This is a genomic window from Halomonas sp. HMF6819, assembly GCF_044335525.1.
Classification (GTDB): Bacteria; Pseudomonadota; Gammaproteobacteria; order Pseudomonadales; family Halomonadaceae; genus Vreelandella.
On sequence record NZ_JBIQVY010000001.1, the window covers coordinates 113,833 to 226,595 of the forward strand.

General features: G+C 60.0%; 106 protein-coding genes, 7 tRNA genes, 1 other RNA gene and 1 pseudogene (2 of these 115 only partly in view). 56 read left to right on the forward strand and 59 right to left on the reverse strand.

Going from position 1 to position 112,763, the window contains the following annotated elements:
* Positions 1-93 carry the 3' portion of an SLC13 family permease gene (locus ACGLWX_RS00495; RefSeq protein ID WP_396236477.1) on the forward strand. The gene continues 1,767 nt to the left of window position 1, outside the view, so 93 of the gene's 1,860 nt are visible here — the last part of the coding sequence; its start codon lies off the left edge, out of view; its stop codon occupies positions 91-93.
* Between the two features lie 79 nt (positions 94-172).
* On the forward strand, positions 173-931 hold the full coding sequence (locus tag ACGLWX_RS00500; protein ID WP_396236479.1) for a DeoR/GlpR family transcriptional regulator: 759 nt from the start codon (positions 173-175) through the stop codon (positions 929-931).
* A gap of 168 nt (positions 932-1,099) precedes the next feature.
* On the opposite strand, the gene ACGLWX_RS00505 is transcribed toward ACGLWX_RS00500, so the two are convergent.
* A complete protein-coding gene (locus tag ACGLWX_RS00505) occupies positions 1,100-1,294 on the reverse strand; it encodes a hypothetical protein (protein WP_396236481.1) in 195 nt (64 codons plus the stop codon).
* A gap of 183 nt (positions 1,295-1,477) precedes the next feature.
* Here ACGLWX_RS00505 and ACGLWX_RS00510 point away from each other — a divergent pair, with 183 nt between their 5' ends.
* Positions 1,478-1,909 (forward strand): VOC family protein, encoded by a 432-nt coding sequence (locus tag ACGLWX_RS00510; RefSeq protein ID WP_396236483.1) that lies wholly within the window; start codon positions 1,478-1,480, stop codon positions 1,907-1,909.
* A gap of 1,339 nt (positions 1,910-3,248) precedes the next feature.
* Positions 3,249-3,473, forward strand: a complete 225-nt coding sequence (locus ACGLWX_RS00515; RefSeq protein WP_252108641.1) for a hypothetical protein — start codon at positions 3,249-3,251, stop codon at positions 3,471-3,473.
* A 66-nt stretch (positions 3,474-3,539) separates the two neighbouring features.
* Here ACGLWX_RS00515 and ACGLWX_RS00520 read toward each other — a convergent pair whose 3' ends face one another.
* The 5 genes from ACGLWX_RS00520 to betI form a co-directional block, all read right to left on the reverse strand.
* Positions 3,540-5,195, reverse strand: coding sequence for a glycerol-3-phosphate dehydrogenase/oxidase (locus ACGLWX_RS00520; RefSeq protein ID WP_396236485.1), 1,656 nt, complete (start codon positions 5,193-5,195; stop codon positions 3,540-3,542).
* A gap of 172 nt (positions 5,196-5,367) precedes the next feature.
* Positions 5,368-7,857, reverse strand: a complete 2,490-nt coding sequence (locus ACGLWX_RS00525; RefSeq protein ID WP_396236487.1) for an acyl-CoA dehydrogenase — start codon at positions 7,855-7,857, stop codon at positions 5,368-5,370.
* A gap of 264 nt (positions 7,858-8,121) precedes the next feature.
* Positions 8,122-9,804 carry a choline dehydrogenase gene (gene betA, locus ACGLWX_RS00530; RefSeq protein WP_396236489.1) on the reverse strand — a complete coding sequence of 561 codons (1,683 nt, stop codon included), beginning with the start codon at positions 9,802-9,804 and terminating at the stop codon, positions 8,122-8,124.
* Positions 9,805-9,860: 56 nt separating this feature from the next.
* Positions 9,861-11,330 carry a betaine-aldehyde dehydrogenase gene (gene betB / locus ACGLWX_RS00535; RefSeq protein WP_396236491.1) on the reverse strand — a complete coding sequence of 490 codons (1,470 nt, stop codon included), beginning with the start codon at positions 11,328-11,330 and terminating at the stop codon, positions 9,861-9,863.
* Positions 11,331-11,356: 26 nt separating this feature from the next.
* Entirely contained in the window at positions 11,357-11,953 is a 597-nt protein-coding gene (betI, locus tag ACGLWX_RS00540) for a transcriptional regulator BetI (RefSeq protein WP_396236493.1), read from the reverse strand.
* 193 nt (positions 11,954-12,146) lie between these two features.
* Here betI and ACGLWX_RS00545 point away from each other — a divergent pair, with 193 nt between their 5' ends.
* The 6 genes from ACGLWX_RS00545 (at position 12,147) to ACGLWX_RS00570 (ending at position 15,475) form a co-directional block, all read left to right on the forward strand.
* Complete coding sequence (locus ACGLWX_RS00545) at positions 12,147-13,079, forward strand: choline ABC transporter substrate-binding protein (protein ID WP_396236495.1); 933 nt, start codon at positions 12,147-12,149, stop codon at positions 13,077-13,079.
* Positions 13,080-13,196: 117 nt separating this feature from the next.
* A tRNA-Met gene (locus ACGLWX_RS00550) sits at positions 13,197-13,273 on the forward strand.
* A 52-nt stretch (positions 13,274-13,325) separates the two neighbouring features.
* Positions 13,326-13,422, forward strand: an RNA gene (ffs, locus tag ACGLWX_RS00555) — signal recognition particle sRNA small type.
* 121 nt (positions 13,423-13,543) lie between these two features.
* Entirely contained in the window at positions 13,544-14,305 is a 762-nt protein-coding gene (locus ACGLWX_RS00560; protein WP_396236497.1) for a DUF3750 domain-containing protein, read from the forward strand.
* Between the two features lie 73 nt (positions 14,306-14,378).
* Positions 14,379-14,777 carry an antitoxin Xre-like helix-turn-helix domain-containing protein gene (locus ACGLWX_RS00565; RefSeq protein WP_396236499.1) on the forward strand — a complete coding sequence of 133 codons (399 nt, stop codon included), beginning with the start codon at positions 14,379-14,381 and terminating at the stop codon, positions 14,775-14,777.
* 20 nt (positions 14,778-14,797) lie between these two features.
* Positions 14,798-15,475: an RES family NAD+ phosphorylase gene (locus ACGLWX_RS00570; protein ID WP_396236501.1), complete on the forward strand. Its 678-nt coding sequence runs from the start codon at positions 14,798-14,800 to the stop codon at positions 15,473-15,475.
* A 9-nt stretch (positions 15,476-15,484) separates the two neighbouring features.
* Here the strand turns inward: ACGLWX_RS00570 and mntR are convergent, their stop codons facing one another.
* From mntR to ACGLWX_RS00595, 5 genes are all read right to left on the reverse strand, one after another.
* A complete protein-coding gene (gene mntR, locus ACGLWX_RS00575) occupies positions 15,485-15,961 on the reverse strand; it encodes a manganese-binding transcriptional regulator MntR (RefSeq protein WP_396236503.1) in 477 nt (158 codons plus the stop codon).
* Between the two features lie 216 nt (positions 15,962-16,177).
* Positions 16,178-16,516, reverse strand: a complete 339-nt coding sequence (locus tag ACGLWX_RS00580) for a P-II family nitrogen regulator (RefSeq protein WP_396236505.1) — start codon at positions 16,514-16,516, stop codon at positions 16,178-16,180.
* A gap of 23 nt (positions 16,517-16,539) precedes the next feature.
* Positions 16,540-17,310: a DUF1538 family protein gene (locus ACGLWX_RS00585; protein WP_396236507.1), complete on the reverse strand. Its 771-nt coding sequence runs from the start codon at positions 17,308-17,310 to the stop codon at positions 16,540-16,542.
* Positions 17,307-18,068 (reverse strand): DUF1538 family protein, encoded by a 762-nt coding sequence (locus ACGLWX_RS00590; RefSeq protein ID WP_396236509.1) that lies wholly within the window; start codon positions 18,066-18,068, stop codon positions 17,307-17,309. Before ACGLWX_RS00590 ends, ACGLWX_RS00585 begins: the two co-directional genes overlap by 4 nt.
* Positions 18,069-18,149: 81 nt before the next feature.
* Positions 18,150-19,544, reverse strand: coding sequence for a GntP family permease (locus tag ACGLWX_RS00595; protein WP_396236511.1), 1,395 nt, complete (start codon positions 19,542-19,544; stop codon positions 18,150-18,152).
* Positions 19,545-19,761: 217 nt separating this feature from the next.
* Between ACGLWX_RS00595 and ACGLWX_RS00600 the strand changes: the two genes are divergently transcribed.
* Positions 19,762-21,108 carry a Na+/H+ antiporter family protein gene (locus ACGLWX_RS00600; RefSeq protein WP_396236513.1) on the forward strand — a complete coding sequence of 449 codons (1,347 nt, stop codon included), beginning with the start codon at positions 19,762-19,764 and terminating at the stop codon, positions 21,106-21,108.
* A 68-nt stretch (positions 21,109-21,176) separates the two neighbouring features.
* Here ACGLWX_RS00600 and ACGLWX_RS00605 read toward each other — a convergent pair whose 3' ends face one another.
* The 4 genes from ACGLWX_RS00605 to ACGLWX_RS00620 all read right to left on the reverse strand — a co-directional run bounded on the left by ACGLWX_RS00605 (position 21,177) and on the right by ACGLWX_RS00620 (position 24,849).
* Positions 21,177-21,914, reverse strand: a complete 738-nt coding sequence (locus ACGLWX_RS00605; RefSeq protein ID WP_396238140.1) for an RNA methyltransferase — start codon at positions 21,912-21,914, stop codon at positions 21,177-21,179.
* 168 nt (positions 21,915-22,082) lie between these two features.
* On the reverse strand, positions 22,083-23,726 hold the full coding sequence (gene groL / locus ACGLWX_RS00610) for a chaperonin GroEL (RefSeq protein ID WP_252108657.1): 1,644 nt from the start codon (positions 23,724-23,726) through the stop codon (positions 22,083-22,085).
* A gap of 59 nt (positions 23,727-23,785) precedes the next feature.
* Complete coding sequence (locus tag ACGLWX_RS00615; protein WP_252108658.1) at positions 23,786-24,079, reverse strand: co-chaperone GroES; 294 nt, start codon at positions 24,077-24,079, stop codon at positions 23,786-23,788.
* Between the two features lie 233 nt (positions 24,080-24,312).
* Entirely contained in the window at positions 24,313-24,849 is a 537-nt protein-coding gene (locus ACGLWX_RS00620) for an FxsA family protein (RefSeq protein ID WP_396236515.1), read from the reverse strand.
* Positions 24,850-24,970: 121 nt separating this feature from the next.
* On the opposite strand from ACGLWX_RS00620, the gene ACGLWX_RS00625 reads away from it, so the two are divergent.
* On the forward strand, positions 24,971-25,732 hold the full coding sequence (locus ACGLWX_RS00625; protein ID WP_396236517.1) for an SDR family NAD(P)-dependent oxidoreductase: 762 nt from the start codon (positions 24,971-24,973) through the stop codon (positions 25,730-25,732).
* 28 nt (positions 25,733-25,760) lie between these two features.
* Here the strand turns inward: ACGLWX_RS00625 and ACGLWX_RS00630 are convergent, their stop codons facing one another.
* Positions 25,761-26,390 (reverse strand): hypothetical protein, encoded by a 630-nt coding sequence (locus tag ACGLWX_RS00630; RefSeq protein WP_252108660.1) that lies wholly within the window; start codon positions 26,388-26,390, stop codon positions 25,761-25,763.
* Between the two features lie 336 nt (positions 26,391-26,726).
* Here ACGLWX_RS00630 and ACGLWX_RS00635 point away from each other — a divergent pair, with 336 nt between their 5' ends.
* Entirely contained in the window at positions 26,727-27,110 is a 384-nt protein-coding gene (locus tag ACGLWX_RS00635; protein WP_252108661.1) for a hypothetical protein, read from the forward strand.
* 145 nt (positions 27,111-27,255) lie between these two features.
* Here the strand turns inward: ACGLWX_RS00635 and ACGLWX_RS00640 are convergent.
* Positions 27,256-27,340: transfer RNA gene (locus ACGLWX_RS00640), tRNA-Leu, on the reverse strand.
* 79 nt (positions 27,341-27,419) lie between these two features.
* Between ACGLWX_RS00640 and ACGLWX_RS00645 the strand changes: the two genes are divergently transcribed.
* From ACGLWX_RS00645 to ACGLWX_RS00660, 4 genes are all read left to right on the forward strand, one after another.
* The gene (locus ACGLWX_RS00645) at positions 27,420-28,139 is read left to right on the forward strand and encodes a ComF family protein (protein WP_396236519.1); all 720 of its coding nucleotides are present in this window, start codon (positions 27,420-27,422) and stop codon (positions 28,137-28,139) included.
* 31 nt (positions 28,140-28,170) lie between these two features.
* On the forward strand, positions 28,171-29,166 hold the full coding sequence (locus ACGLWX_RS00650) for a serine/threonine protein kinase (protein ID WP_396236521.1): 996 nt from the start codon (positions 28,171-28,173) through the stop codon (positions 29,164-29,166).
* A 142-nt stretch (positions 29,167-29,308) separates the two neighbouring features.
* Positions 29,309-29,860 (forward strand): GTP cyclohydrolase I FolE, encoded by a 552-nt coding sequence (folE, locus tag ACGLWX_RS00655; RefSeq protein ID WP_252108664.1) that lies wholly within the window; start codon positions 29,309-29,311, stop codon positions 29,858-29,860.
* A gap of 138 nt (positions 29,861-29,998) precedes the next feature.
* Complete coding sequence (locus ACGLWX_RS00660; RefSeq protein ID WP_396236523.1) at positions 29,999-31,459, forward strand: NAD-dependent succinate-semialdehyde dehydrogenase; 1,461 nt, start codon at positions 29,999-30,001, stop codon at positions 31,457-31,459.
* Positions 31,460-31,562: 103 nt separating this feature from the next.
* Here the strand turns inward: ACGLWX_RS00660 and purH are convergent, their stop codons facing one another.
* The 8 genes from purH to ppa all read right to left on the reverse strand — a co-directional run bounded on the left by purH (position 31,563) and on the right by ppa (position 40,272).
* Complete coding sequence (gene purH / locus ACGLWX_RS00665) at positions 31,563-33,143, reverse strand: bifunctional phosphoribosylaminoimidazolecarboxamide formyltransferase/IMP cyclohydrolase (protein ID WP_396236525.1); 1,581 nt, start codon at positions 33,141-33,143, stop codon at positions 31,563-31,565.
* Positions 33,144-33,204: 61 nt separating this feature from the next.
* A complete protein-coding gene (fis, locus tag ACGLWX_RS00670; protein ID WP_396236527.1) occupies positions 33,205-33,519 on the reverse strand; it encodes a DNA-binding transcriptional regulator Fis in 315 nt (104 codons plus the stop codon).
* Positions 33,516-34,556: a tRNA dihydrouridine synthase DusB gene (dusB, locus tag ACGLWX_RS00675; protein WP_396238142.1), complete on the reverse strand. Its 1,041-nt coding sequence runs from the start codon at positions 34,554-34,556 to the stop codon at positions 33,516-33,518. The genes fis and dusB overlap by 4 nt, the downstream gene beginning before the upstream one ends.
* Before the next feature lie 84 nt (positions 34,557-34,640).
* A complete protein-coding gene (gene prmA / locus ACGLWX_RS00680; RefSeq protein WP_396236529.1) occupies positions 34,641-35,552 on the reverse strand; it encodes a 50S ribosomal protein L11 methyltransferase in 912 nt (303 codons plus the stop codon).
* A gap of 87 nt (positions 35,553-35,639) precedes the next feature.
* Positions 35,640-36,980 carry an acetyl-CoA carboxylase biotin carboxylase subunit gene (gene accC / locus ACGLWX_RS00685; RefSeq protein WP_396236531.1) on the reverse strand — a complete coding sequence of 447 codons (1,341 nt, stop codon included), beginning with the start codon at positions 36,978-36,980 and terminating at the stop codon, positions 35,640-35,642.
* A gap of 30 nt (positions 36,981-37,010) precedes the next feature.
* Complete coding sequence (accB, locus tag ACGLWX_RS00690) at positions 37,011-37,484, reverse strand: acetyl-CoA carboxylase biotin carboxyl carrier protein (RefSeq protein WP_396236533.1); 474 nt, start codon at positions 37,482-37,484, stop codon at positions 37,011-37,013.
* Positions 37,485-37,767: 283 nt separating this feature from the next.
* Positions 37,768-39,591, reverse strand: coding sequence for a protein-disulfide reductase DsbD (gene dsbD, locus ACGLWX_RS00695; protein WP_396236535.1), 1,824 nt, complete (start codon positions 39,589-39,591; stop codon positions 37,768-37,770).
* A gap of 150 nt (positions 39,592-39,741) precedes the next feature.
* Positions 39,742-40,272, reverse strand: a complete 531-nt coding sequence (gene ppa, locus ACGLWX_RS00700; RefSeq protein ID WP_396236537.1) for an inorganic diphosphatase — start codon at positions 40,270-40,272, stop codon at positions 39,742-39,744.
* 349 nt (positions 40,273-40,621) lie between these two features.
* On the opposite strand from ppa, the gene ACGLWX_RS00705 reads away from it, so the two are divergent.
* The gene (locus ACGLWX_RS00705) at positions 40,622-42,334 is read left to right on the forward strand and encodes a protein kinase (protein ID WP_396236539.1); all 1,713 of its coding nucleotides are present in this window, start codon (positions 40,622-40,624) and stop codon (positions 42,332-42,334) included.
* Positions 42,335-42,415: 81 nt separating this feature from the next.
* On the opposite strand, the gene ACGLWX_RS00710 is transcribed toward ACGLWX_RS00705, so the two are convergent.
* Complete coding sequence (locus ACGLWX_RS00710) at positions 42,416-43,675, reverse strand: 6-phosphofructokinase (protein ID WP_252108674.1); 1,260 nt, start codon at positions 43,673-43,675, stop codon at positions 42,416-42,418.
* Between the two features lie 133 nt (positions 43,676-43,808).
* Positions 43,809-44,477 carry a ribonuclease T gene (rnt, locus tag ACGLWX_RS00715; protein ID WP_252108675.1) on the reverse strand — a complete coding sequence of 223 codons (669 nt, stop codon included), beginning with the start codon at positions 44,475-44,477 and terminating at the stop codon, positions 43,809-43,811.
* A 211-nt stretch (positions 44,478-44,688) separates the two neighbouring features.
* Between rnt and ACGLWX_RS00720 the strand changes: the two genes are divergently transcribed.
* Both ACGLWX_RS00720 and ACGLWX_RS00725 read left to right on the forward strand, forming a co-directional pair.
* A complete protein-coding gene (locus ACGLWX_RS00720) occupies positions 44,689-45,909 on the forward strand; it encodes an argininosuccinate synthase (protein WP_396236541.1) in 1,221 nt (406 codons plus the stop codon).
* Positions 45,910-46,008: 99 nt separating this feature from the next.
* On the forward strand, positions 46,009-46,323 hold the full coding sequence (locus ACGLWX_RS00725) for an HlyU family transcriptional regulator (protein ID WP_396236542.1): 315 nt from the start codon (positions 46,009-46,011) through the stop codon (positions 46,321-46,323).
* Between the two features lie 11 nt (positions 46,324-46,334).
* Here the strand turns inward: ACGLWX_RS00725 and ACGLWX_RS00730 are convergent, their stop codons facing one another.
* Both ACGLWX_RS00730 and ACGLWX_RS00735 read right to left on the reverse strand, forming a co-directional pair.
* Positions 46,335-47,555 carry an EAL and HDOD domain-containing protein gene (locus ACGLWX_RS00730; protein WP_396236543.1) on the reverse strand — a complete coding sequence of 407 codons (1,221 nt, stop codon included), beginning with the start codon at positions 47,553-47,555 and terminating at the stop codon, positions 46,335-46,337.
* Between the two features lie 146 nt (positions 47,556-47,701).
* Complete coding sequence (locus ACGLWX_RS00735) at positions 47,702-49,657, reverse strand: exonuclease domain-containing protein (RefSeq protein WP_396236544.1); 1,956 nt, start codon at positions 49,655-49,657, stop codon at positions 47,702-47,704.
* Between the two features lie 262 nt (positions 49,658-49,919).
* Here ACGLWX_RS00735 and ACGLWX_RS00740 point away from each other — a divergent pair, with 262 nt between their 5' ends.
* Entirely contained in the window at positions 49,920-50,978 is a 1,059-nt protein-coding gene (locus ACGLWX_RS00740) for a DUF3524 domain-containing protein (protein WP_396236546.1), read from the forward strand.
* 10 nt (positions 50,979-50,988) lie between these two features.
* On the opposite strand, the gene nth is transcribed toward ACGLWX_RS00740, so the two are convergent.
* The 6 genes from nth to ACGLWX_RS00770 form a co-directional block, all read right to left on the reverse strand.
* Positions 50,989-51,624, reverse strand: coding sequence for an endonuclease III (gene nth / locus ACGLWX_RS00745; protein WP_396236548.1), 636 nt, complete (start codon positions 51,622-51,624; stop codon positions 50,989-50,991).
* Entirely contained in the window at positions 51,621-52,598 is a 978-nt protein-coding gene (locus ACGLWX_RS00750) for an RnfABCDGE type electron transport complex subunit B (RefSeq protein ID WP_396236550.1), read from the reverse strand. Before ACGLWX_RS00750 ends, nth begins: the two co-directional genes overlap by 4 nt.
* A 1-nt stretch (position 52,599) precedes the next feature.
* Positions 52,600-54,636, reverse strand: coding sequence for a methionine--tRNA ligase (metG, locus tag ACGLWX_RS00755; RefSeq protein WP_396236551.1), 2,037 nt, complete (start codon positions 54,634-54,636; stop codon positions 52,600-52,602).
* Positions 54,637-54,768: 132 nt separating this feature from the next.
* Positions 54,769-55,050 (reverse strand): hypothetical protein, encoded by a 282-nt coding sequence (locus ACGLWX_RS00760; protein ID WP_396236553.1) that lies wholly within the window; start codon positions 55,048-55,050, stop codon positions 54,769-54,771.
* 108 nt (positions 55,051-55,158) lie between these two features.
* Positions 55,159-56,337 carry a 1-acyl-sn-glycerol-3-phosphate acyltransferase gene (locus tag ACGLWX_RS00765; RefSeq protein WP_396236555.1) on the reverse strand — a complete coding sequence of 393 codons (1,179 nt, stop codon included), beginning with the start codon at positions 56,335-56,337 and terminating at the stop codon, positions 55,159-55,161.
* A 68-nt stretch (positions 56,338-56,405) separates the two neighbouring features.
* Positions 56,406-57,344: a recombination-associated protein RdgC gene (locus tag ACGLWX_RS00770; protein WP_252108686.1), complete on the reverse strand. Its 939-nt coding sequence runs from the start codon at positions 57,342-57,344 to the stop codon at positions 56,406-56,408.
* Between the two features lie 202 nt (positions 57,345-57,546).
* Here ACGLWX_RS00770 and ACGLWX_RS00775 point away from each other — a divergent pair, with 202 nt between their 5' ends.
* The 10 genes from ACGLWX_RS00775 to ACGLWX_RS00820 all read left to right on the forward strand — a co-directional run bounded on the left by ACGLWX_RS00775 (position 57,547) and on the right by ACGLWX_RS00820 (position 70,157).
* Positions 57,547-57,981, forward strand: coding sequence for a thioesterase family protein (locus tag ACGLWX_RS00775; protein ID WP_252108687.1), 435 nt, complete (start codon positions 57,547-57,549; stop codon positions 57,979-57,981).
* Positions 57,982-58,124: 143 nt separating this feature from the next.
* Complete coding sequence (locus ACGLWX_RS00780) at positions 58,125-58,454, forward strand: DUF3140 domain-containing protein (RefSeq protein WP_252108688.1); 330 nt, start codon at positions 58,125-58,127, stop codon at positions 58,452-58,454.
* A 292-nt stretch (positions 58,455-58,746) separates the two neighbouring features.
* Complete coding sequence (gene gyrA, locus ACGLWX_RS00785) at positions 58,747-61,491, forward strand: DNA gyrase subunit A (protein ID WP_396236557.1); 2,745 nt, start codon at positions 58,747-58,749, stop codon at positions 61,489-61,491.
* The gene (gene serC, locus ACGLWX_RS00790) at positions 61,475-62,578 is read left to right on the forward strand and encodes a 3-phosphoserine/phosphohydroxythreonine transaminase (RefSeq protein ID WP_396236559.1); all 1,104 of its coding nucleotides are present in this window, start codon (positions 61,475-61,477) and stop codon (positions 62,576-62,578) included. The genes gyrA and serC overlap by 17 nt, the downstream gene beginning before the upstream one ends.
* Before the next feature lie 4 nt (positions 62,579-62,582).
* Positions 62,583-63,674 carry a prephenate dehydratase gene (gene pheA, locus ACGLWX_RS00795; RefSeq protein ID WP_396236561.1) on the forward strand — a complete coding sequence of 364 codons (1,092 nt, stop codon included), beginning with the start codon at positions 62,583-62,585 and terminating at the stop codon, positions 63,672-63,674.
* Between the two features lie 17 nt (positions 63,675-63,691).
* Positions 63,692-65,959, forward strand: coding sequence for a bifunctional prephenate dehydrogenase/3-phosphoshikimate 1-carboxyvinyltransferase (locus ACGLWX_RS00800; protein ID WP_396236563.1), 2,268 nt, complete (start codon positions 63,692-63,694; stop codon positions 65,957-65,959).
* Positions 65,956-66,645, forward strand: coding sequence for a (d)CMP kinase (cmk, locus tag ACGLWX_RS00805; protein ID WP_396236565.1), 690 nt, complete (start codon positions 65,956-65,958; stop codon positions 66,643-66,645). The genes ACGLWX_RS00800 and cmk overlap by 4 nt, the downstream gene beginning before the upstream one ends.
* Positions 66,646-66,838: 193 nt before the next feature.
* Positions 66,839-68,521, forward strand: a complete 1,683-nt coding sequence (gene rpsA / locus ACGLWX_RS00810) for a 30S ribosomal protein S1 (protein WP_252108694.1) — start codon at positions 66,839-66,841, stop codon at positions 68,519-68,521.
* Between the two features lie 262 nt (positions 68,522-68,783).
* A complete protein-coding gene (locus tag ACGLWX_RS00815) occupies positions 68,784-69,170 on the forward strand; it encodes a histone-like nucleoid-structuring protein, MvaT/MvaU family (RefSeq protein WP_396236567.1) in 387 nt (128 codons plus the stop codon).
* Between the two features lie 636 nt (positions 69,171-69,806).
* Positions 69,807-70,157 (forward strand): hypothetical protein, encoded by a 351-nt coding sequence (locus ACGLWX_RS00820; protein ID WP_396236569.1) that lies wholly within the window; start codon positions 69,807-69,809, stop codon positions 70,155-70,157.
* On the opposite strand, the gene ACGLWX_RS00825 is transcribed toward ACGLWX_RS00820, so the two are convergent.
* The 6 genes from ACGLWX_RS00825 to pilB all read right to left on the reverse strand — a co-directional run bounded on the left by ACGLWX_RS00825 (position 70,129) and on the right by pilB (position 75,868).
* Entirely contained in the window at positions 70,129-71,001 is an 873-nt protein-coding gene (locus ACGLWX_RS00825) for a DNA replication terminus site-binding protein (RefSeq protein ID WP_396236571.1), read from the reverse strand. The two genes, ACGLWX_RS00820 and ACGLWX_RS00825, sit on opposite strands and share 29 nt — an antisense overlap.
* 45 nt (positions 71,002-71,046) lie before the next feature.
* Positions 71,047-71,277 carry a DNA gyrase inhibitor YacG gene (gene yacG, locus ACGLWX_RS00830; RefSeq protein ID WP_396236573.1) on the reverse strand — a complete coding sequence of 77 codons (231 nt, stop codon included), beginning with the start codon at positions 71,275-71,277 and terminating at the stop codon, positions 71,047-71,049.
* Positions 71,278-71,352: 75 nt separating this feature from the next.
* The gene (gene coaE / locus ACGLWX_RS00835; RefSeq protein WP_396236575.1) at positions 71,353-71,961 is read right to left on the reverse strand and encodes a dephospho-CoA kinase; all 609 of its coding nucleotides are present in this window, start codon (positions 71,959-71,961) and stop codon (positions 71,353-71,355) included.
* Positions 71,962-71,989: 28 nt separating this feature from the next.
* Positions 71,990-72,835 carry a prepilin peptidase gene (locus ACGLWX_RS00840; protein ID WP_396236577.1) on the reverse strand — a complete coding sequence of 282 codons (846 nt, stop codon included), beginning with the start codon at positions 72,833-72,835 and terminating at the stop codon, positions 71,990-71,992.
* A gap of 53 nt (positions 72,836-72,888) precedes the next feature.
* Positions 72,889-74,115 carry a type II secretion system F family protein gene (locus tag ACGLWX_RS00845; protein WP_396236579.1) on the reverse strand — a complete coding sequence of 409 codons (1,227 nt, stop codon included), beginning with the start codon at positions 74,113-74,115 and terminating at the stop codon, positions 72,889-72,891.
* Positions 74,116-74,122: 7 nt separating this feature from the next.
* Positions 74,123-75,868 (reverse strand): type IV-A pilus assembly ATPase PilB, encoded by a 1,746-nt coding sequence (gene pilB / locus ACGLWX_RS00850; protein ID WP_396236581.1) that lies wholly within the window; start codon positions 75,866-75,868, stop codon positions 74,123-74,125.
* A 222-nt stretch (positions 75,869-76,090) separates the two neighbouring features.
* Between pilB and ACGLWX_RS00855 the strand changes: the two genes are divergently transcribed.
* From ACGLWX_RS00855 to ACGLWX_RS00875, 5 genes and pseudogenes are all read left to right on the forward strand, one after another.
* A complete protein-coding gene (locus tag ACGLWX_RS00855) occupies positions 76,091-76,531 on the forward strand; it encodes a prepilin-type N-terminal cleavage/methylation domain-containing protein (RefSeq protein ID WP_396236583.1) in 441 nt (146 codons plus the stop codon).
* A gap of 203 nt (positions 76,532-76,734) precedes the next feature.
* Positions 76,735-77,088, forward strand: a pseudogene (locus tag ACGLWX_RS00860) (anti-virulence regulator CigR family protein); the annotation flags it as partial.
* A gap of 424 nt (positions 77,089-77,512) precedes the next feature.
* On the forward strand, positions 77,513-77,965 hold the full coding sequence (locus ACGLWX_RS00865) for an anti-virulence regulator CigR family protein (RefSeq protein ID WP_396236585.1): 453 nt from the start codon (positions 77,513-77,515) through the stop codon (positions 77,963-77,965).
* A 65-nt stretch (positions 77,966-78,030) separates the two neighbouring features.
* Entirely contained in the window at positions 78,031-78,834 is an 804-nt protein-coding gene (locus ACGLWX_RS00870; RefSeq protein WP_396236587.1) for an inositol monophosphatase family protein, read from the forward strand.
* A 103-nt stretch (positions 78,835-78,937) separates the two neighbouring features.
* Positions 78,938-79,014, forward strand: a tRNA-Pro gene (locus ACGLWX_RS00875).
* Between the two features lie 51 nt (positions 79,015-79,065).
* On the opposite strand, the gene ACGLWX_RS00880 is transcribed toward ACGLWX_RS00875, so the two are convergent.
* The 4 genes from ACGLWX_RS00880 to ppnN form a co-directional block, all read right to left on the reverse strand.
* Positions 79,066-79,245 carry a hypothetical protein gene (locus tag ACGLWX_RS00880; protein ID WP_396236589.1) on the reverse strand — a complete coding sequence of 60 codons (180 nt, stop codon included), beginning with the start codon at positions 79,243-79,245 and terminating at the stop codon, positions 79,066-79,068.
* A 98-nt stretch (positions 79,246-79,343) separates the two neighbouring features.
* On the reverse strand, positions 79,344-79,547 hold the full coding sequence (locus ACGLWX_RS00885) for a hypothetical protein (RefSeq protein ID WP_252108707.1): 204 nt from the start codon (positions 79,545-79,547) through the stop codon (positions 79,344-79,346).
* 131 nt (positions 79,548-79,678) lie between these two features.
* Entirely contained in the window at positions 79,679-80,404 is a 726-nt protein-coding gene (locus tag ACGLWX_RS00890) for a sulfite exporter TauE/SafE family protein (RefSeq protein ID WP_396236591.1), read from the reverse strand.
* Positions 80,405-80,434: 30 nt separating this feature from the next.
* Positions 80,435-81,820, reverse strand: a complete 1,386-nt coding sequence (gene ppnN / locus ACGLWX_RS00895; protein ID WP_396236593.1) for a nucleotide 5'-monophosphate nucleosidase PpnN — start codon at positions 81,818-81,820, stop codon at positions 80,435-80,437.
* 162 nt (positions 81,821-81,982) lie between these two features.
* On the opposite strand from ppnN, the gene ACGLWX_RS00900 reads away from it, so the two are divergent.
* Entirely contained in the window at positions 81,983-82,873 is an 891-nt protein-coding gene (locus ACGLWX_RS00900; protein ID WP_252108709.1) for a LysR family transcriptional regulator, read from the forward strand.
* Positions 82,874-82,983: 110 nt separating this feature from the next.
* Here ACGLWX_RS00900 and gcvP read toward each other — a convergent pair whose 3' ends face one another.
* Together gcvP and gcvH are read right to left on the reverse strand one after the other, a co-directional pair.
* Positions 82,984-85,881, reverse strand: coding sequence for an aminomethyl-transferring glycine dehydrogenase (gene gcvP, locus ACGLWX_RS00905; RefSeq protein ID WP_396236595.1), 2,898 nt, complete (start codon positions 85,879-85,881; stop codon positions 82,984-82,986).
* A 75-nt stretch (positions 85,882-85,956) separates the two neighbouring features.
* Positions 85,957-86,343, reverse strand: a complete 387-nt coding sequence (gcvH, locus tag ACGLWX_RS00910) for a glycine cleavage system protein GcvH (protein WP_396236597.1) — start codon at positions 86,341-86,343, stop codon at positions 85,957-85,959.
* A 425-nt stretch (positions 86,344-86,768) separates the two neighbouring features.
* On the opposite strand from gcvH, the gene ACGLWX_RS00915 reads away from it, so the two are divergent.
* Entirely contained in the window at positions 86,769-88,169 is a 1,401-nt protein-coding gene (locus tag ACGLWX_RS00915; RefSeq protein WP_396236599.1) for an alanine/glycine:cation symporter family protein, read from the forward strand.
* Between the two features lie 103 nt (positions 88,170-88,272).
* Positions 88,273-89,385, forward strand: a complete 1,113-nt coding sequence (gcvT, locus tag ACGLWX_RS00920) for a glycine cleavage system aminomethyltransferase GcvT (RefSeq protein WP_396236601.1) — start codon at positions 88,273-88,275, stop codon at positions 89,383-89,385.
* A 73-nt stretch (positions 89,386-89,458) separates the two neighbouring features.
* Here the strand turns inward: gcvT and ACGLWX_RS00925 are convergent, their stop codons facing one another.
* The 3 genes from ACGLWX_RS00925 to ACGLWX_RS00935 form a co-directional block, all read right to left on the reverse strand.
* Positions 89,459-90,229 carry a LysM peptidoglycan-binding domain-containing protein gene (locus tag ACGLWX_RS00925; RefSeq protein WP_396238144.1) on the reverse strand — a complete coding sequence of 257 codons (771 nt, stop codon included), beginning with the start codon at positions 90,227-90,229 and terminating at the stop codon, positions 89,459-89,461.
* Between the two features lie 128 nt (positions 90,230-90,357).
* Entirely contained in the window at positions 90,358-91,239 is an 882-nt protein-coding gene (locus tag ACGLWX_RS00930; RefSeq protein ID WP_252108714.1) for an acyltransferase, read from the reverse strand.
* 150 nt (positions 91,240-91,389) lie between these two features.
* The gene (locus ACGLWX_RS00935) at positions 91,390-92,313 is read right to left on the reverse strand and encodes a LysR family transcriptional regulator (protein WP_252108715.1); all 924 of its coding nucleotides are present in this window, start codon (positions 92,311-92,313) and stop codon (positions 91,390-91,392) included.
* Between the two features lie 157 nt (positions 92,314-92,470).
* Between ACGLWX_RS00935 and ACGLWX_RS00940 the strand changes: the two genes are divergently transcribed.
* Both ACGLWX_RS00940 and ACGLWX_RS00945 read left to right on the forward strand, forming a co-directional pair.
* Positions 92,471-93,169: a CoA transferase subunit A gene (locus tag ACGLWX_RS00940; RefSeq protein ID WP_252108716.1), complete on the forward strand. Its 699-nt coding sequence runs from the start codon at positions 92,471-92,473 to the stop codon at positions 93,167-93,169.
* A gap of 55 nt (positions 93,170-93,224) precedes the next feature.
* A complete protein-coding gene (locus ACGLWX_RS00945; protein ID WP_396236603.1) occupies positions 93,225-93,890 on the forward strand; it encodes a CoA transferase subunit B in 666 nt (221 codons plus the stop codon).
* Positions 93,891-93,921: 31 nt separating this feature from the next.
* On the opposite strand, the gene ACGLWX_RS00950 is transcribed toward ACGLWX_RS00945, so the two are convergent.
* Positions 93,922-94,686, reverse strand: coding sequence for a DUF1338 domain-containing protein (locus tag ACGLWX_RS00950; RefSeq protein WP_396236605.1), 765 nt, complete (start codon positions 94,684-94,686; stop codon positions 93,922-93,924).
* A gap of 108 nt (positions 94,687-94,794) precedes the next feature.
* Positions 94,795-95,055 (reverse strand): GrxA family glutaredoxin, encoded by a 261-nt coding sequence (locus ACGLWX_RS00955; protein ID WP_396236607.1) that lies wholly within the window; start codon positions 95,053-95,055, stop codon positions 94,795-94,797.
* Between the two features lie 153 nt (positions 95,056-95,208).
* Here ACGLWX_RS00955 and ACGLWX_RS00960 point away from each other — a divergent pair, with 153 nt between their 5' ends.
* Complete coding sequence (locus tag ACGLWX_RS00960) at positions 95,209-95,982, forward strand: 3-hydroxybutyrate dehydrogenase (RefSeq protein ID WP_396236609.1); 774 nt, start codon at positions 95,209-95,211, stop codon at positions 95,980-95,982.
* A gap of 36 nt (positions 95,983-96,018) precedes the next feature.
* Here ACGLWX_RS00960 and ACGLWX_RS00965 read toward each other — a convergent pair whose 3' ends face one another.
* From ACGLWX_RS00965 to ACGLWX_RS00975, 3 genes are read right to left on the reverse strand one after another with little or no spacing between them, the layout of a single operon-like run.
* Positions 96,019-96,558 (reverse strand): response regulator transcription factor, encoded by a 540-nt coding sequence (locus ACGLWX_RS00965; RefSeq protein ID WP_252108901.1) that lies wholly within the window; start codon positions 96,556-96,558, stop codon positions 96,019-96,021.
* A gap of 27 nt (positions 96,559-96,585) precedes the next feature.
* Positions 96,586-97,863 carry an ATP-binding protein gene (locus ACGLWX_RS00970; RefSeq protein ID WP_252108721.1) on the reverse strand — a complete coding sequence of 426 codons (1,278 nt, stop codon included), beginning with the start codon at positions 97,861-97,863 and terminating at the stop codon, positions 96,586-96,588.
* Between the two features lie 23 nt (positions 97,864-97,886).
* Entirely contained in the window at positions 97,887-98,312 is a 426-nt protein-coding gene (locus tag ACGLWX_RS00975) for a hypothetical protein (RefSeq protein ID WP_396236611.1), read from the reverse strand.
* A 210-nt stretch (positions 98,313-98,522) separates the two neighbouring features.
* Here ACGLWX_RS00975 and pyrC point away from each other — a divergent pair, with 210 nt between their 5' ends.
* Positions 98,523-99,560 carry a dihydroorotase gene (pyrC, locus tag ACGLWX_RS00980; protein WP_396236613.1) on the forward strand — a complete coding sequence of 346 codons (1,038 nt, stop codon included), beginning with the start codon at positions 98,523-98,525 and terminating at the stop codon, positions 99,558-99,560.
* A 139-nt stretch (positions 99,561-99,699) separates the two neighbouring features.
* Here the strand turns inward: pyrC and mtnN are convergent, their stop codons facing one another.
* Positions 99,700-100,404, reverse strand: a complete 705-nt coding sequence (gene mtnN, locus ACGLWX_RS00985; protein ID WP_396236615.1) for a 5'-methylthioadenosine/S-adenosylhomocysteine nucleosidase — start codon at positions 100,402-100,404, stop codon at positions 99,700-99,702.
* Positions 100,405-100,458: 54 nt separating this feature from the next.
* Positions 100,459-101,313: a bifunctional methylenetetrahydrofolate dehydrogenase/methenyltetrahydrofolate cyclohydrolase FolD gene (folD, locus tag ACGLWX_RS00990; RefSeq protein WP_252108725.1), complete on the reverse strand. Its 855-nt coding sequence runs from the start codon at positions 101,311-101,313 to the stop codon at positions 100,459-100,461.
* A 199-nt stretch (positions 101,314-101,512) separates the two neighbouring features.
* On the opposite strand from folD, the gene ACGLWX_RS00995 reads away from it, so the two are divergent.
* From ACGLWX_RS00995 to ACGLWX_RS01010, 4 genes are all read left to right on the forward strand, one after another.
* Positions 101,513-101,589, forward strand: a tRNA-Pro gene (locus ACGLWX_RS00995).
* Between the two features lie 88 nt (positions 101,590-101,677).
* Positions 101,678-101,754: transfer RNA gene (locus tag ACGLWX_RS01000), tRNA-Arg, on the forward strand.
* A gap of 56 nt (positions 101,755-101,810) precedes the next feature.
* Positions 101,811-101,885, forward strand: a tRNA-His gene (locus tag ACGLWX_RS01005).
* 72 nt (positions 101,886-101,957) lie between these two features.
* Positions 101,958-102,032 (forward strand) — tRNA-His (locus ACGLWX_RS01010).
* Between the two features lie 27 nt (positions 102,033-102,059).
* On the opposite strand, the gene ACGLWX_RS01015 is transcribed toward ACGLWX_RS01010, so the two are convergent.
* Complete coding sequence (locus tag ACGLWX_RS01015; RefSeq protein ID WP_396236617.1) at positions 102,060-102,290, reverse strand: hypothetical protein; 231 nt, start codon at positions 102,288-102,290, stop codon at positions 102,060-102,062.
* Positions 102,291-102,375: 85 nt separating this feature from the next.
* Between ACGLWX_RS01015 and ACGLWX_RS01020 the strand changes: the two genes are divergently transcribed.
* From ACGLWX_RS01020 to ACGLWX_RS01030, 3 genes are all read left to right on the forward strand, one after another.
* Entirely contained in the window at positions 102,376-103,632 is a 1,257-nt protein-coding gene (locus ACGLWX_RS01020) for an NAD(P)/FAD-dependent oxidoreductase (protein ID WP_396236619.1), read from the forward strand.
* A gap of 119 nt (positions 103,633-103,751) precedes the next feature.
* Positions 103,752-103,961, forward strand: coding sequence for a putative motility protein (locus ACGLWX_RS01025; protein ID WP_252108728.1), 210 nt, complete (start codon positions 103,752-103,754; stop codon positions 103,959-103,961).
* Positions 103,962-104,201: 240 nt separating this feature from the next.
* Positions 104,202-105,791, forward strand: coding sequence for a peptide chain release factor 3 (locus ACGLWX_RS01030; RefSeq protein WP_396236621.1), 1,590 nt, complete (start codon positions 104,202-104,204; stop codon positions 105,789-105,791).
* 102 nt (positions 105,792-105,893) lie between these two features.
* Here the strand turns inward: ACGLWX_RS01030 and ACGLWX_RS01035 are convergent, their stop codons facing one another.
* Positions 105,894-106,847, reverse strand: a complete 954-nt coding sequence (locus ACGLWX_RS01035) for a YgfZ/GcvT domain-containing protein (RefSeq protein ID WP_396236623.1) — start codon at positions 106,845-106,847, stop codon at positions 105,894-105,896.
* 210 nt (positions 106,848-107,057) lie between these two features.
* Between ACGLWX_RS01035 and ACGLWX_RS01040 the strand changes: the two genes are divergently transcribed.
* The 6 genes from ACGLWX_RS01040 to cls all read left to right on the forward strand — a co-directional run.
* Positions 107,058-107,255: a hypothetical protein gene (locus tag ACGLWX_RS01040; protein ID WP_396236625.1), complete on the forward strand. Its 198-nt coding sequence runs from the start codon at positions 107,058-107,060 to the stop codon at positions 107,253-107,255.
* Complete coding sequence (locus ACGLWX_RS01045) at positions 107,255-107,686, forward strand: OsmC family protein (RefSeq protein ID WP_396238146.1); 432 nt, start codon at positions 107,255-107,257, stop codon at positions 107,684-107,686. Before ACGLWX_RS01040 ends, ACGLWX_RS01045 begins: the two co-directional genes overlap by 1 nt.
* A gap of 23 nt (positions 107,687-107,709) precedes the next feature.
* Complete coding sequence (gene uvrB / locus ACGLWX_RS01050; RefSeq protein ID WP_396236627.1) at positions 107,710-109,734, forward strand: excinuclease ABC subunit UvrB; 2,025 nt, start codon at positions 107,710-107,712, stop codon at positions 109,732-109,734.
* 2 nt (positions 109,735-109,736) lie between these two features.
* Complete coding sequence (gene nei / locus ACGLWX_RS01055; protein ID WP_396236629.1) at positions 109,737-110,561, forward strand: endonuclease VIII; 825 nt, start codon at positions 109,737-109,739, stop codon at positions 110,559-110,561.
* Between the two features lie 193 nt (positions 110,562-110,754).
* The gene (locus tag ACGLWX_RS01060) at positions 110,755-112,260 is read left to right on the forward strand and encodes a fumarate hydratase (RefSeq protein WP_396236630.1); all 1,506 of its coding nucleotides are present in this window, start codon (positions 110,755-110,757) and stop codon (positions 112,258-112,260) included.
* 100 nt (positions 112,261-112,360) lie between these two features.
* Positions 112,361-112,763 carry the start of a cardiolipin synthase gene (cls, locus tag ACGLWX_RS01065; RefSeq protein WP_396236632.1) on the forward strand. Its footprint extends 1,016 nt past the window's final position, so 403 of the gene's 1,419 nt are visible here — the first part of the coding sequence; the start codon lies at positions 112,361-112,363; its stop codon lies beyond the right edge, outside the window.

Genomic DNA, 112,763 nt, shown 5'->3' on the forward strand with positions numbered 1-112,763 from the left:
AGCGACTACTGGAAGCTTGGGCTTCCGCTGTCGCTGGTGGTGATGGTGACGGCGATTCCCGTGATTTTGCTGGTGTGGCCGCTGTCGGGCTAGAGTGCTCGCGCACGCGTAAATGCATCGTTAAACAACAGGCGGGCAATTCGATTGCTCGCTGAATCAAAAGGCTCGGCCCATGAATCAGCAACACCGCCAGGACGCCATCGTCGAACTGGTCCGCCTGCACGGCTACGTGAGTATCGAGCAGCTCACCGAACACTTTGCGGTGACGCCGCAAACCGTGCGCCGTGATCTCAATACGCTCTCGGATGAAGGGCGCATTCGCCGCGTTCACGGTGGCGCCGGGGTCGAGTCGAGCACGGTCAACACTGCTTACAGCACGCGCAAGACGCTCAACCTGGGGGAGAAGGAGCGCATCGCCCGGGCGCTTGCCGAGCAGATTCCGGATCACTCGTCGCTGTTCATCAATATCGGTACCAGCAACGAAGTGATCGCCCAGGCGCTTTTGGAGCACAAGGGCCTCGAGATCATCACCAACAACCTCAACGTCGCAGCCATTTTACAGCGTAAGGAAGATTTCTCGGTGATCGTCGCCGGCGGCCAGGTGCGCTCTCGCGACGGCGGCATCATCGGTGAGGCGACCATCGACTTCATCAACCAGTTCAAGGTGGACGTGGGCGTCATCGGTATCAGCGGTATCGACGAGGACGGCTCGCTTTTGGAGTTCGACTATCAGGAGGTGCGCGTCGCCCAAGCAATCATCGCCAACTCGCGCCGGGTGTATCTGGCCGCGGACCACTCCAAGTTTCACCGCAACCCGGTGGTGCGCCAGGGCAACATCGCCCAGCTCGATGCGCTATTCACCGACCGCCGACCGCCGGAGCCGATCGTCAATCTTCTGAGCGAACACGGCGTGGCGCTGCACATCGCCTGAAACAGGCTACATTTGAATCAACCCACACTTCGCTTTGATGGCGTGTGCTGACAAGAAAAGGCAGGGTCGTTACGCCCAGCCGTCTGTTTAAATAAATAGCGCTTTTTTATTCAGGGCCGCGCCGAAGATCGCGGCTTTTTCGTTCGACGCTATGCCAGCTCGCGCCGCTTAACGCGAGACGCCGAGATCCCGCGCCAATTCCGACACCGTCCTGAGCGCGTCTGCCTCCGCCACGCTTCTCAACACCTGCCAGCGCGCGCTGGACAGCCCGAGCGGCGCCTTCAATTGGTCACCTCTCAGGATCAGACGGCTGTTAGCGCGGAAGATAGAGAGGATGAGCTGGGTGATCGCATCGGACGACATTGGCAGAAAAGCCTACAAGTTGGCGGACCGGATATCCACCTTTCATATTGACGCCACGTTGTCAAATTCCGATACTGATTGACAGCATGCTGTCGAAACGGGCCGAGTTTTGGTTCTCGCCGCGTGCCTGCAAGCGACGAAGCGCTTGCCTTTCAAACAACGCGGTATCCGGAAAGAGAGACCATGATATCAACTAATGCCCTACAAACGCTCCGAGGAGCCCATGTCGGTCTGCGCGTCGCTGAGCGCGACGCTGCGGTGACGTGGTATCGGGAGAAGCTGGACATGCACGAAATTAGGGCGTTCGACCTCAACGGCATGAATTTCACCGAGATGGCACTGGCCGGCGACCCCTCCTTCCGGATCGAACTCGTCTCGGGTCCAGGCGCAAGCGGCGGACCCGACGAAGACAATCTCTATTCGAGCTTCGGGACCCATGGTTGGCATCATCTCGGTCTCTGGGTCGACGACGTCGATGCGGCCGTTGAGACGCTGCGGGCTCGCGGAGTAACAATCACTCTAGAGCCAACCGACAACGATCACTGGAAAGTTCGGGTCGCCTTTCTGGTGGATCCGTGGAGCAACGTGATCGAGCTTCTTCAGTCCAACGTCTGAACGGCACGTCCGGCGCAGACCTGTTCCACAGGCGTAATCGCACGGAACGGCTGGATGGCAGCAATCCGTCTCGTCCAGCCAGACCGTTTACGTCAGCTTCTGCCCGTCTCGCTACCCAAACCGGACGGGCAGATTTCCACCCAAGCGCGCCATTCACTTTCTCATCGCGCCGGTCAGTAGATTGATTGGTGATGGTTCACTCGATGCCGTGCTCTCCCACCAACGCCGCCGCTAGTGCCTCGCTGGGGGGGCACCCATTGCGATGGCACCACCCTACAAGCCTCCGCCCCGTGTGCGGGCTTTTTGATGCCTCGACGTCGTTGCGAGGTTTCGTGAAAGCCTCGTAAAACCTCGCTTTACGGCGTTATACCGTTATCATTCGCCGCTCAGATTGAGCGGGATTCTGTTCGCCCTGCGGGCTTGTCGGTTGTGGTGCAACATTAACGAATCGTCTCCGGTGTGGCAGGCCTTACGTCATGCTGTGCCTCCACCCTCATTGTCCGACTGGAAACGGGCTCCCGAACTGGGCCGCCGTCTTTGATGATCCTCGGATCAATATGAGGGTGCCGCTTCGAGCGGCCGCCGCTGCGTGGATGGATATTCATTTTGCTGGCGGTCCTAGGCACCCGGGCGTTGCACGTACGCTTCCGCCGGGCATTCCGAAGGCGGCTCACGACCGGCTCATGCGTTGGTGCCCATGTTTGTTTAACCAAGTGGACAAGCCGGCTACGGCCCGGGCTGTGGTCCATTTCTGCGAGCTTACCCTTAGCGCGCCGATCACTTCAGCCAACGTGTATCCGACGTTCCTCATCCAGCACCCGCGCCCGCTTGGCTTCAATCCAGGCCCGTTAGACCGCGCGGCCTCGGGCGGCGCTGTTATGGAGGTGCTTTGCAGCGAGGTGTTAGCCTCAGCTGGTCTACCCGCGATGCCACTCAGGCCCGACAGGTGGCCGGTCTGGCAAATGGCTGGTCACATGCTGATGAACGAAGGTCGGATGCAGAAACTTAAGGCACTCGGCGACATCCTTGTTCAAGGGTCGAAACGTTCGATAATACGCTCGTTTGTAAACGGCCGACACGATAAACGCGAAGTATGACCTTCTGTCGTTTTACTACAACCCGCGACCCTGCCAATGGCGGATTGTTGACTCAACCCGGTTCGACCATAGTCAGACCATGGCTTTGAAACACCAACCCTTTCAAAGCCCGGCGCGCCCACTTAACCGGTCAATGCGTGTCAGTACGGCACCGCGAGGTCTACCGCCTGCGGCGTCTGCGCCCACCCTCCGGCGCTTATAAGCTCATTAGCCGACAGTGACAAAACAAACAGAGGTGGTTTATGAACTGCATCGAACTCACTCAGCAGGCCGACCGTATCGCCAGCACGTTCAGCAAGCAGGAACTGGCCAAACTGGTACTGGCGCTCAAGTGTCAAGGCGAGTCGCTTCAGCAGGCGGTCGAGGTGATCGACACTATCGACACCCGGGCGGGCTACTCGATGGAACAGGCCTGGGAGGAGGTGCTGGCCCAGGATTCTCAGCTGATCGTCGAAGACGAAGAGTAGTGTCTTTCAACTTGCTTACAAAGCCCCCTCGCGGGGGCTTTTTTCTTTTTTACAGGTAAAACGCCGTTATTCGACTGGAGCGGCTTTTGAGCGCAGGGTATCGGGGCGGGTCGTATCCGGGTTCTCGGCGAAATAGGTCTCGAGCCGGGTCTGGGCCTGGTCGCCGAACAGTACTTCGCAGGCTTTTTTGAGCCCTTCGGAGTTCATCAGCTCGTCGCGGTGAACTACCAGCGATACCTTGGCGCGCCGGCGCAAGAAATCCTCAAGTTCGGTGATCATCTCGTGGTCGCGGGCGTACTCGAGCTCGCAGCGGATGTACTCGGTCTTGTCGATCAGGATTTCCGCCTGGCTCGGGTCGGCCTTGATTTTCTCCAGTAGGCCAAAGGCATCGTTGCCGTAGCGCCGCCAGAGCCGCGACGACAGCTTCTCGTTGGACGTGGCCGGCGTCAGAGCGTCGAGTTTCGCATCGCGAGCTTGCTGCATGAACGAGGCCTTGACCTTGTCATCCGGCTCGCCGTACCAGCGGGTGGCGGGGGCGCCAAGCGTCACGCCGAGCTTTTGCACTTCGTCGCTGATCTCCTCGCCTACGTTCAGGCAATCGGTCAGCTTGCCACCAAAAATGCTGATATGGGCGGTGGCCTCGTGAGTATCGATCACATGCTTGCGCGAGAGCTGCAAGAAGTCTCGGCTCTGGCCCTTGTCCGCCTTGACCGCCAGCGGACGCACGCCGCAGCGGGTGGAGATGATGTCATTCTCGGTCAGCGGCGTCTCAAGGCTCAAGCGCGCGTTGATGTTTTCGAGCACGAACGCGATGTCTTCCTGGGTGACCTCCGGGTACGGGTTCTCCATATGAGTGTCGGTAGTGCCAATGCAAGTGCGGTTTCCCATGGGAATGACGAAAAACAGCCGCCCGTCGTTGGCGAAAAACGCCAGCACTCGCTTTTGCTCGGTGAGCTGCGGCACGATCAGGTGAATGCCCTTGGAGTAAAGGTGCTGGTGCGAGGTGGACTGCTTCGTCAGCGCGTTGTGCTCGTCGACCCAAGGGCCGGCGGCGTTGATCAGCACTTTGGATCGAATGTTGAAGGTATCGCCGGTCATCACGTCGCGCGCGCGGGTCACCCAGCGCCCGTTTTCGCGCTCGGCGCCCAGGGATTCGACGTAGTTGGCCGCCACAGCGCCAAATGTCATCGCCTGGCGCACGAAATTGAAAACGAAACGGGCGTCGTTATCGTAGAGGTACGCATCGGAGTATTCGAAGCCGCCCACCGCGTTGTCGGTCTGGATAATCGACTCTTCCTGCTTGATGTTTTTCGGCGACAACAGGCGAGGGCGCTTGGTAAAGCCGTTACCCATCAGCCAGTAGAGCCAGGTGCCCGCCCACAGATAGCGCGGCGAGTGGCGAAAGCCCTTGGCGATAGTCGTGAGAAAGCGAATCTCCTTGACCGTGGACGGGTAGCTCTTGATCAGATGATTGCGGCTTTTACAGAGCTTTCGTACCAGCGCGAAGTCATTACTCTCCATGTACTTGATACCACCCCACACCAGATTCGAGGAGTGCATGCTGGTGCTGCCGGCGAAGTCGCCGCGGTCGATCACGGCCACTTTCGCGCCTTTACCCGCCAGCGCCGAGGCGGCGGCGGCACCGTTGATGCCGCCGCCGATGATCAGCGCGTCATACTCTTCACTGGGCAGCTTTTCGAGATTCTGAGTTCGAAGCGTCATGGCGAATTCCGTTGGGTTAAAGGCGCAAGCGTCACTGGCCGCGCTATATTTTCAATAACGAAACTATAGATGATCGTTTTCGAACATTCAACGCATATACGCTAGGCAAAACAAAGGCGATAGGCACAAAAAAAGCCGGCCCCAAGGCCGGCTTAATGAGTAATCGAGCGCGCTACTTCACGCTCTCCTCGGCATTGACCGGCGGCGCCTTGGGCGCCGCTGGGTTGTGGTCGATCAGGGTGGACTTGTTGGTGGCGAACTCGTTGTAGGCGAAGTCGTCCACGGTGAGCATCTCCAGCACCTCTTTTTCGAACTCACGCATGAACTCTGCGTCTTCCTCGCTGACGATACCCGCTTCCAAGCCGGCTTCGACCCGGGCTTCCGGATGCAGTGCGGTTTGGGCGATCTCGCCCTTGGCGTAGGCCTTGTTGACCGTACGATAGATCTTTTCAGCGCGCTCGTACTCCACCAACAGCGCGTTGTAGCGCGCCAGGGGGTTGCGCTGCTCGCCGTCGTCCTGGTCCCAGGTATTGCGCAGCAGCTTGGTGCGCAGCGCGCTGTGGGTGGACACGCGATGGGCGATATCGCGGGCGAAATCATCGTGCGGTTTGTTCCAGCGACGGCCTGTCGGCATGACAACGGCGTTTAGCACCTTGCCCAACGCCCGGTTGGGCAGGTTGTCGAAAATTTCGACGAAGGCCTGCTCGGCGCGGTGGAGCAAAAAGCGGCAGCTGTAGTGCAACAGCGCTTCTTCACCTTCGACCTTGTCGCCCGCCTGCCACTGCTTGAGCACCATGGAGGCGAGATACAGATTGGAGAGCACGTCGCCCAGGCGCGCCGAGATCATTTCGCGCTTTTTGAGCGCCGAACCCAGGCTCGCCATGGCGGCGTCGGCGCACAGGCCAAAGCCTGCGGACAGGCGCGCGATGTCCTGGGCGTAAACCGCGGCGGGCGCATCGAAGGGCACCGACGGCTTGCCGATGCCGATGCCCAGCGTCAGCGCGCGGGCGGCGTTGCCGAAAATCAGCCCGGCGTGCTTGAAGAACGCGGTGTCGAAAGCCTTGACGTCGTTGGCGTCCTTGGCGGCGAGTTCATCGAGTACGTAGGGATGGCAGCGAATCGCGCCCTGACCGAAGATCATCAGGTTACGCGTCATGATGTTGGCGCCTTCCACAGTGATCGCCACCGGGTTGGCGCTGTAACCGATCCCCAGATAGTTGCGCGGGCCGAGCGTAACCGCCTTGCCGCCGTGCACGTCCATGGCGTGGCTTAGAATTTCACGCTGAAACTCGGTGAGCTGGCTTTTCAGAATCGCCGAGGGCACCGCGGGCTTCTCGCCGTGATCGATCAGGTTGGCCGTCTGGTAGACCGTTGCCTGAGCGATATAGCCAAGGGCGGCCATTTTGGCCAGCGGCTCCTGCACACCTTCCATTTCCGCGACCGGCACGTTGAACTGGCGGCGAACGCGAGTGAAGCCGCCGCTCCAGCCCAGCGCGTAGCGCGCGGTGCCGGTAGCGCCGGAGGGCAGGGTGATGCAGCGCCCGATCGAGAGACACTCGACCAGCATGCGCCAGCCCTGGCCGATCATGTCCTGGCCGCCGATGATGGTATCCAGCGGAACGAACACGTCGACCCCCTTGATCGGGCCGTTCATAAAGGGGCTGCCGATCGGGTGGTGGCGCCGGCCGATCTCCATGCCGTCGGTGTCGCGGGGAATCAGTGCCAGCGTAATGCCGCGATCCTCTTCGTCACCAAGAAGTTTTTCCGGGTCGAACAGGCGAAACGCCAGACCCACCACGGTCGCGATGGGTGCGAGGGTAATCCAGCGTTTTTCGAACGTCAGCTTGACGCCGAGCACTTCCTTGCCGTCGATGGTTTGCTTGCACACCACGCCGGTATCTGGAAGCGAGGTGGCGTCCGACCCTGCCCGCGGGCCGGTCAGGCCGAAGCAGGGGATTTCACGGCCGTCGGCTAGGCGCGGCAGGTAGTGGTTTTTCTGCTCTTCGGTGCCGTACTTCATCAAAAGCTCGCCCGGGCCGAGCGAGTTGGGCACGCCCACGGTGACCATCAGGGTTTCGTTGGCAGAGAGCTTTTGCAGCGCCATGGACTGCGCCTTGGCGGAGAAACCAAGGCCGCCGTACTCCTTGGGAATGATCATGCCGAAGAAGCGTTCTTTCTTTAGGAAGTCCCAGAGCTGCTGGGGCAGGTCGGCGCGCTCGATGGAAATGTCCCAGGCGTTACACATGCCGGCGGCGGTGGCGCACTGGTTGTCCAGAAACGCCTGCTCATCTTCGCGAAGGCCTTCATCCTTGTAGCTTAGAAGGGCGTTCCAGTCCGGCTTGCCGGAAAAGAGCTGACCATCCCAGGACACGCTACCGGCTTCGAGCGCGGTGCGCTCGGTGGCGGATACTTTCGGCGCCACCTTCTTGAAAATGGCAAAAATGCGGGGCGTCAACCACAGCCTTCTCAGCGCCGGCAGGCCCGCCACGGCCACGCCAAGCGCGCCAAGCAGAAGAATGAAGCCAATGACCGGGGCGTCGAACACCAGCCCGATCAGGCCGAGCACGGCCAATACGCCGATAGCCGGCCCTGCGCCGGCTTCCCGGCGCATCACGACGAGCAGGCCCACAATGGCCAGCACGATCAGCAGTAGCGTGAGCATAGAATCTCTCCATATCGTTTATAAGGATTATTCAAACGTGGTTCCGGGTACGTATTTAAACGGATGTTTGAATAGTGGCAGACTCGCGCTATCCCGCGCAAGTACTTCGCCTTGGCGTCGCGTATCGCTCTTAGTGTAGTTGTTGATACACCGTATGAACCCTTTGAGCCCGGCGCGATATGCAAAATTTGTTTCAAGCAATAATACGAAAAAACGCCGCGGGACAGTCGCGGCGCAGAAGGAATCTTCAGGCAGTCGAAGGCGTTATCTGTTGGGCGCTTGTCGCGCCGGCGCGCTACCGGCCACGTAGTAGTCGACCCGCTCGCGCGGCAGTGGCGTTCGCCCACGAATTCGATCGGCGATTTTCTCCGCCAGCATCAGCGTTGGCGCGTTCAGGTTGCCGGTAGGGATCAGAGGAAAGAGCGAGGCGTCGACGACTCTAAGCGCCTCGAGCCCGTGAACGCGGCCCTGGCCGTCGGTTACGGCGTCAGGGCCTTCGCCCATTTTGCAGCTGCCGCAAGGGTGGTAAGCGGTTTCCGCGTGCTCGCGCACGAAGGCATCCAGCGCCTCGTCGCTTTGCACTTCCGTGCCCGGTGCGACTTCGCGGCCGCGGTAGGCATCGAAGGCCGGCTGGTCGATGATCTGGCGGGTCAGGCGAATGGCGTCGCGAAACTCCTCCCAGTCCTTCTCTTTCGACATATAGTTGAACAAAATGCTGGGCGCCGCGCTCGGGTCTTTCGATGTCACGCGCACGCGACCGCGGCTTTCCGAGCGCATCGAGCCCACGTGCGCCTGAAAGCCGTGGGCCTGCACCGCGCTTTTACCGTTATAGCTGATGGCGATGGGCAGAAAGTGGTACTGAAGATTCGGCCAGGGCTCGTCGTCTTTCGAGCGAATGAAGCCACAGGCTTCGAACTGGTTGCTCGCGCCGACGCCGGTGCCCTTGAACAGCCATTCGGCGCCGATTTTAGGCCGGTTGTACCACTTCAGCGCCGGATAGAGTGAAATCGGCTTTTTGCACTCGTACTGGATGTACATCTCCAGATGATCCTGCAGGTTTTCGCCAACGCCCGGGAGCGCGTGAACGACCTCGATGCCGAGCTCTTTCAAGTGGCTTGGGTTACCCACGCCGGAGCGCTGCAGAATTTGCGGCGAGGCGATCGCGCCAGCGCACAAAAGCACTTCGCGTTTGGCGCGCACCCGGCGCGTCTGCCCCTTGCGCTGGTAGCGAACCCCTACCGCGCGCTTGCCCTCGAACTCGATCACATCGGTAAGCGCGTGGGTTTCGATGCTCAGATTGCCGCGCTTTTTGGCAGAATCCAGGTAGCCTCGGGCGCTGGAGGCGCGCCGCCCCTTGGGCGTGACGAAACGGTCCATCGGGCCGAAGCCCTCCTGGCGGTAGCCGTTGACATCAGCGGTCTCGGCGTAGCCCGCTTGCTTGGCGGCCTCGATAAAGATGCGATAGAGCGGGTTGTTGTCACTTTTGGGCGTGGTGATACTGACCGGGCCGTCGCCGCCGTGGTAGGCGTTTTCGCCAATGTCGCGGGTTTCGCACTTTTTGAAGTAGGGCAGACAGCTTGCGTAGTCCCACTCTTCCAGGCCCGGCTGTTTCGCCCAGTGATCAAAATCCAGGGCGTTGCCGCGGATGTAGCACATGCCGTTGATCAGCGATGAGCCGCCTAGGCCCTTCCCACGCCCACACTCCATGCGTCGATGGTTCATGTAGGGTTCCGGCTCGGTCTCGAAGGCCCAGTTGTAGCGTTTGCCCTGTAGCGGAAAGGCAAGCGCCGCCGGCATCTGAGTGCGAAAGTCGAACCGGTAATCCGGGCCGCCGGCTTCCAGCAGCAGCACGCGCGTACCCGCGTCTTCGCTCAGCCGCGCGGCCAGCACGTTACCCGCTGAGCCGGCGCCGATAATGATGTAGTCAAACTCGCCTTGCCAGGCCATGAACACCTCCCAAAATCGAACCCGTGAAACCCACCTGGCGCTTGCCGCTCAAAACGTTAGAAAACCGAGGCGAAGGGCCCCATTTCGATCTGCACCGATTTGGTCTGGGTGTAGTGGTAAAGCGTCTCGACGCCGTTTTCGCGGCCGATGCCGGAAGATTTATAGCCGCCCACCGGCATCTCGGCAGGGGAGTCACCCCAGGTATTGACCCAGCAGATCCCCGCCTCGAGCCTATGGATGACGCGGTGGGCGCGGTTGAGTGACTCGGTGAACACGCCTGCCGCCAAACCATAGTCGGTATCATTGGCGCGGCGAATCACCTCGGCCTCGTCATTGAAGGCGAGGAGCGACATCACCGGGCCAAAGATCTCTTCACGCACGATACGCATGTCATCCGTACAGTCGGTGAAGACGGTCGGGGCTGCCCAGGCGCCTTTGGCGTACGCGCCTTCTTCCCACGGATTGCCGCCGACGAGCACCCGTGCGCCTTCCTCTTTCCCAAGCGCGATGTAGGAGAGCACTTTCGCCTGGTGCTCGAAGCTCACCAGCGGGCCGAAATTCACTGCCGGATCGAGCGGGTCGCCCGCTTTGATACGCCGTACGCGCTCGACGAGTTTGGCCTCGAAGTCCTGCTTGACGCTCGCCTCGACGAACACTCGCGTGCCGTTGGTGCAGACCTGACCGCTGGAGTAGAAGTTGGCCATCATGGCGGCGTCCGCGGCGCGCTCGAGATCCGCGTCGGCGAAGACGATCAACGGCGACTTCCCGCCAAGCTCCATGGTCACTTCCTTGAGCGTGGAGCCCCCGGCGGCGGCCATCACCCGTTTCCCGGTGCCCACCTCGCCGGTGAACGACACCTTCGCGATGCCGGGATGCTCGGTCAGCATCGCTCCGACCTGGCCGTCGCCCTGCACCACGTTGAACACGCCGTTGGGCAGGCCGGCCTCGGTGAAAATCTCGGCAAGCTTCAACGCCGAGAGCGGGGTGACCTCGCTTGGCTTGAATACCACCGCGTTACCCGCGGCGAGCGCCGGCGCCGCTTTCCAGCAGGCAATCTGGATCGGGTAGTTCCAGGCGCCGATCGCGCCGATCACGCCCAGCGGCTCGCGCCGGGTATAGACGAAAGAGTCTTCGCGCAGCGGAATTTGGCTGCCTTCCAGCGCCGGGGCCAAGCCAGCGAAGTATTCGAGTGCATCGGCGCCGGTGGCGATATCCACGCTCGCGGTTTCGCTGATTGGCTTGCCGGTGTTTTGGGTTTCAAGCCTTGCCAGCTCGTCGTTGCGCTCGCGCAAAAGCGCCACGGCCTTGAGCATCACACGTGAGCGCTCCATACCCGTCATGGCCGCCCACGTGCGCTGGCCCTGGCGTGCCGCTTCGACGGCGCGGTCAACGTCATCGCGGCTGGCCTGGCCCACCCGAGCAAGCGTTGCGCCATCGAAGGGGTTGATGACATCAAACGTCTCATTTGAGGTCGCGGCGACCGCGCGACCATTGATGTAAAGCGGCTCGATGTGTTCGGACTTCATAAAAAACTCCCCCAATGGCGGGTGTGTCAGGTAAATGAGTAAGCGGTCAAAAGCCGATCCAGGTGCGCAAGTGCCAGGTCTCGAGCGGCATCGGCGTCGAGGCCTTCGGGGGCGAGGGCGCCGCGCAGCCAGAGCCCGTCAATCAGCGCGGCCAGATCTCTCGCCGCGTTTTTCGCCTGCTCGCGCGGCATCGTCTTGCAGAACTGATAGCAAAGGTTGGCGTAGAGGCGGCGATCGTTGATGGTTTGCAGCCGCGCCAGCGCCGGGCGGTGCATGCTGCTGGCCCAGAACGCAAGCCAAGTCTTGGCCGCCGGGCCGCTGATCTGGGAACGATCGAAATTGCCTTCGATGATCGCGCCGATCTGCGCGCGGGCGCCTTGCTCCTTCAGTGCGCGGCGACGCCGGGCGACTGCCTGGCTCAAATCGGTCAGGATCTGGCGCATGGTGGCCTCCAAAAGCCCGTCCTTGCCGCCGAAGTAGTGGCTGATGATCCCTGATGAGACGCCGGCGTGGCGGGCGATACGCACGATGGTGACCTCGCTAAGCCCGACTTCGTCGATGGCGGCCATGGTGGCCGCGATCAACTGCTGACGGCGAATGGGCTCCATTCCCACTTTGGGCACGATGACCTCCCTGGATCGATAAATACCGGTTAATTGAAAGACGAGGCACTGACGACTCGATTTGAAGTTTCGTCCCGGTCGTGATGTTCTTATAGCGTAGCGTTTGTTTATTGAACGTTCAATCAATAAAAATCGCGTTCACTTGACCGCCCTATAGCGGCTAAGCTAGACCGACACCCACAGGAGATAGACGATGAGCAATCTGAAAAAGGCCCGCTGGGGCGCACTGGCCGTCATGACCGCGCTGCCCGCGGCGGCGATGGCCGATGAATGCAGCACCGTGCGCTTTGCCGAGGTGGGCTGGACCGACATTACCGCCACCACCGCCATGGCCAGCGAAGTGCTCGAGGCGCTCGGATACGAGCCCCGCGTGGACACGGTATCGGTGCCGATCGCCTATGCCGGCCTGCGCAACGACGACTTCGACGTATTTTTGGGCAACTGGATGCCATCGATGGCCTCCATCAGCGACCCGTACGTGGAAGACGGCGACGTGGTGCGCCTTACCGAAAACCTGGAAGGGGCGAAGTACACCCTGGCGGTGCCGCAGTACGTATATGACGCCGGCGTGACCTCGGTCAACGATCTGGCCGAGCACGCCGACGAGTTCGACCGGCGTATCCACGGCATCGAAGCGGGCAACGACGGCAACGAGCTGATCGAGCAGATGATCAGCGACGATGCCTACGGGCTGGGTGATTGGCAGGTGGTCGACTCGAGCGAGGCGGGCATGCTCTCGGAGCTGAGAACCCGCGTGCCCAACGAGGAGTGGATGGTGTTTCTCGGCTGGGAGCCGCACCCCATGAACACCAACTTCGAGATAGCCTACCTTTCGGATGCCGACGACTATTTCGGCCCGAATCTGGGTGGAGCGACGGTTTACACCAACACCCGGGCCGGCTTCGTTGAGCAGTGCCCCAATGTCGGGCAACTGCTCGAGAATATGAGCTTTACCCTCGAGATGGAAAACGAGCTGATGGCCTCGATCATGGATGATGGCGTAGCCGCCCGTGACGCCGCCAACGCCTACCTGAAAGAGCACGATGACCTGCTGGCCGAGTGGCTCGACGGCGTGACCACGATCGACGGCGACGAAGGGCTGCCCGCGGTGCGCGAGGCGCTTTAAACTCAATGCTTTTAGCAAAGCCCGTTGAGTTTTAACCACTTGGCGAAAAAGGCAGGCCATTTTGGCTTGCCTTTTTCCTTTAGAGTGGGCATACTCTGCACCCGCTGATGAGGCAAAGGCTACGTAGCTCAGCTGGTTAGAGCACATCACTCATAATGATGGGGTCCCCTGTTCAAATCAGGGCGTAGCCACCACATCACGCATGATACAGCCGGTCTTTAAATGTCTGTATCACTATGGTGGCCCCTTAGGTCCTCCCGCAACGCGAAACTGCAAACCCCGCCAGGCCCGGAAGGGAGCAACGGTAGTGGTGGATGCGTGTGCCGGGATGTGGCTTTTGGGGCCGCCTCCAGTTTTACCTCCCTCCTTTTCGTATTGACCTCTTTTTGACTCCTTTCATTCGTTGAACCGCTCGTTGCGCGCATTCGATACGATGCCGTCGATACGGTGATTCAAGGATCGTCATGAAAACGCTTTTGCTGTGGCTTTTAACCTGCGTGCTGATGCTGGCGTTGCTATTGGCCGGCCCTGCTTGGCTACTTTTGACCGACCGCGTCGAAACCGGTGATCACTGGTCCAGCGCCAACCGCGATTCCGCAGGGCTTGCGCCGCTGCCCGAGGCGTACGCGCCGGCGGTGGTGCAGGTATATGCGGCGCGAGCGTTTAGCTGGCGCGGGGCGTTTGGCGTGCATATCTGGATTGCGACCAAGGCCGAGGGCGCGCAGAGCTACCGGCTGCATCAGGTGCTGAGCTGGCGCCGACCCACGGTGGTATCGGCCATTGATACGCCGGATCGGGCCTGGTTTGGTCAGGCCCCGACCCTACTGGCAGATTACCGCGGCAGCAAAGCCTCCCGGTTGATTCCGCGCATCGAGGAAGCCGCTACCCGCTACCCACAGGCTGACCTCTATCGCGTGTGGCCAGGGCCCAACAGCAACAGTTTCATTGCCTGGCTGGTGCGCCAGATCGACGGCCTCGACGTGGCGCTGCCGGTAACGGCGGTGGGCAAGGATTATCTTTTTGGCGGCTGGTTCGCCCCCGCGCCCAGCGGCACCGGCTATCAGCTCTCAATGGGTGGTGTGTTTGGCGTGATGTTTGCCAAGGAAGAGGGCGTCGAGCTTAATCTGTTAGGGCTCAGCCTGGGCGTGGATGTGCTGCGCCCAGCGCTAAAGCTGCCCGGGATTGGTCGGGTCGGTATGTCGCGCCCAGTCATTCGGCAGGAATGAACCGTCGCGCTTTTTATTTGCAGATACTTTTTTATTCAATTAGTATTTGCAGATAAGGTTTTGGAGCGTAGCGATGCAAACAGCCACCCGTCTTGAAGGTAATAAAGCCGCCGCTGCCGTCGGTTTAAAGGCCGCGGTGCGCATTCTGGAAAAATGGCAGGCCAGCAACGAGCAGGGCGAGGCGATTTTGCGCGTTTCGCACTCGACCTACGCCCGCGCAAGGCGAGGTGATCTTGCCGAGATCAAGCTCGATAGCGACCAGCTCACCCGCTTAAGCTACCTGCTCAACATCCACGCCGCGCTACGTACGCTGTTCGAGAATCCGGAGAACGTTTACGGGTTCGTCTCCATGGCCAATCATAATCCTTACTTCAACGGCCGAACGCCGCTCGACGTGATCGGCGGCGGTGACTTCGCCGCGCTGTACGAGACCTTCAAACGCCTCGACAGCCTGCGAGGCGCGCAGTGGTAACGCCCCAGGAGCTTGCGCCGATGGCGTCGAACTCGGTGATCGGGTACCGGCTGATCAACAGCAAGTTTCCGCCCATCGCGCTCTTTGACGACGTGGCCGACCCTGACGAGTTCGAGGCGCTTTATCAGCTGCAGACGTTGACCAACCCGCGCCTGTGTAACGAGCTGGGTAACCTGGCGCTGCTGGCGTTGGAGGAGATTCCCTTTCGCATTCGCGGCTGCTCCTACGCTGCGGCCGCGTTTACCCACGTCAACCCGGATGGCTCACGCTTTAGCGACGGCAGTTTCGGCGTGCTCTATATCGCCGATACGATGGCCACCGCCATTGACGAGGTTAGCCATCATCAAACGGCGTACTGGGAGCGCGTGCCGGCGCTGCGTTATGAACGCTTCGTGTTTCGCGGGTTACGCTGTGCGTTCGATGAGAAAGGGTGTCGCGATGGGCTTGCGCTTGAAAGCGACCACTCGATTTACGACCCGAATAGCTACACCGAATCGCGGGCGCTGGGCCATGCGCTTCGCCGCGCCGGGGAGCCAGGGCTTCGCTACCGGTCGGTGCGCCGCGAAGGAGCGGTGTGCTGGGCACTGATGACCCCGCACCGAGTAGAAGATATCGTGCAGACCACGCATATCGAAATGGTCTGGAACGCGGGGCTGACTCAGGTGAATCGACTCACGACCCTTGGCCCTCGCGGGTAAACGCCTGGCCTAGTGGGTGTGGTCGTCGGTAAAGCGCTGCATGATGGCGAGCGTTTCGTCGCTGACGTGGTGCTCCATGCCTTCGGCGTCGATACGCGCGGTGCTGTCAGGCACGCCGAGTGCGCGCAAAAAATGAAGGACGACGTCGTGACGGCCGCGGGACGTTTGGGCCATCTTTCTGCCTTCGTCGGTGAGAAACAGCGAGCGGTAGGGCTGGCTCGTTACCAGCCCCAGCTCGTTGAGCCGACGAATCATTTTCGACACGGTCGCCTGGCTGACCGCCATGCGGTTGGCGATGTCCGCCGCGCGCGCCTCGCCCCGGTGATCCAGCAAATCACCGATGAGTTCGACGTAATCCTCGATCAGTTCGGTTTCATGAGCGTTGCGCACCGTTTCGTACTGGCGCGCGTGCTGCTCGACCGGCGGTAGCGCATCGTGGCTGGGTCCGCCCTTGAGCGAGCGGCGCGGCGTGGATTCATCACTCATTGGCAGGACTTACTGACAGTAGATGGAAAGTGTTGCGTGGCGCTGACGTATCGTCCCCGATAGGGTTGGCGAAGTCCGAAAGATCGTCTCAAGGCTTTCGCAAAGCCGCCCACGTTTGCGGGCATACTAGCACATCAAGGCGCCGGGGGCGGAGCAGGTAAAGCGTTGGTGATAATTTCTACCCTGAATTGTGGTCATGTGGGCTGACACGCCGACCTAGTCGCGCTCGTTGAGCGACTGAATCTGGCTTTGTACGCCCAGCGCTTCCTCCACGTCGAGCTGAAAAGCGATGCCGGTTCCCGGGGTTTCGTCGAACTCGCCGGCGTCGGCGATCGAGTCCAGCACCGCGCGGCTTTTTTGCGCATCGACCAGAAACAGCAGTACGTCGCGCTGGGCGGTGATCTCGATGCCCAGAAAGCCGCGCACCTGATGGCGACCTTCGCCGCGGGCATTGTTGATCACGGTGGCGCCGGTGGCGCCGGCCTCGCGGGCGGCGTTCATGACCCGGTCGGTGAGTGCATCTTCCACCAGGGCCACGATCAGTTTGAAGCGCATGCTCATCTCCTTTCTATTTTGTGTCATGGGCGTTGGGTGTCGAGGCGCTTTCGCCTGGCGAGTAGCTGGCTTATCCGGGCGTAAGCCATGACGCTCATGATCGGGAACAGGCAGGCCAGCGCGATCATGCCGAAGCCGTCTGCCAGCGGGCTGCGCCCTGGAATGGCACCGGCGATTCCGAGCCCGAGCGCGGTGATGATCGGCACGGTGATGGTCGAAGTCGTCACGCCGCCGGAATCGAACGCCAGCGGTACGATGGCCTTTGGCGCGCGCAGCGTCTGAAGAATCACAAGCAAATAGGCGCCAATGATGAACCAGTGAAGCGGCCAGCCCATGACGATACGCCACACGCCCAGGGTAATGCCGACCGCCATGCCAAGCGCCACCGCGATGCGCAGCATCAAGGGGTTTAACGTGCCGCCGGAGATCTCGCCCGCTTTTAGCGCCACCGCCATTAGCGCCGGCTCGGCGATAGTGGTGCTGGCGCCGATGGCAAAGGCGAACAAATACACCCAGTAATAGTCGCTCCAGTGGCGCGCCGCACCCGGGGGCAGCTCGGGCAGAAATTCCGCATGGGTCAGCTGGTGGGCCATCAGTTCCCCCAGTGGAAACAGCGCGTTTTCGAGCCCCACCAGAAACAGCGCTAGCCCAAGCCACACCATGACGAAACCCAGCGCGATTTGCGCTGGCCGCTTGAGCGGCTTTCGAATCACGCCATACTGAAAGCCGAACACGATCAGCACGATCGGCGCGATATCGCCAAGCGTTCCCCAAAGGCTTTGCCAGAGGTTCACAGCCCACCCCCTGTGAAGGCGCCAAGACCCAGGATGCCGAAAGCGAGCACGAAAATGATCGGCATGATCGAGGCCAGCGCAATCAGCCCGAACCCATCGAGCATCGGGTTTCGCCCCTTGATGCTGGAGGCCAGGCCCACGCCCAGTGCGGTCACCAGCGGTACGGTGATGGTCGAGGTCGTCACGCCGCCGGAATCGAAGGCGATGCCGACCAGCTCCTGGGGCGCGACCAGGGTCAGCAGCAGTACCAGCACGTAGCCGCTGACGATCAGCAGCGGCAGCGGCCAGCCCTTGATGATGCGTATCACGCCGAGTACGACCGCCGCGCCCACGGAGAGCGCCACTACCATCCTGAGCGTCAGCGCAAAACGGGCCTGAGCGGTCTGCTCGAGCAGCCCGGCGTCAAAAAGCACCTGCCCGGCTCGCGCGGCTACCGCGATCAGCGCGGGCTCGGCCACGGTCGAGCCAAAGCCGAGCGCGAAGGCGAAGAGCAGCAGCCAGAAAAGCGAGCCCTTGGTGACGAAGGCTTGGGCCAGGCGCTCGCCGAGCGGGAAAAGCCCGAGCTCGAGGCCCTTGATGAACAGCGTCAGCCCCAGCAGCACGCAGGCCACCCCGAGGGCAAGATCGGCGAGCGCAAACGTATCCGGCAGCGGCTGGCGAATCACCACAAGCTGGAAAAAGCCCATCACCAGCACGATCGGCGTTAGATCGCGCAGGCTATTTTTGAGCTGATGTAAAAGAGAGAGAGCGAAAAGCATCGGTCACGTCCTGGGGGCGTTGTGTCATGTTACCCAACGCCCCGCTACGGTTTATGACCTGGGACAAGCTTTCTGGTGGGCCTAAAAGCTTCCGAACAGCGTACCCAGCGTAATGACGCTGACGAGTGCGGCGATCGGCAGTACGATCGTGACCATGGCGACGTTGGCGTAGGACTGACGATGAGTGAGCCCGCAAATCGCCAGCAGCGTAATTACCGCACCCGAGTGAGGCAGAGTATCCATGCCGCCGGCGGCCAGTGTCGCCACTCGGTGCATCAGTTCCGGGTCGATACCCGCCTGCTGAGCCATGGCGAGATATTCGTCGCCCAGGGTTTGTAACGCAATCGAAAGCCCGCCGGAGGAGGAGCCGGTGATACCGGCCAGCACGCTCATGGCTAGCGCCTCGGAAATCAGCGGATTGCCGGGGGAGACGTTGAGCACCGCGTCGCGAATCAGGGCGAAGCCCGCCAGGCTTGCGATCACCGCGCCGTAGCCCACTTCCGAGGCGGTGTTGAAAATCGGCAATAGCGAGCCCAAGCAGCCCTTGTTGACGGTCGCTTTCAAATCCGCCCAGTGGCGCCAACGAGTGATCATAAGCCAGGCCGAGGCGCTCAACAGCGCGATTAGAATTGCCCAGAGGCCGGCCTGGCTATCGGCGGAGACGTCATCGAAGGCGGCGTCGATGAAGCTCAAATCCAGCGCCGGGAACACGCCGTAGGTGAATAGCGCGTTGAGTCCGATCACCATGACCAGCGGAATCAGCGCCAACGGCAGCGCCATGGTCGCCGCGGGGGCATCGTCTGGCGTGTCCTCGCGCTCCTTTTCAGTATGCGTGCCGTAACCCTCGCCGTTGGCGCTGGCCTTGCGAACTCTTGATTGAAGGTAGGTGATGCCCAGCCCCAGCATGATCAAGCCGCCGATCACCCCAAGGCCTGGCGCGGCGAAGCTGTTGGTGCCGAAGTAAGGAATAGGGATGGCGTTCTGGATCGCCGGCGTGCCGGGCAGCGCGGTCATGGTAAAGGTAAACGAGCCCAGCGCAATGGAGGCGGGAATCAGACGCTTGGGCACGTTCGCTTCGCGAAAGAGTTCCCGGCTGATGGGGTAGAGCGCAAACGCCACCACGAACAGCGATACCCCGCCGTAGGTTAGCACCGCACAGGCCATGACCACGGTGAGCACGACGTGGCGCGTGCCGAGGCGTTTGACGATGCCGGTCGAGATGGCGTGCGCCGCGCCGGAGTCCGCCATTAGCTGGCCAAACAGCGCCCCCAAAATGAACAGCGGAAAGAACTGGGTCACGTAGCCGCCCAGCGCGCTCATGAAGGTGTCGGTGTAAACCGGCAGCAAAAAGGCGCCGTCGCCGGAAAGCAGCACCGCCAGCGACGCCATCAAGGGCGCCAGCAGCAGTACCGAAATCCCGCGGTAGGCCAACAACATCAGTAAAACGAGAGAGACGATAATCGCCAGCATGCTCATGGATAGCCAGGCCCTTGATGATTAAAAGTAACGATCGAGGCGAAAGCGTAGGTGTAATGCTGCAGGGCAGCAATGGCGGGGCGACTAAAGTCGTAAGCAAGTTAGGAGGGCTAGGCTAAGGATTAGCCTGCTAAAAAGACGGCGCATCTGCTAAGATTCGCCACCTTCTGCTTGGATGCAAGCTTCAATCACGCTTTTCAAGGCTTTGGGTAATTCGATGAATGCAGTCATGATTGCAGTGCTCGTAATGGTCGCACTGTCGCTTTTGCGTGTCTCGGTGGTTTTCGCGCTGGTGGCCGGGGCGCTGGTAGGGGGCCTGGTCGGCGGGCTGTCGCTGGAGGAAACGCTCGGCGCGTTCAACGACGGCGTCGGCGGCGGGGCGCAGGTGGCGCTCGCTTACGCCACGCTCGGCGCGTTTGCAGTCGCGATTTCGCGCTCGGGGCTTCCGGACATGCTGGCCAACCGCCTGATTCGGCTGCTGGGCCAGGAGGCCACGGCGGCGCACCAGAGCCGGGTCAAGTGGATCCTGCTCGGGGCGGTACTTTTGATGGCGATCTTCTCGCAAAACGCCATTCCCGTGCATATCGCCTTCATCCCCATTTTGATCCCGCCGCTGCTGGCGCTGATGAATCGCTTAAAGCTCGATCGCCGGGCGGTCGCCTGCGCGCTCACGTTTGGGCTGACCGCGCCCTACATGCTGCTGCCGGTGGGCTTTGGCGCGATCTTTCTCAACGACATTCTGCTCGCCAACCTCAATAGCGCTGGCGAGCCGCTGGGGCTTGAAATCACCCGCTCGATGGTACCGATGGCGATGGCCATTCCAGTCGGCGGCATGGCCATTGGCCTGCTGGTCGCACTATTTGTGAGCTATCGCGGCGCGCGCGGCTACGCGGAAAAAGAGGTCGCGGCGAGCACCTCGATCGTGTCCACGGCGCCGGCCACGCCCCACGCGCTGGGGCTCGTCATGTCCGGCGTGGCGATCGTGGCCGCACTCGGGCTTCAGCTCTATACCGGCTCGATGATTCTGGGTGGCCTCGTCGGGATCGGTGTACTGTCGATGGGCGGCATCTTTAAGTGGCGCGAGGCGGACGATCTCTTCACCAGCGGCATGCGCATGATGGCGCTGATCGGTTTTATCATGATCTCCGCGGCGGGCTTTGCCGAGGTGATGAAAGCGACCGGCGATATCGACGCGCTGGTCAACAACGCTTTCGAGGTTTTCGGCGACAATCGTGGCCTGGCCGCGCTGACCATGCTGCTGGTGGGGCTCTTCATTACCCTGGGGATCGGCTCGTCGTTTTCGACCATTCCGATCATCGCCGCGATTTTCGTACCGCTGGCGGTGCAGTTCGGCTTTTCGCCCATGGCGACGGTCGTGCTGGTGGGCACCGCCGCCGCGCTCGGCGATGCGGGCTCGCCGGCCTCGGACTCGACGCTCGGGCCGACCTCCGGGCTCAATGTCGACGGTCAGCACGACCACATTTGGGACAGCGTGGTGCCGACTTTCTTGCACTACAATCTGCCGCTGATCGCGTTTGGCTGGCTCGGCGCCATGTGGCTTTGACGCCGTGTTTTAAACGAAAAGGCAGCCTCGGCTGCCTTTTTTGTGCGCTTTTTGTCGGATTGCGCTGCCTATCGATCCCTGGGAAGGTGCGCTTCGAACGCGCTCAAAAGGCCGCGCAGAAGCGACAGCTCCTTGCGGCTGGGCTCGGCGCGGGTAAAGAGCGTCTGAAGCTGCTCTTCGGTGCGGGCGTGGGGCTGGGTCAGAAAGCCGCTTTCGCGCATTAGTCGCCCCAAGTGTGCCTGGAAATGATCGAGCTGCTCGCGCGTAGGCGGCGTGGCCTCTACCGGACGCTGGTAGGCAAAGCCGCTTTGCGGGCGCCGGCGCCAAGCGCGGTGCACCTCATAGGCCAGAATCTGAACCGCCTGGGAGAGGTTGAGAATGCCGTACTCAGGGTTGGCAGGAATGCTGACCTGGTGGGTGCACTCGCGAATCTCATCGTTGGTCAGCCCGGAGCGCTCGCGGCCAAATACCAGCGCCACTGGGGCGCTGTCGGCGTTTTCTACGGCGCTTTGGGCCATCTCGTCGGGCTCGTCGAAGTGGGGCAACGGCAGGCTTCTCAGGCGGGCGCTGGCGCCAATCACCTGCACGCAATCCTGTACCGCATCGTTCAAGCTTCCCACGACGCGGGCGTTCTCCAGTACGTCGGTAGCGCCGGCGGCCAGCCGCGTAGCATCAGTGCTTGGGAATTCGCGCGGATTGACCAGCACGAGATCGACAAGGCCCATGGTCTTCATGGCCCGTGCGGCGGCGCCAATGTTGCCGGGGTGGAACGTTTGAACGAGCACGATACGTATTCGGGAAAGCACGGTGAGCGACCTGGTGGCTTCTGGAAAAACGCGCATGGTAGCACGCTTTGGCGCCGGAAAAGTAAGCGGCGAACCCTGGAGCCTTAACGAAAAGAACCCCGCACGAGGCGGGGTTCTTTAGCGGCTAGCCGAAAGGCTAGCCCAGGGCGTTATAAAGGGTTTGGGGGCTTACATCATGCCGCCCATGCCACCCATTCCGCCCATACCACCCATGTCCGGCGCGGCTTCTTTCTCTTCCGGATCGTCGGCGATCATGCACTCGGTGGTGATCATCAAACCGGCCACGGAGCCTGCAGATTGCAGCGCGGTTCGGGTGACTTTCGCCGGATCGAGTACGCCCATCTCGAACAGGTCGCCGTACTCGCTGGTTTGTGCGTTGTAGCCGAAGTTTCCTTCGCCATCCTTCACGCGGTTGATCACGACTGCAGGCTCTTCACCGGCGTTGGTGACGATCTGACGCAGCGGCGACTGCATGGCGCGTAGGGCCATGTTGATGCCGTGGTTCTGGTCTTCGTTGTCACCGGTCAGGCCTTGTACCTTGGCCATGACGCGAACCAGAGCAGTACCGCCGCCAGGTACGACGCCTTCTTCTACCGCCGCGCGAGTAGAGTGCAGCGCGTCTTCGACGCGGGCTTTCTTCTCTTTCATCTCGACTTCGGTCGCGGCACCGACACGGATAACCGCCACGCCGCCGGCGAGCTTGGCAACACGCTCCTGCAGCTTCTCCTTGTCGTAGTCCGAAGAGGTCTCTTCGATTTGCGCGCGGATCTGGTTAACGCGTGCTTCGATGTCGTTTTCCTGACCGGAGCCATCGATGATGGTGGTGTTTTCCTTGGACATGGTCATACGCTTGGCAGTACCCAGATGATCCAAGTTCGCCTGCTCGAGCGTCAGACCCACTTCTTCGGAAATTACGGTGCCGTTGGTCAGAATCGCGATGTCCTGCAGCATGGACTTGCGACGATCACCAAAGCCCGGCGCCTTGGCAGCGGCGACTTTAACAATACCGCGCATGTTGTTCACGACCAGCGTGGCAAGCGCTTCGCCTTCGATGTCTTCAGCGATGATGGCCAGCGGCTTGCCCTGCTTGGCAACGGCTTCCAGCACCGGCAGAAGCTCACGGATGTTGGAAACTTTCTTGTCGACCAGCAGAATGTACGGGTCTTCGAGCTCGACGGACATGGTGTCCTGGTTGGTGACGAAGTAGGGCGAGAGGTAGCCACGGTCGAACTGCATACCTTCGACCACTTCCAGCTCGTCTTCGAAACCACGGCCTTCGTCGACGGTGATGACGCCTTCTTTACCGACCTTGTCCATCGCTTCGGCGATGATTTCACCGATGCGCTTGTCGCCATTGGCAGAGATGGTGCCGACCTGGGCGATGGACTTGGTGTCAGTGCAGGGCACGGACATCGCTTGGATTTCCTTGACCGCTGCTGCAACCGCTTGGTCGATGCCGCGCTTGAGATCCATCGGGTTCATACCGGCGGTCACGCCTTTCAGGCCTTCGGCGACGATTGCCTGGGCCAGAACGGTAGCGGTCGTGGTGCCGTCACCGGCGGCGTCAGAGGTCTTGGAAGCAACTTCCTTGACCATCTGGGCGCCCATGTTTTCGAACTTGTCTTTCAGCTCGATTTCCTTGGCCACAGAAACGCCGTCCTTGGTCACGGTCGGTGCGCCGAAGGACTTGTCCAGCACCACGTTGCGGCCTTTCGGACCGAGGGTGACTTTTACCGCGTTGGCCAGCGTGTCGACGCCGCGCGCCATGCGTTTACGAGCATCATCTGAAAACTTGACTTGCTTAGCTGCCATGTTCGTTACTTCCTAAATTGAAATAAAAAGTGTGAAAGTAAATGCGCGAGACAGTCGAATTAGCCTTCGACGACCGCCAGGATATCGGCTTCGCTCATGATCAGAACTTCTTCACCGTCGATTTTCTGCTTTTCAACGCCGAAGCCGTCCTTGAAGATCACGGTGTCGCCTACCTTGACATCGAGGGCGCGAACTTCACCGTTATCCAGAATGCGGCCGTTACCTACCGCGAGCACTTCGCCACGCGTAGGCTTTTCCTGGGCGTTGCCCGGTAGCACGATGCCGCCAGCGGTCTTCTGTTCTTCTTCCACGCGACGAATAACGACGCGATCGTGCAAGGGACGGATATTCATGCTCTCGTTCTCCTGAGGTTCGTCAAAGCCCAACGGGCAATTTTAAGTGGATTCTCGTGGCGGGGCCTCGAGAAGCGAAGGCATTTTGCCTTCATGTCAAAGGCAACCGCGTGTGCCGTTGCCGAATCTGTACTGACTCGAAAAGTGGGGGCTAGCGTGGTCCTTTCAAGGCCCCGGTGACAAAAAAATTATCCCGGGCGCCTGGACTTAAGTCTCAAAACCCTCTAACTGGATCAGCGCCGGCGCTGTTCGTCGCGGCTGATGAATTCACCTTCGAGCGTAGTGGGTTCGCGCTCGTCAAATCCCGCGCGATGCTCATTTGAGTCGGCCCGCGACTGACGGTGTGGCTGCTCATGGCCAAACGGCGGCTCATCCGTATGCGGGCCGGTGCGCTGTGACGGGCCCTGCTGATAAACGCTCGCCTTGAGGCCAAACCAGGTAAACGCCCGGCCCATCACCCGGCGGGCGTTGGGAATCAAGCACGCAAGGCCCAATGCGTCGGACAAAAAGCCCGGCGCCATCAGCAGCGCGCCACCAAAAATCAGCGCCGCACCGGTGAAGAGTTCAGAAGAGGGGATCTCACCGGCCTGCATGCGCGAACGTGCCCGCGCCAGAGTCGACACCCCTTCGCGGCGGATGAGATGCAGCCCAATGAAACCGGTGAGCAGCACCAGTATCAGCGTGGTCATTAGGCCGATGTGGCTTCCCACCGAAAACAGCACGACGAAGTCGAGCAGGGTGAAAATCGATATAAACAGTAATATGGGCATGGCTGCCTCCCGCTAACGTTAGTACCCTCTATGGTGTCAAAAAACGCAAAAACAAGCAGCCGCGTGCGTCATCAACGTATCAACGCCGCTTTTAGTCGATGGATCAAAAGGGAGAAGTTAAATGAACGTGGATAATAGGGTGATTGCGATTACTGGCGGGGCCCGCGGGCTAGGCCTGGCCATGGCGGAGCGTCTGGGCAGCAAGGGCGCCAGAGTCGCGCTTTTGGATACGCATCGCGACACACTCGATAAGGCCGTGGCGTCCTTGAGCGAGCGCGGCATTCAGGCGAAGGGGTTCGTGGTCGACGTTTCAGACGAGGCGTCGGTAATCGAAGGCTTTGCTGCCATCAAGGGGGAGCTTGGCCCGGTCAGCGGCTGCGTCAATAACGCCGGTATTACTGATGATGCGATGCTGGTGAAAGCCAAGGAGGGTGAGATCGAAAAGCGCATGTCACTTTCTGGCTGGCAGCGCGTGATCGACGTGAACCTGACCGGCGCTTTTCTCTGCGGGCGTGAAGCCGCCACGCAAATGATCGAGGCGAACCATGCCGGCGTTATCGTCAATATTTCGAGCATTTCCAAAGCCGGCAACATGGGCCAGAGCAACTACGCCGCGGCCAAGGCGGGTATTCATGCGCTGAGCGTGACTTGGGGCAAGGAGCTCGCCCGCTACAACATTCGCGCCGCGACCGTCGCCCCCGGTTTCGTGGCCACCGAGATGACCGCGGCGATGCGTCCGGACATGCTCGAGCGCATCAAACAGAGCGTGCCGCTTAAGGACCTTGGCGAGCCGTGCCACATCGCCCAAAGCGTGGCCTTCGTGTTTGAGAACGACTACTTCACCGCGCGCATTATCGAGTGCGATGGCGGGCTGCGGCTTTAATTGTCAGGCGCTCATACGCCTGTCAGTCCTATTGGGCCTTGTGCAGTTCGATGTCCTTGGCCCACTGCACGACCTGCTTGCGCGAGCGACGGCTCACTAGGCGCTCGGTGTCGATGCTGGTGGGGACGAGCTGGCGGTTGGGTTCCGCGTTCATGACGAGATCGAAACGGCGTGAGGCGCCAATGGGCAGGTCTTCCGGCCCGTAGATGGCGATCACGCGGATTTCGAGCTGCAGGTTCGACTGCTCGAGAGAGTTTTGGTCAACGTCCCAGTGGTTCTGAATCTGGTTGACGATCGAGCCAAAGCTTTGAAGATGGATGTGATCGCCCGAGTCCAGCGGCCCCTGGTGGGTGCGGTAGCAATCTTCCTCATCGTCATCGCTTTGCTGCTGATACTCGACGATGTCCAGCTTGTACTCGTGGCTGTCGGTATGTAAAACCGCAATAACGTGCTGGATGTAGACCGATTCGGTGCTCATGTTACTGACCAGACACAGCGCCTCCAGCCCAATGCCTTTACCCCGGTTGATAATCACGCGCGGGCGACGCTGGCGAGAGAAGCTGGAGTAGAGTAGCTGGGCGTAAAAAAGCCAGACGAACAGCGTGCAAACGCTAATGGCGACGTTAATGGCAGGCGCGTACTGGTTGAGCCAATCCATGGCTGTATCCTTTTAAGAGCAGTTGATGGGTAGGTAATCTATCCGAGGGGCGATTCAAAGTCATTAATGCATGTGATTCGCTGTTTTCCGGGTACGGCATTGCCCTTATCCTTGCCCTTATGAAAGCGCTAGGGACCTTTCTCGGGAGGCGTTGCTACCATGAGCGCTGGCGGGCGTAGCGCGCCGTTTCAATGATTCAGTGACGCATTTAGAGGTGACATAGTGATACTGAGGTGGGGGCTGGCGGTAGCTCTGATAGCTGTGAGTGGTTCGGCTGTTGGATGGGACGGTGCGCTAGGGCTCGGGAACGGGCTTTCGCAGTTGCAGGTAAGAGCGTTGATCGATCTCGAACACGATCCGGCGCTGGACGAGCAAGGGCCTCCGGCGATCAAACGCTATCACGCGAACGAGGCGCCGAGAGAGGTGCATCCGGCAACCTATCTTTACACGTTCCACGACGATTGGCTGGCCGAGCTGCAGGCGACGTACAAGGGTAAGCACGCGCGCGCCGAGGCAGAAAGAATAAGGGATCTTTACGGACCGCCGGATACGGAGGAGACCATCACGCTGGAGAGCGGTATCGATGCGGACTACTGCGTCTACATGCCTCACAATTTCAACCTGATCCGCATGGCCTACCAAATCGAGCTTACCGAAGTCGACGATGAGAACGGCGAGATGAATTCGCTAGTCGTGGACTACGCATTTTCGCCAGAATAAGGAATCGTTTGGAATTGGATAGCTCGGTAAGACAATCGATAACGCCATCAAGAGTGCGTTAACCAGGTCACAATCTGGTCACACAGGATAATCTAGTGAGTATTGGGATAATGCAGGGAGGGATAAAAAGCTAGGAAAATCAAATTGGTGCGGATGGGGAGACTCGAACTCCCACACCTTACGGCACTAGAACCTAAATCTAGCGTGTCTACCAATTCCACCACATCCGCAGAAGACGAGGCGTATGGTACCAACTTTTTGAGCAGGGTCAATACGCTAGCGCGGGTATTTTAGCCGCGGGAGGTATCAATGGCGTGGACAGGTTGGGTTTTGACCGCCGGTAGCTGGCTGAAGAGGGCGCTGCCGGGCTACTGCGCCTTTTGCCTGTCGCCTCACGCGCGTATCGAGGGCTGGTGCGATGAGTGTTTTGCGCTGTTAAAGCATAACGATGCCGCCTGCCCCCGCTGCAAGGAGCCGCTGGCCTTTTTTGATCATCAGGCAAGCGCCCGGCTTTGCGGCCACTGCCTGAGTTCGCCGCCGTCGTTTACCGCGACCACGGCGGAGTATCTTTACGAAGGGGCGATCAAGGCGCTGGTGCGCGACTTTAAGTTTCAGGCCTCGCCCCGTGCCGGTACGCTTTTGGTCGAGCTGATGCTCGCAAAGCCACCGACGCAAATGGGGCAGGCGCTGTTGCCGGTGCCCATGCACCCCGACCGTGCCCGCGAGCGTGGGTTCAACCAGGCGCACTGGCTGGCCCATGAGCTTTCGCGACGGCTCTCCCTGCCCCTGGCTGGCGCAACCTGCGTCAAGCACTTGCCCTCGCAGCGCACGCTTGGCCGCCGCCAGCGGGTGGCCAACTTGAAGGGGGCGTTTCGACTGTCTGCGGCGGTACCGGCGCACGTGGTCATCATCGACGATGTCGTCACCACTGGCGCAACCGCCCACGAACTCGCGCGGCTAGCGCTTGACCACGGCGCCGAGCGTGTCGACCTCTGGGCGCCGGCGCGGACGCCGCTGGGCAACAGCTGATAGACTCGGCGTTTTGTTCAGGAGCTCATCCATGGTCGACGCTATGGCCAATGCCACGCCCCATGACTTTAGCACGCTTTCCCCGGACGTCGTCATGTCCGCGGTGGAATCCGTCGGTTTCTACCCGGCCGCCGAGCCCTTCGCGCTCAACAGCTACGAAAACCGCGTGCTGATGTTTCAGGACGACGACCGAGCGCGCTGGGTGGTAAAGTTTTACCGCCCGGCGCGCTGGTCAAGCGCCGCAATCCAGGAGGAGCATGACTTTCTCATCGAGCTTGACCAGGCCCGCGTGCCGGTAAGCGCCCCTTGGCGCGATGGTGAAGGGCAGTCGCTTTTCGTATATCAGGGGCTGCGCTTTGCCCTGTTTCGCCAGTGCGCCGGGCAGGCGCCGGAGCTCGACAATCCGGCGCATCTGTTTGCGCTCGGCGAGGCGCTGGGTGCGCTTCACCAGCAGGGCGCCCAACGCGCTTTCGAGCACCGCCACACCTTCGACTTTAACGCCGACATCAAGGACGCCGAGGCGCGGGTTCTGGCAAGCGGCCGTCTCAATCATCAGCAGCGCCGGGCCTACTCCAGCGCGGTCGATAAAACCCTGGCGGCGCTTGCGCGCTTCTACTGGTCCAGCGCTTCCTTGATTCGCACCCACGGCGACTGCCATTTGGGCAACGTACTCGGACGCGATGAGCACTTCACGCTGGTGGATTTCGACGACGCCATGATGGCCCCGGCGATTCAGGACGTCTGGATGCTTCTGCCCGAGGACGAACAGGAGTGGCAGGCAATGCTAAGCGAGGTCGTCGAAGGCTACGAGCAGAGCCGACCCTTTCCGAGCGAGCAGTTAACGCTCATCGAGCCGCTGCGCGCCTACCGGCTGATTCGCTATACGGCCTGGCTCGTGTCGCGCTGGAGCGACCCGGCCTTTCCCCGCGCCTTTCCTTGGGTAGGCGATGGTGGCTACTGGGACCAACACATTCGCCAGCTCGAGCAGCAGCTTCTACAGCTCGAACAGCCGCGCTGGCTGGCCTAGCGTTTTGTCGGGATGTGGATGTTTCACCACGCTTTTTGAACGGCGTTACTCTGCCTTCCCCGCGCCGGGTAGGGTAAAATACGCCCAGCACACTGCTCTTCTATTCACTGCTGTTTGAAAGCCAGGTTGAACGAGGCTCATCATGACCGATGACATTGCAAAGAACTATCGCGACATCATTACCGCGCTGGGCGAGAACCCGGACCGGGAAGGACTGCGCGATACCCCGACCCGTGCCGCCAAGGCGATGCAGTTTCTCAATGCGGGTTATAAAACGTCATTGGACGAAATCATCAACAACGCCGTTTTCGAGTCGCAAACCGACGAAATGGTGCTGGTGAAAGATATCGAGCTCTACTCGATGTGCGAACACCACCTTTTGCCGTTCATCGGCAAGTGCCACATTGCTTACTTGCCGGATGGCAAAGTGCTGGGGCTTTCCAAGTTCGCGCGTATCGTCGACATGTACGCAAGGCGCATGCAGATCCAGGAGAACCTGACCCGCGAGATCGCCGAAACGGTGCAGGCAGTGACCGGCGCCAAGGGCGTAGGCGTGGTGATCGAGGCGCGCCATCTGTGCATGATGATGCGCGGCGTCGAAAAGCAGAACTCCAGCATGACCACCTCGGTCATGCTCGGGCGCTTTAGAAGCAGCCAGGCCACGCGGCAGGAGTTTTTGACCTTGGTCAATTGAGACGCTTTAACCTGGCCTAAAAATGCGCGATAGGTCCGGTAAACATTTGGTCAAACGCGTCGATTCGTCCTAGCATGACATGTTTAGCACGATAGAGAGTTTGGCTAATAGCGACCACCTTTCGGTCAGGAGTATGTCATGGAAGCGCTCAAGGAAACCGAACTGTACTGCCCCTTTGCCTATATCGACGGCAGCTGGGTCGCCGCGGACAGCGGCGAGCAGATCAACGTCATCAACCCGGCGACCGGCGAAAGCATGGGCGACATGCCGCGCCTGGGCCGGGCGGAAACCGAGCGCGCGATCGACGCCGCCGATCGCGCGCTGCCCGCTTGGAGGGCAATGACCGCCCAGGAGCGTTCGGATCTGTTGTTCAAATGGTTCGATCTCATCATGGAGCATCAGCACGATCTGGCCGTTTTGATGACTCATGAGCAGGGCAAGCCGGTCAAGGAAGCCGAAGGCGAGATCGCTTACGCGGCGAGCTTCATTCGCTGGTTCGCCGAAGAGGCGCGGCGCATCTACGGCGAAACCATTCCGGCGACGAGCGCCAGCCAGCGCATCGTGGTAACCAAACAGCCGGTCGGTGTGGTCGGCGCGATTACCCCCTGGAATTTCCCCGCCGCCATGATTACCCGCAAGGCGGGGGCGGCGCTGGCCGCCGGTTGTACCATCGTGGTCAAGCCCGCCAGCCAAACGCCGTTTTCCGCCACTGCGCTTGCGCTTCTGGCCGAGCGCGCGGGCATTCCCCGCGGCGTATTCAACGTGGTGCCGGGTAGCGCCAGCGAGATCGCCGCGGCGCTGACCGAGTCACCCAAGGTGCGCAAGATCACCTTCACCGGCTCTACCGAAGTGGGCCGCGACCTGATGGCAAAAGCCTCTCAGCACATTCAGAAAGTTTCACTGGAGCTTGGAGGTAATGCGCCGTTCATCGTGTTCGAGGATGCGGACCTAGACGCCGCCGTCGAAGGCGCCATGGCGGCCAAGTTTCGCAACGCCGGCCAAACCTGCGTCTGTACCAACCGTTTTCTGGTGCAGTCCAGCGTCATCAACGCCTTTTGTGAAAAGCTCGCCGCGGCGATGAACAGCGAACTGCACGTGGGTGATGGCACAAAACCCGGTATCAACATCGGCCCGATGATCGATGATAACGCGGTCAAGAAAGTGAGCGAGCACGTTCAGGACGCGGTGGACAAGGGTGGCGAGCTGCTGCTCGGCGGCCAGCCGCATCCGCTCGGTGGCAACTTCTTCACCCCGACGCTGATCAGCTTCGCCAACGACTCGATGAAAGTGGCCCGTGAAGAGACGTTCGGCCCGCTGGCGGCGGTCTTTCCTTTCGATGATGAAGAGACCGCCATCGAAATGGCCAACGATACCCAGTACGGGCTCGCCTCCTACTTCTATTCAAAGGACTTGGCGCGGGTTTGGCGGGTCGCCGAGGCGCTGGAGTACGGCATGGTCGGTATCAATACCGGCTTGATCTCCAACGCGGCGGCACCGTTTGGCGGCGTGAAGGCGTCGGGCCTGGGCCGAGAGGGTGGTCACCAGGGTTTGGAGGAGTATCTGGAAACCAAGTACCTGTGTATCGATCTGGGAAGCTGATGGTCGCTTGATTCTTTCGATGAAAAAAAGCCCGGGCATTCGCCCGGGCTTTTTTTGATTTAGCGGTATCGCGCGCGGCGATCTCGCTAAGCTCTTCGCCGCGTTAGTGGCGGAAATGGCGCATGCCGGTGAAGACCATTGCGATGTCGGCCTCATCGGCGGCGTCGATCACTTCCTGGTCGCGCATGGAGCCGCCGGGCTGGATCACGGCGGTGATACCGGCCTTCGCCGCAGCGTCGATGCCGTCGCGGAAGGGGAAGAAGGCATCAGACGCCATGACCGAGCCGGGCACCGAAAGGCCTTCGTCTTCGGCCTTGATGCCGGCGATCTTCGCCGAGTAAACGCGGCTCATTTGGCCGGCGCCCACGCCGATGGTCTGGCCACTTTTGGCATAGACGATGGCGTTGGACTTGACGAACTTCGCCACCCGCCAGGCGAAGAGCAGGTCACTGAGCTCCTGCTCGGTGGGGGCGCGCTTGCTCACCACGGTCAGCTCGTCGCGGGTGACGCTGCCCTGGTCGAGCTCTTGCACCAGCAGGCCGCCGTTAACGCGTTTGTAATCCAGCGCTGCGCTTTGGGTGGCTCCCGTCAGCGGTGCGACTTCCAAAAGCCGCACGTTCTTTTTCGCCGCGACGATCTCGGCCGCTTCATCGCTGATGTTTGGTGCGATGATCACCTCGACGAACTGGCGGTCGACGATCGCTTTCGCCGTATCGGCGTCGAGCGCCACGTTGAAGGCGATGATGCCGCCAAAGGCGCTGGTCGGGTCGGTGGCGAACGCCTTGTCGTAGGCCTCGAGCGCGGTGGCGCCCGTGGCCACGCCGCAGGGGTTGGCGTGTTTGACGATCACGCACGCCGTTTCGTCGAACACTTTCACGGCTTCGAAGGCGGCGTCGGTGTCCGCCACGTTGTTGTAGGAGAGCGGCTTGCCCTGGCGAATCACGGCGGTGGCCACGCTCGGCTCGGTGACCTCGGGGTCGATGTAGAACGCCGCCTGCTGATGCGGGTTCTCGCCGTAGCGCATGTCCTGCTTCTTCTTGAGCTGCAGGTTGAAGGTGCGGGCGAAAGTTGCGTCGCTGTCGCTGACCTTGCGACCCAGGTAGTTGGCGATGGCGCCGTCGTAGCTGGCGGTATGCTCGAAGGCCTTGACCGCCAGGTCGAAGCGAGTGGCATCGCTCACCGCGCCGTTTTGGGATGCCATCTCACCGAGTACGCGGGCGTAGTCGTTGGCATTGACGACGATGGTGGTGTAGGCGTGGTTCTTGGCGCAGGCGCGCACCATGGTCGGCCCACCGATGTCGATATTCTCGATAGCGTCCTCGAGAGTGCAGTCGTCGCGGGCGACGGTCGCGGCGAAGGGGTAAAGATTCACCACCACCATGTCGATCGGGTCGATGTCGTTTTCCGCCATCACCGCATCGTCCTGGCCGCGGCGGGCCAAGATGCCGCCGTGGATTTTCGGATGCAGGGTCTTGACGCGGCCGTCCATGATTTCGGGAAAGCCCGTATGCTCGGAAACTTCCTGAACCTCGACGCCGTTTTCCTGCAAAAGACGGAAGGTGCCGCCGGTGGAGAGCAGGGCAACGCCTTGCTCGACCAGGCCTTTGGCAAAGTCGACGATGCCGGTTTTATCGGAAACGCTGAGAAGGGCGCGGCGAACGGGGGTGGGAGTGCTATCTGCCATTGGGGTGCTCATGGAAGTCAGGGGTGAAAAGAGTCAGGAATTAAAAACGACGACGCCCCACTCAAGGGGCGTCACTTTCAATAAGACCGTACTGTTTGAGTTTTTTGCGCAGCGTACCGCGGTTAAGACCCAGTACATCGGCGGCGCGGGTCTGGTTGCCGTCGGTGTGATCCATCACGCAGGCCAAAAGCGGCGCCTCTACTTCGGCCATCACCATGGCGTACAGATCGGATGCCTGACTGCCATCGAGATGCTCGAAGTAACGGCGCATCGCGCTCTCCACGGCTTCTCTGAGCGGTTGAGGCGGCTCCTGAGCGCCTGAAGGCGGATGGCCAAGCGGGGTCAATTCGCTGTTCATCAAGAAACGTTCGTTCATGCAGCATGGCTTCCTTTAGCGAGCAGGTGCGCCGCGGCGTCTGGCGTCATTGCTTTGTCGATCCATTCAAACTGTGCCTTTGGCGTACCGAGCGCGTTGAATTGTTGTTTTAGGGTCTTGCGTTGGGCGCTATCAAAGCGCGTGTCCTCATCGAGGTACCAGCCAAGGTGTTTGCGCGCGATGCGAACGCCCATGGTGTCGCCATAGAAGGCGTGCAGGGCTTTGACATGCTCGTCGAGAACGTTACGCCGCGTGGCAAGCGAGGGCGCCTCGAGCCGTTCGCCGTGCGCCAGGAAGTGATTGATCTGTTCGAAAATCCACGGGTTACCCTGGGCGGCGCGGCCGACCATCAGCGCGTCTGCGCCGGTGTGGCGCAAAACGAACGCCGCTTTCTCTGGCGAGGTGATATCGCCGTTGGCGATCACGGGAATCGACAGTTTTGATTTGACCTCGGCGATGGTGTCGTACTCGGCCAATCCAGTATAGCGCTGTTCGCGGTGGCGACCATGGATCGCCAGCGCCCGAATGCCGCTGGATTCGGCAAGCCGTGCAACGGCCAGCGCGTTGTTAGAGTCGGCGCACCAGCCGGTGCGAATCTTGAGCGTCACGGGAATGTCCACCGCGCCGACCACGGCCGCGAGAATCTCCGCCACCAGCGCCTCGTCACGCATCAGCGCCGAGCCCGCCGCCTTGTTGCACACTTTCTTGGCTGGACACCCCATGTTGATATCGATCACCTGGGCGCCGAGCTCGGCATTGAGCCTGGCGGCGTTGGCGAGCATCGCGGCGTCACCGCCGGCGATCTGCACCACGCGAGGTGAGGGCTCGCCCTGGTGATCCATACGCAGGCGCGATTTACGGGTGTTCCAAAGCGAAGGGTCGGCGGTGACCATCTCGCCCACGACCCAGCCCGCGCCAAGGCGTCGGCAGAGCCTGCGAAACGGGCGGTCAGTCACGCCGGCCATGGGCGCCAGCATGACCGGGCTTTGCAGCTGATAGTCGCCGATGGTCAAAAGCGTTGAAGAAGGTCGCGTCATGGTGTTGGTATCGAGCAAGCGTTAGGCGCATTAAAGGGGCGTATGATACGCCGCAGCGCCGCGAGGGTGAAGGCCATGCGGCAATTAACCCGGGCGCTTGCCGGTCAGGCGCACCCAGCCTTCCCTAAGCGCCGGCTCGTCAATCACGATGCCTTCGGCCTCGTAGGCTTTCACCACGTCATCGGCCTGGTTGGCCAGGATGCCGGAGAGGGCGATGCGCCCGCCGGGCGCCACGTAGCCCGCAATGGTAGGAGCGAGCTCGACCAGGGGGCCGGCCAGAATGTTGGCGGTCACCACGGGGTAGCCTTCGCCTTCGAGCTGCTCCGGGTAGTAAAGCGAGAGCCTTTGCTCGGCGATGGCATTGCGCTCGGCGTTTTCACGGCTGGCCTGAAGCGCCTGGGGGTCAATGTCGGTGCCGTCGGCGCGAGCGGCGCCGAGCTTGAGCGCGGCGATGGCGAGAATCCCCGAACCGCAGCCGACATCGAGCACGGTTTTGTCATCGAGTTGGCCCTCGACGGCCAGGCCATCGAGCCACTCGAGGCACAGCGCGGTGGTGGCGTGCGTGCCGGTGCCGAAGGCCAGGCCTGGGTCGAGAATCAGGTTGACCGCGGTGGGCTCTGGCGGCTCGTGCCAGCTTGGTACGATCCAGAGCCTCTCGCCCATTTTGAGCGGCGAGAAGTCGTCCATCCACTCGCGCTCCCAGTCACGATCGGCCAGCAGCTCGTAGTCGATGGCGGGGCACGCCTCGCCGGGCATCTGCTCCGCCCAGGCCGCCTCGATACGAACTAGCATCGCATCGACCCCTTCGAGATCGTCGTAAAGGCCGGTCAGGATGGTCACCTGCCAAAGCGGGGTGGTGCCGCGGTCGGGTTCGAACACCGGATCGTCCTCGGCGTCCTGAAGGCCGATGGCCGTGGCGCCTTCTTCCAGCAAAAGCTCTTCGAGCAGTTCTGCCTGCTCCGGGGCAACGTGGGCGCGAAGCTGTAGCCAGGGCATGGCACTCTCCGAAAATGAGGGTCGAATTTGAGTCGGGAGAAACGATAACGGGGTGGCCAGGCCACCCCGTTTCAAGCACGCGCCGTATTAGCTGCCGAGCTTTTTCTCGAGGTAGTGAATATTGACGCCGCCCTGGCGGAAGTAGCTATCGCGCACCAGGTCTTTTTGCAGGTCGATATTGGTCTTGATGCCTTCCACCAGCAGCTCGTCGAGGGCGTTGCGCATGCGCGTCAAAGCGGTCTCGCGGCTCGCGCCCCAGGTGATCAGCTTGCCGATCAGCGAATCGTAATGCGGCGGTACGCTATAGCCGGTGTACATGTGCGAGTCCATGCGCACGCCAAGCCCGCCCGGCGCGTGGAACAGCGTCACCTTGCCCGGCGAGGGCATGAAGGTGCGCGCGTCTTCGGCGTTGATCCGGCACTCAAACGCGTGGCCGTTGATCTGCACGTCATCCTGGCTAATCGACAGCGGAAGCCCGGAGGCAATGCGCAGCTGCTCCTTGACGATGTCGACGCCGGTGACCATTTCGGTGACCGGGTGCTCGACCTGAACGCGGGTGTTCATCTCGATGAAGAAGAACTCGCCGTCTTCGTAGAGAAACTCGAAGGTACCGGCGCCGCGGTAGCCTATCTCGATGCAGGCGTCACGACACGACTGCAGCACTTTGGCCCGCGCCTCGGGGTCGATGCCCGGTGCCGGGGCCTCTTCCAGTACCTTCTGGTGGCGGCGCTGAAGCGAGCAGTCACGATCATAAAGGTGAATGGCGTTGCCCTGACCATCGGCCAGTACCTGGACTTCCACGTGGCGCGGCTTTTCGAGGAACTTCTCCATGTACACCGTGCCGTCGCCGAACGCGGCGCTGGCTTCGGTGCGCGTCACGGTGATGGCCGAGAGCAGGTGCCCTTCGGTGTGCACCACGCGCATACCGCGACCACCGCCGCCGGCGGCGGCCTTGATGATCACCGGGTAGCCGATACGCTTGGCGGTGGCCAGGTTCGCGGCGTTGTCGTCACCCAGCGGGCCGTCGGAGCCGGGGACGGTCGGCACACCAGCGGCTTTCATCGACTCGATGGCGCTGACCTTGTCGCCCATCAGGCGGATGGTCTCGGCGCGGGGGCCAATGAAGGTGAAACCGGAGCGCTCGACCTGTTCGGCAAAATTGGCGTTTTCGGACAAAAAGCCGTAGCCGGGGTGTATGGCGCTCGAATCGGTGACCTCGGCGGCGCTGATCAGCGCCGGAATGTTGAGGTAGGACTGCGCCGACGGCGCTGGCCCGATGCAGACCGCTTCGTCGGCCAGACGCACGTGCATCAGATCCCGATCGGCTTTGGAGTGCACCGCAACGGTCTTGATCCCTAGCTCTTTACAGGCGCGAAGAATGCGCAGGGCAATCTCGCCGCGATTCGCGATAAGTACCTTGTCCAGCATGGGAGAATCCACCCGTATTGAAATGAAAGATTAAGCGAGAACGATCATGGGCTGATCGAATTCCACCGGCTCGCCGTCTTCCACCAGGATGGCCTCTACCACGCCGTCGCGATCGGCTTCGATCTGGTTCATCATTTTCATGGCTTCAACGATGCACACCGTGTCGCCCTGTTTGACGGTATCGCCCACCTCGACGAAGGATTTCGCACCCGGCGCCGGGCTACGGTAGAAGGTGCCGACCATGGGCGAGTTGACCGCTTCGCCGCGGTAGGTTTTGGCCGGCGCCTCTGCGCCAGCGTCAACGCCTGACGCGGGAGCGGCGGGGGCCGGCGCGGGCTGTGCGTGGTTCGGGTAGCCGTACTGAGGCATCGGCTGGGGCTGCCAGCTGGCGCCGTCCGGATGGCGGCTAATGCGCACCGACTCTTCCCCTTCCTGAATCTCGATCTCGCTGATGTTGGATTCTTCGAGCAGTTCGATCAGCTTTTTAACCTTGCGAATATCCATTGCTGGGCCCCGGTAGTGTTGAACAGTTAATAAATCCGCCCCGGCACGCCGTCAAAGGGCGCGCCGAAGGGCGCAGTAAACCAAACGATAAAATGAACGAAAAGCGACACGTTAACGAACGTTACAGGCCTTTATGCCTTAAAACCGCCGCTAATGCTATTGGGAGCGGAGTTTGCCGAAAAACGCCGACATTGTCCAGCGTAGGGCCCTCGATGGGCGTCGACTGCCCGCACCCAAAATTACTACTGCTTATAACGGCGTCATCAAGGCAAAACGATTTGCATCAGGCGCTCGGTGTCGCTTTCAAGGAGCGCTTGAGCGAAGAAAGGTGGTCGGCAAGCGCTTTGGCATCGACTTCACCTTGAATACGCGCTTGACGAATTTCGCGGTCACCGTCGAAAAACAGAAGGCTCGGCGGCCCGAACAAATCGAAGGCCTCCAAGGCGGCGCGGGTTTGGGGCGTCGTCTGCGTGACGTCGACCTCGATCAGCGCCATGCCCTCGAGGGCGTCGATTACTCGCGGGTCGGGGTAGACGTCGCGCTCCATCAGCTTGCAGGAGATGCACCAGTCGGCGGTAAAGTGAACGAAGGCGAGTCGTTCGTCGCTTCGCGCCAGCGCCTCATTAAGCCCATCGAGGCCCTCGACGGTCTCGAAGGCGCGCGCCTCGTCGCGTTGATCGATCGAGAACGACGAGGTCGCAAGATTTAACGGACGTAGCGGGTCGTCACCGCCGGCAGCGGCACCTAGCACCAGCGCGCCACCCCAAACCAGCAGCATCAGCCCGAGGGTTTGGCGCGCCCGGGCCCAGCCGTCGGTGGCGCGGGCCAGTGCTCCGAGCGTCAGCGCGGTGGCGATGGCCAGCGCCGCCCATAGCAGCAGCGCCAGGGGCGGGGCGATCAAGCGCTCGACCATCCAGATGGCCACGCCAAACAGCAATAGCCCAAACGTGGTCTTGACCCCGTTCATCCAGGGCCCGGAGCGCGGCAGCAGCGTCGTGCCTAAGGTGCCGACCAGCAGCAGCGGCAGCCCCATGCCGAGCCCGAGCGCGAACAGTACCGCCGCGCCCATCAGCGCGTCACCGGTACTCGAAATGAACACCAGCGCCCCGGCCAGCGGCGCGGTCACGCATGGTGACACCACCAGCACCGAAAGCGCGCCGGCAAGCGCAAGCCCCATCGGCCCGCTTTGCTGGGCGCGCGCTTGCCAGCGTTCGACCCGGCTGGCGAGTTTGGGGGAAAGGCTCAGGTTGAACGCGCCCAGCATGGCAACCGCGAACAGGGTGAAAAGAGCGGCAAAGCCGATCAGTACCGGCGGCGACTGAAGCCGGGCCTGTAGATTGAGCCCGGCACCGAAAAGCCCCATCAATACGCCGACGAGCGCGTAGGTCGTCGCCATGCCCAGCACGTAACTTAGCGAGAGCACAAACGCCCGCGGCCGGGTCGGATGTTGGCCGACGATGATCGACGAGAGAATCGGCAGCATCGGCAGCACGCAGGGCGTGAAGGTCAGCCCGATGCCGGCCAAAAGGAAAAGGCCGAGCGCCAGCGGCAGGCTCGCCTCAGTGATCAGCGCGCTAAAGCGCCCGTCCTCGCTTTGCACCGCCCTAAAATCCGCTGGCGCATCGACAGAAGCGGCGGTGTCGCCGGCATTAAGGGCATTGGCAAAGGCGGGGGGCGCGGTGGTTTGCGCTGCCTCGAGCGTGATCTGCTCCGGCGGATAGCAGAGCCCGGCATCGGCGCAGCCCTGAAAGCGAAACTCGAGCGAAATCGGCCCGTCGTGCGTCTCGACCAGCGGCGCTTGAAACACCAGCTGATCCCGAAACACCTGGGCTTCGCCCATGAACTCGTCGGTGTGCGCTTCGCCCTGGGGGATCTCAAGCGATTCGAGTCCGGCGCCTTCAAGGCCGAGCTGATGGCGGTAGAGATAGTAGCCGTCGGCGATGTCGACGCCGACGTAAACCCTTTCGCCATCGTGCCAGGCCTGGCTTTCAAAGGCCTCGAGTACCGGAAGAAAATCGGACTGACCGCTGCTGGAAAAAAACTGCGCCTGCGCGCCCAGGGGGATGATTAGCAGGGCAAGACAAAGTAAGCGTTTGATCGATAACACGGCGGCTTCCTGAAAACGTACCCGGCCAGGATAGCAGACCGGAGACGGTGAGCGTAGCGACTGCGGTGACATGACGCGCCGATCAACGGCGGCGCTCCAACGTAAGAAGCCGCCCTAAGGCGGCTTCTTTCACGGTGGGCCAACGAGTCGTTACGCTTTCTCGTAAGCGGCCACGGATTTTTCGATCGCCTTGCGCGCGGCCTCGACACCTTCCCAGGATTCAACCTTGACCCACTTGCCTTTTTCGAGATCCTTGTAGTTTTCGAAAAAGTGGGCGATCTGCTGGCGAAGCAGTTCCGGAAGGTCAGTGACTTCCTGTACGTCGTCGTAAAGCGTGCTCAGTTTGGGGTGCGGCACGCAGACGAGCTTGGCGTCTTCACCGGCTTCGTCGGTCATGTTCAGGATGCCGACGGGGCGCGCGCGAATGATGCTACCCGGTGCGACCGGGTGCGGTGTGACGACCAGCGCGTCCAGGGGGTCGCCGTCGTCAGCCAGGGTGTGCGGAATGAAGCCGTAGTTGGCCGGATAAAACATCGGCGTTGCCATGAAACGGTCAACCAGCAGCGCGCCCATATCCTTGTCGATTTCGTACTTGATCGGCGCGTGGTTAGCTGGAATTTCGATCGCAACATAAATATCGTTGGGCAGATCCTTTCCAGCGGGAATGTGGTCGAAGTTCATTTTCAATCCTTGGCTTTTAACGTGCGTGATTTAAGCGGTGGTTTGGGTGATGGTTTAAGCGATTGATGTCTTGCGTAATTGCGACGAATTATACGAACAAGCGCCACTGATTACCAATTCAACGATGCTCGAGCGCCAAATTTCAAGCCTCCTTGAAGGCGCTGGTGCCTTTACCAGGGCGGAGCGGTCGTTTGGCGATACCGACCATCGGCGGGGCATCGCTACCAACGCGCAGCGTGTATGATAGCGAACTTCGATGGAGCGCTCGGGGACGCGCCCGGTGCATTGGACGCGACGCCTTTTGTCGACGTACCTTAGTGACGTAGCACGTAAGGCCAAGGAGAATACAGTGGGGCACGCTCAGTTACTGATCAGCTACGGCCAGGCCTTCGTCGCCCCGGACCGGCGAAAGCACAGAAGCTCCATGTCCGTGAGCGTACCCGATATCCCCTTGCTCAATCTCAAGGGCGCCTGCGCGGTGATTAGCGATTCGCTGTCGCGCAACACCATGGCCAAACAGGCCGGCGACCTGAGCGTGCGTGGCTTCATGGCCGACTACTATTCCACCCCCGAGCACTGGGACATCAAGACCTCGGCCACCCGGGTGATGCTGGCGCTCAATAGCTGGTGCTACAGCCAGAGCCAGCACGTCAAGGAGGGCAGCTTCGTCTCCTCTATGTCGGCAATGATCTTCAGAGGCGGCGAAGCCAATCTCTTTCATATGGGCGATACGCTGGTGTTTCGCCTGCGCGGCGCTGAATTCGAGCAGCTCACCCGCGACCATGTCACCGACGTGGGCGGCTATCGCTATCCTTCTCGGGCGCTGGGCATGGATGGCAGCCTCGACATCGATTACAGCCTGATCAACCTCAAGCAGGGCGACTTTTTCGTCTTCACCACGCAAGGCGTTCGCGGCACGCTCATGCCCTCGGACTACGTTCGCTTGATCCGCGAAAACGCTAGCGACCTGGACGCCGCCTGCGAGCGGTTGGCAAGCGAGGCCAAGCAGCGCGCCCAGGAGCGCGGCTACGGCGGCGACCAGTTCTGCTTTCAGATACTGCGCATCGACGAGCTGCCGGAAGAGACCGAGGACGACCCGGCGCTGATCTACGGCGATCTGCCCATTCCGCCAGAGCTTTCCCCGGGCCAGCGCCTCGACGGGCTGGAAGTGGAGCGCGTTTTATCGCGCAACGCCCAATCCCGCGTCTACCAGGTGCGCGACGTCCACTCCCAGCGCCAGATGGTGATGAAAGCCCCCAGTCCCGAGCTTTCGCTGCGAAACGCCTATCTCGAGCACTTTCTGCTTCAGCAGTGGGTCGTGGAGCGGGTCAATTCGCCCTTCGTGGTGCGGGTGATCGAGCCATCAAGACCCAGGCGCTACCTTTACTATCTGATGGCGTTCGTCGAAAGCGAAACGCTCAGAGAGTGGGCGGACCGCCACCCCCAAGCGAGTCTGAAGCAGCGCCTGGACATCGCCAACCAACTTGGTAAGGCGGTGCAGGCGCTGCACCATCGCGACATCATTCATCAGCAAATTTCGCCGGACAACGTGCTGATCGATACCCACGGCAAGGTAGTGCTGGCGGACTTTAGCGCCTGCCACATGCGCGACATGGAAGGCCACCGTAATTCCGGCGAGCTGTTGCGCCAGGTGGGCTTTACCGAGCATACCGCCCCCGAGTATGCGCTTGGCGACAGCGTTGGAAGGCGAAGCGATCAGTACTCGCTGGCCTCCACCGTTTACTGGCTGTTAACCGGCACGCTGCCCTACACGCTGACCCCGGACCGGCTTAGAAGCCACACCGACCTTGAGTCGCTTGCCTATAAAAGCGCGCGCAGCGCAAACCCGGAGATCACTCCGGCGCTGGACGACGCGCTGCGCCGGGCACTGGACCCGCAGCGGGCGCTACGCTTTCGTAAAATGTCGGAACTTCTGTACGCGCTTCGCGTACCGCTGGGCCGCGTGGCCCACGTCGAAATGCGAAGCGAGCCCCGGCGCTTTTGGCAGGGCGTGGCGGGTATTTTGCTGCTGTTACTCGTGCTCTCCTGGCTTTTACGCTAGCGATTAGCGAACACAAAAAAGCGGGGCGATGGTATCATCGCCCCGCTTTTTTATTAGCCGTTACGGGCTATTCGATTGCGCTCAGAGGGTAAAGGTGGGCAGCTTTTGCTCGACCTTGGCAAGCTTGAGTTTGGCGACCTTAGGCAGGCCGTTCTCGAAAGGCGGGAAGTCCTCGCCCTGGATCAGCGGCGAGAGATAGTCGCGGCAGGTCTGGGTGATGGCGAAGCCGTTGTCCGAGATGAAGTCCCGCGGCATGAACTTCTCCTGGTTGGCGATTTGCGACAGCGGCGCCGAGATCACATCCCACTGGTAAGGCGTTTGCGAGATACGGCGAATGGCCGGCATCATCGAGTTCTTGCCCGCCAGCGCCAGGCTCACGGCTTCCCGGCCCACGGCGTAGGCCTGCTCGACGTCGGTTTTGGAGGCCAAGTGACGCGCGGCGCGCTGCAGATAATCCGCGACCGCCCAGTGGTACTTGTAGCCCAGATCCTGCTTCACCATACCGGCGAGCGTAGGCGCCACGCCGCCGAGCTGACGGTGGCCGAAGGCGTCGGTGTTGCCGGCGTCCGCCAGGAAGGTGCCGTCTTCGTAGCGCGCACCTTCCGAGACCACGATTACGCAGTAGCCGTACTTCTTAACGCTCTCGTCGACCCGCGCCATGACGGCCTTACGATCGAAGGCGATCTCCGGAAAGATCACCAGATGCGGCGGCTCGCCTTCACCTTCACCGGCGAGCCCGCCGGCGGCGGCGATCCAGCCCGCGTGACGGCCCATCACTTCCAGCACGAACACCTTGGTCGAGGTGGCGCACATCGAGGCGATATCCAGCGACGCCTCGCGAGTCGAGGTGGCGATATACTTGGCCACGCTGCCAAAGCCCGGGCTGTTGTCGGTGATCGGCAGATCGTTGTCCACGGTTTTCGGCACGTGGATGGCGGTGAGCGGGTAGCCGAGCTTTTCCGAAAGCTGCGAGACTTTCAGGCAGGTGTCGGCACTGTCGCCGCCGCCGTTGTAGAAGAAGTAGCGGATATCGTGCGCTTTGAATACCTCGATCAGGCGCTCGTATTGGGCGCGGTGCGTCTCGATATCCTTGAGCTTGTAGCGACACGAGCCGAACGCACCGCCAGGCGTGTGTCTGAGTGCGGCGATGGCGTCGTCGCTCTCTTGGGTGACATCGATCAGATCTTCGGTCAGCGCGCCGATGATGCCGTTGTGACCGGCGTAGACCTTGCCAATCTGGTCGGGCGCCTGGCGGCAGGCTTCGATCACGCCGCAGGCGCTTGCGTTGATGACGGCGGTGACGCCACCGGACTGGGCGTAGAAGGCGTTGTGCTGAGCCATGGAAACCTTTTAACTCCTGATCAAAAGAGAGCGTGGCCGGTCGTGTGAGTCCGGCCGGTCGCATCGTAAACGGCGGGATTTTAGCGTAAAGCGCTCAGTACTGCATCAGACCCAGGTATGGTTGGGCGAGTGCTTACTCTGGTGTATCCAGGTCCTGCTCCTGCTGGGCCAGGCGCCAGCCGCCCAAATCCTTATAGCGATTGACCATGGTGCAAAAGAGCTCGGCGGTGCGTTCGGTGTCGTAGCGCGCCGAGTGCGCCGCCTTGTTATCGAATTCGATGCCCGCTGCGCGGCAGGCCCGGGCCAGCACCGTTTGTCCGTAAACGAAGCCCGCAAGCGTTGCGGTATCGAAGCTCGAAAAAGGGTGAAAGGGGCTTCTTTTGACGTTGCAGCGAGCGGAAGCGGCGTTTAAAAAGCCGTGGTCGAAGGCGGCGTTATGCCCGACCAAAATGGCGCGAGAGCAGTTGTGCGCCTTGACCGATTTGCGGATCGGCTTGAAAATTTCGCCGAGCGCGTCAGCCTCGGAGAGCGCGATCTGTTTTCTGAGCGGGTCGTCCAGGTTGATACCGGTAAAATCAAGCGCGGACTGCTCGACGTTGGCACCTTCAAAAGGCTGGATGTGATACGAGTAAGTATCATCGGGCAGCAGATTGCCATCGGAGTCCATCGTCAGGGTCACCGCGGCGATTTCGAGCAGCGCATCTTGCTGGGCGTTGAAGCCGCCCGTTTCCAAATCGATGACGACCGGTAGGTAACTGCGAAAACGCTGGGCCATCAGGTCGCGGGCTATTGCCTCGCTCATGCAGCTCTCCTTAAAAGCGAGTAGTCGGTAAAGAAGTCGTCGGTCGGGGATAGCGAAGGCGTTCGCTAACAGTGCCCTGATTCTAGCAGCTTTAGCCCAGCGGCGTCGTTGACGGTGTTCCCGGCTCTTTGAGAGCGCTATACTCTTGGTTTAACTCATTCGATAAAGCCCGATGTCAAAAGCGGGCTTTGCTAACCCCAAGGAGTCAAGAATGTCCGATGTCAAAAAGGTTGTGCTGGCGTATTCAGGCGGCCTGGACACATCCGTAATCGTCAAATGGTTGCAAGAGACCTATAACTGTGAGGTCGTGACCTTCACAGCCGACATCGGCCAGGGTGAGGAAGTCGAGCCGGCGCGCGCCAAAGCGCAGGCTCTCGGCGTGAAAGAGATCTACATCGAAGATCTGCGCGAAGAGTTCGTGCGCGATTTCGTCTACCCGATGTTCCGCGCCAACACCATCTACGAAGGCGAGTATCTGCTCGGCACTTCCATTGCCCGCCCCTTGATCGCCAAGCGACTGATCGAGATCGCCAACGAAACCGGCGCCGATGCGATTTCCCACGGTGCGACCGGTAAGGGCAACGACCAGGTACGCTTCGAACTCGGCGGCTATGCGCTGAAGCCCGGTGTCAAGGTCATCGCGCCCTGGCGCGAGTGGAACCTCACCTCGCGCGAAAAGCTGATGGCCTACTGCGAAGAGCACAATATCCCGGTCGACTTCTCCAACAAGAAGAAGAAATCGCCGTACTCGATGGACGCCAACCTGCTGCACATCTCCTACGAGGGTGGGATTCTGGAAGACCCCTGGGCGGAAGCCGAAGAAGATATGTGGCGTTGGAGCGTCTCGCCGGAAGAGGCGCCCGAGACGCCGACCTACATCGAGCTGACCTTCGAGAAGGGCGATATCGTCGCGATCGACAATGAGCCCCTCAAGCCCCACGAAGTGCTCGAGAAACTCAACAAGCTCGGCGGCGACAACGGCATCGGCCGACTCGATATCGTCGAGAACCGTTACGTCGGTATGAAGTCCCGCGGCTGCTACGAAACTCCCGGCGGCACCATCATGCTGCGCGCTCACCGTGCCATCGAGTCGCTCACACTCGACCGCGAAGAGGCGCACCTGAAAGATCAGCTGATGCCGAAGTACGCCGAAGTGATCTACAACGGCTACTGGTGGAGCCCGGAGCGGCGCATGCTGCAGGCCGCCATCGACGAAACGCAGGGCAACGTCTCTGGCGTCGTGCGCATGAAGCTCTATAAGGGCAACGCCACCGTAGTGGGCCGCAAGTCCGAGCAGTCGCTGTTCGACGAGTCGATCGCGACCTTCGAGGATGACGCCGGCGCTTACGACCAAAAAGACGCCGAAGGCTTCATCAAGCTCAACGCGCTGCGCCTGCGCATCGCCGCTGGCAAGGGCCGCAAACAGAGCTGAGCCGCCTCTTGATGCACGCTTAACGTTTGTGAAAACGGCCAGTCTGACTGGCCGTTTTCATGCAAAACGGGTGTCAGTCAATCGATTTTGGAGAGCGTCATGTTCAAAAAACTTCTATCGGCGTTGATGGGCGGAAGCGAGAAGCCTGCCTCCGCTTCCCAGGCTTCTGAGCCGGTGATCTATCGCGACTACGCGATCGTCTCCACGCCGGACGCCCAGAGCGGGCAGTACCGGGTCAGCGGTACTATCAGTAAAACCATCGGCGATAGCCAAACGCGCGAGCACCGCTTCGAGCGCTCTGACATGTTGCCGTCGCGCCAGGCCTGCGACGAGATGATGGTCACCAAGGCCAAGCGCTATATCGATGAGGTGGGCGACGCCATGTTCGAGCCGGACCCGCGAGACAAAAGCTGATGGGCCGAGTACTAACGCTGTCGGTATAAAACAAGCGTATTATCGATCAGCGATCGCGCGCGCGCGGCGGCGCTGAGTATCAATGAATCCGGCAGACCCTCTAGTTTATTACCACTTTCGGCTGATTCGACATCGTTGAGCATCGCGCCGAAATTGCCTTCTCGCGTGATCAGGGTGTGCCAAAAGCTGGCGCCGAGATTGAGCTCTTTCATCAACGTATCCAGATCGATATTCAAAATTACCGGCATGTGCGATAGAAGCCCGAGAATGAAACCCTCTTCATCATCCATGTACCTGCTTCTCGCCACCTGTTCGCAGGCCAACGCTTTGGTCAATCCCTTGATAAGATTGAGCTTGTTAGCCGGGCTATTATTGGCAAAAAGAATGATCGTCACCATCGTTCTAAGCTCGTTGATCCCCAGAAGCTGAATACAATCACTCAGCTTGTAAGAGGGCTTTGCAAGCGCGCTCCAAACCGAGTTGGCGCGCCTCAATACGGCTTCCACCAGGTAAGGGTCCTGGGCGACCAAAGACTTGATCTCCCGCATATTGATTTCAGGCTTGTAGAGCTTGGCAATCAGACGAAGCAAGTTGGCCTTTGGCGACGAGCGGCGAACGTAACGAGTTTTTTGAGCGGTTGGCCGCTCGTAAAAATAGCCCTGAAAAAGCGTCACTCCCAAGGCCTTGAAATGCTCGAACTCCTCACGTGTTTCCACGCGCTCTGCCAGTAGCGTCAGCTTTCGCTGTTGAAGGGACTTGACCATGTCAGTGGTGATATCGGACGAGATATCGAGCTTGACGATATCGCAGTAGTCCAGCAGCGATTCGTGATCTTCCTGTGTTTGAAAATCGTCGATGGCCAAGGTGTAGCCTTGCGCTTTTAGCCGCTCCAGCGCCTTCTTGACCTCCGCGGTTGGGCGCGTTGATTCGAGAATTTCCAGTACGACCTGATTGGCAGGCAATGCGTGCAAGTCGGGATTGAGAAGCCACTGCTCCGAGACGTTGACGAACAGCTTGCGCGTGCCGCAAAGCTTGTTTAATCCAATTTCGTAGATTGCGACGGAGCAGGCGCGGGCGGTTGCCTTGACGTCGTCATCGACGCTGGCCGTGCTGGCATCAAAGTGGCCGCGATAAAGCAGCTCATCTGCGACGTGGCGAAGCTGACCATCAACGATAGGTTGCAGGGCAATCGTATAGTTTTTACTAGCCTCCGCGAGCGTGTCACTGTTCATTCAATGAGTGCATTCCGAGTTTGCAGGGGGTTAGAGCGTCAGATTAATTTATATCAATCTGGTGATAGCCACATCGCTGTGCTTGGAAAAAATAATGACCGCTCTAGTGTAAAGGGCTTATGCCTAAAACGACAGGTGATGTGCACCTACAAACTGCCATCACGGCGATCCAGAGCGGTTGCCTGAAAGGCAAGCAGCTTGCCAAGTGTAAGGATGTTGCGCGCCTTGAGACGCGGCAACATCGATAGCCACAGTTCGGCGGTTAGCTGGGCATCCCCCAGAGCGGTGTGGCGAGCCTCCGGCGGAATCGATAGTTCATAGCGTTTTGCCTGAGAATCGAGGTCGTGGCCGGGCAGTGCACTGTCCAGTCCTTTGGATATCAGCAGGGTATCCAGTACCGGGTGAGTCAAGTTCTCTCCTGCCATGCTCAGTGCTAGCAAATCGAACGAGGCGTTATGAGCCAAAAGCACAGCTTCGCGCGCGTAGGTTTGAAATTCTTCAAGCACTACGCTTGCGGCGGGGGCGTCGTGCACGTCCTCATCACGAATGCCGTGAATGGCGGTACTCGCGTCGGGGATAGCGCGTTTTGGGTTGACGTAGCGCTCGAACACGTCGCTTGCCAGCAGTCGGTTATTGACGATGCGGCAGGCGCCAATACTCAAAAGCGTATCGGCGCCGCGAAGGTCGAGCCCGGTGGTTTCGGTATCGAAGGCAACGATAGCCAGTTGATCCAGCGCGCGATCAGCCAAGGGCATGCTGGGCGGCGCCAAGTGGGCGATCTCGAAGTCATGAAACTCGGGGCGAGAGGCGATATCGGTGTTCGGAGCGCTTTGGCGCGTCGAGCTTTTAAGCGATACGCAAAGGCGCGCGTGAACGCCGTCCGGGTCTCCCTCACTCCAAAGCTCACTTCCATGAAGACGAAGAATATCGCCCACCGTGGGCGAAAGCGGAAGTGAGTCGATCACAGTGCTTCGCCACTGATTCAGTCGAGTCTCTTCGATGGCGGCCCCTTGCCAGATGAACGCGAGCCAAGCGCCTTGCTCTTTGCGAATCAGCGAGCCCTCGAAGCGACACTTGGGCAGTTGGCCGTGTAGCTGGGTCACCAGTAAATCGAAAAGCGCGATCAGCGACGGCACGTGGCCCTTGAACCAGCCCGGTACGCCAATCGGCGTGATCAGTTTGAGCGACGGGTTTAGCTGTTCATCCAGGGTATGCCAGAAAGCGTTGGACCAGATCGAGCTCAGGCGCTCATTGACCAGCTCACTATGGTGCCAAAGCTCCTTGAGCGTAGACAGTGACGATGCCGGCACGGTTTGCTCGAGCGAATCGAGCGCCAGCGTTAGGCTTTTTTTAACGCCCAGTTCGTTTTGCCAGACGCGCGTAACGTCCTTGAGTGTCACCAGAATCTTGCAAGGTGTGCCGGAAAGCCGGGTCAGGCTGACCGATATCGTCCGCTCGAAAGCGCTTGTCAGGACGTCGCGCGCGAAGGTGTCGTCCGCCTCAATTGCTGCAACTAACGCATCGAAACGCGCCGCCAGTACCGGGTCGGGCAGAAGGTTCTTGAGCTCTTTACCCAGGCCCAAATTAAACGGTGAGGGGAAAAACGCGCTGGCCGTCGAGTTGAAAAGTAGTAACCTGCCATGCTGATCGAAAAGCAATACGGGCGTAGCCAAACGCTGGACTAGACCTTCCAACTCCTGGCGGATGCGCGCGGCTTCTCGCGCTCCCTCTCGGTGGGCGGCCTCAAAGCGTTCGCGGTCGTCTCTCCAGCGCTTGGCAATCTGACGAAGGTCCGGGCCCAGACTTTCGAGCCAGCCGCCCGGGGCGTCGATGGGTTTGTTTGGGTGGGCGATCAGCTTACCCAGCTCGGCATGCAGCGTACGCAGCGGTTTGAAAAGATAGTGCTCGAGCAGATACCCAACCGCCAAAAGCGTTGCGCCACCTGATAGCGCGCAAAGCCACATCAAGAGCTTGGCAGCAGGCGCCAGCGCCAGCTGACTTTCGAGCCACGCGGCGAACATGGCGCCGCCTGCAAGGCTTACGCCTCCCAGTAACAGCCAGAGGCCTACGAGCCATTGCGGTGTGGGCAGGCCTTTACGCATGGCGCTTACTCCTTTAAAGGCCAAACGCCCGGCTACGGGGTAAAGCCGTAACCGGCGTGGGCAACGTCATGCCTTTTGAATGATTCGATGTACTGAATTACCTCGATTCACATCGGGCCTTGAAGACTGAAGTTTAAGTAGATAGCGGCCTTGCGCCTAGGCGACCTTGGTGCAAATCCGCCGGTGACTGCCTAAAAGCGGGGAGCATCGAGGGTTGGTATAATCCCGCCTCTTTCAAAAGCGTTGGTTAACAGGATAGGGCATGCGGGTACTGCTACTCTCGGCGTACGAGGCGGTTAGCCACCGCTACTGGGCGGATCAGCTGACGGCGCGGCTGGACGAAATCGAATGGGTGCGGTTAAGCCTTGCGCCGCGCCACTTCGCCTGGCGTATTCGCGGTAACCCGCTGGGCTGGTGGCTCAAGGAACATGCAACCTTGAGCCAATTGTTTGATGTCGTACTGGCCACCTCGATGGTGGACCTAGCTACGCTCATCGGGCTCTTTCCGCACTTGGGCCAGGCGCGCAAGATCGTTTACTTTCACGAAAACCAGTTCGCCTACCCAAGCTCGAGCGCGCAGCGCCCGCCGGTCGAGGCGATGATGGTCAATCTCTACGCGGCGTTAGCCGCCGACGAGGTCGCCTTCAACACCGCGTTCAACCGTGATTCGTTCATTGACGGCGCCAAGGCGTTTCTAAAAAAGATGCCGGATAAGCTGCCCGTGGCCGAGCCGCTGGAGGTGCTTAGGCGTCGCGCACACGTTCTCCCGGTACCGCTCCAGGCACTTGCTGGCAAGGGCGCTTCGGGTTCGCCCGTCAATCGCATCATCTGGAACCACCGCTGGGAGTATGACAAGAACCCGCAGGACTTTTTCGAGGTGCTTTACCGACTAAGCGACGCGGGCGTTTCGTTCGAGCTTGCGGTGGTGGGGCAGCGTTTTCGCGACGCGCCGGCGGTTTTCGATGAGGCCAAGGAGCGTCTTGGCGCGCATATTCACTGCTGGGAGCCGCTCGAATACCGGGAATACCAGGCGCTTTTGGACGAAGGCGGCATCGTGGTGTCGACCGCCTGGCACGAGTTTCAGGGGCTTGCCATCCTGGAGGCCGCTCAGCGTGGCGCTCGTCCGCTAGTCCCCAATCGGCTCTGTTTTCCCGAGCTCTACCCGGCTGCGTATCGCTACGACGGAACGCAGCAAGGGCTTTATGAGCGCCTGAAGGAGTGGCTAGAGGTTCCGCAAAGCCGGCCGCCGGCGCTAGACCTGCAGGCGTTCGAGTGGCCGCAGTGGCAGGCGCGCTATCGCGGGCTGATGAGCGGCGAATGACCGGGCTCGGTCAAAGCTCGGTTTTTTCCTTGTACTCGCACAGATCCTCGATGAGGCAGCTGCCGCAGCGTGGCTTGCGGGCGATACAGGTATAGCGGCCGTGCAGAATTAGCCAGTGGTGAGCATCCTGCTTGAACGCGCGGGGCACGTGGCGCTCAAGCTTTTGCTCTACTTCCAGCACGTTTTTACCCTTGGCAATGCCGGTGCGGTTGGAGACGCGAAAGATGTGCGTATCCACGGCGATGGTCGGCTCACCGAAGGCGGTGTTGAGGATCACGTTGGCGGTCTTGCGCCCGACGCCGGGCAGCGCTTCCAGCGCCTCGCGGCTTTTGGGCACCTCGCCCTGGTGGCGCTCGACGAGCATTTGGCAGGTCTTCATCAGGTTCTGCGCCTTGGTATTAAAAAGCCCGATGGTCTTGATGTGCTCTTTCAGGTCTTCGAGGCCGAGCGCGAGGATCGCCTCCGGCGTGTTGGCAACGGGAAAGAGCTTGGCCATCGCCTTGTTGACGCCGACGTCCGTCGCCTGAGCCGACAAGAGCACGGCGGTCAGAAGCTCGAATGGCGTGCTCCAGTTGAGCTCGGTGGTCGGGTGCGGGTTTTCCGCTTGAAGCCGCGAGAAGATGTCGAAGCGTTTTTGAGCATTCATGGCATCGTTTCCGAGTCGAGGGCCGCGCGAGCCGAATCGACTACCTTCTGGGCCTTGTCGAGCTGCTCTTCTACTTGGCGCACCGCGGCGCCGTCCTGCTGGCGCTTGGCGTGAGCGAGCTGCTGGCGAACGTGGCGAAGCGACTGCTCGGCGGCCTTGAGCGCCAGCCGCTTTTGGTGGCGGCGCGTGGCGTTGGGTTCGGTCGTTGCTGCGGGTCCATCAGTTGCAAGCGCAGCATCGATTTTATCAAGCGCTTGGCGCTGCGCTTCTAGCTGATCGACGAGTGTCTGACGCTGAGTGTCATCCTGTGCAGCGGCCAGCTTGCGCTCAAGGCGCTTGAGCGCCGCCGCTTGACGGGCGCGGCTGGCGCGCAGGGCGCTTGGCGAAAGCTCGGGCGCTTGCGGGGCGGCCGCGGCGGGCTGACCGGCGGCGTGGCGTTTGGCGCGGCGCTGCGCTTTGGCTTCGGCCTCAAACGCCAGGCGCTGGTTGCGCGCGATAAAGCGCGAGCGCCCCTTGATGGCGCGCTGCTCCAGATAATCGGCCTGCTCGCTTGGCGTGGACGCCGCCAGCCACTGCGGGTGGGACACCAGATCGATGCAGTCGACCGGGCAGGGCGCCACGCACAGCTCGCAGCCGGTGCATTCGCTTTCGATCACCGTATGCATCTGTTTGGCCGCGCCTAGGATGGCATCCACCGGGCAGGCCTGAATGCACTTGGTGCAGCCGATACACTCGGCTTCGCGAATCACCGCCAGCAGCGGCGGCTGGGGCGGCTCGGCAAGCGCAATGACCGGGCGGCCGGTCAGTTTGGCCAGCCGCTCGAGCGTTTCCTCGCCACCGGGCGGGCAGCGGTTGATGGCTTCACCCTGGGCGATCGCCTCGGCGTAGGGGCGACAGCCGTCATGGCCGCACTTGGTGCACTGGGTTTGCGGAAGCTCGGCATCGATGGCATCAATTAACTGCGTGGCGAGCACCTTACATCACCCGCTGGCCCGGTTTGGCGCCGCTATCCGGCGACATCAGGTAGATGCCTTCGTCGTCGCCCGCCGCCAGCACCATGCCCTCGGATATGCCAAAGCGCATCTTGCGCGGGGCCAGGTTCGCCACCATCACCGTCAAGCGCCCTTCGAGCGCCTCCGGCGAGTAAGCACTGCGAATGCCTGAGAAGACGTTGCGAGTCTCGCCGCCCAAATCGAGCGTGAGCTGCAACAGCTTGTCGGCGCCTTCGACGTACTGCGCCTTGGCGATGCGCGCGATGCGCAAATCGACCTTGGCGAAGTCGTCGAAGCCGATCTCGTCGGCAATCGGCTCGTCCGCCAGCGGCCCCTTGGGCGCTTGCTTGAGTTTTTGCTCTTCCACCAGGTCCTCCTTCGATGCCTCGATCATGGCGTCGATTTTGTCGCGCTCGATGCGCGTCATCAGCGGCTTGAATTTCTCGATGGCATGATCGGTCAGCACGGTCGTGCGGCTCTGCCAGTCAAGGCGCTCGAGCTTGAGAAAACGCTGCGCCTCGATGGCCATGGCGGGCACGACCGGCGCCAGGTACACCATTAGCTGGCGGAACAAATTGATGCCCACGGAGCAGATATCCAGCACTTCCTGCTCGCGCCCTTCCTCCTTGGCCAGCGCCCAGGGGGCCTTGTCGGCGATGTAGGTGTTGGCCTCGTCGGCGAGCTCCATGATTTTGCGCATGGCGCGGCCGAACTCGCGGGCTTCGAAGTCCCGGGCGATGTCGTCACCGGCATCGATGAAGCGCTCGACCAGCGCCTGCTCGGCGCAGTCTGCGGAAAGCGTGCCGCCGCCGAGCTTCTTGACGAAACCCGCGCAGCGGCTGGCGATATTGACCACCTTGCCGACCAGATCGGAGTTGACCCGGGCGCTGAAGTCGTCGAGGTTCAAATCCAGATCGTCGACGCCGGCGCTGAGCTTGGCGGCGAAGTAGTAGCGCAGATACTCCGGGTTCAAGTGCTCGGCGTAAGTGGCGGCCTTGATGAAGGTGCCCCGCGATTTCGACATCTTGGCGCCGTCGACGGTCAAAAAGCCGTGGCAGTTCACCGCGGTGGGCGTGCGCATATCCGCGCCATGGAGCATCGCCGGCCAGAACAGGGCGTGGAAGTAGACGATATCCTTGCCGATGAAGTGGTACACCTCGGCCTTGGAGTCCTTTTGCCAAAAGCTATCGAAATCGATGCCTTCACGCTCGCAGAGGTTCTTGAAGCTGGCCAAGTAGCCGATCGGCGCGTCGAGCCAAACGTAGAAATACTTACCCGGCGCATCGGGAATCTCGAAGCCGAAGTAGGGCGCGTCACGCGAGATATCCCACTCGTTGAAACCGGATTCGAACCACTCCATCAGCTTGTTGCGAATCTGCGGCTGCACGTGGCCATCGTTAATCCACTGCTGCAAAAACTCGCTGAACTCGGGCAGCTTGAAGAAGTAGTGGGTGGAGCTTTTCACTTCCGGTGTCGCACCCGAGATCGCCGAGACCGGGTCGATCAGCTCCGCCGGGGTGTAGGTCGCGCCGCACTTTTCGCAGTTATCGCCGTACTGGTCGTCGGCCTTACACTTCGGGCAGGTGCCCTTGATGAAGCGGTCTGCAAGAAAGAGGCCCTTGACCGGGTCGAACATCTGCTCGATATCGCGGGTGGCGATATGGCCCTTATCGCGCAGGCGCGTGTAGATCTGCTCGCTGAAGTAGCGGTTCTCTTCCGAGTGGGTGGAGTGGTAGTTATCGAAACCCACGCCGAATTTGGCGAAGTCCGCCTGGTGGGCGTTCGACACCCGCTCGATCAGCGCCTCGGGCGTAATGCCTTCCTGCTCGGCGCGCAGCATGATGGCGGTGCCGTGAGCGTCGTCGGCGCACACGTAGAAGCAGCGCTGGCCCCGGCTCTTTTGAAAGCGTACCCAAATGTCGGTTTGAATGTACTCGAGCAGGTGGCCAAGGTGAATATCACCGTTGGCGTAGGGCAGAGCGCTGGTCACCAGAATGTTGCGCGGGGCAGTGTTTGACATGGTTCGTGGACGTTCCAATTAGCCTGTAACAAATAAAGACGGCGAAGAGGGCGCTTGGCCGATACTTCGCCGATACGGGGCGTTCATTTTGCCGCGGGTTGCGACGCCAGGGCCGCACCGGTCAGCGAGGGCTCAGTAGAGCGCCTGCTCTTCTTGCACCACTTCCTTTAAAAGCTCGAGAAAGAGCTTGTCCGCCTCCGAATGCTCGGCGGGGTCTTCGGGAATGTGCACGCTGGTGGTGCCGGAGATCTCGTTGGCGATACGCGCCATGACCGCCGGGCCCGAGCCTTCGGATAGCTCCTCGCGAGCCACGTTCAGCGACTGCGTGAGAATTTCCGGGTCCTGTAACAGCTTGCGGATAAAGCCACGCAGCTCGTTGATCACGCGGGATTTCTGAATTTCGGATGCGGACATGATGCGCTCCTTGTCGCCTTGTCATCACAAGGCGTTGACCGTTTCGAAGATGCCTTGACCATAGCACTTTTTGCCACGCGCGGCATGAGGCGCTCGCAAGCGTTGCGGCTATAACCGCAGCCGCCCGGCCTTGTGCTTGACCGGGTTGGCGTACTGGGCCAGCCAGTAGGGTTTTAGCTCATCGGAAACCGAGGCCAAACGCTCGTTGAACCGCGCGCGGTCATCGCGGCTGATAGCGCTGCGGGCGATCAGCTCCGGCGCTTCGCCTAGCGCCTCGAGCGCCAAATAGTGGCTCGGGAACAGGCGGTAGCCGCCGATCACCTGGCGGTCGATCTCGGCGGCGACTTCGTCCGGGGTCGCCATGTCCGCGCCGATTGGCTGACCAAAGCGCAGCTGCACGCGCCCCTTGGTGCCGGTGATGCCGGCAACGATCGAGCGAATGTCCTCGAACTCGGTTTTCGCGTAGCTGCCCTTATTGGCGATGTCGAAAAGCTCCTGGGCCTTTTGCACATCGCACGGGTCGTACTCGTAACTGATCGATACCGGCACCAGCTTGAGCTCGGCGATCGCCTCGCCAAAAACGAACTCGCCGGCGTCGCCGCGACGCGCCATGGTCAGCATCTTGACGATCGCCGGGTCGGTGCGATCAATCCCGTTCTTGGCCCGTCCTTCTCGCTGGGCCATCCAGATCGAGTGGTTGTCCGCTGTGATCGAGTGGCGAATGTAGCCGGAAAGCTGCTGATAGGCGGCCAGCATCGCGCGCTTGCCGCGGGCGCTTCGGGGTACGATGAAGCTCTTGTTGAGCCGCATGAGATCGGTGACGTAGGGCTTTTTCAAAAGGTTGTCACCGATGGCGATACGCACCGTGTCGCGCCCGGCCTGGTAGAGCGCGTAGTTGACGAAGGCTGGGTCGAGCGAGATGTCGCGGTGATTGCCGATGAACAGATAAGCGCTGTCGCCGTCGAGCTTCTCGAGCCCGGCGACCTCGAAGGCATCGGTGGTGGTGCGTATCATGCGCTCCATGTAGCTTGCGATACGCATTTGGAAATCATACACCGAGGCGACGTTATCGACTTCGCGGCGCACGGCGCGTCCGGCGAGCAGGCGTGCAACCCCGGGGGCCCACTTGGCCAATCGGGGCAGCTTGAACCGGGTCAACGCGTCCAAAAGCTCGCTGTCGCGAGAGAGCCGCGACAGCACGTCATGCACCTCATGATCCATGTAAGGGCGAATGTCGGCCCAGGGATCATCGGTCGAGGCGTTGGGGGCGTGGTGTTGGTCAGTCATGCGATCCGTTTATTAGAGTGAGCCAAATCGAGAAGCGTTGGACAGCGGCGCGCGCCGTTCAACTCGCATCAAGCGCTTTGCGGGGCGTCCGGCTCTTTTTTCGCCTCGCCTCCAAGCCACTCGAGCAGCCTGGGAATGTCCTGAGAGAGCGACTGCGCCATCAGGATGAAATCGGTTTCGAGTCGTGCCAGGGCGTCGTCGCCATCATCGGCGTGATCGGCCTCTTCGATCAGCGCGTCGCCAAACCGCAGTGACTTCAGCGCCAGATCGTCGTGCAGCACTAGGTTTAGCCGGCCTTCGAGCCCGAGGGCAAGTTTGCTCGCCTGGCGGCCGCTCTCCAGCAGCTGCTGGATTTCGTCGCTGTCGAGATCGACCTGGCGGGCGCGCAGTACGCCGTCGTCGCCCTTGGCCTTGAGCTCGACCTGGTCACCAAGTTGCATGTCCGCCGGGCGGCTGGCGGCGTCGCCAAGCCAAGTCGTCATCGCGCGGATCGGCAGCGTTTCGGAGCTCACGGGGGTGACTTTCAGGCTGCCCAGGCTCTCGCGCAGCAGGTCGAGAATCTCCTCGCAGCGGGTGCGCGAGCTGGTATTGATGCCGATGAGATTGGCTTTCGTGTCCCACCACAGATCCACCTTTTGGCTTCGCACGAAGGCGCGTGGCATCAGCTCTTCGGTGATCTGCTCTTTGAGCGCGGTCTTCTCTTTACGGGAAACCTTGCGCGCCTCCTGGGCTTCGATGTCGGCGACCTTGTCGTCGAGCTCCTCCTTGACCACCGAGGCGGGCAGAAGGCGCTCCTGGCGCAACACCGACAGCAGGCGGTGACCCTGAATTTCGTGCAGAAGCTGACCGCTTCCCAAACGACCTGCCGGCGCTGTCCACCCGAGCCTGCGGGCATCGGCGCCGCCCAGCGGCCTCGACGCCAAAGGTTCAAGGGCGCGCTCGAGTGCCGCGGCGTCTGGTGCTACCTCGCCGTGCAGACGATACAAGTGCAGGTGTTTAAACCACATATCACCAATCCTATCCAAAAGGGGGCACATTATGGCGAAACGCCGACGCGACTGCCAGCCTCACGCACCTGCTGGGTTTTATTGCCTACGTTTCAAACTTGTGTTTGATTGCGTAAGCGGTCGTTAGGCGGATAATTATTCGCCTTCATGGACGCCTGCTAAAAGCGAAATTCGCGTTTTTTTACATCGATAAGGAGCCAGCATGTCATCATTGATCAATCGAGTCGGCCTTCGCGTTCGGGGTTATCACCTGGACGGATACGGACACGTCAATAACGCGCGCTATCTCGAGTTCATGGAGGAGGGGCGCTGGTCCTACTTCGACCAGCACGCGCGGCTCGTACGCGAAATGCACGACTCCGGACGCGCTTTCGTAGTGGTCAATTTGAACATCGATTACAAGCGCGCCGCGATGCAAAACGATGACCTCACTGTGTTGACCGGCCTGATCGAGGTCGGTGAGCGCAGCGCGCTTTGTCACCACCGCATTCTGCGTGCCGATGGCAAGGTGGTGGCCCAAGCGGATCTGACGTTCGTGCTGATGGATATGAACGCCGGGCGAGCCAGTGCGATCGACGGTGAGATCCTCGAGACGATGAAGCGCATTCGAGTCGCCAAAACCGAGTTCGCTCTTTAAATCGCACGCACGCTCTCATTTTTTGCGATTCCAGGGTCTAGACTCTTTCTACCTAAGCGCTTCAAGGTGCCGGGGCATCATCAGGGCGCAGCCGGCGGCGGCTGCGCTCCATGAAGTTACTCTCGATTGAAAAGGGATTTGACATGAGCGATGACAAGGAAGCGATCTATAAGGCGTTTCGGGAGGCCGTCAACATGGCGCCCAAGGAGCTCGAAGAGTGGCTGGAGACCGACGAGTCCAAATCCGTGGGCGATAGCGATGGCGGCGAATCGACGGGGCACAAATCCGGACGGCGTATCGTCGAGATCAAGCGCAAGAACAAGGATGAGCTGACCGACAGCGATTATAGCCATATGAAGAAGGTGAACCAGTACGTGGCGCGCCATCTCAAGCAGCCACCGCAGAAAGAGGACAAGAAGACCTCGCGCTGGCGCTACTCGCTGATGAACTGGGGCCACGACCCGCTGAAATAATTAACGAACGCGCTCTCTTGTTTATCCGCGCCGAGCGCTGCCCGTCGGCAGGTTTTAACGCGCTCGATTCAGGCTCGGCGCGTCTGAGTGTCCCTTCACGCGCTTTTTTCACGACCCCTTGGGGGTCTACTGTTCTTTTAGGTCAACGCTTTGGCGTGCTCTCTGACTGCCCATGATGCTCACACAGTGGTATGATAGCGGGGTCTATGTTCGCCTCTGATATGCCGCTCAAAGGGCATTCAAGCGCTTTCAACTCTCGCAGTGCCAATGCAGTGCAAAGGATCTGACTTTCATGGGTGACATCGCCAGAGAAATCTTGCCCGTCAATATCGAAGACGAGCTAAAACAGTCGTACCTCGACTATGCGATGAGCGTCATCATCGGCCGCGCCTTGCCCGATGTTCGCGACGGTTTGAAGCCGGTGCATCGCCGTGTGCTCTTCGCCATGCACGAGCTCAACAACGACTGGAACAAACCGTACAAGAAGTCGGCGCGTGTCGTCGGCGATGTCATCGGTAAATACCACCCTCACGGCGACAGCGCGGTTTACGACACCATCGTTCGCATGGCGCAGCACTTCTCCATGCGCCACGTGCTGGTCGACGGTCAGGGCAACTTCGGCTCGATTGACGGCGACAACGCCGCCGCGATGCGTTACACCGAGGTGCGCATGGCGCGCTTGGCCCACGAGCTTCTGGCGGATCTGGAAAAGGATACCGTCGACTGGGTCGATAACTACGACGGCACCGAGCGAATCCCCGAGGTGCTGCCAACGCGCGTACCAAATCTCCTGATCAACGGCTCCTCGGGTATCGCCGTGGGCATGGCGACCAATATTCCGCCGCACAACATGCGCGAAGTGATCGACGGCTGTCTGGCGCTGATCGACGACTACACGCTGACCATCGACGATCTGATGCAGTACATTCCGGGGCCGGATTTCCCTACCGCGGGCATCATCAACGGCCGTGCGGGGATTCTCGACGCCTACCGCACCGGACGTGGGCGCATCTATGTGCGCGCGCTGCACACCATCGAACACGATGACAAGAGCGGCCGCGATCACATCATCATCACCGAGCTTCCCTATCAGGTGAACAAGGCGCGGTTGATCGAGAAAATCGCCGAGCTGGTGAAAGAGAAGCGTATTGAAGGCATCGCCGAGCTGCGCGATGAGTCCGATAAGGACGGCCTGCGTGTGGTCATCGAGATCAAGCGTGGCGAATCCGGCGAGGTGGTAGTCAACAACCTCTTTGCTCAGACCCAGCTTCAGAACGTCTTCGGCATCAACATGGTGGCGCTGGAAAACGGCCAGCCGCGTACGCTGAATTTGAAGGAGATGCTTGAGGCGTTCATTCGCCACCGTCGCGAAGTCGTCACCCGCCGTACGCTTTTCGAGCTTAAGAAGGCGCGCGAACGCGGCCATATTCTTGAAGGCCTGACCGTTGCGATCTCCAATATCGATGAGGTGATCGAACTCATCAAGGCTTCCCCCAACGCCGCCGAGGCGAAGGAGAAGCTGCTCGAACAGGTATGGCAGCCAGGCCAGGTCACGGCGATGCTCGAGCGTGCCGGCGCGACCTCCTGTAAGCCCGAGGATCTCGACGAAGGATTTGGCCTCAATACGCTAGCGACGGAGTATCGGCTTTCGCCGGCTCAGGCTCAGGCGATTCTGGAGCTGCGCCTGCACCGCCTGACCGGGCTTGAAACCGAGAAGCTTCTCGACGAGTACCTGGCGATTCTTCAGCGCATTGCCGAGCTGACCGAGATTCTCGCCTCGCCGGATCGTTTGATGGAAGTCATCCGCGAAGAGCTCCACGCGGTACGCGACCAGTTCGGCGATGACCGCCGTACCGAGATCCAGGCAAGCCACCTCGATCTCTCCATGGAAGATCTGATCGCCGAAGAGGACATGGTCGTCACCGTGTCCCGCTCGGGCTACGCCAAGACCCAGCCGCTTTCCGACTATCAGGCCCAGCGCCGGGGTGGTCGCGGTAAGTCCGCGACCTCGATGAAGGATGAGGACGTCATCGAGCACCTGCTCGTCGCCTCGACTCACGACACCGTGCTCTTGTTCTCCAATCGCGGCAAGGTGTACTGGCTCAAGGTGTACGAAATGCCTAACGCCAGCCGCGGCTCGCGGGGCAAGCCCTTGGTCAACATGCTGCCGCTGGACGAAGGCGAGGCGATCAACGCGATTTTGCCGGTGCGCGACTACGACCCGGAGCACTACATCTTCTTCGCCACCGCCAAGGGCACGGTCAAACGTACCAGCCTTGAGCAGTTCTCGCGGCCACGCTCGGTGGGCCTGATCGCAATCGACCTGGAAGAGGACGACCGCCTCGTGGGCGCGGCGATTACTTCGGGTTCTGATCACGCGATGCTGCTCTCGTCGAACGGTAAAGCGATCCGCTTTGAAGAGGGCAACGTACGCGCCATGGGCCGCACCGCCCGCGGCGTTCGCGGCATGCGCCTGCTCAATGACGCGGAAGTGATCAGTCTGATCATTCCCAAAAGCCAGCAGATCGATCAGGAAAACGACGGCGACGACGATTCGGCCACGCCAGAAGCGGCCTCCGAGACAGCGGTCGAAGAGGGCCAGATCTACATTCTGACCGCCAGCGAAAAAGGCTACGGCAAGCGCACGCGCCTCGAGGAGTTCCCGCTCAGGGGCCGCGGCGGCCAGGGCGTGATCGCGATGCAGACCAGCGAGCGTAACGGCGCGCTGGTGGCAGCCATGCAGGTGTATGACGCCGACGAAATGATGCTGATCACCGACCGCGGCACGCTGGTGCGTACGCGGGTCGAGGAAGTCTCTACCACGTCACGTAACACCCAGGGCGTGATGCTGATTCGCCTCGGCAAGGAAGAGAAACTGGTGAAAACCGTTCGCGTCGACGAGCCCGACGAGGTGCTGGTCGAGCAAATGGAGACGGATGCGCTCGAGGCTGACGCCAGCGCTGCTGACAATGTCGACACTGCCGGCGATGCCCAGGGTGAACAAGAGCAAGGTAACGCCGATGACACGTCACTATAACTTTTGCGCGGGGCCGGCGGCCCTGCCCACCGCCGTTTTGGAGCGCGCCCAGCGCGAGATGCTCGACTATCAGGGGCGCGGCCTCTCGGTAATGGAAATGAGCCATCGAAGCGATGAGTTTATCGCGATCGCAAAGCAAGCGGAAGCGGATCTTCGCGAGCTGATGGCCATTCCCGATAACTACCGGGTGCTGTTTTTGCAGGGCGGGGCGAGCATGCAGTTCGCCATGCTGCCCATGAACCTGCTCGGGCGAGGTGGCAGCGCTAACTTCATCCAGACCGGTATCTGGGGCAAGAAGGCGCTCGCCGAAGCCAAGCGTCTGGGGTTCGACTGCCACGTGGCGGGTGAGAGCGAGTCCAACGGCCATACCGAGGTGCCGCCGCGCTCAAGCCTTTCAGTGAACGATGACGCCGCTTATTTGCACTACACCGCCAACGAAACCATCGGCGGGCTCGAGTTCGACTATACCCCTACGTGTTCCCGCGCCGATGGTGTTGAAGTGCCGCTCGTGTGCGACATGTCGTCGAGCATTCTGTCCGGGCCGACCAGCGTGGCCGACTTCGGCATCATCTACGCCGGCGCTCAGAAGAACATCGGTCCGGCGGGGCTGACGCTGGTCATCGTGCGCGAGGATCTGCTTGGAAACGCCGTAGCGAAGACGCCGACGCTGTTCGACTATCAGGCGCTGGCCGAGGCCGAGTCGATGGTCAACACGCCGCCGACCTACGCCTGGTACCTGTCGGGGCTGGTGTTCGATTGGCTCAAAAACGACGTGGGCGGTTTGAAAGCCATGGATGCGCTGAATCAGCGCAAGGCCGACAAGCTTTACCGCGCCATCGACGAAAGCGGCTTCTACTCCAACCCGATCGCCAGGCATAACCGCTCGCGCATGAACGTGCCGTTCGTACTCGCCGACAGCGCCTTGGACAAGGCGTTTTTGAGCGAGGCGGAGGCAGCGGGGCTTTTGAACCTGAAGGGTCACCGCAGCGTTGGCGGCATGCGCGCAAGTCTTTATAACGCCGTGCCCGAGGCCGCGGTGGACGCGCTGATCGCCTTCATGCACGATTTCGAACAACGAAAAGGCTAACCCCATGTCAGATACGCCAATCAATTTGGGTGAACTTCGCCAGCGCATCGACCAGCTCGACGAGGATATCGTGCGTCTTATCAGCGAGCGCGCCCGCTGCGCTCAGCAGGTCGCCCGCGTAAAGCTGGCCGACGACGAAAACGCGGTGTTTTACCGGCCCGAGCGCGAAGCTCAGGTGTTGCGCCGGATCATGTCGCTCAACGAAGGCCCGCTTGACGACGAAGAGATGGCGCGGCTGTTTCGTGAAATCATGTCGGCGTGCCTGGCGCTGGAGAAGCCGATCAAGGTGGCGTATCTCGGACCAGAAGGCACCTTTACCCAGCAGGCGGCGCTCAAGCACTTTGGCGACAGTGCCGTGAGCCTGCCGATGGCGGCCATCGACGAGGTCTTTCGCGAAGTCGAGGCGGGCGCGGTCAACTACGGGGTCGTGCCGGTCGAAAATTCCACCGAAGGCGTGGTCAACCACACCCTGGATACCTTCATCGATTCGTCGATCAAGATCTGCGGCGAAGTCGTGCTGCGTATTCACCACCACCTGCTGGTCAGCGAGAACACCCGCCAGGATAAGGTCACGCGGATCTACTCGCACCCGCAGTCTTTTGGCCAGTGCCGTAAATGGCTCGACGCCCACTTTCCTCACGCCGAGCGCGTGCCGGTGGCTTCCAACGCCGAGGCGGCAAAACTGGTCAAGACCGAGTGGCACAGCGCGGCGATTGCCGGCGACATGGCGGCCAAGCTTTACGGGCTGACCCATATTGCAGAAAAGATCGAGGACCGGCCGGATAACTCCACACGCTTTTTGATCATCGGCAGCGAAGGTGTGCCGAGCTGCGGTGAAGACAAAACTTCGGTAGTGGTGGCTATGCGCAACCAGCCCGGCGCGCTGCACGATCTGCTCGAACCGTTTCACCGCCACGGCATCGATCTTACCCGCATCGAAACGCGCCCCTCGCGCACCGGTGCCTGGAACTATGTGTTCTTCATCGACTTCAAGGGCCATATCGACGAGCCCGAGGTGGCGTCGGTACTCGAAGAGGTCAACCGCGGTGCGCTCGAGCTGCGCGTACTGGGCTCCTACCCGCAGGGTGTGATGTGACAGAGCGGCTCACTTCGATGAGCGTTGCGGCCGCGTGCCGTGAGCCGCGCATTTTGATCGTCGGCCTTGGCCTGATGGGCGGCTCGCTCGCCGCCGCGCTCAAGAGCAGGGGCTTTGACGGCGAGATTCTGGCCTGTGACCCGGACGAGGGCGAGATTGCGCTCGGCGTTGAAATGGGTTTGATCGACGGCGGCGGCCGTGAGCTCGAGGCGCTGCTCGACGGCGTTTCGCTGGTGGTGCTGGCGGTGCCGGTGCTGGCAATGGAGTCGGTGCTGGAAAGCCTCAAGGCGGGGCTCGCTCGCGCGGCGGCTGATGTCGTCGTGACCGATGTTGGCAGTACCAAGGGTGTGATCCGCGACTGCGTCGAGCGCGTGTTCGGTGAGCTTCCCGTCAACGTCGTGCTGGGCCACCCGATCGCCGGTTCGGAAAAAAGCGGCGTGGCTGCCGCCAACCCGGCGCTCTTCATCGACCACAAGGTGATTTTGACCCCGGAGCCCAATGCCGACCCGGTGGCGCTTGGTCGGGTGTACGCGCTGTGGCAGGCCTGCGGCTCCGAGGTGCTGGAGATGAGCGTCGAGCGTCATGATCAGGTGCTGGCCCGCACCAGCCACTTGCCGCACCTGCTGGCCTTCTCGCTGGTCGATACGCTGGCCCGCCAGGATCAGCGCCTCGACATCTTTCGCTACGCTGCCGGCGGCTTTCGTGACTTCACGCGCATCGCCGGCAGCGACCCGGTCATGTGGCGCGACATCTTCATTGCCAACCGCGAGGCGGTGCTGGCTTCACTCGACGACTTCGAAGCGGGCCTGAAAACGCTCAGAACGTCCATCGAGCGCGGCGACAGCGACGCGCTGATCGCCACCTTCGACCGGGCCAGCCATGCGCGGCGCTACTTTGGAACCTTACTCAGTCAAACAAGCTATCAGGCGGAATACCATATGCACTCTCACGCGCGCGTTACCTATCGTGTCAAACCCGGCGGCCAGGCCCAAGGGCGCCTGCGCGTGCCCGGCGACAAGTCGATGTCGCACCGCTCTATCATGCTGGGGGCACTGGCCAACGGCGTGACCGAGGTCAAGGGGTTTCTTGAAGGCGAGGACAGCCTAGCCACGCTTCAGGCGTTTCGTGAAATGGGCGTGGCCATCGAAGGCCCGCACCAGGGGCGCGTGATCATTCACGGCGTAGGCCTGCACGGTCTCAAGGCGCCGGCAGGCCCCTTGTACGTCGGTAACTCCGGTACCGCCATGCGCCTGTTCGCCGGTCTTCTGGCCGGCCAGAATTTCGACAGCGAACTCACCGGCGACGAATCGCTGACCAAGCGCCCGATGGGGCGCGTGGCGGATCCGTTAAGAGCCATGGGCGCCACCGTCGAGACCGCCGAAGGCGGACGTCCGCCTCTCGTCATCAAGGGCGGTTCGGCGCTCAAGGGCATCCATTACGACATGCCGATGGCCAGCGCACAGGTGAAGTCGTGCCTGTTACTTGCCGGGCTTTACGCCGAAGGTGAGACCCGCGTGCGTGAACCCGCGCCGACTCGTGATCATACCGAGCGGATGCTCAACGGGTTCGGCTATCCGGTCCACCGCGAAGGCGACACTTGCTGGCTGGAAGGCGGCCACGGCCTGACCGCCGGGCCCATCGACGTGCCCTCGGATATCTCCTCGGCCACCTTCTTTTTAGTGGCCGCGGCGATCACCCCTGGCTCGGATATCACGCTCGAGCACGTGGGTATGAACCCGACGCGCATCGGCGTGATCAATATTCTGACGCTGATGGGCGCGAATCTTGCCTTCGAGAACGAGCGCGAGGTAGGCGGCGAGCCTGTGGCGGATATCCGCATTTGCTACGCGCCGCTGTCGGGTATCGATATCCCGGTCGAGCAGGTACCGCTGGCCATCGACGAATTTCCGGCGCTGTTTATCGCTGCTGCCAACGCCAAAGGTACGACGCGTCTGCGCGGCGCGGAAGAGCTTCGTGTTAAAGAGTCGGACCGCCTGCAGGCCATGGCCGACGGCCTTGCGATTCTTGGAATCGAGCACACGATGCTCAATGACGGTATCGACATCGTGGGCGCTCAGCAGGGCGACTCCACGGCGCCCAACTACGCCGGTGGAAGCGTCGATAGCCTGGGCGATCACCGCATCGCCATGGCCTTTGCCGTAGCGGCGCTGCGCGCTTCCAGCGAAATCACGATCGATGACTGCGCCAACGTCGCGACCTCTTTCCCGGGCTTTTTGAGTCTTCTCGAGCGTATCGGCATGAGCGCCGAGGAGGTGCGCCAGTGAGTATCGACGTTCCCGTTCTCACCATCGACGGCCCGGGCGGGGCCGGTAAGGGTACCATCAGCGGCTTGATCGCCGAGCGCCTGGGCTGGCATCTGCTCGACAGCGGCGCACTCTACCGGCTGACCGCCCAGGCGGCGCTCAAACACGGCGTAGCGCTAGACGACGAGCCGGCCCTGGAGCGTTTGGCGCTATCGCTGGACGCCGCTTTTCCGGTCGAAGCGGGTGCGCCGCGTACGCTACTGGAAGGCGAGGATGTCACCCGGGTTATTCGCACCGAGCAGGCCGGCGAACGCGCCTCCCAGGTGGCATCGCTTCCCGGCGTTCGCCAAGGGCTCTTGGAGCGACAGCGTGATTTTTGCCAGACGCCGGGGCTCGTCGCGGACGGCCGCGATATGGGTACGGTCGTTTTCCCCGATGCGCCGGTCAAGGTGTTTCTGACCGCCAGCGCCGAGGAGCGGGCGCGAAGGCGCTTCAAGCAGTTGCAGGACGCCGGCGTGGATGCTAGTCTTTCGAGTCTTTTGAAGGAGATTCAGGCACGCGATGCACGCGACACGCAGCGCAGCGTGGCCCCGCTCAAGCCGGCATCTGATGCCGTAACGCTTGACACCACGCGCCTGAGTATACCGGAAGTGGTTGATCGTCTGACGCAGTTGCTGGCTCAAAAAGGGCTTGCAAGCAGAGGCTGATTCTCCCTTGCGGCGTTTTTGGGAAGGTGTCACGACATGGCAGGGCGGCAATTCATATGATCGTTCATATCAGAGAGCCCGGTCAGGTCCAACCAGCGCTAACACCCCCGGAAGCTGAGTTACATAGGCCCGTACTCGCTGGTGGTACGGAGAAGGCATTACGCCTCAACAACGTTGATCACGTAGGAAAACCATGAGCGAAAGCTTTGCTGAACTGTTTGAACAGTCTCTTAACGACATCAACATGGAGCCGGGCGCCATCGTCGCGGCCCAAGTTGTCGACATCGACGGTGACTGGGTTACCGTTAATGCTGGTCTGAAATCCGAAGGCCAAATCCCCGCGGCTCAGTTCCGCGATGACAACGGTGAACTCACCATCGCCATCGGCGATGACGTTCACGTTGCACTGGAAGCCGTCGAAGACGGTTTCGGCGAAACGCGTCTGTCGCGCGAAAAAGCCAAGCGTGCTGAAGCCTGGAAGATTCTGGAAGCGGCCTTCGAGAAAGACGAAATCATCAAGGGCGTGATCAACGGTAAAGTTAAAGGCGGCTTCACAGTCGACGTTGACTCTATCCGTGCCTTCCTGCCGGGTTCACTGGTCGACGTTCGTCCGGTTCGCGATACCGCGCACCTGGAAAATAAAGAACTCGACTTCAAGGTTATCAAGCTGGATCCGAAGCGCAACAACGTCGTTGTTTCGCGTCGCGCCGTGCTTGAAGCCGAAAACAGCGCCGAGCGTGAAGCGCTGCTCGCTACTCTGCAAGAAGGCCAGCAAATCAAGGGTATCGTTAAGAACCTGACTGATTACGGCGCCTTCGTCGACCTGGGCGGCGTTGACGGCCTGCTGCACATCACCGACATGGCCTGGAAGCGCATCAAGCATCCGTCCGAAATCGTTGCCGTGGGCGATGAGATCAACGTCAAAGTGCTGAAGTTCGACCGCGAGCGCAACCGCGTATCGCTGGGTCTCAAACAGCTAGGCGAAGATCCGTGGGTCAACATCAAGGCGCGCTACCCGGAAGGCACCAAAGTACACGCGGTCGTCACTAACCTGACCGACTACGGCTGCTTTGCCGAGCTCGAAGAGGGCGTCGAAGGTCTGGTTCACGTTTCCGAAATGGACTGGACCAACAAGAACATCCATCCGTCTAAAGTCGTTCAAGTGGGCGACGATGTCGACGTCATGGTGTTGGACATCGACGAAGAGCGTCGTCGTATTTCTCTGGGTATCAAGCAGTGCACCGCTAACCCGTGGGAAACCTTCAACGCTGAGTACAACAAGGGCGACCGCGTTTCTGGCACCATCAAGTCGATCACCGATTTCGGTATCTTCATTGGTTTGGAAGGCGGCATCGACGGCCTGGTTCACCTGTCCGACATCTCCTGGACAGAAACCGGCGAAGAAGCGGTTCGCAACTTCAAGAAAGGCGATGAAGCTGAAGCCGTTATCCTGTCGATCGATCCGGAGCGCGAGCGCATCTCCTTGGGTATCAAGCAAATGGATTCCGATCCGGTTGCCGAATACCTCTCAGTCAACGACAAGGGCAGCATCGTGACTGGCCGCGTTGTCGAAGTCGATGCGAAAGAAGCGCACGTTGAGCTGGCAACCGATGTCGTTGCTATTCTCAAGGCGTCTGAAATCAGCGCTGACCGCGTCGAAGACGCGCGTAACGTGCTGAACGAAGGCGATAGCGTCGAAGCGCGTATCGTGAACGTTGATCGCAAGAGCCGTCAGATCAATCTGTCGATCAAAGCGAAAGAGCAGGACGATACTCGTCAGAATATGAAGAAACTGCGCGAGCAGGATTCCGAAACCGGCGGTGGCGGTGCTACCACGATCGGCGATCTGATCAAGCAGCAGATGGGCCAGGACTAATAGTCCGGCTTTATCTTAAAAACGCCACCTTCGGGTGGCGTTTTTTTTTGTACTTCATTAAATAACGACCTTTTTGCCTCTTTAAGACGGCCAGGATTAAAGTTCTAAACGCACTTTATATAAAAAAACGTTTAGTATTCGGCTTTAAATCAACTAGACTATTGTCAATTAAAGCAATTGAAGCAATAATGTTGCCGCCTCGCGATAAGTAGACGGCTTTAGACGTTTTGCTTTTCCAGTCATAGTTTATCAAGGAATCCCCATGTCATTGCTAAATGAGTACATGCAAAAAGAGCAGCAGTTAAAGCAGCTGCAGGAAGACCTTCAACGTCTGGAAGGCGATCAGCGACTTAAAAGCGAGCTGGAGTTTAAATCCAAACTTGAAGCCTTAATGAACGAGTTCGGTAAAAAACCGGCCGACGTCATTGCCATGCTGGATCCGTCGAATGACCAGCGCGGTAGCAGCGCCGCTCCCAAGGCCTCTGCGGCTTCCAGCAATCGCCGTAAGCGCCGTTTAAAAGTGTACAAGAACCCGCACACAGGTGAAGTCATTGAAACCCGTGGCGGTAATCACAAAGGCCTTCGCAGTTGGAAAGACGAGTACGGTGACGAAACCGTAGAATCCTGGCTCGAGCAACAGGATAGCTAAGAATACGACCGGTGCCTTTTCCGAGGGCGCCGGTTTTTTATTTCGAAAGGTGGTCGTGGTAGAAGCGCTTAAAAGCCGTAAAGGTGCTTGGCGGTATGTCAGACAACCCCTACTGACTATCCTGCATTGTTTTAAAACAGTGCGATATCCGAAGCCTTGTCCAGGGAACCCAATCCAGACAATGGCATCCAATCCTGACTCTGTGATTCAAACGTCTCCGTAAGGGTGGTTCGGGTCATGTAACTACTCATGAATCGACTCACAAATCGAATAGTTACGCTATAGTGGTTGATGCTCGTATCAGGCGGGCAGGGTAGTATTCCACGCTATTGGCTTTTCTCGTAATGTCTGCCGATGAGCCAGCCGGCGTAAGAACGAGCAGTTTCCGCCGAAATGAAGTGGCTTTCTTCGCTAACGTTGGACGTGGATGTAGAGCAAAACTCGCTCTCACTGCGATTTGAACATTGGTAGCTTTTATCGTTTTAAGGCATCTGTCTTAATTTTGACGCCGAGCCATTGCGTGCATACAGACATGATGGCGTTAAAGTCGATCATTAGTGCCAATAAAGGATGCTCTCTTTTCTTAAGTAAGGTGTGAATTCAAGTTCAATGAAATATCAAAAGGCTCATAAACAAGTGGATGAACGCGATAAACTGCGCAAGTTTCGCGAGCTCGACGACGCCTTCGCCGAAGCCCTGCGACAGCTTGAAAGTCCGGGCAATCGTTTCAATATCCCAACCGGCCCACCCGTGCGCTCGCTCAAGGATCTGGAAGAGGAAGAGAACCAGACCCGCTTACAAGAGCACGAGCGTCAGTTCGAGGAGCGTTTGAAAGCGCTTTGTATCGAGGCGGGCTACCGTGATAAAAAAGTCCTGGCGCTGGTCCAAAGCCTGTTGGAATTTGGTCTTTGGTCAAAAGACGATATGCCCGCGATCAGTGAGCCTACCGTGTCGGCGCTTAGCGGTAGCGGTAGATCCGAAGGCTAGGTAGAAACGGCACGCTCTCAAGCTTTTCATCACGGCGCTTGGCGCGAGTACGCTCGGTGGGTGGCGTGTTGTCGGGCGCCTTGATATGCGGTAAACGTGCCTCAAAGCTCGGAACGATTAACGGCATGGCGATATTATGTGCTCGCCTCGTGTGGCCGTCTTCAAGCGGTTCGACAAAGAACAGATTGGCGCGCATGAGAGGGGCTTGTGCCTGTACCTGAGCCAGCGTTTCACCACTAGGGATGCCCGCGAGTTTTTGCAGCTGAATCCGAATATGCGGTGCGTCGATATCGAGCTGCAAAAGCTTTTTTTCAGCATCTCCAACGCTGAGCTTTTTGATCGAGCGACCGCTGGTATACCAAGCAAGCCGTACCCTGGCCACTGGCGCCGGCGCGATCGGTATATGGCGCCAACACTGCTTTAAATGAAGCCGCGCCATACCGCTTTTACGCAGCACATCGTCCACGTGGGGATGGCGTGCAGGCAGTCGGCTTTTCGCCTCGGTCAACGCGTGAGGCGAGAGCGTTTTGATACGTTTGATCAGCTCGCCAATGGCGCTCTTTTTACGATTGACCTCTTCGACCGCTGAGAGCAGCGTTTCACCCGCCGCGACCACGGCAATGTAATTACGCGTCTCACGCCCGTCCTGTCCCTCAACGTGCCACATATCCATCAGTGACTGGCGAAACCAGTGGAGCCCCAAGGCGCTTGCTTCGAGTTGCCAGCTAGGCGGCGGCTTAGCCTCGAAGAGCGACGCGGCGTGATCGATCGCCCCCATCAGCTCGTCGAAGCGCGCATCGAGTTCGAAGAAAAGATGGTAGGCGGTAGGCTCCGGGCTAGTCACGTAAGAGCCCGGCCGCGGCTATAAGGGGCGTATCGGCAAAATCCCTCATGAGAGCGGCGCATCCTTATCGGCCTGGGCGAGCAGCGTTTCGATATCCGCTTCGTCCATGGCCGATTCGCCGCCGATGCGATGCGACTCGTCCGCCCAGGCACCCAAATCCAAAAGCTGGCAGCGCTTGCTGCAAAAAGGCCGATAAGTGCTTTCCGGCGCCCAGGCCACTTTTTTAGCGCACTGAGGGCAGTCGACTTCGAACGGGGAATCATTCGCGGGGGACATAAAACTCCTGGGTAACAACGCTTTCATCAAATCGGGTTGACGTGACTGTTGGATTATTTACGAACGTTTTGATGCCTATGGCGAGTTCGCCTGGCTCATGTGGCGGTAACGCTCATCTAGCGCCGCCACCTGAGCCTCGAGACGCTCCGGGGCGCCGTCGTTGTCCAGCACGTCATCCGCGCGCATCAGGCGCTCTTCGCGCGAGAGCTGAGCGGCCAGAATGGCTTCGATCTGCGCGGCGCTAACGCCATCCCGGCGTAAGGTACGCTCGCGCTGGGTATCCATACTAACATCGACGACCAGCGTTCGCGCGACTAGCGCCGCTTGGCCGGATTCGAACAGCAACGGTGAGACGAGCAGCACGTAAGGGGAGTGGCGTTTCAGCATCTTCAAGCGTTCGGTAATGCGTTGGCGAATGCGCGGGTGGGTGACCGACTCGAGCCACGCGCGCTCTGACGACTCGTTGAAGATGAGCTCGCGAAGCGCGGCGCGGTCGAGGCTGCCGTCTGCCTTCAACACGTGCTGGCCAAAACGATCGGCGACTTCTGAAAGCGCCGGCTCGCCTGGCTCGACGACCTCTCGGGCAACGTCGTCGGCATCCACGTAGCCAATGCCAAGCGCTTCGAACGCTTTTGCCACGGTCGATTTGCCCGAGCCGATACCCCCTGTCAATCCAATGATCATGTTATCGCGCCATTTCCTTGAGTACGGGTTAATAGCTTAGCGCGGCGTAGAGCGCAAACAGCTCGTCACCGACCAAAAGACACACCCACCCGGCGAGCGCCAGAAACGGGCCAAAGGGAAGAGGTTTGCCGCGCAGAGTCGGCAAGAGCAGCTGGGCGAATCCGCCGACCACAGCCCCAAGCCCCGCTGAAAGCACCAGCAAAAGCGGCAAGAACGTCCAGCCGAGCCAAGCGCCTAACGCCGCCAGCAGCTTGAAGTCGCCGTAGCCCATGCCTTCCTTGCCGGTAACGAGCTTGAAAAGCCAGTAGAAACTCCACAGCGCAAGATAGCCCGCGATCGCCCCGACCACCGCCTGCGTGATCATAAAAGGCTGAAACAGCAGCTGATATATGAACCCTAGCCAAAGAAGTGGCAGGGTCAGCGTGTCCGGCAGCAAAAACGTGCGAAAATCGATCACGGCCAGCGCCAGCAGCGTCAAACACGCCGCATACACGAACAGCGCTTGAAAATCGGCGCCATGGAGCGCGACGACTGCCACCGCCAAAAGCCCGCCGGCGAGTTCAACGAGCGGATACTGCGCGCTGATGCGCGTTTGGCAATGAGCGCAGCGGCCGCGGCGCTTAAGCCAGCCCAACAGCGGCAGGTTATCGTGCCAAGCGATGGGCGCTTCGCAGCGCGGACACATCGAGGAGGGCACGGCGAGGTTGAAGCGCGGTGCGTGATCGACGGGGATTTCGAGGGCTTGCTGTGCCTCCTCGCGCCAAGCTCGCATCAGCATGACGGGCAAGCGCGTGATGACGACGTTCAAAAAGCTGCCGAGACAGAGGCCAACAAAGAAAACGAGTGGGTACAGAACGGCTGGCGGTAAGCCCATGGTGCTCCGAAGCGTGGTTGAGTGGCGGTGCGTGGTTGAATGTCGATAGGCGATTAAAGCGCGGTACCGATTTCGAAAATGGGCAGGTACATTGAAACGACGACGCCCCCGACCAGAATCCCCAGAACCACGATTATAACCGGTTCCATTAGCGAGGTGAGGGTGTCGACCTTATTTTCGACTTCCTCATCGTAGTAATCGGCTACGCGATTGAGCATGGCATCGAGCGAGCCGGCCTCCTCACCGATACTGACCATCTGCACGGCCAGCGCGGGGAAGCGGTTGGTTAGGCGCATGGCAAAGTGAAGCTGTTGGCCGGTGGTCACATCCTGGCGCACTTCGTTGATCGCTCTCATATAAACGCGATTGTCCGCCGCGCCGGAGGCGGTTTCCAAGCCTTCGATCAGCGGCACGCCGGAGCTGAACGTGGTCGCTAGCGTGCGCGTAAAGCGCGATACCGCGGATTTGTGCAGAATGTCGCCCAGCACCGGCAGGCGCAGCATAAACTGATCGATCTTGTACGCGACGTTTTCTGAGCGCCGCGCCGCCGCCTTGAGTAAAAATATAGCGCCGACGATCAGCGCAAGCGTAGGCAGCCAAAACACCTGAGCGAGTTCGGAAAACTGGACGGTGAGCTGGGTCAGCACTGGAAGCTCCGCGCCGAAACCCTGAAACATGCTTTCGAATTCCGGCACGACGACGACCAGTAGAATCATGGTCACGGCAAGGCCGATGGTGAGTACCGCCGCCGGATACCAGAGCGCCTTTTTTACCCGGCTTTTGAGCGAGGCGACTTTCTCCTTGTAAATTGCGATGCGCTCGAGCATCTGATCCAGCGCGCCGGCCTGCTCGCCGGCGTTGACCAAGTTTACGAATAGTCGGTCGAACTGTTTGGGGTGGCGCGCCATCGCCTGCGAGAGGCTATCGCCCGAGGAGACATCGCGCATGATCTGCTGTGTAAGATCGACCATGGCAGGCTTCTTCATACTTTCGGAAATCGCTTGAAGCGCCTGAAGAATCGGGATGCCCGCGCGCATCATGGTGGCCATTTGACGCGCAAATAGCATGATATCGATGTTTGCTACCTTTCCACGACCGCTCAGACTGTTGCGCTTTTGAATCTTGAGAACGGTGATACGCTGCTTGGCGAGCTGGTCGATGATGTCGTCCCGACTGCGGCCGATCAGCTCTCCCTTCATAAGCCGATCCTTTGGCCCCTTTCCCTGCCATTTCCATCGGTGCAGAGGCGCCAGCTTGATACGCGCTTTCGCTTTGGCCATTGCGGGGCTACTCCTTGCTGATTCGGTTGACTTCTTCAAGGCTCGTGCTGCCATCGAGCACGCGTTGAAGACAGCTCTGGTATAGGCTCGGGTGGCCCTCCTTGCGCGCCAGTTCATCGATTTCGATAGCGTTGCCGTCCCGCATGATCAGGTTACGCATGGCGTCGCTGATCGGTAGCACTTCATATATTCCCACCCGGCCCTTGTACCCTTGAGTGCATTTTTTGCAGCCGACCGCTTTATAGATTGTCACGTTGTTGAGCTGGTCCTTGGGAAAGCCGGCTTTTAACAATGCTTCCTGAGGAATGTCTGCCGGGGCTTTACAGTGCGTGCAAAGCCTACGCGCAAGTCGCTGGGCAATGATCAGCGTCACTGAACTTGCAATGTTGTAGGACGCCACCCCCATGTTGGCCAAACGCGTAAGAGTTTGCGCCGCCGAATTGGTGTGAACTGTGGAGAGCACCATGTGACCGGTTTGCGCCGCTTTGACCGCGATTTCGGCAGTTTCCAAATCGCGAATCTCACCGACCATGACCACATCCGGATCCTGGCGCAAAAAAGCGCGCAGGGCACTGGCGAAGTTGAGCCCAATCTTCGGCAGTACGTTGACCTGGTTAATGCCGGACACTTTGATCTCGACTGGATCCTCGGCGGTACAGATATTGCGCTCGATCTCGTTGAGCATGCTGATACCGGTATAGAGCGTTACTGTTTTGCCGCTACCGGTTGGCCCTGTTACCAAAATCATGCCCTGAGGGCGCTTGAGCGCGTACTCGTACTCACGCCGTTGGTCGGCGCTAAAGCCCAACTGCTCGATGCCTAGCCGTACCGAGGAGGGGTCGAGTATACGCAGCACCAGTTTTTCGCCATAAACGGTGGGTAGGGAGTTAACGCGAAAGTCGATGGAGCGAGTACGCGAAAGCTGCAGCTTGATCGCTCCGTCCTGGGGCAGGCGACGTTCGGAGATATCGAGTCGCGACATTATTTTTAGGCGCGCGGCAATTCGATCGCGCATTGAAAAGGGTGGCCTGGCCACTTCGAGAAGCATACCGTCAATGCGAAAACGTACCCTGTATTGCGACTCGAAGGGCTCGAAGTGAATATCCGATGCCCCCCGGCTGATCGCATCGAGCAGTACCTTGTTGACGAACTTGACTACCGGCGCATCGTCCTTGTTCGCTACAGAACCCTCGAGTGTAGCCTCCTTGTCGTCGTCATCCTGAACGAGATTCAACTCGCCCACGGCGTCATTCACGCCCTCCAGCTCGTCCAGCAAACTGCGCTCGTTTTGCGAGACGTATTGCGCCAGGTTGTTGCGTATTTGCTCGACCGGGGCCAGCACGCCTTCAAGGGTAAGATTGGTTGCGAATTGCAGCTCGTCGAGTCGTGTGAGCGTGGCTGGGTAGGGCACCGCCACGGTCAATCGGTGGCCGTGACGCGCCAGTGGCAGGGCATCCAGTTTTTCGAGAATCTTGACCGGGTAGTCGCTGGCGGGGGGGAGCGCGCTAATCTTTATGGACTCCAAATCCACCACTGGCAGACCATACTCCCAAGCGGCACCCAGCACCGCATCGGCCGAGCCCACCAGCCCGCTTTCAACCACGTGTTCCAAAAACGAGACTTCAAGCTCGGCAGACGTCGTATCGGCGACTTCGGCCTGGCCTTGGGTCATCACCCCGTGAGCCACGAGCCGTTTCGCAATACCGCTAAGCGCACGTGTAGCCAAGGGCTGATCGAAGGCGGAAGAGTTCATAGGGGCTCGCAGCGCAGGAGGTACATGGAAGGAAGCAACTGAAATCGTTAGCTACCACCTAAAAGGACTATAGTGCACGAATACGTTTGGTCAAAACGTCTGAATAGCGTAAAAAAAAGGCTTATAAAGCTAGTTGTAAGCCTGTAGGGGCTGAGCTAATGTGACAATCCAAGCGGCTAAGCTCTTTTAGCTCCATAACGCACAATGCAAGGGACTTCACAAATGCAAACCCCCACGACTTCTCAACCGCGCCGGTACGACCAGGGCGGTTTTACCTTGATCGAGCTGCTAATTGTTGTGGCGATTATTGGAATTTTGGCGGCTGTAGCTGTACCTCAGTATCAGAATTATATCGAAAGGTCTGAGTTTGCAGCTGAGTTTGGAGAAATGAATTCTTATCGATCACTCGTCGCAGCTGAAATTGCCTCTAATAATACAGGTACTAATGTACAAGTAGCTGATAACTTAGGTATTCCTGCTACGGTGGGTGCTGATAATAACGTTGCTCTAACCGCATACAGTGCTGCAAATAATACTGCGACACTCACAGGTGCGAATTTTATTTATACATTAGCTAACAATTCTTGGGCGTGTACAGTTGTTGCAGGTTCTGACGCTGCTTCAGCAGATACTTCTCAGCTACCACAAGCATGCAGAACTTAAGATAAACTAAATTAGGCCATTGCTCTAACAAGGCAGTGGCTTAAAATTTTTTGTTAAATAGCTAACTTTTAATATTAAATTCCAACTAACTGAAAACAAAAGTTGTAAAAATTTCTACTTTAGGCATCGTGATGGCTGGTTGCATATCATTGCACGCTTTTACGTTAGTCTAATCTGTCAACACACCTGCCCATAGCGCACGAGGCAACTCGCAAGGCCACCATCAGGAACACCAGCAGCGCGGTAATTTACATCGCGGCCATGAAGAGTCACACTCCTACAGCGACCTGCCTCGCTTCAACGATCAGGACATCCTCCGCATCCTGCGCCAGTACGATGTTCGCGCGGACTCTTCACTGCCGCCGGGCATACAGAACCGTTTGGAACAAGGAAAAACCTTACTTCTCGGGATCGCCAAGCGCTTCGATGATTACGTCTATCGTGAGCTTCCACAGTATTCAAGCTACCAGTGGCGCTGCGTTGGGGCCGACGTCGTGCTTATTGAAGCTGCGACTCAAGTGGTGGTCAAAATTATTACCAATGCGCTAATCCGTTAATGTCATGACACCACCGTGGGAACTCATTACCATAATGCATTTAGTTCAACGGTAAGGGAGTCAGAATGGCGGTTACCCTAAAGTCACGTATGGAATTGTGAGGATTCGATAAAATCTCCGTTTAGATCGATATTTGGAAGCAGCATTAAGCGGGTAACCAATTTCTATATAGCGATCGATACCTTTATTAGCAAAGAGCTGATTCTGTTTCCTCTTTAAGATTTTTTATTTTGAGAAGTAAAAGTCTAGTTGTTAACGCATTAGGTTGTTAAAGCGTAGTTATTAGTATTATAAAATTAGCTTTACAGTAACTCATTGGTTGCTTTTTTTTAAGTTTTCTTTAATTTGGTGCGTTATACTTAAATTCATAATTCATTCTCAATTTCATACTAAGCTAGGGATTCCATTCAAAAGGAGCCTTGATATGAAAATTTATACGTTGAGCATCATGATTGCGGCGTCATTTACATGGCACGCCGTTGCGCTAGCCCAACCCGCCCACGCTCCAGCTCATGGCGCGCGCGGCAATTCGCAAGGCCATCATCAGGAGCACCAGCAGCGCGGCAATTCACATCGCGGCCATGCAGAGTCTCACTCCTACAGCGATCTGCCTCGCTTCAACGATCAGGACATCCTCCGCATTCTGCGCCAGTACGATGTTCGCGCGGACTCTTCACTGCCGCCGGGCATGCAGAACCGTTTGGAACAAGGAAAACCCTTACCTCCCGGGATCGCTAAGCGCTTCGATGATTCCGTCTATCGTGAGCTTCCGCAGTATTCCGGCTACGAGTGGCGCCGCGTTGGGGCCGACGTGGTGCTGATCGAAGCCGCGACGCAAGTGGTGGTTGATATCATTACTAATGCGCTGATCCGTTAATGTCATGACACCGCCATGGGAACTCCTTACCATAAAGCGTTTAGCTCAACGGTAAGGGAGTCAGCATGGCGGATACCTTGAAGTCGCGTTTGGAAGAGACGGTGCGCATTGCCGAAGAGGCGGGGCGCATGATCCTGAAGGCGCGAGAAGAACAGCGCTTCGATCAGCGTTTGAAAGCGGGCATCGAGCTGGTGACCGATGTCGATGTAGCGGTCGATACATATATCAGCGAAGCGTTGAGCCAACGCTTTCCCGGCGAGCTTCAGCTTAGCGAAGAATTGAGCCCGGATCAGGGCTTGGGTACTCAGGAACCGCTGTGGGTGGTGGACCCCATCGACGGTACGGTCAATTTTGCCCAAGGGCTTCGTCACGTGGCGGTTTCCATTGCTTGGCTCGAGAAGGGCGTGGGTAAAATCGGGGTCGTACACGCGCCGTTTCTTGGGGAGACCTTCACCGCCTTTGAAGGCGGTGGCGCGTTTTGTAACGGTCAGCCGATCAAGCCAAGCTCGGCGACCGAACTTCCCGCGACGCTGGTAGGTACCGGTTTCCCTTATGATCGCGCCGCGCGTAAGGCGCTGATGCCACGCCTGGAAGCCATTTTGACCAACTGCCAAGACATTCGCCGTAACGGCGCCGCGGCGCTGGATATTTGCGATATCGCCTGCGGGCGCTTGGACGCCTACGTCGAGTCGGTCTCGCCCTGGGATTTCGCCGCGGGCTGGGTGATCGCGCGGGAAGCGGGGGCCACGCTTGGGCGCCTGGTCGAGGTGCCTGACGGGGTTTCGCCTGACCTGTACCCTGACGAGCTTTTGATTACCGCCCCGGGCGTTTTCGAGCAGATGAAAACGCTGTTATTAGATGCTTCCTAATCAATTGGCCAAGCATTTGATAAGAAAGCGTAAAAAGGTCTTTTCATTTGCGGCTTTAAACGCTAGTATACGCACCGTCCTGAGGCGTTAAGCCAGTGGGCATCGGAGTGTGGCGCAGCTTGGTAGCGCGTTGCAATGGGGTTGCAAAGGTCGCAGGTTCGAATCCTGTCACTCCGACCAATATGAAAAACCGCCGCTTGGGCTAGCCCAAGCGGCGGTTTTTTTGGCTCATCAGTAACGATCATCAAGATCATTAGGGCGACGCTGCTGACCAGTAGGGCGCCCATTTTGGGGGCGCTGTGCGCGGTTGGTGGTATTACCGCGATGCTTGTCCCAGGCGTTTTTTACCTTTTGGCGGTTGGCGGGCTTTCGTAGCCAGTTGAATACCGCCAGCATGATCCACTTTCTCATGATGCCTCCTTGACGAAGTAAGAGGGCGTCCTGTCGATCTATCCATTAGCGCTTGATCGTCACCGCCGCAAGTCAAAGCGGCGGCAACGAGAACGTATTTATTCCTGCTGAGCGCGGTGGTCGGCGAGTGCGGTGGTAACGGCTTCTTCCCACTGGCCGGCGTTTATACCCCAGTGCTCCATTTCATCCTTGTCCGGCGCGCCCTCGGCGGCTTTTTCGAGCTCCTCCGGGGAGTAGGCTTCGAAACAGTGTTTGGCGAACGCCTTGGTCGGGCCTTCCTGAAGCTGGTTGATCATTTCCATTTGGGGATCCTTTCCTTGTCAGTACGTGGTCTTGCAGGGTTCTTTCGTGGTCTTGCATAAATTGCGCAGGAGCGCATGGACATCAGTATAGTGTTTCGCCCGATATTTGCGTCGGGCACAGCGCGCTCGGGTTAAAGAAACACGTCAGTAATGATTTTTACCGCGATGGCGGCCAGTAGCAGCACGATGAGATTGTCGAACCACACGTAGGGTAAGCGCTTGCCCAGCGCGGCGCCGAGCGGCATGCCCAGCGCAATGACGGCGAAAGCGGCAGCGCTGTAAAGCGTAAGCTCCAAGCTCAAAAGGCCCGCAGCCATCAACGCCGGTATCTGTGCGACGGTAATCGCGCAGAAAAACACCGAGATCGAGCCAATGAATACGCGCCGGTCGAGCCGCATGGCATTCAGGAACGTGATCGAAGCGGGCGCCGACATGCCCGCCGCGCCTTGAAGCACCCCGCCAATGAGCCCGACCGGCAGCACGAGCCGCTCGGCCCAGGCCATGGAGAGCGCCATTTTGCGCCGCAGCAGTTTGATTGCTAGATAAAGCACGATCGCCCCGGCCACGCCCAGCGATAGCGTATCGTGTGAAAGCGCCACCAGCCCCCAAGTACCGACAACGATGCCCGCACAGCCGGCGATCGAGAAGCTAGCTAAAAAGCGCCAGGGCAGCAAGTGGTGGCGGTACTGCCACACTTGAAGCGCGTTGCTGCAAAGGTTGGAGACCACCAGCAGCGCGATCGCCACGCGCACGTTGTAGAGCATGGTGAAGATCGGCACCACGATCACCGGTACGCCGGAGCCGATCGCCCCCTTGACGATGCCGGCGGCGAGCAGGGTCAAAAACGCAACGATCACGCGTTCATCCTTGAGTGAGTCGGCAAAGGCTCAATTCTTGAGCACGTAGCAGGGCGTGTAGGGCTGGCCGTCGAGCTTCATCCGCCCTTGGGTGACAAAGGAGCTCAAGAGCTCGTCCAAACGCGTCATCAGCTCCGGCTCGGCGGAGAGCTCGAAGGGGCCATGGGCCTTGATCGCGCGAATGCCCGGCTCCTTGACGTTGCCGGCGACGATACCGGAAAACGCCCGGCGCAGGTTGGCGGCAAGCTCGTGGGTCGGCTGATTGCGGTGAAGTGCCAGGTTTTTCATCGCTTCGTGGGTCGGCTCGAAGGTTGCCTGGAACTCGCGGGCAATATTGAGACGCCAGTTGTAGTAGAACGCGTCCTGGTGTTCGCGGCGAAAGTGCGTGACCGCGTCGATACCTTCGCGCATGCGCCGAGCGACCGCCACCGCATCGCCAGTAATGATGGTGTAGTAGCGGCGAATCTCCTCACCCAGGGTGTAAACCAAAAACTCGTCGATCTTCTCGAAGTAGGCGGCGGAATCCGCGGGGCCGGTGAAGATGAGCGGGAAGGGCGTGGTAGCGTTGTTGGGGTGGAGCAAAATGCCGAGCAGGTACAAAATCTCCTCAGCGGTACCCACCCCACCGGGGAACACGATGATGCCGTGGCCCAAGCGCACGAACGCTTCCAGGCGCTTTTCGATATCCGGCATGACCACCAGCTCGTTGACGATCGGGTTCGGCGCCTCGGCGGCGATGATGCCTGGCTCGGAAATCCCGAGATAGCGCCCACCCTTGCGCCGCTGCTTCGCGTGGGCCACGTTGGCGCCTTTCATCGGGCCTTTCATGGCGCCGGGGCCGCAGCCGGTGCAGATATCCATTTCGCGCAGGCCCAGCTGATAGCCCACGTCCTTGGAGTAGTCATACTCCTGGCGAGAGATCGAGTGGCCGCCCCAGCACACCACCAGGCTCGGGTCGAGGCCGGGCTTTAACGTGCCCGCCTTGCGCAGAATATGAAACACCGCGTTGGTCGTGCCTTCGCCGGTGGTCAGATCGAAGCGATTGTGCTGCTGGATCTCGTTATAGACGTAGACGATGTCACGCAGAATCGACGAGAGATGCTCGCGAATACCGCGAATCATGTGGCCGTCGACGAAGGCCTCCGCCGGGGCGTTGGTCAGCTTCAAGCGAATACCACGATCCTGCTGGAGCACCTCGATGTCGAAATCCTTGTAGGCTTCGAGAATCGCGAGGCTGTCATCAGAAGGATTTCCGCAGTTGAGTACCGCCAGCGCGCAGCGGCGCAACAGATCGTGCAGGCCGGTTTGCGACGTGCTCTGCAGCCGGTTGACCTCCTGCTGAGAGAGTACTTCGAGGCTGCCCTCCGGCGAGATGATGCTGGAAATGGTCGGGCGAGGTGATAGAACTTCATTCATGCGTGAGACGGTCTCTATGTAATTGATCGCGGTTGATTTCCATACTATCACGCAAGCTACGGGGCTGGCGCAAGGCCGCCTTCGCTTGCCGGTTATGCTAACCTTACGCGTTTGGGTGGCCGCGTTGGACCGCCTGACGACTCTTTTGCCATGGCGCTTCTCATGTTCAATGCCCACTACTTTCGAACGTTCATCACTTTGGTGGAAACCGGCAGCTTCACGCGCACCGCGCAGCGCCTGGAAATGACCCAGCCGGGTGTCAGCCAGCACGTTCGAAAACTCGAAGGGTATCTGGATAAAACGCTGATAGAGCGCAAAGGCAAGAGTTTTACGCTGACCGAGGCCGGGCGGCGTGCCTACGACTACGCGCTCAAGCTCTTCGCCGAGCACGAACAGTTTCGCCACGCCCTCGATGATGATTTGATCGACAGCGGCGAGTGCCGCATTGCGTCCCCTGGAAGCGTGGGGCTCATGCTTTACCCGTTCATTCTGGGTCAGCAGCAGATGCACCCCAACCTGACGGTGAGCTACAGCTTCGCCTTCAATCACGAGATCGTCGGGGATGTGATCAACGGGCGCTACGATATCGGTATCGCCACCGAGCAGGTCAAAAGCGCGGAGCTCTCCTGTACCGTTTGGCATACCGAGCCACTTTGTCTGGTCGTGCCGGCGGATTTCGCCGGCTCCACGCTTGCCGAGCTGATGGGCCTTGGCTTCATCAACTACTATGACGGTATCAACCACGCCAACCACCTGCTACGTGCCAACTACCCCGACGAATTTCGCTCGATGAGCCATTTCCGCCATCAGGGATTTACCAACGAGGTCAGCATGGTGCTCGATGCCGTGGCCAGGGGCCTGGGGTTTACCGTGGTGTCGCGCCTGGTGCTCGAAACCTCGCCCTGGCAGCGCCAGGTACGGGCGCTGTCGCTTCCGGTCGGCGTCGACGAGGTGCTCTACGTGCTGACCAGGCGTGACGCCACCCCGCCCAAGCGCTATCAAAAGTTGCTCGATGGTTTCAAGGCGCAGCGGCTTCAGGAAACCGCCCAATAATCCGAGCGTAAGTAACGAAAGCGTAAGTAACTATAAAAGTGAAACACACATAAGAAAGCCCCACCGTGATGAACACGGTGGGGCTTTCTTGCGCTAGAGGCGAGGGATGGCTATTCGCTTCGGTAGTCGTCGATGCTCGGACAGGAGCAGATCAGTTGCCGGTCGCCCAGCACGTTATCGACCCGGTTGACCGCAGGCCAGTACTTCGCCGCCATGACCGCTTCAGAGGGGAAAGCGCCGAGCGCCCGATCGTAGGGGCGATCCCATTCGGCATCGGCCAAGTCACGCTGGGTGTGCGGGGCGTTGACCAGCGGATTGTTCTCGAGCGGCCACTCGCCGTTTTCGACCCGCTTGATTTCGTCACGAATGCTGATCATGGCGTCGCAGAAACGGTCGATCTCGTAAAGCGACTCGGACTCGGTCGGCTCGATCATCAGCGTGCCGGGTACCGGGAAGGACATGGTCGGCGCGTGGAAGCCGTAATCCATCAGGCGCTTGGCGATATCCTCCTCGCTGATGCCGGAGCTCTGCTTGAGCGGACGAATATCGATGATGCACTCGTGGGCAACGGTGCCGTTTTGCCCGCGATAGAGAATCGGGTAGCTCTCTTCCAGGCGCTTGGCAATGTAGTTGGCGTTGAGGATGGCAAGCTCGGTCGCCTCGCGAAGCCCGCGTGCGCCCATCATCTTGATGTAGGCCCAGGAGATCGGCAGGATCGAGGCGCTGCCGAAGGCCGCCGCGGCCACCGCGCCGCCTTCGGTTTTCACTCCGCTGATCGGCGTGACCACGTGATTGGCCACATAAGGCGCCAGGTGCGCTTTTACTCCGATCGGCCCCATGCCCGGGCCGCCGCCGCCGTGGGGAATGCAGAACGTCTTGTGCAGGTTCAGGTGCGAAACGTCGCCGCCGAAGTCGCCAGGGCGGGTCAGGCCCACCTGCGCGTTCATATTGGCGCCATCGACATACACCTGGCCGCCGTTGTCATGCACGACATCGCATACCTTGCGCACGTGAGATTCGAACACGCCGTGGGTCGACGGGTAGGTGATCATCACCGCTGAGAGGCGATCCTTGTGCTGCTCGGCTTTTTGGGTGAGATCGTCGAGATCGATATTGCCCTGCTTGTCGCACTCGACCACGACCACCTCCATGCTCACCATAGCGGCGGACGCCGGGTTTGTGCCGTGGGCGGAACTCGGAATCAGGCAAACGTTACGATGACCTTCGCCTTGGGCGGCCTGGTAGCGGCGGATGGCCAGAAGCCCGGCGTATTCGCCCTGGGCACCGGAGTTTGGCTGCATCGAGACGTGGTCGTAGCCGGTGATCTCGACCAGAAACGCCGCCAGCTCATCGATCATCTGGTGATAGCCCGCCACTTGGTCACGCGGCGCGAAGGGATGAAGCTTCGAAAACGCGGGCCAGGAGATCGGAATCATCTCGCTGGTCGCGTTGAGCTTCATGGTGCACGAGCCCAGCGGAATCATGGCGTGGGCCAGCGACAGGTCCTTATTCTCCAGGCGTTTCAGATAGCGCAGCATTTCGGTTTCGCTGCGGTAGCGCTTGAACGTCGGGTGCGTCAGAAACTCGCTTTCCCGGCGGTAGCCGGCCGGAATGCCCGAGCGCTCATCACTCATCACTTGCTCTTCGAGGGGCGGCAGCGACAGGCCGTGCTCGTCGCCCAGCAGCACATCGAACAGCGCGCTGACGTCGTGGGCGGTGGTGGTCTCGTCGAGGCTGACGCCGATGTCGCCGCCCTCGAAGTAGTGCAGGTTGACATCGGCGGTCATCGCGCGGCCGTGAATCTTGCCGGCATCCACGCCAGTCAAACGCAGCGTGTCGAACCAGCTGTCGCTTGCAAGCGTTACCCCAGCCTGCTCAAGGCCTTGAGCCAGCAGGGTGGTCAAGCGGTGAACCCGGGCGGCGATCTTTTTGAGTCCTTCAGCGCCGTGGTAAGTGGCGTAGAAGCCAGCGATGTTGGCCAGCAGCGCCTGGGCAGTACAGATGTTGGAGGTCGCTTTCTCGCGGCGGATGTGCTGCTCGCGGGTCTGCATCGCCATGCGCAGCGCGGTATGGCCGCGGCTGTCCTGAGACACGCCGATGATCCGTCCGGGAATCGAGCGTTTGAGTTTGTCTGAAGTGGCAAAAAACGCCGCGTGGGGGCCACCAAAGCCCATCGGCACGCCAAAGCGCTGGGAGTTGCCGATGACGATATCCGCGCCAATCGCACCCGGCTCCTTGAGCAATACCAGACTCAAAAGGTCAGTGGCCACGCAGCTCATCACGCCGCGCTCTTTTGCAGTGGTTAAAAGCGTCTCGAGCGGAGTGATCGCGCCGCTGGCGTTGGGGTATTGAAACAGCGCGCCGAAGACATCGTGATCGGCAAGCGACGCCGCCGGGCCGATGATCAGCTCGAAGCCGAAGCATTCGGCGCGGGTACGTACGACGTCGACGGTTTGCGGGAAAACGTCGTCGGCGACGAAGAAGGCGTTGGACTTGCTCTTCTTGTTGGCGCGTTTGCAAAGCGCCATGGCCTCCGCCGCCGCGGTCGCTTCATCCAAAAGCGAGGCGTTGGCAAGCTCCATGCCGGTCAAATCCATCACCACCTGCTGGAAGTTCAAAAGGCCTTCCAGGCGGCCCTGGGAGATTTCCGGCTGATACGGGGTGTAAGCAGTGTACCAGCCCGGATTTTCCAACACGTTACGCTGAATCACCGCCGGCAGATGGGTATTGTAATACCCCTGCCCGATGTAGCTTTTGGCGACCCGGTTCTGCCGCGCCAGCTGGGCAAGATACCCCAGCGCCTCGGCTTCGCCCTGAGGCTCGTCCAAAGCGAGCTCGCGGCCCAGACGAATGTCATCGGGCACGGTGCGTTGAATCAGCTCCTCAAGGCCTTCGACGCCCAGCGCCTTGAGCATCGCGCTAACGTCGCGTTCTCCCGGGCCGTTGTGGCGTTTGATGAAAGCATCGTGATCGGCCAGTTCGGCCAGGCGGCGTGTTTCAAAGGACATGAGAATATTCCGAACGTGATGGGAAAAACCGTGCAGGGCAAAGCGTAAGCGCCTGCGAAGGCAGGCGCTTTAAGATCAGTCGTCGGCGAGTGTGGCCTGGTAGGCGTCGGCGTCGAGCAGGTCGTCAAGGTCACCGTCGTCGATACGCACTTTCATGATCCAGCCGCTTTCGTAGGGCGCTTCGTTGACGGTTTCCGGCGCGTCGTCGAGCGCTTCGTTGACTTCGACCACTTCACCGTTGACCGGCGCGTAGAGATCCGAGGCCGCCTTGACCGACTCGATGACGCCGAACTCGTCTCCCTTGCTCAGGGTTTGGCCGACTTCCGGAAGCTCGACGAACACCACGTCGCCCAGCGCCTTTTGAGCGTGATCGGTAATGCCCACGGTGACGGTACCGTCTTCATTATCGAGCACCCATTCGTGGCTTTTGGCGTAGCGAAGGTTGGAAGGCAAGTTGCTCATGTCGTTTCCCTATTGAACGGTTGGCTGAACCACCATGGTAGCGCCTGGCCGGGGGGCTTGGCGAGCCTCTCGCCGGGCGGCGATGATGGGCGCTATGGTACCGTGTTTCTGATAGGAAACAAATTTCCATAGCGCGTTCTGGCATAAGAAGAAAGGCTCGATCGATAGCCCGTTTTAGCCTGACAGCGCATCAAATCAACCGCTTGCTGGCACTTTCACGGCCAAAAAGCGCAAACCTCATGGCGAGTGACCGGTGTAATGGTGTAAAACGGGGGAATCGACCGCGACGCGCTATCGGGCCTTTCGCCGGGTAGCGCTTGGCGGTCAGTCAGCACTCGGCAGCTGCTTTTACACGAGCGGGCCGAACATAAAAAAATCAGCCAAAAAAGCATCCAGCGGTGCTTCAAGGGATAAGGAGTAATGTCGTGGAGACTTTAACCAGTCTGGTCAAGGCCGTGAACGGCGTCGTATGGGGGCCTTTGATGCTCATCCTGTTGCTTGGGGTGGGGATTTATCTGCAGGTGGGGCTCAAGTTGATGCCGGTTCGCAAACTCGGCACGGGCTTCAAGCTTTTATGGCAGGGGCGCGACCCGAAGCGGGCGAAAGGCGTCGAGCATAAAACCGACGACGGCGAGATTTCGCCGTTCAATGCGCTAATGACCGCGCTTTCCGCCACTGTCGGCACAGGTAATATCGCCGGTGTGGCCACGGCGATCGCACTGGGCGGGCCGGGGGCGGTGTTCTGGATGTGGATCACCGCGCTGGTCGGCATGGCGACCAAGTTCGCCGAGGCGGTGCTCGCCGTTCGCTACCGTGAAACCGACAGTAACGGCCACCATGTAGGCGGCCCAATGTTCTACATCAAGAACGGTCTGGGCAGAAAGTGGCTGTGGCTTGGCGCGCTGTTCGCCTTTTTTGGCGCGGTCGCGGCCTTTGGCATCGGCAATACCGTTCAGGCCAACTCCGTGGCTGATGCCATGGACGCTACGTTTGGCGTGCCGCACTGGCTCACCGGCGTGGTGATCATGGTGCTCACCGGCGCGGTCATTCTGGGCGGCATAAAGCGGATCGCCAACGTGGCGGGCAAGCTGGTGCCGATCATGGGGATCGCCTACGTGCTGGCAGGGCTTGTGGTGCTGGTGATTAATGCCGACCAGCTCGGCGAGGCGTTTGGGCTGATTTTCTACTACGCCTTCAACCCGATGGCGGCGGCCGGCGGCTTTGCCGGGGCGGCGGTCATGGCGGCGATTCGTTTCGGCGTGGCGCGTGGTGTTTTCTCCAACGAAGCGGGTCTTGGCAGCGCGCCGATCGCCCACGCCGCGGCGCAAACCAAAAACCCGGTGCGTCAGGGCTTGATCGCGATGCTGGGTACCTTCATCGATACGCTCGTGGTCTGCACCATTACCGCGCTGGTCATTTTGACCTCAACAGTATGGCTTGAGGGCGAGCAGGGTGCCTCGCTCACCGCGCTCTCCTTCGATGCGGCGCTGCCGGGTTGGGGCAATCAGATCGTGGCCATCGCGCTTGCGATCTTCGCCTTTACCACCATTCTGGGCTGGTCGTTCTACGGTGAGAAGTGCTTTCAATTCCTGTTCGGTACGCGCTCGATCATGCTTTACCGCGTGCTGTTCGTACTGGCTCTGCCGCTCGGCGCGATGGCTCAGCTTGGTTTCATCTGGTTGATGGCGGACACGTTCAACGCGCTGATGGCGATTCCCAACCTGATCGCGCTGGCGCTGTTGTCGCCGGTGGTGTTCAAGCTGGCGCGCGACTATTTCGCCGGCAAGGACGTGCTCCCCGGCGAAGCGCTGGATCACGACAAATAAGGATGTGCGCACCACGTTGACTCGAGCCGGGGGCGAGCCACGCTTCCCGGCTCTTTTGATGTTGAGGAACTGATGCCGAGGCATCGATGTTGAGGAATAAGGCATGACCGAACTCAAGAAAACCCCGCTACACGCGCTGCACGAGTCGTTGGGCGCCAAAATGGTTCCCTTCGCCGGTTTTGATATGCCGGTACAGTACCCGCTCGGTGTCAAGAAAGAGCACGAGCATACCCGCCGTCAGTGCGGGCTGTTCGATGTCTCGCACATGGGCCAGATCGCGGTGGCCGGGCCAGACGTCGCCGAGGCGCTCGAGTCGCTGATTCCCGCCGATCTCGTGGGTCTTTCGAAAGATCATCAGCGCTACGGGCTTTTCATCGGCACCGAGGGCGGCATTATCGACGATCTGATGCTGGTCAACGCCGGTGACCACTTTTATCTGGTGGTGAACGCGGCGTGCAAGGACCAGGATCTGGCGCACCTGCGCACCAATTTGGGCAATACCCACGATATCGAGGTGCTGGAGCGTGGGCTTCTGGCGCTGCAGGGCCCCGAGGCCGCCAGCGTCATGCAGCGTCTCTGCCCCCAGGCGTGCGCGCTGACCTTTATGCAGCACGGGCGTTTCAACGTGGGCGGCTTTGATGTGTGGGTTAGCCGCAGCGGCTATACCGGCGAGGATGGTTTCGAGATTTCGGTGGCCGCTCCGGACTGCGAGCCGTTCGCCAAAGCGCTCTTGAGCGAACCGGAGGTAGAAATGATCGGCCTGGGCGCGCGGGACTCGCTGCGCCTGGAAGCCGGGCTCTGCCTTTATGGTCACGACATGGACATGCAGACTACGCCCGTCGAGGCCGGCCTGATTTGGGCGATTGGCAAGCCCCGCCGCCACGGCGGCGAGCGCGCCGGTGGCTTCCCCGGCGCCGACGTGGTGCTGCATCAGATTGACGCCCGGGATCATGCGCGCAAGCGGGTGGGCTTGGTCGCCGATGGCCGGGCGCCGGTACGCGAAGGCGCGCGCCTGGTCGATGAGCAGGGTGAAGAAATCGGCGTGGTCACGTCCGGCGGTTTCGGGCCAAGCGTGGGTAAGCCGATCGCCATGGGGTACGTAACCCGTGAATTCGAAGCGGTGGAGTCAGTGGTTTACGCCGAAGTGCGCGGCAAGAGACTGCCGATGACCGTAGTTAAAACGCCGTTCGTCGCTCCGGGCTACTATCGCGGCTAGGGCGTATGACCTGACCGCAAAGCCCCGGCCATGGCCGGGGCTTTTTTATACCTGCCAGCAACGCGTTGGGGCGCTAGCGAAGCACCTGGCGCGGGTCGATCGGCTGGCCGCCCAAACGCAAATCGAACAGCAGGTCATAGCGCTGAGTGGCGTTACTTTGCCCGACCTCGCAAAGTGGCTCGCCAGCGCTGACGTTCTGGCCGGTACTGACCAAAATGGTGTCGCACAGCGCGTAGACGCTTTGCAGGTTATCGGCATGATGCACGATCACGACTTCACCCAGCTGGCGCATGCCGTCGGCGAAGCGCACCTCACCTGGAGCTACCGCTTGGGCGCGTGCGCCCGCTTGAGTCGCCAGCAGCATCGGCTGGAGCGTGCCTCGACTGTCGGTGCCGAAGCGGCGCACAATGCGGTAATCCTCCAGCGGCCAGGGCCAGTTGCGCGCCGACGACGGGACGCTGGCGCTCGGCGTAGGGGCCGGGCGGCTGGCGCTGCTCGAGGAACCGGACGAGGCTGCTCGGGCGGCGGATGCGCCACTCAGCGGTACGCTAATGACTTGGCCGACGCGCAGCGCAGTGGGCGAGGTGCCCGAGTTGGCGCTTTGAATACGCCCGGCGGTGGTGCCGAAATGGCGCGCTACTTTGGAAAACGTGTCGCCCGAGCGAATCTGGTAACGATAGGGCCCGCCGGAGGGGGCGCGCTCCTGTTGAGTAGGAATTAAAAGACGCTGGCCCACCGCCAGGCCTCTGGCGTTGACCCCAGGGTTAAAACGCTCCAGGCGCTCCAGCGGTACGCCAGCGCGGGCGGCAAGCTGTCCCAGCGTATCGCCGCGGCGTACTTCGATCCACTGGCCGTTAATGGCGCTGGCCTCGCTTGCGCTGCTGCCGACACTGACGCGCTGACCCGACGAGGGTGACGAGCCCGCGCACCCGCCAAGCACACCGGCCAGCAGGCAAACCCCGATCCAAAGCGCTAGGCGTGGTCGCTGAGCGTTTCCAGCAGCGCGTCTTTTTCCTGCCAGAGTGAGTTGATCCATGCGTGGAAACGTTCCTTGTGCTGCGATTGTTGATGATAGCTTGCGGTGTGCATCCACTCCGGGATCTCGAGTTTGCGGGCCACCAGCGTGATGGGCGCTTCCTGACCACAGAGAAAGCCCCAAAACGTTGGCGACGGATTAGCGTAGCTGATGGTGACATCCACGATGCCATCGAGCTGGTCGCCGATGAGGCCGAGCACTTGGGCGACGCCGCCGGCCTTGGGCCGCAATAAATGTCGGTACGGGCTCTGCTGAGCATCGCGCTTGGCCACGCTGAAACGCGTCCCTTCGACGAAATTGTAGATCGAAATCGGCGCGTGGCGCGCTTGGCGGCACATCCGCTCGGTCGAATCCCGGTCAATGGTAGCGAGCTTGGGATTTTTGGCAATCTGCTCGCGGCTAAAACGGCGCATGAAGGGAAACTCCAATGCCCAAAAGGCAAGGCCGACGATGGGAATCCAGATCAACCGGTGTTTGAGAAAAAACCGCGGCATGGGAATGCGCCGATGCAGCGCCATGAACAGGATGAAAATATCGGTCCAGCTGCGATGATTGGAGATTACCAAAAGCCACTGCTGCGGGCTTAGCGAGTCGGGAATATCCAAAGCGACGTTAGGCTTGAGCCAGCGCTTCATCCACCAAAGGTTGAGCCCGATCCAGTTGAGCGCTACCGCGCAGAGCCGGTCGAGCAACCACTGACGCGCGCGCCGCCCCGGTATCACGACCTTGAGAAAGGTGAGCACCAGAAGCGGCACTCCCCAGAAAAGCGTGGCAAGCGTCATCAGCACGATGCTAACGACTCCCTTGATGACCGGCATACTCACCTCCCTTAAGTGACTTGCGGCCTTATTCTTGACGTGTTGGTAAGCCTTTCGCAGAAGGCCGCCTTGAAGCGTTGGGTGTTCTGTTGGCGGCGTATCTTCTGGCGGCCTTATCGGCTTTTGGCTAAATCCTAAAGGATCAAGGCGTTACTTCCCAGCAAATCCGATGCCCGGCGATTGCCAGCGCTTTTCAAACAGTGGGGCAACGGTATCGATCAGCACCCCGCGAAGCGCCTGGGCGGCCACTGAAAGCTCCTGGTGGGTGAGCATGCCCACCTGACACTCGATCACGCCCTCGTTAAGCGCGACGCAGCGCGCCCCCAGCGCGTGCATTTGAGGAATGCACATCGAAGGCACCGCGCTTACCCCAAGCCCTCTGGCCACCATGCTGGCCACGGTCGAAAGCTGGTGGCTTTCGAAAGCAACGGAAAGCTCGTGCCCCTGACGCGCCAGGCCGTCCTCGAGCAGGCGGCGCACCCTTGACGGGCGCTGCAGCGTGATCATGTCTTCCTGCAATAGCCGCTGCCAGTTGAGCGGTTGACGGCCAAGCGGGCTTTCGGGCGGGACAACGGCGACGAAGTGGTCCTCGAAAAGCGGCGTGAAGGTCAAGCTGCCAAGCCCTTCCGGGGCGAACACGATGCCGATTTCGACCTGACGGGCGCGCACCATGGCCATGACGTCCTCGTTGATAACGTCGTGAACCGTGACGTTGATTTTGGGGTGGCGTCGGCGAAAGCTCGCCAGCGCCTCGGGCAGCAAACTACAGGCAAAGGAGGGCATGGCCGCCACGCTGAGCCGACCCAGCTGCAGCGTGAAGCGTTCGCGCAGACGCTCCTCGGTGTTCTCCCACTGCGCCACCAGGTGCTTGGCCAGCGGTAAAAGCGATTCGCCTTCCGGCGTCAGGCGGACGTGGCGGGTGCTGCGAATCAGAAGTTTGCCTCCGAGCGACTCTTCCAAGCCCTTAATCGCCAGTGACAGCGCCGGCTGGGAAAGGTGCAAACGCTCGCAGGCCTGGGTAAAGCTCAGGGTTTGGGCGACGGCCAGAAACGCGCGAAGCTGCTTGACGGTCATAAGGGCTCTTCATAAGTTATTTAAATCAATTGATAAGAAAAACAAACTTAACAAATATATCGCCCCGCACAACACTGGTATTAGGCAGCTATCCTCTGTAATACGCCTGTTCGCCGTCTCGGCGCGAGAGGCTTCATCGACAACAGCGAGGTTACCCATGGCAGGATTCGACAAACGTGTCGCTTCTTATGAAGAGGCAATGGAAGGTATCGAGGACGGAATGACCGTGCTGGCGGGCGGCTTCGGGCTCTGCGGCATTCCGGAAAACCTGATTGCCGAGATCCAGCGTCGCGGCGTCAAGGATCTGACCGTGGCCTCCAACAACTGCGGTGTCGACGGCTTCGGCCTAGGCCTTCTGCTCGAAAAGCGCCAGATCAGCAAGATCTACGCCTCCTACGTCGGCGAAAACGCGCTTTTCGAGCAGCAGATGCTCAACGATGAGATCGAGGTCGTACTAACGCCCCAGGGGACACTGGCCGAAAGAATGCGCGCCGGCGGCGCGGGTATTCCGGCGTTCTATACCGCTACCGGCTACGGCACGCCGATTGGTGACGGCAAGGAAGTGCGCGAGTTCGGCGGCCGCCACTATATTCTCGAAGAGGCGCTGGTGGGGGATTTCGCCATCGTCAAAGGCTGGAAGGCGGACCGCTACGGCAACGTGATGTATCGCCACACCGCGCAGAACTTCAATCCCATGGCCGCCACCGCCGGCCGAATCACCGTCGTGGAAGTCGAGGAGATCGTCGAACCCGGAGAAATGGACCCGAGCCAGATTCACACGCCGGGCATCTACGTCGACCGGATCATTCAAGGCTCGTTCGAGAAGCGCATCGAAAAGCGCACGGTTCGAAGCTAACCGCCGGATGACACCCGCTCTATCGACCCATCACCATTGATTTGAGGACATTACCATGGCGTTAACACGTGAGCAGATGGCCCAGCGCGTCGCCCGCGAACTCAAGGACGGCTTCTACGTCAATCTCGGAATCGGCATTCCCACCCTGGTAGCCAACTATGTCCCGGAAGGGATCGACGTGATGCTGCAGTCCGAAAACGGGCTTTTGGGCATGGGACGCTACCCCAGTGACGAAGAGCTCGACCCGGACATGATCAACGCTGGTAAAGAGACGGTCACGGCCCGCCCGGGGGCGGCCATATTCTCCTCTGCGGAGTCGTTTGCCATGATTCGCGGTGGCCACGTGGATTTGACGGTACTGGGCGCTTTCGAGGTGGATCAGAACGGCAATATCGCTTCTTGGATGATTCCGGGCAAGCTGATCAAGGGCATGGGCGGGGCGATGGATCTGGTCGCCGGCGCCGAGAACATCATTTGCACCATGACCCACGCTTCCAAACACGGCGAATCCAAGCTGCTGGAAAAATGCGAGCTGCCGCTGACCGGCGCGGGCTGCATTAGCCGCGTGCTGACCGATCTCGCTTACCTCGAAATCGAGAAAGGTGCGTTCATACTAAAAGAGCGCGCGCCGGGGGTGAGCGTCGAGGAGATCAAGGAGAAAACCGCCGGCAAACTCATCGTGCCCAATCACGTACCGGAGATGGAGTTTGCCCAGCCCTGAATGTCACTCAAAAGGTGGGATGGCGTGTGCGTCACGCCATTTCACATCGGGTGTGGGCCGGTAAAAGCTCCTCACCCAAGGTGGCCGGGCTTTCGCTTAGCACCTTTTGCGCCAGCGCCAGCCCGCCAAGACAGAGACGGTGCTCATCGCCTTGGCGAAACACCAGCTTTTGCGGCATGGCCGGATAAAAGCGGTGCTCTAGCGAACTCGAGACGGGAAAAATGCCGTTTTGTCGGTTTGTCGAGCACTGCATACCGGCTCGTCCCAGCGCTTTGTCGAGCGCGGTAATGGGCTCGCCAAGTGCTTGGCAGTCGAAACCGGCGTGGTGCACCCGGGGCCCCATGGCGGCGAGCCACGCCGCCAGCGGGTGCTCAGCTTCCAACTCCTGATAGAGCGCCCAAGAGGGCATGGGCCAAGGCCGACCGCGGCACAAAAGGTTATGCCCCTTGCAGTCCTGTGGGTGGCTCTGCTCGATCAGTTCCAAAAGGGCGTTGCGCGGCGTGGTGCATAAAGCGCCAAGCTGAAGCTCTACCAGCACCAGCCAGCTGCTACCCGGCGCCCCGAGCAAGTGAATGATCAGCCCCTTGTCTGCCAACGCGTATTGAGTAACGCAGACGTAACCCATTCGCTGAAGCGTTTGGGTGAGATGCCTTGCGCTGAACGGGCCGTGGTTGAGGGTTAGCAGGGTGAGGTAATCAGCCTTGACGTCCAAGGGCCAAATGCCCAGCCCGCCGAGATCTGGATGGGTATGAATGTAATCGAGCCAAAGCTGGCGTTCGAACTCTTCACGTTGCATGGCGCGTGTCCTTGCCGACTTTTTCGGTCTTGTTAGGGAGAATGCCCTCCCAGTATAGGCAGCAAGGGTTTACACGGGTTCCGCACGAAGGCGAAGGTTGTCAACGCATCACGAAAGCAGGTCGTTGTCGCGAACGTAGCGGTCGAACTCGGAAAAGCCGCCGATATGGTTCTGATCGATGAACACCTGAGGCACGGTGTGGATCGGTTTGCCGGCAGTTTTGGCAATGTCCTCTTTGGTCACGCCCTCCGAGGGCATATCGACGTAGCGATAACCTTCTATTTTATAAGCGTTTTCGAGCTGCTCGGCGAGCTGCTTGGCCATGACGCAGAAAGGGCAGCTCATACGGCCAAAAATTACCACGAACATGAAAATTCCTTGGGTTGGGGGATGGCGTTTTGATCATTGTCGCCCAAGAAGGCTGCGTTGAACAATAACGCGTCGCGTTGGTTCAACGCGCGATCACGGTTCTATACTGAGTGGGTTCTAAACGTAGGTGGATTTCTTTTTAAGGAGAGGGCTATGTCGTCAGGTACGGATACAACGCCTCGGGTGGCGCTGGTAACGGGTACGAGCAGCGGAATCGGCGCAAGCGTGGTCGAGCACTTTTGCAAGCAAGGGTTTCAAGTGCTGGCGGTGGATTTCAACGAGGCGGGTGAAAAGATCGCAAGCGACCAGGGCGCGGCGTTCTATCAGGCCGACCTGACCGACCCGCAGGCGTGCAAAAACGCCGTTAAAGAGGCAATCAAGCGCTTTGGTCGGGTGGACATCCTGGTTAACAACGCGGGTATACAGCACGTCAGTAACATCGAGTCGTTTCCTGAAGAGAAGTGGCAGGCGATCATGAATTTGATGCTCACCGCGCCGTTTTTGCTCACCCAGGCGGTATGGCCCTCGATGCGCGAAAACGGCTGGGGCCGCATCATCAATATCGCCTCCATTCACGCCCACGTGGCCTCCCCTGGCAAAGCCGCCTACGTGACCGCCAAACACGGTTTGATCGGCATGACCAAAACCGCTGCGCTTGAGGGCGGGGAGCAGGGCATTACCGCCAACGCCGTGTGCCCGGCCTACGTGCAAACGCCTTTGGTTGAAAACCAGATCGCCGATCAGGCGAAGATGCACAAGATGGACGAGCAGGAAGTGATCGAGAAGATCATGCTCAAGGACGCCGCGATTAAGCGCCTGATCGAACCCGCCGAGGTCGCTCAGCTGGTGTGCTATCTGGCCTCCGACGCCGCCGGCTCCGTGACCGGTTCGAGTTTCAATATCGACCTTGGCTGGACGGCGCATTAACCCGCCCAAACGCCAAGCCTTACCGAATGGGCTGCATTAGCGTCGAACCGGACGTTTTTGCAGCTTTCGCTGCAGGGTGCGCCGGTGCATGCCCAGCGCCCGAGCGGTGGCAGAGATGTTGCCATCGTGCTCCTGCAGCACCTTCTGAATATGCTCCCAGGTGATACGGTTGATCGACGGCGGGTTGTCCGCAAGCTCGATATCCGGGTCGCCGCCACCGTTTTCGAACGCGCCTATGACATCGTCGGCGTCCACCGGCTTGCACAGATAGTGCACCGCGCCAAGCTTGATCGCCTCTACCGCGGTGGCGATACTCGAGTAGCCTGTAAGCACCACGACTCGACAATCCGGCACGATCGTCAAAAGCTCCGGCAACAGCTTGAGACCGGAGCTGTGTTCGAGTTTGAGATCGAGCGTGGCGATGGTTGGAGAGAACGACGCTGCGATCTCTAGCGCCTGCTCGGCGTCGTGGGCAACCTTCACATCGAAGCCACGGCGGGTGAGCGCCCGGCTTAGCACGTGGCAAAATACGTCGTCATCGTCCACGATCAAAAGGCGTTGGTCGTCTGTTTGCATGGTCTTCTCGCTTTCATTGGGCATGACTCACGCCTTGTCCGGCGCGTCGCTGCGCGGCAGCGTTACCTCGGTGAGCGTGCCGCCTTCCGGGTGGTTATAAAGGCTCACGCCGCCGCCGAATCGGTTGATGGTGGCATGGGTTAAAAATAGCCCAATGCCCATTCCCTTGCTCTTGGTCGACACAAAGGTGTCGCCGAGCTGGTCGGCGATCGACATCGAGACCCCCGGGCCGTGGTCGCGAATGTCGATGATGACGTTATCGTCGAACCAGTCCAATCGAATGGCGATTTGATCCGGATGCGCGTCGGCGGCGTTGTTCAAAAGATTGGTTAGCGCCTGGTCGAGAGTGGCATCGACCAATAGCCAAGGCCGCCCGCGGCGATTGGGAATCTCGAGCGTGTGGGTGACGTCCGGGCGGATGACCAGCCAGCGCTGAATGATGCTTGAAAGCCAGATCTCGCCATCCTGAACTTCCGGCTCCGCCATGCGCCGCCGGTCGGCGCTGGTGACCAGGTGCTGCAGTCGTGACTTGCAAACATCCACCTGCTGGCGCAACAGCGCGATATCCTCGAAAAGAGGCGAGCCGTCAGCGGCCTCCGCCTGCATCTCTTTTAAAAGCACCGCCATGGTGGAAAGCGGCGTGCCGAGTTCGTGAGCGGTGCCCGCCGCCTGGGTGGCCACCGCCAGCACCTGCTCGTTTCGTAGTGCGGCTTCGCGGGTGCGCGACAGCGCTTTGTCGCGACTTCGAAGCGCGTGGGCCATCTTGTAGATGAAAAAGGTGACCAGACCCGCTGAAAGCCCAAAGTTGAGCCACATGCCCACCACATGCAGGTTCAAAAGACTATCGCTATCAATATGGCTGAGCTGGGCAATGGGGTGGTAATCCACCATCAGGTAGCTGTAGCCCGCCATGGCGCAGCCGGCAATGATCCAGGCGTGGCGCCAAGGCAGCGTTGCCGCAGCAATGGTCACCGGCACCAGATAGTAGGTAATGAACGGATTGGTCGAACCGCCAGTGAAGTAGAAAAGCAGCGTCAATCCTGCAATGTCCGCCAGCAGGTGTAGCAGATACTCAAGATGGCTAACGGCCCGCGGGCGCCCCAGCCGCCACCAGGTAAGGATGTTCAAAACGCCCATGGCCACCACGACGCCGATGACCGTGGCGGTCTCTAGCTCGAAGTCGAGCACCTCGACCCCGATCAGGATCGCCAGCAAAAAACCGGTCCAGGTGATACCGCGCACGATGGTTAGGCGCACCAGGTTGCGGTTTGGGGTCGATAGCGGCAGCGGCAGGGCGGTTTGCATGAAAGGCTACTTGTCGGTGGCGGTCAGTGGGAGTGGGCGCGAGACGTTTTGACCGAGTGAATGATGAACTTGATGAAAAGCGTCATCACGTAGGTTAGCCAGCCGGCGGTCGCCAGCAGGTTGAAAACCAGAATCTTGGGCGGAAGCCAAGCCCGGCCCAAAAGCGCCTCCAATAAAATGTGCAAGAGCATGGCCAGCAGAAGCGGCAGCGCCAGGGTGTGAATCCACATATCGGTACGGCGCTTGCGCACGTGGTAGCGGCGCAGCAAAAAACGCATGGGCTTGTGCGCCCAGCTAAACAGCAGCAGCGTGCCGACCACGAAGAGCATCGCGATCGTTGGCTCGGTGCTGCCCCGGTGGGTCGATGCGGAAACGGACCAGGCGAGCGCGAGCCACATTAGCCCCTCGATGCTGGTGAGAATGTCAGCGTAGCGCCTCACGTTTTGCATAGGCGGGTAATGTCCTGGAAAGGGTCTGAATGTGAAATGACAAAGCGAAGTAACGTGCTGACATGATACGACACTTGCCAGGCGCTGTGGCCCCCTGATGTTGGATTAAACTGCCCTCAAAACCGTTGGATCGAACCGCTGGATTCATCCCCGGCCGGCTTCGGGTATACTGGCGTGCGCTTTCAACCCACCGCTTGTAAAGGATTGACCGTGGACTCTATTACGTTGACTCGCCCCGACGACTGGCACCTTCACCTGCGCGACGGCGAGGTGCTCGAGGCGGTCGTGAATCACACCGCTGCGCAGATGGGGCGTGCGATCATCATGCCGAACCTTAAGCCGCCGATCACCACGACCGACCAGGCGCTGGCCTACCGCGAGCGTATTTTGAAGGCGCTGGCGCCGGGCAGTGCGTTCGAGCCCTTGATGACGCTCTACCTGACCGATTCCACCACCGCTGACGAGATCGAGAAGGCGCATGCCAGCGGCGTGGTCAAGGCGGTCAAGCTCTATCCTGCTGGGGCGACTACTAACTCGGCGTCCGGGGTGACCGATATCGCCCATTGCGACGCCGCCATCACCGCCATGGAGCGGGTCGGCATGCCGCTGTTGATTCACGGTGAGGTGACCGATAGTGACATCGACATCTTCGATCGCGAAGCGGCTTTCATCGAGCGGGTGCTGAAGCCGCTGCTCGAACGCCACCCGACGCTCAAAGTGGTCTCCGAGCACATCACGACTCAGCAGGCCGCTGAGTTCGTGGCCAACGGCCCCGATAACCTGGCCGCCACGATTACCGCGCACCATCTTCTGTTCAATCGTAACCAGATGCTGGCCGGCGGCATTCGCCCGCACTACTACTGCCTGCCGATTTTAAAGCGCGAACAGCACCGCCAGGCGTTACTGAAAGCGGCCACCAGCGGCAGCCCCAAATTCTTTTTGGGCACCGACAGCGCGCCCCACGAGAAGGCCGACAAGGAGTCGAGCTGCGGCTGCGCTGGCGCCTACACCGCGCCGGCAGCGCTCGAGCTTTACGCCACGGCCTTCGATCAAATGGGAGCGCTCGACAAGCTCGAAGCCTTCGCGAGCCTTAACGGCCCGCGCTTTTACGGATTGGCGCCAAATGTTGACCGCGTCACTCTCGAGCGGCGGGCGCTGGCGCTGCCCTCCCACTATGCCTACGGCGACGGGTGTTCGATCGTACCGCTGCTGGCCGGAGAAGCGCTTCAGTGGTCGATGGTGCGCTAAAACCTGCGCTAGAGGAACTGGTAGACGGGTAGAGAAACACATCGAGCGCGCCTTTTGGCGCGCTCGATGTGTTTTGACGAACTGTTTTTAATGAATGGCGTTCTGACGAAGTGTTAGGCGTGTTTATTGGCCGAGTCTTTTATTGGCCAAGTCGTGCCAGCATGGCATCGACCATGCGTGAGGAGTGATCCGCCGCGACTTCCAGAAACTGCTCGAAAGAGAGGTGGTTGTCGCCGGCGCCGGGGATATCGGAAAGCGCCCGGATGACCACGAAAGGGCAGCCGTAGAGATAGCAGGTTTGAGCGATGGCCGCGGCTTCCATTTCGACCGCCAGCATGGAGGGAAACTGCGCGCGAGTGGCGGCAACGCGCGCCGGGTCCGCCATGAAGGCGTCGCCGGTCGCAATCAAACCTTCGCGGACGTTGACCTCGCCCAGATCCATAATCGCTTGGCGGGCGACGTCGGAAAGCGCGGCGTCGGCCAGGTAAGCGGCGGGCATGCCGGGCACCTGGCCCATTTCATAGCCGAACACGACGGCATCGACATCGTGATGGCGCACTTCGCTCGAGATGATGATGTCGCCGATATCGAGATCCTCGGCGAAGCCGCCCGCCGAGCCGGTATTGATGATCGCCTCGGGCTGGTAGCGCTCGAGTAGCACCGCCGTGCCCACCGCTGCGTTCACCTTGCCGATACCCGACTGCAGGATGACGACCTCCAAACCGTGACGCGTGCCGCTATAGAACACGAACCCTGCGTGCTCGAGGCGCTCAACACCTTCGAGCTGATCCGCAAGTATGCTTACTTCCTGCGCCATCGCGCCGATGATTCCAATGCGTTGCACTCGGGCGTGCTCCTTGGTCGATTGAATGTCTAGTGAGAGAGTCGTATCGATGCCTTAGGCGTCGTGCGCTTCGGCGGCTTCCAGGGTATTTTCCAAAAGCGTGGCGACGGTCATCGGGCCAACGCCGCCGGGCACCGGCGTGATGAAGCTTGCGCGCTCGGCGGCGGCTTCGAAATCCACGTCGCCGGCGAGCGTGCCATCGGCCTGGCGGTTGATGCCGACATCGATGACCACGGCTCCAGGCTTGATCCACTCGCCCTTGACTAGCCCGGGCTTGCCTACGGCGACCACGACCAGATCCGCGCGGCGAACGTGAGCCTCCAGGTTCTGAGTGAATCGATGACACACGGTCGTGGTACAGCCGGCCAGCATTAGCTCCATGGCCATCGGTCGGCCCACGATGTTGGACGCGCCGACCACCGTGGCGTCAAGGCCGCGCACGTCGATGTCACTCTCTGATAGCAGCGTCATGATGCCCTTGGGCGTGCAGGGGCGAAGCGCGGGGGAGCGCTGTGCCAGCCGGCCCAGGTTATAGGGGTGAAAGCCGTCGACGTCCTTGTCCGGGCGAATGCGTTCGAGAATAGGGCGAGCATCAAGATGCTCCGGCAGCGGCAGTTGAACCAGAATGCCGTCGACCTGGGGGTCATTGTTCAAACGGTCGACGAGTGCTTCGAGCTCGTGCTGGGTGGTATTGGTCGAAAGCTGATGCTGAAAAGAGAGAATGCCGGCTTGGTCACAGGCGCGATGCTTGTTGTTGACGTATACATGAGAGGCCGGGTCACCGCCAACGACAACCACGGCTAATCCGGGGGCGCGAGCACCGGCCTGTAAACGAGCGGCGGTCTTCTCGGCAACGCGATGGCGGACATTAGCGGCGATGGTTTTGCCATCGATGAGTTGGGCGGTCATGTAGTGAGGTCCCTTAGGAGGTGATGAGCGAGTCAAAAGCCGACGTAAGGTTGAGACGCCAGCGAATGACCAATTTTCGCATGTTGGGCCTGGTAGGCAAAGCGGGCAGTGCCAAAGCCCTTTAAGTCTTGACTTTAAAATCAAAAATAGTAGTATGTGCCTCGCTTGAGACAGGCCAAGCAGCGTCAAGGGTCGTCATCGGGATGTAGCGCAGTCTGGTAGCGCGCCTGCTTTGGGAGCAGGATGTCGGGGGTTCGAATCCCTCCATCCCGACCACGTACCTCGCACGGAAGGTGTCAACGTGCTTTTCCAGGCGCGGGTTGTGGTCAAGTGCTCACTGGTATTTTGCTAGAGAATGCCTTGTGCGCCCATAGCTCAACCGGATAGAGCAACGGCCTTCTAAGCCGTAGGTTGCGGGTTCAAGTCCTGCTGGGCGTGCCACGACAGTGTGGCCGCGGTGTCAGGCGCTGGCAGTACGTTTTGCTTAAGTATCAATGGTGGATGTAGCTCAGTGGTAGAGCCCCGGATTGTGGCTCCGGTGGTCGTGGGTTCGATCCCCATCATCCACCCCATTGATGAAAGCAGGCGTTCAGTCGTAAGTGATGAAAGAGCAGTAAACAGGCAGTACCAGGTAACAGGTTGTGGTGGATGTAGCTCAGTGGTAGAGCCCCGGATTGTGGCTCCGGTGGTCGTGGGTTCGATCCCCATCATCCACCCCAGTAACCTTTTTCCTTTCCCTCCGATATTCAGCATTCTTCCGTAATATATTCTTTCTCTACTTCGAGCGCTTTTGCCTTGAAGATTTCTGCGTTTCTTTCATACCGCTTCAAGAGTTTATTTCTACCGAATGCGGTAGTTTTGCTGCGCAGCGTATTTTCCTGTTTAATAAAATCTAACGATATTTTCCACTGCTGAGCGCTATAAAGCGTTATTTTAATCCAACCTAAGCCAGCAAAACGGTCGATTCCACTGTGCATTGCGCCTGCCAGAGGTGGTAATTTTATCCTTATTCAGGATATTCAGTTTTATAACCACAAGTGATGATAGGGCGGGAGAGCGTTGATGGAAGAGTCGATGGCCAGGCGGCAGGTAGCGGTACTCGGGGCGGGAATGGTGGGCGTCAGCGTCGCTTGGCATCTTCAAAAGCGCGGTTTCGACGTGACGCTGATCGATCGGCAAGCGCCCGGGCGCGAAACTTCCTATGGCAACGCCGGTATCATTCAGCGCGAAGCCGTTCGCCCCTATGCGTTTCCTCGCGACATGAAAACGATTTTAAGCGTGCTGCCCAACAAACGCGTCGACATTCGCTACCGCACCGGGGGTATGCTCAACGCCTTTTCACCCCTTCTTAGCTATTGGCAAAACTCTTCCAGCGCGCGGTATCAAAAAATCGTGCCCGAGTACGCTTCACTCATCGGGCTTTGCCTGGAGGCGCACGGCCAGATGATCGAAGCGGCCGGCGCCGAGCATCTGGTGCGCCGAGACGGTTGGCTCGAGATCTATCGAACTCAGAAGAAACTCGACAAGCGCGTGATTGAGGCAAGGGAGGCGCTGAAGCGCTATGGCGTTCGCTTTGAGGTGCTGGATCGCGCCGCGCTCATCGAAAAGGAGCCGGATCTGAGTGAGGAGATCATTGGCGCCATCCACTGGCTCGACCCCTGGACGGTCGCCGACCCCGGGGCGCTGGTGGCCGCTTACGCCAATTCATTCGCCCAACAAGGCGGTACACTTCTCCAGGCCGATATCGAGGATGTGGTGCCTCAGGGAGAAGGCTACCGGGTAAAGACCGATCAGCGTGAGCTTGCCGTCGACGATGTGGTCATGGCGCTTGGCCCTTGGGCAGGCCAGTGGGCATCGACGCTTGGCTATCGCATTCCCACGTTCGTCAAGCGGGGCTATCACATGCACTACGCAACACAAGCGCCGGCAAAGCTCAATTACTGGCTGATGGATGCCGAGGTCGGGTATCTGCTGGCGCCCATGAACGCCGGCGTGCGCCTGACCACCGGCGCCGAGCTCGACCGGCTGGAGTCACCGGCAGACGAGCATCAGCTCGAGGCGGCGGAAAAGGTCGCTCGCGGCGTGTTCCCGCTCGCCGAGCGCAAGGAACCAACCGCCTGGAAGGGCGCACGGCCGTGTCTTCCGGACATGAAGCCGATCATCGGCCCGGCGCCTCGCCACCAGGGTCTATGGTTCGCTTTCGGTCATGGTCATCAGGGCTTTACTCTGGGGCCGGCGACCGGCGAGCTAATGGCAGATATGATGGAGGGCAAGCCTACCGCTATCGACATGTCGCCGTTTCGCGCCGACCGGTTCTAATGAAACGGTTTCGATAAAGCGGTTGTAACGAATGAATTAGTAAAATGACGCTTTGCTGGCGGCTTTTTCTAGTACTTGCTATGCTTGACGGAATTACGGTTTTAATGTGAGGTGAGATAATGGATATCGCAGCGAGCAACGCCGTTAGTCAGGCGCTTTATATGAATCAGGCGCAAACCGCTGAACAGGCGCAAATGCAGCTTTTTCGTCAGGCACTCGACATGCAGGCTCAGCAGGTGACCGAAGTGTTGGCCAGTGCCAACATGACGGCGCAGCCGGATCTGGCAACCGAAGGCACTCTGGGAACGCAGGTCAACACCTACGCTTGATCGAACAACACCAGGTAAGTCTTAACTACCTAAGATAAGAGTCGCTATCCGCGGCTCTTTTTTTATGCGCCTGTGAAGGCATTCGGTAGCACGCTTGAAAGGGCGTGGCACCGTTTGGCCCGTAACGTTACAATTCGCCCCAATCCTACTCACTCAGCTCGCTCAGCCGTTTTTCTCGAACAAATGTCTTGAATACACGTCTTGAGCACATGGCTGAGTACCTATTTTTATTGAGGCACGATGAAAGAGACGCAGTTGGCCCGTGAAGCGGAGCTTAGACGCACCTTCGCTATCATATCGCACCCGGACGCGGGTAAGACCACCATTACCGAGAAGATGCTGCTGTTTGGAAACGCCATTCAGATGGCGGGCTCGGTCAAGAGCAAGCGCAACGACCGCCACGCGACATCCGACTGGATGAAGATGGAGCAGGAGCGCGGGATCTCGGTGACCACCTCAGTGATGCAGTTCCCCTATGGCGGGCGTATCGTCAATCTGCTCGACACCCCTGGTCACGAGGACTTCTCGGAAGACACCTACCGCACGCTGACCGCGGTCGACTCCGCTCTGATGGTGATCGATGGCGCCAAGGGCGTAGAGGATCGCACCATCAAACTGATGGAAGTCTGCCGTCTGCGCACCACGCCGATTCTTACGTTCATCAACAAGATGGACCGCGATATTCGCGACCCGATCGAGGTGATGGATGAGGTCGAGACGGTCCTCAACATTCAGTGCGCGCCGATGACCTGGCCGATCGGTATGGGGCGTCACTTCAAGGGGGTCTACCACCTCTACAACGATGTGATTCACCTTTACACCCAGGGCCAGGGCAACCGCATCTCCGAAGACAAGCGCATCGAAGGCCTCGATAGCCCGGAAGTCGACACGCTGCTCGGTGAAGAGCAGGCCGAAGAGCTTCGCATGGAGATCGAGCTGGTGCGTGGCGCCTCCCACGCCTTCGATCTCGAGGCCTATCGGCGCGGCGAGCTGACGCCGGTCTACTTCGGGACCGCCATGGGTAACTTCGGCGTGCGCGAAATGCTCGACGGCTTCGTCGAGTACGCCCCGGCACCCCAGCCGCGGGAGACCGACGCCCGGGAAGTGGCCGCCAGTGACGAACGCTTTTCCGGTTTCGTGTTCAAGATCCAGGCGAACATGGACCCGAATCACCGCGACCGCATCGCCTTTTTACGCGTGTGCTCCGGCAAGTACGAGAAGAACATGAAGATGCGCCACGTCCGCATTGGCAAGGACGTCAAGATCGCCGATGCCCTGACCTTCATGGCCTCGGACCGCTCTCAGGTGGAGGAAGCCTGGCCTGGCGACATTATCGGCCTGCACAACCACGGCACGGTACAGATTGGCGATACCTTCACCGTGGGGGAGGACATGCGCTTCACCGGTATCCCGCACTTCGCGCCTGAGCTTTTCAAGCGCGTGCGCCTGAAAGATCCGCTGAGAATGAAAGCGCTGCAAAAAGGCCTGCAGCAGCTCTCGGAAGAGGGCGCCACCCAGGTCTTCATGCCGATGGATAATAACGACCTGATTCTCGGCGCGGTGGGAACGCTGCAGTTCGACGTCGTCGCGCATCGTCTGAAGGAGGAGTACAAGGTCGACTGCATTTATGAAGGCGTAAACGTGCAGACCGCCCGCTGGATATACTGCGACGATGCCAAAATGCTCGAGGAGTTCAAGCGCAAGGCGAGCGCGAACCTCGCCATCGACGGCGGCGGCTATCTCACCTATATCGCCCCGACCCGGGTCAATCTGCAGATGACCCAGGAGCGCTGGCCGGACATTCGCTTCCAGCCTACCCGCGAGCACTGAGCCTTATCGCCGCCTTTCTAAGCCGCTATCTCGCATAAAGCGGCTTCAAACCAAAAGGCCCTGCGGACTGACGTTCGCAGGGCCTTTTTTACTGCGTGCTCGTTACGTGGCCATCAGGCTCGCCGAAAGCTGCTCCGGGTCCAGGCGCTCGACGGCGTAGGGCAGTGACTCGAGCGTCACGGGCTGGTCGTTGAGATAAAGCGGCAGCGGCTCATCGATGGCTTTGGTTGCCACTACCACCAGTAGCTCGACGTGCCCCTGATCACCAAAGGCACTGCTGACCACCTCGCCCAGGCTTTTGCCTTCATCACTTACCAGCGTTTCAGTCGCGGCGGGCAGTGCATGGGTATTTAAGCTCGCGCGCACCAAGCGCTTTTTGACTTGGCCACGAAAGTGCGCCCGCGCCACGACTTCCTGGCCGGTGTAACACCCTTTCTTGAAGCTGATACCACCCAGTGCTTCCCAGTTGATCATCTGCGGCAGGAAGTGGTCCTCCTGGACTACGTCAAGCCAGGCAATGCCGCTTCGAATATCCGCGAGCCGCCAGGCGTTTTCGAGTGCTGTATCGATGGCGGGCACGTTTTCCTCGATACAGAAGAGGTAGCGCTCTTCAAACGGCAGGCGCAAAACGGACGCCTTCTCGTCGCCACTGTGCAGGTAGCCGCTTGCAGGGAGCTCGAGCCCCAGCGCCTCGGCGCGTTTTAATGCCTGCCCTAGCCCGGCGCCCACGAGAGCAATATCGGTATTGACGCTGAGCTCGGCGCGGTAGAACACCGCAAACTTTCTAAGGTGGGTCGCGAGCTTCTCCGCTAGCGTGGTGCTGACCAGCAAACGATAGTGGTGCTCGGCAACGCGAAAGAGCTGACCGTTGGCGATGATGCGCCCCTTGGGCGTACAGAAGCAGGTGAGCGGAGCGAAAGTGCCGTTGGCCAGACTCACCTGGGCGCTGGTCTGGCCCTGAAGGAATTTCTCGGCGTTCTCGCCCTTGATGTCCAGTACCGATAGGTGATCCAGGCGCACTTCACCATTAAAAGTGGGGGACTGTTCGATTGCCATACATGCTCCACGGCAAAGAGATTGAGAATGCGTCTAGCCTAACACTACTCAAAGCAGGTGCGGGCGCCAGGTTGTAATTGCAAGGCGTCCCCACCGTGCTAGACTTCTCGGTCTGTATCAGTTTTGCATAGGTTCTGCTGTCCAATGTTTTGCAGCGAGCCTTTGCACGAGTTCACCGGCGCTGGCGCCGGCTCAAGTAAAGGACGTGTCATGGCTAATCAATCGCTGAGCTTCAAGGGTGTACAAAACGCCGATCAGGTCAATCAAATCACCACCGCGCTCATGATGCTCGACGGCGTGGAGAGTGCAGAGGTCGGCCGCCACGGCGCGGAAGTCGAAGGGCGGGCGAGCCACCAAACGCTCGTCAAGGCAGTAAAGGATCTCAATCTGGGCGTCGAGGTCAAATGATGCACACCCCCATCACGCTGATCAGCGAACGCAACCGGACGTTTCGCCACCGCATTGAGGTCGAAAGCGTCGAGGCGCTTTATGCCGATGCGCCCAAAGTGCTGGGTGGTGAGGGCCAAGACCCGGACCCCCACGACTACTTCGATATGGCGCTGGGTAGCTGCAAAGCCATCACCGTTCAGATGTACGCCAAGCGCAAGGAGTGGCCGCTCGAAGCTATCACCGTGACCATCGCGCGTGACGACAGCAAGGAGCGCGAAGGCGCGTATGGGCTGGACGTACGTCTCGACTTCCAGGGCCCGCTGGACGACGCGATGAAACAGAAGCTTTTGGACATCAGTAGCCGCTGCCCCGTGCAGCGCTTGATGACCGAAGCCACGGTCACCATCGAGACCCGGCTTGCGAGTGCGACTGACGCCTCGAGCCAATAGCCCTTTTAAGAACTGGAGTAGTGATGAGCAAAGCGTTCCGGCTAACGTCGAAGTTTCAGCCTGCGGGCGATCAACCCAATGCCATCAAGGGCCTGATCAGCGGGCTCGAGTCGGGGCTTGCCCATCAGACGCTATTGGGCGTGACCGGCTCGGGCAAGACCTTCACCATGGCCAATATCGTGCAGGAGCTTCAGCGCCCAACCATCGTCATGGCGCCGAACAAGACCCTTGCCGCCCAGCTCTACGGCGAATTCAAGGCGTTTTTCCCGGACAACGCGGTCGAGTATTTCGTCTCTTACTACGACTACTACCAGCCCGAAGCCTACGTGCCATCGTCGGATACCTTCATCGAGAAGGACGCCTCGATCAACGACCACATCGAGCAGATGCGCCTGTCGGCGACCAAGGCGCTTTTGGAGCGCCGCGACGCGCTAATCGTGGTGTCGGTGTCGGCGATTTACGGCCTGGGTGACCCGGATCAGTACCTAAAAATGCGGCTGCACTTCACCCGCGGTGAGCTGATCGATCAGCGCGCCTTCCTGCGCCGGCTCGCGGAGCTTCAGTACACGCGCAACGACATGGATTTTCGCCGTGGCACCTACCGCGTACGCGGCGACGTCATCGACATCTTCCCCGCGGATTCCGACGAGGAGGCGGTGCGGGTCGAGTTGTTCGACGACGAGATCGACTCCATCCGTCTGTTCGACCCGCTCACCGGCGACGTCCGCGGCCAAGTACCGCGCATGACCATCTATCCGAAATCTCACTATGTGACGCCGCGCGAGACGATTCTCGAGGCGATCGAGTCGATCAAGGGCGAGCTTAAGGAGCGCCTGGAGTGGCTTCGAAAGCACGAACGGCTGGTGGAAGCACAGCGTCTCGAGCAGCGCACGCTCTACGATATCGAGATGATGCTGGAGCTTGGCTACTGCAACGGCATCGAAAACTACTCGCGCTACCTTTCCGGACGCGACCCGGGCCACGCGCCGCCGACGTTTTTCGATTACCTGCCTGACGATGCGCTGCTGTTCATCGATGAGTCCCACGTAAGCGTCCCGCAGGTGGGCGGTATGTACAAGGGCGACCGCTCGCGCAAGGAAACCCTGGTCGAGTATGGCTTCCGGCTGCCCTCGGCGCTGGATAACCGCCCGATGAAGTTCGAGGAGTGGGAGTCGATCTCTCCACAGACAATCTTCGTCTCGGCAACACCGGGTAAGTACGAAGCCGAACACGCCGGTCAGGTCGTCGAGCAGGTGGTTCGGCCCACTGGGCTATTGGACCCGGAAATCGAAGTGCGCCCGGCCAGTACCCAGGTCGACGACCTGCTCTCCGAGGTGCACAAGCGTACCTCGGTCGGCGAGCGCGTGCTCGTCACCACGCTCACTAAGCGCATGGCAGAGGATCTGACCGAGTATCTTGATGATCACGATGTGCGCGTACGCTACCTGCACTCGGATATCGACACCGTCGAGCGCGTCGAGATCATCCGCGATCTTCGTTTGGGCAAGTTCGACGTGCTGGTGGGTATCAACCTGTTGCGCGAAGGCCTGGATATTCCCGAAGTGTCGCTGGTGGCCATTCTCGATGCGGACAAGGAGGGCTTTCTGCGCGCCGAGCGCTCACTCATCCAGACCATCGGGCGCGCCGCGCGAAACGCCCACGGCAAGGCGATTCTCTACGGTGATCGCATCACCGATTCGATGCGCAAAGCCATGGATGAAACCGAGCGGCGCCGCACCAAGCAAATGGAACACAACGAAAAGCATGGTATTACGCCGACCACCGTCACGCGCTCGGTTGCCGATATTCTCGAAGCGGCCCAAGCTCCCGGGGCGAAGAAAACCAACGGTCGCCGCGGGGCGGATCGCAAGAAAAGCGCCGCGCCGGATTACGATATTGCCAACATGGGCCAGCACGAGCTGGGTGAGGCGATCGGCAAGCTCGAAGACGCCATGTTCGAGGCGGCCCAGAACCTGGAGTTCGAGGAAGCGGCGCGCCTTCGCGACCAGCTCAACCAAATGAAAGAGAAACAGCTGGTACTGGGGTAAACATGCCAGAAGGACCCGAGATCCGCCGCGCGGCGGATCGCATCGAAAAGCAGATTGGCGGGCGCGTGCTGGAGCACGCCTGGTTCGCCTTCGAAGAGCTTCAGACCCAAGCAAATTCACTGATCGACATCCGTGTCGACGCGGTCGAAACCCGCGGTAAGGCGATGCTGATCCGCTTCGATAACCAGCGCGTGCTCTATTCCCATAATCAGCTCTACGGGGTATGGAAACTTCACGCCGCGCACAAGCCACCTCAAACCAACCGATCGCTGCGCGTGAGGCTCGTCACCGAGGGCAGGGCGGCGAGTCTCTATAGCGCCTCTGACATCGCGCTACTCGATACTGATGCGCTCGAAGATCATCCGTTTTTGGCGAGGCTCGGACCGGATCTTTTGAGTCAAAACGTTTCGACTGCCAGCGTGCTGGCGCGACTCGACGACTCGCGCTTTCATCGTCGAAGCCTTGGGGCACTGCTGCTCGATCAGGGCCTGGTCGCAGGGCTCGGCAACTATTTGCGCTCGGAGATTTTGTTCTACGCAGGGCTTCATCCCAAAAAGCGTCCGGTCGATCTTACCGCCACCGAGCGAGAGCAGCTGGCGCAGATCATTATCGACACCACGTGGCAGGCCTACCGACAAGCGGGCGTGACGAATCGCGACGCGTGGATCGAGCAGGCCAAAACCGCGGGTGAAACCAGGCGGCAGTGGCGCTTTAGCGTGTTCGAGCGTGCTGGGCTCTCTTGTCATCGCTGTGGCGAGATTATCGAGCGCCAGATGGTGGGCTCGCGACGGCTCTATTGGTGCCCGCACTGTCAGCCAGTTGCCTAATGGCACCAATATTTATACCGTTATCTTACTTGTTGGGAATTAAATTACATCAGGAAGGAAAATTCGCAGTTAACGCAAAGCTGCCGGGGAAGGGGTGATCAGGTATAATGGGCGGATTAGAACGGCTAACGGATTGAAAAAATCCCATGATAAATAGCCGCTTGAAACCGATCCATCGAGGAGCCCGTTGTTCATGACCGTGATCAAGCAGGATGACGTTATTCAAAGCGTTGCCGACGCCCTTCAGTACATCTCCTACTACCACCCGAAAGACTTCATCGACGCCATGGCAGCTGCCCACGAGCGAGAAGAGAACCCCGCTGCCAAGGATGCCATCGCCCAGATCCTGATCAACTCGCGGATGTGCGCCACCGGCCACCGGCCGATTTGCCAGGATACCGGCATCGTCACCGTGTTTGTTCACGTTGGCATGAACGTCACGTGGGAAGCGGACATGAGCCTCGATGACATGGTTAACGAGGGCGTGCGCCGTGCCTACCTGCTGCCGGACAACGTGCTGCGCGCCTCGGTACTAGCCGACCCGGACGGCAAGCGCCAGAACACCAAGGACAACACGCCCGCCATCATTCACCACAAGCTCGTACCGGGTGATAAGGTCGATATCCACGTAGCGGCGAAAGGCGGCGGCAGCGAAGCGAAATCCAAGTTCGCGATGCTGAACCCGTCCGATAGCGTCGTCGACTGGGTGCTCGAGCAGCTGCCCAAAATGGGTGCCGGCTGGTGCCCGCCGGGCATGCTCGGTATCGGCATCGGCGGCACCGCCGAAAAAGCCATGGAGATCGCCAAGGAAGCGCTGCTCGACCCGATCGACATTCAGGACTTGCAGGCACGCGGGGCGAGCAACCGCGCCGAAGAGCTGCGTCTGGAGCTGTTCGATAAGGTCAATAAGACCGGCATCGGCGCGCAGGGGCTGGGCGGTTTGACCACGGTGCTCGACATCAAGGTCAAGGACTATCCGACCCACGCGGCGAACAAGCCGGTCGCTATCATTCCCAACTGCGCCGCCACTCGACACGCGCACTTCACTCTCGACGGCTCCGGTCCGGTGGCACTGCCCGCGCCCAAACTCGAGGACTGGCCGGAGATCACGCGCGAAGTTGGCGAAAACGTCAAACGGGTCGATCTCGATAGCGTCACCCCGGAAGAGGTGAAGACCTGGCAGCCCGGCGATACGCTGCTGCTCAACGGCAAGCTCCTGACCGGCCGCGACGCCGCTCACAAGCGCATGACCGATATGATCAGCAAGGGCGAGCCGCTGCCCGTCGATATGAAAGGGCGCTTCATTTATTACGTCGGCCCGGTCGACCCGATCGGTGACGAAGTCGTTGGCCCCGCCGGCCCGACCACCGCTACGCGGATGGACAAGTTCACCCGCACCATGCTCGAAGAGACCGGCCTGTTGGGCATGGTCGGCAAGGCGGAGCGGGGCGAGGCCGCCATCGAAGCGATTCGCGACAACCAGGCGGTTTACCTAATGGCCGTTGGCGGCTCGGCTTATCTCGTCGCTCAGGCGATCAAGAAGTCGCGCGTGGTCGGGTTCGAGGATTTGGGGATGGAAGCCATCTATGAATTCGAGGTAGAAGATATGCCGGTGACCGTCGCCGTCGACACGCAAGGTACCTCGGTGCATCAGACCGGCCCGGCCAAATGGAAGGCAATCATCGCCGAAACCGCGTAAACTCATCGCCTGTAACAATAGACCGAAAAAGCCCCGTACTGCGGGGCTTTTGTACATGTGAAATCGCAAAGGAATCCATGTCCATGGCAGGGAGCGTTCGATGACCTCGTGGCTTATCGGTACGGCCATTCTACTGATTCATCTTCTGGGGGTGGTGTCCGCCGTTATGGCGCTGATGTCGAGCCGTACCTCTCAGGGCGCCGTTGCCTGGATCATGTCGCTTCTCACGTTTCCCTACGTTGCACTGCCGGCCTATTGGCTGTTCGGCCGCCCGCGCTTTTACGGCTACGTGACTGCCCGCGGCGCCAGAGACAACGTATTGCGACGCGTGCTGCGCCGCTACCGCAACAACATGAAGCCGCACATTTCGCTACCCGCCACGCCGGATATTCAGGCGGTCGAGCAACTGGCGATGATGCCGCTGACCAAGGGTAACCACGCCGAACTTCTCATCGATGGAGAGGCCACGTTCGAAAGTCTGTTTCAGGGCATCGACGAGGCGA

Bases quoted from the DNA above. Each gene is read 5' to 3' on its own strand.
- ACGLWX_RS00740 (WP_396236546.1), top strand. From the start codon at position 49,920: ATGCGGGTACTGCTACTCTCGGCGTACGAGGCGGTTAGCCACCGCTAC.
- ppa (WP_396236537.1), bottom strand. From the start codon at position 40,272: ATGAACTTCGACCACATTCCCGCTGGAAAGGATCTGCCCAACGATATT.
- rnt (WP_252108675.1), bottom strand. From the start codon at position 44,477: ATGAGCGAGGCAATAGCCCGCGACCTGATGGCCCAGCGTTTTCGCAGT.
- ACGLWX_RS00600 (WP_396236513.1), top strand. From the start codon at position 19,762: ATGAATGCAGTCATGATTGCAGTGCTCGTAATGGTCGCACTGTCGCTT.
- gcvP (WP_396236595.1), bottom strand. From the start codon at position 85,881: ATGTCCTTTGAAACACGCCGCCTGGCCGAACTGGCCGATCACGATGCT.
- ppnN (WP_396236593.1), bottom strand. From the start codon at position 81,820: ATGAATGAAGTTCTATCACCTCGCCCGACCATTTCCAGCATCATCTCG.
- fis (WP_396236527.1), bottom strand. From the start codon at position 33,519: ATGAACGAACGTTTCTTGATGAACAGCGAATTGACCCCGCTTGGCCAT.
- serC (WP_396236559.1), top strand. From the start codon at position 61,475: ATGACACGTCACTATAACTTTTGCGCGGGGCCGGCGGCCCTGCCCACC.
- ACGLWX_RS00940 (WP_252108716.1), top strand. From the start codon at position 92,471: ATGGCAGGATTCGACAAACGTGTCGCTTCTTATGAAGAGGCAATGGAA.
- ACGLWX_RS00970 (WP_252108721.1), bottom strand. From the start codon at position 97,863: ATGCAAACCGCCCTGCCGCTGCCGCTATCGACCCCAAACCGCAACCTG.
- ACGLWX_RS00505 (WP_396236481.1), bottom strand. From the start codon at position 1,294: ATGTCGTCCGATGCGATCACCCAGCTCATCCTCTCTATCTTCCGCGCT.
- ACGLWX_RS00965 (WP_252108901.1), bottom strand. From the start codon at position 96,558: ATGCAAACAGACGACCAACGCCTTTTGATCGTGGACGATGACGACGTA.
- ACGLWX_RS00775 (WP_252108687.1), top strand. From the start codon at position 57,547: ATGTCATCATTGATCAATCGAGTCGGCCTTCGCGTTCGGGGTTATCAC.
- ACGLWX_RS01035 (WP_396236623.1), bottom strand. From the start codon at position 106,847: ATGGCAATCGAACAGTCCCCCACTTTTAATGGTGAAGTGCGCCTGGAT.
- yacG (WP_396236573.1), bottom strand. From the start codon at position 71,277: ATGTCCCCCGCGAATGATTCCCCGTTCGAAGTCGACTGCCCTCAGTGC.
- ACGLWX_RS01040 (WP_396236625.1), top strand. From the start codon at position 107,058: ATGGCTAATCAATCGCTGAGCTTCAAGGGTGTACAAAACGCCGATCAG.
- gyrA (WP_396236557.1), top strand. From the start codon at position 58,747: ATGGGTGACATCGCCAGAGAAATCTTGCCCGTCAATATCGAAGACGAG.
- groL (WP_252108657.1), bottom strand. From the start codon at position 23,726: ATGGCAGCTAAGCAAGTCAAGTTTTCAGATGATGCTCGTAAACGCATG.
- ACGLWX_RS00950 (WP_396236605.1), bottom strand. From the start codon at position 94,686: ATGCAACGTGAAGAGTTCGAACGCCAGCTTTGGCTCGATTACATTCAT.
- ACGLWX_RS00650 (WP_396236521.1), top strand. From the start codon at position 28,171: ATGGTCGACGCTATGGCCAATGCCACGCCCCATGACTTTAGCACGCTT.
- dusB (WP_396238142.1), bottom strand. From the start codon at position 34,556: ATGACGCGACCTTCTTCAACGCTTTTGACCATCGGCGACTATCAGCTG.
- nth (WP_396236548.1), bottom strand. From the start codon at position 51,624: ATGAATGCTCAAAAACGCTTCGACATCTTCTCGCGGCTTCAAGCGGAA.
- ACGLWX_RS00570 (WP_396236501.1), top strand. From the start codon at position 14,798: ATGGCGTCGAACTCGGTGATCGGGTACCGGCTGATCAACAGCAAGTTT.
- ACGLWX_RS00885 (WP_252108707.1), bottom strand. From the start codon at position 79,547: ATGGAAATGATCAACCAGCTTCAGGAAGGCCCGACCAAGGCGTTCGCC.
- ACGLWX_RS00730 (WP_396236543.1), bottom strand. From the start codon at position 47,555: ATGAACAGTGACACGCTCGCGGAGGCTAGTAAAAACTATACGATTGCC.
- ACGLWX_RS00900 (WP_252108709.1), top strand. From the start codon at position 81,983: ATGTTCAATGCCCACTACTTTCGAACGTTCATCACTTTGGTGGAAACC.
- ACGLWX_RS00565 (WP_396236499.1), top strand. From the start codon at position 14,379: ATGCAAACAGCCACCCGTCTTGAAGGTAATAAAGCCGCCGCTGCCGTC.
- ACGLWX_RS00735 (WP_396236544.1), bottom strand. From the start codon at position 49,657: ATGCGTAAAGGCCTGCCCACACCGCAATGGCTCGTAGGCCTCTGGCTG.
- ACGLWX_RS00620 (WP_396236515.1), bottom strand. From the start codon at position 24,849: ATGCCCATATTACTGTTTATATCGATTTTCACCCTGCTCGACTTCGTC.
- ACGLWX_RS00935 (WP_252108715.1), bottom strand. From the start codon at position 92,313: ATGACCGTCAAGCAGCTTCGCGCGTTTCTGGCCGTCGCCCAAACCCTG.
- ACGLWX_RS00725 (WP_396236542.1), top strand. From the start codon at position 46,009: ATGTTCAAAAAACTTCTATCGGCGTTGATGGGCGGAAGCGAGAAGCCT.
- ACGLWX_RS00590 (WP_396236509.1), bottom strand. From the start codon at position 18,068: ATGCTTTTCGCTCTCTCTCTTTTACATCAGCTCAAAAATAGCCTGCGC.
- ACGLWX_RS01025 (WP_252108728.1), top strand. From the start codon at position 103,752: ATGGATATCGCAGCGAGCAACGCCGTTAGTCAGGCGCTTTATATGAAT.
- ACGLWX_RS00630 (WP_252108660.1), bottom strand. From the start codon at position 26,390: ATGGATTGGCTCAACCAGTACGCGCCTGCCATTAACGTCGCCATTAGC.
- ACGLWX_RS00855 (WP_396236583.1), top strand. From the start codon at position 76,091: ATGCAAACCCCCACGACTTCTCAACCGCGCCGGTACGACCAGGGCGGT.
- gcvH (WP_396236597.1), bottom strand. From the start codon at position 86,343: ATGAGCAACTTGCCTTCCAACCTTCGCTACGCCAAAAGCCACGAATGG.
- ACGLWX_RS01030 (WP_396236621.1), top strand. From the start codon at position 104,202: ATGAAAGAGACGCAGTTGGCCCGTGAAGCGGAGCTTAGACGCACCTTC.
- ACGLWX_RS01045 (WP_396238146.1), top strand. From the start codon at position 107,255: ATGCACACCCCCATCACGCTGATCAGCGAACGCAACCGGACGTTTCGC.
- ACGLWX_RS00560 (WP_396236497.1), top strand. From the start codon at position 13,544: ATGAAAACGCTTTTGCTGTGGCTTTTAACCTGCGTGCTGATGCTGGCG.
- ACGLWX_RS00660 (WP_396236523.1), top strand. From the start codon at position 29,999: ATGGAAGCGCTCAAGGAAACCGAACTGTACTGCCCCTTTGCCTATATC.
- ACGLWX_RS01020 (WP_396236619.1), top strand. From the start codon at position 102,376: ATGGAAGAGTCGATGGCCAGGCGGCAGGTAGCGGTACTCGGGGCGGGA.
- ACGLWX_RS00975 (WP_396236611.1), bottom strand. From the start codon at position 98,312: ATGCAAAACGTGAGGCGCTACGCTGACATTCTCACCAGCATCGAGGGG.
- ACGLWX_RS00955 (WP_396236607.1), bottom strand. From the start codon at position 95,055: ATGTTCGTGGTAATTTTTGGCCGTATGAGCTGCCCTTTCTGCGTCATG.
- ACGLWX_RS00840 (WP_396236577.1), bottom strand. From the start codon at position 72,835: ATGGGCTTACCGCCAGCCGTTCTGTACCCACTCGTTTTCTTTGTTGGC.
- ACGLWX_RS00815 (WP_396236567.1), top strand. From the start codon at position 68,784: ATGTCATTGCTAAATGAGTACATGCAAAAAGAGCAGCAGTTAAAGCAG.
- ACGLWX_RS00520 (WP_396236485.1), bottom strand. From the start codon at position 5,195: ATGACGCTTCGAACTCAGAATCTCGAAAAGCTGCCCAGTGAAGAGTAT.
- accB (WP_396236533.1), bottom strand. From the start codon at position 37,484: ATGGATATTCGCAAGGTTAAAAAGCTGATCGAACTGCTCGAAGAATCC.
- rpsA (WP_252108694.1), top strand. From the start codon at position 66,839: ATGAGCGAAAGCTTTGCTGAACTGTTTGAACAGTCTCTTAACGACATC.
- betB (WP_396236491.1), bottom strand. From the start codon at position 11,330: ATGAAGTCCGAACACATCGAGCCGCTTTACATCAATGGTCGCGCGGTC.
- ACGLWX_RS00780 (WP_252108688.1), top strand. From the start codon at position 58,125: ATGAGCGATGACAAGGAAGCGATCTATAAGGCGTTTCGGGAGGCCGTC.
- ACGLWX_RS00765 (WP_396236555.1), bottom strand. From the start codon at position 56,337: ATGACTGACCAACACCACGCCCCCAACGCCTCGACCGATGATCCCTGG.
- betA (WP_396236489.1), bottom strand. From the start codon at position 9,804: ATGGCCTGGCAAGGCGAGTTTGACTACATCATTATCGGCGCCGGCTCA.
- ACGLWX_RS00580 (WP_396236505.1), bottom strand. From the start codon at position 16,516: ATGCGCTTCAAACTGATCGTGGCCCTGGTGGAAGATGCACTCACCGAC.
- ACGLWX_RS00865 (WP_396236585.1), top strand. From the start codon at position 77,513: ATGAAAATTTATACGTTGAGCATCATGATTGCGGCGTCATTTACATGG.
- ACGLWX_RS00845 (WP_396236579.1), bottom strand. From the start codon at position 74,115: ATGGCCAAAGCGAAAGCGCGTATCAAGCTGGCGCCTCTGCACCGATGG.
- folD (WP_252108725.1), bottom strand. From the start codon at position 101,313: ATGACCGCCCAACTCATCGATGGCAAAACCATCGCCGCTAATGTCCGC.
- ACGLWX_RS00800 (WP_396236563.1), top strand. From the start codon at position 63,692: ATGAGCGTTGCGGCCGCGTGCCGTGAGCCGCGCATTTTGATCGTCGGC.
- prmA (WP_396236529.1), bottom strand. From the start codon at position 35,552: ATGCCCTGGCTACAGCTTCGCGCCCACGTTGCCCCGGAGCAGGCAGAA.
- ACGLWX_RS00880 (WP_396236589.1), bottom strand. From the start codon at position 79,245: ATGAGAAAGTGGATCATGCTGGCGGTATTCAACTGGCTACGAAAGCCC.
- ACGLWX_RS00510 (WP_396236483.1), top strand. From the start codon at position 1,478: ATGATATCAACTAATGCCCTACAAACGCTCCGAGGAGCCCATGTCGGT.
- ACGLWX_RS00515 (WP_252108641.1), top strand. From the start codon at position 3,249: ATGAACTGCATCGAACTCACTCAGCAGGCCGACCGTATCGCCAGCACG.
- ACGLWX_RS00645 (WP_396236519.1), top strand. From the start codon at position 27,420: ATGGCGTGGACAGGTTGGGTTTTGACCGCCGGTAGCTGGCTGAAGAGG.
- ACGLWX_RS00945 (WP_396236603.1), top strand. From the start codon at position 93,225: ATGGCGTTAACACGTGAGCAGATGGCCCAGCGCGTCGCCCGCGAACTC.
- ACGLWX_RS00760 (WP_396236553.1), bottom strand. From the start codon at position 55,050: ATGTCCGCATCCGAAATTCAGAAATCCCGCGTGATCAACGAGCTGCGT.
- ACGLWX_RS00710 (WP_252108674.1), bottom strand. From the start codon at position 43,675: ATGGCTCAGCACAACGCCTTCTACGCCCAGTCCGGTGGCGTCACCGCC.
- ACGLWX_RS00960 (WP_396236609.1), top strand. From the start codon at position 95,209: ATGTCGTCAGGTACGGATACAACGCCTCGGGTGGCGCTGGTAACGGGT.
- ACGLWX_RS01015 (WP_396236617.1), bottom strand. From the start codon at position 102,290: ATGCACAGTGGAATCGACCGTTTTGCTGGCTTAGGTTGGATTAAAATA.
- accC (WP_396236531.1), bottom strand. From the start codon at position 36,980: ATGCTGGACAAGGTACTTATCGCGAATCGCGGCGAGATTGCCCTGCGC.
- ACGLWX_RS00525 (WP_396236487.1), bottom strand. From the start codon at position 7,857: ATGCTCACGCTACTGCTGATCGTGCTGGCCATTGTGGGCCTGCTCGTC.
- coaE (WP_396236575.1), bottom strand. From the start codon at position 71,961: ATGATCATTGGATTGACAGGGGGTATCGGCTCGGGCAAATCGACCGTG.
- mntR (WP_396236503.1), bottom strand. From the start codon at position 15,961: ATGAGTGATGAATCCACGCCGCGCCGCTCGCTCAAGGGCGGACCCAGC.
- gcvT (WP_396236601.1), top strand. From the start codon at position 88,273: ATGACCGAACTCAAGAAAACCCCGCTACACGCGCTGCACGAGTCGTTG.
- ACGLWX_RS00720 (WP_396236541.1), top strand. From the start codon at position 44,689: ATGTCCGATGTCAAAAAGGTTGTGCTGGCGTATTCAGGCGGCCTGGAC.
- ACGLWX_RS00615 (WP_252108658.1), bottom strand. From the start codon at position 24,079: ATGAATATCCGTCCCTTGCACGATCGCGTCGTTATTCGTCGCGTGGAA.
- uvrB (WP_396236627.1), top strand. From the start codon at position 107,710: ATGAGCAAAGCGTTCCGGCTAACGTCGAAGTTTCAGCCTGCGGGCGAT.
- metG (WP_396236551.1), bottom strand. From the start codon at position 54,636: ATGTCAAACACTGCCCCGCGCAACATTCTGGTGACCAGCGCTCTGCCC.
- ACGLWX_RS00595 (WP_396236511.1), bottom strand. From the start codon at position 19,544: ATGAGCATGCTGGCGATTATCGTCTCTCTCGTTTTACTGATGTTGTTG.
- pheA (WP_396236561.1), top strand. From the start codon at position 62,583: ATGTCAGATACGCCAATCAATTTGGGTGAACTTCGCCAGCGCATCGAC.
- ACGLWX_RS00870 (WP_396236587.1), top strand. From the start codon at position 78,031: ATGGCGGATACCTTGAAGTCGCGTTTGGAAGAGACGGTGCGCATTGCC.
- pilB (WP_396236581.1), bottom strand. From the start codon at position 75,868: ATGAACTCTTCCGCCTTCGATCAGCCCTTGGCTACACGTGCGCTTAGC.
- ACGLWX_RS00500 (WP_396236479.1), top strand. From the start codon at position 173: ATGAATCAGCAACACCGCCAGGACGCCATCGTCGAACTGGTCCGCCTG.
- folE (WP_252108664.1), top strand. From the start codon at position 29,309: ATGACCGATGACATTGCAAAGAACTATCGCGACATCATTACCGCGCTG.
- purH (WP_396236525.1), bottom strand. From the start codon at position 33,143: ATGGCAGATAGCACTCCCACCCCCGTTCGCCGCGCCCTTCTCAGCGTT.
- nei (WP_396236629.1), top strand. From the start codon at position 109,737: ATGCCAGAAGGACCCGAGATCCGCCGCGCGGCGGATCGCATCGAAAAG.
- ACGLWX_RS00625 (WP_396236517.1), top strand. From the start codon at position 24,971: ATGAACGTGGATAATAGGGTGATTGCGATTACTGGCGGGGCCCGCGGG.
- ACGLWX_RS00545 (WP_396236495.1), top strand. From the start codon at position 12,147: ATGAGCAATCTGAAAAAGGCCCGCTGGGGCGCACTGGCCGTCATGACC.
- ACGLWX_RS01060 (WP_396236630.1), top strand. From the start codon at position 110,755: ATGACCGTGATCAAGCAGGATGACGTTATTCAAAGCGTTGCCGACGCC.
- ACGLWX_RS00770 (WP_252108686.1), bottom strand. From the start codon at position 57,344: ATGTGGTTTAAACACCTGCACTTGTATCGTCTGCACGGCGAGGTAGCA.
- ACGLWX_RS00930 (WP_252108714.1), bottom strand. From the start codon at position 91,239: ATGCCGGTCATCAAGGGAGTCGTTAGCATCGTGCTGATGACGCTTGCC.